The organism is Enterococcus sp. AZ089 (genome assembly GCF_050547225.1).
GTDB classification, from domain to species: Bacteria; Bacillota; Bacilli; order Lactobacillales; family Enterococcaceae; genus Enterococcus_D; species Enterococcus_D entomosocium.
In genome coordinates this window covers 2,678,900-2,794,242 of record NZ_CP172954.1, presented here as the reverse complement: position 1 = coordinate 2,794,242, position 115,343 = coordinate 2,678,900, and the positions used below count along the sequence as shown (strand labels likewise).

96 protein-coding genes and 3 tRNA genes (2 of these 99 running past the window's edge) are annotated in these 115,343 nt (G+C 41.4%); 83 read left to right on the top strand and 16 right to left on the bottom strand.

Going from position 1 to position 115,343, the window contains the following annotated elements; genetic code table 11:
- A protein-coding gene (locus IGJ01_RS12850) for a DapH/DapD/GlmU-related protein (protein ID WP_008380829.1) crosses the window boundary here: on the bottom strand, positions 1–586 show its 5' portion. The gene continues 38 nt to the left of window position 1, outside the view; only the first 586 of its 624 coding nucleotides appear in the window; it begins with the start codon at positions 584–586; its stop codon lies beyond the left edge, outside the window.
- Between the two features lie 94 nt (positions 587–680).
- Here IGJ01_RS12850 and IGJ01_RS12845 point away from each other — a divergent pair, with 94 nt between their 5' ends.
- The 4 genes from IGJ01_RS12845 to IGJ01_RS12830 all read left to right on the top strand — a co-directional run bounded on the left by IGJ01_RS12845 (position 681) and on the right by IGJ01_RS12830 (position 5,649).
- A complete protein-coding gene (locus IGJ01_RS12845) occupies positions 681–1,874 on the top strand; it encodes an NAD(P)-dependent oxidoreductase (protein WP_430601153.1) in 1,194 nt (397 codons plus the stop codon).
- Between the two features lie 54 nt (positions 1,875–1,928).
- Entirely contained in the window at positions 1,929–2,582 is a 654-nt protein-coding gene (locus IGJ01_RS12840) for a GntR family transcriptional regulator (RefSeq protein WP_005234303.1), read from the top strand.
- Positions 2,583–2,717: 135 nt separating this feature from the next.
- On the top strand, positions 2,718–3,932 hold the full coding sequence (locus IGJ01_RS12835) for a quaternary amine ABC transporter ATP-binding protein (protein ID WP_034872109.1): 1,215 nt from the start codon (positions 2,718–2,720) through the stop codon (positions 3,930–3,932).
- The gene (locus IGJ01_RS12830) at positions 3,925–5,649 is read left to right on the top strand and encodes an ABC transporter permease/substrate binding protein (RefSeq protein ID WP_313150975.1); all 1,725 of its coding nucleotides are present in this window, start codon (positions 3,925–3,927) and stop codon (positions 5,647–5,649) included. Before IGJ01_RS12835 ends, IGJ01_RS12830 begins: the two co-directional genes overlap by 8 nt.
- Positions 5,650–5,768: 119 nt before the next feature.
- On the opposite strand, the gene IGJ01_RS12825 is transcribed toward IGJ01_RS12830, so the two are convergent.
- From IGJ01_RS12825 to IGJ01_RS12815, 3 genes are read right to left on the bottom strand one after another with little or no spacing between them, the layout of a single operon-like run.
- Positions 5,769–6,605, bottom strand: a complete 837-nt coding sequence (locus tag IGJ01_RS12825) for a histidinol-phosphatase HisJ family protein (RefSeq protein ID WP_313150974.1) — start codon at positions 6,603–6,605, stop codon at positions 5,769–5,771.
- A 19-nt stretch (positions 6,606–6,624) separates the two neighbouring features.
- Positions 6,625–7,266, bottom strand: coding sequence for a sugar O-acetyltransferase (locus IGJ01_RS12820; RefSeq protein ID WP_086297810.1), 642 nt, complete (start codon positions 7,264–7,266; stop codon positions 6,625–6,627).
- 13 nt (positions 7,267–7,279) lie between these two features.
- Entirely contained in the window at positions 7,280–7,672 is a 393-nt protein-coding gene (locus IGJ01_RS12815) for a VOC family protein (protein WP_016619764.1), read from the bottom strand.
- 170 nt (positions 7,673–7,842) lie between these two features.
- Between IGJ01_RS12815 and IGJ01_RS12810 the strand changes: the two genes are divergently transcribed.
- On the top strand, positions 7,843–8,823 hold the full coding sequence (locus IGJ01_RS12810) for an ROK family protein (protein ID WP_016619763.1): 981 nt from the start codon (positions 7,843–7,845) through the stop codon (positions 8,821–8,823).
- Between the two features lie 88 nt (positions 8,824–8,911).
- Here IGJ01_RS12810 and rnhC read toward each other — a convergent pair whose 3' ends face one another.
- Complete coding sequence (gene rnhC, locus IGJ01_RS12805; RefSeq protein ID WP_430601152.1) at positions 8,912–9,838, bottom strand: ribonuclease HIII; 927 nt, start codon at positions 9,836–9,838, stop codon at positions 8,912–8,914.
- A 216-nt stretch (positions 9,839–10,054) separates the two neighbouring features.
- Here rnhC and zapA point away from each other — a divergent pair, with 216 nt between their 5' ends.
- The 8 genes from zapA to IGJ01_RS12765 all read left to right on the top strand — a co-directional run bounded on the left by zapA (position 10,055) and on the right by IGJ01_RS12765 (position 17,364).
- Entirely contained in the window at positions 10,055–10,495 is a 441-nt protein-coding gene (gene zapA / locus IGJ01_RS12800) for a cell division protein ZapA (protein ID WP_005228634.1), read from the top strand.
- A 23-nt stretch (positions 10,496–10,518) separates the two neighbouring features.
- Positions 10,519–11,073 carry a CvpA family protein gene (locus IGJ01_RS12795; RefSeq protein ID WP_016612652.1) on the top strand — a complete coding sequence of 185 codons (555 nt, stop codon included), beginning with the start codon at positions 10,519–10,521 and terminating at the stop codon, positions 11,071–11,073.
- 78 nt (positions 11,074–11,151) lie between these two features.
- Positions 11,152–13,515: an endonuclease MutS2 gene (locus IGJ01_RS12790; protein WP_244732307.1), complete on the top strand. Its 2,364-nt coding sequence runs from the start codon at positions 11,152–11,154 to the stop codon at positions 13,513–13,515.
- Between the two features lie 96 nt (positions 13,516–13,611).
- Positions 13,612–13,926, top strand: a complete 315-nt coding sequence (gene trxA / locus IGJ01_RS12785; RefSeq protein ID WP_005228645.1) for a thioredoxin — start codon at positions 13,612–13,614, stop codon at positions 13,924–13,926.
- A gap of 281 nt (positions 13,927–14,207) precedes the next feature.
- A complete protein-coding gene (locus IGJ01_RS12780; RefSeq protein WP_005234324.1) occupies positions 14,208–14,534 on the top strand; it encodes a PadR family transcriptional regulator in 327 nt (108 codons plus the stop codon).
- On the top strand, positions 14,521–15,201 hold the full coding sequence (locus IGJ01_RS12775) for a DUF2812 domain-containing protein (RefSeq protein WP_005234326.1): 681 nt from the start codon (positions 14,521–14,523) through the stop codon (positions 15,199–15,201). The genes IGJ01_RS12780 and IGJ01_RS12775 overlap by 14 nt, the downstream gene beginning before the upstream one ends.
- A gap of 17 nt (positions 15,202–15,218) precedes the next feature.
- The gene (locus IGJ01_RS12770) at positions 15,219–16,118 is read left to right on the top strand and encodes an ABC transporter ATP-binding protein (RefSeq protein ID WP_430601151.1); all 900 of its coding nucleotides are present in this window, start codon (positions 15,219–15,221) and stop codon (positions 16,116–16,118) included.
- Positions 16,111–17,364, top strand: a complete 1,254-nt coding sequence (locus tag IGJ01_RS12765; protein ID WP_430601150.1) for an ABC transporter permease — start codon at positions 16,111–16,113, stop codon at positions 17,362–17,364. Before IGJ01_RS12770 ends, IGJ01_RS12765 begins: the two co-directional genes overlap by 8 nt.
- A gap of 72 nt (positions 17,365–17,436) precedes the next feature.
- Here IGJ01_RS12765 and IGJ01_RS12760 read toward each other — a convergent pair whose 3' ends face one another.
- Positions 17,437–18,150 (bottom strand): gamma-glutamyl-gamma-aminobutyrate hydrolase family protein, encoded by a 714-nt coding sequence (locus tag IGJ01_RS12760; protein ID WP_008380852.1) that lies wholly within the window; start codon positions 18,148–18,150, stop codon positions 17,437–17,439.
- 76 nt (positions 18,151–18,226) lie between these two features.
- Positions 18,227–18,601 (bottom strand): lactoylglutathione lyase, encoded by a 375-nt coding sequence (gene gloA / locus IGJ01_RS12755; RefSeq protein ID WP_005234340.1) that lies wholly within the window; start codon positions 18,599–18,601, stop codon positions 18,227–18,229.
- A gap of 147 nt (positions 18,602–18,748) precedes the next feature.
- Between gloA and IGJ01_RS12750 the strand changes: the two genes are divergently transcribed.
- Positions 18,749–19,192 (top strand): NUDIX hydrolase, encoded by a 444-nt coding sequence (locus IGJ01_RS12750; protein ID WP_008380853.1) that lies wholly within the window; start codon positions 18,749–18,751, stop codon positions 19,190–19,192.
- A gap of 42 nt (positions 19,193–19,234) precedes the next feature.
- Here the strand turns inward: IGJ01_RS12750 and yidA are convergent, their stop codons facing one another.
- Genes yidA through IGJ01_RS12735 form a run of 3 tightly spaced genes read right to left on the bottom strand, consistent with a single transcriptional unit; the run spans position 19,235 to position 22,238 of the window.
- A complete protein-coding gene (gene yidA, locus IGJ01_RS12745; RefSeq protein ID WP_061053147.1) occupies positions 19,235–20,053 on the bottom strand; it encodes a sugar-phosphatase in 819 nt (272 codons plus the stop codon).
- 9 nt (positions 20,054–20,062) lie between these two features.
- Positions 20,063–21,433, bottom strand: coding sequence for an HD domain-containing protein (locus IGJ01_RS12740; protein ID WP_008380856.1), 1,371 nt, complete (start codon positions 21,431–21,433; stop codon positions 20,063–20,065).
- Positions 21,417–22,238, bottom strand: coding sequence for a lipoate--protein ligase family protein (locus IGJ01_RS12735; RefSeq protein ID WP_375352184.1), 822 nt, complete (start codon positions 22,236–22,238; stop codon positions 21,417–21,419). The genes IGJ01_RS12740 and IGJ01_RS12735 overlap by 17 nt, the downstream gene beginning before the upstream one ends.
- A 223-nt stretch (positions 22,239–22,461) precedes the next feature.
- Here IGJ01_RS12735 and IGJ01_RS12730 point away from each other — a divergent pair, with 223 nt between their 5' ends.
- Positions 22,462–22,899, top strand: coding sequence for a DUF1934 domain-containing protein (locus IGJ01_RS12730; RefSeq protein ID WP_005234346.1), 438 nt, complete (start codon positions 22,462–22,464; stop codon positions 22,897–22,899).
- Between the two features lie 84 nt (positions 22,900–22,983).
- Positions 22,984–23,592 carry a DNA-directed RNA polymerase subunit delta gene (gene rpoE / locus IGJ01_RS12725; RefSeq protein WP_005234347.1) on the top strand — a complete coding sequence of 203 codons (609 nt, stop codon included), beginning with the start codon at positions 22,984–22,986 and terminating at the stop codon, positions 23,590–23,592.
- Between the two features lie 164 nt (positions 23,593–23,756).
- On the opposite strand, the gene IGJ01_RS12720 is transcribed toward rpoE, so the two are convergent.
- Positions 23,757–23,828, bottom strand: a tRNA-Arg gene (locus IGJ01_RS12720).
- 51 nt (positions 23,829–23,879) lie between these two features.
- Between IGJ01_RS12720 and rpoN the strand changes: the two genes are divergently transcribed.
- From rpoN to IGJ01_RS12680, 8 genes are all read left to right on the top strand, one after another.
- A complete protein-coding gene (rpoN, locus tag IGJ01_RS12715) occupies positions 23,880–25,199 on the top strand; it encodes an RNA polymerase factor sigma-54 (protein WP_430601149.1) in 1,320 nt (439 codons plus the stop codon).
- Between the two features lie 246 nt (positions 25,200–25,445).
- Positions 25,446–26,483 carry a sugar-binding transcriptional regulator gene (locus tag IGJ01_RS12710; RefSeq protein ID WP_005228675.1) on the top strand — a complete coding sequence of 346 codons (1,038 nt, stop codon included), beginning with the start codon at positions 25,446–25,448 and terminating at the stop codon, positions 26,481–26,483.
- A gap of 40 nt (positions 26,484–26,523) precedes the next feature.
- Entirely contained in the window at positions 26,524–27,525 is a 1,002-nt protein-coding gene (gap, locus tag IGJ01_RS12705) for a type I glyceraldehyde-3-phosphate dehydrogenase (RefSeq protein WP_008380858.1), read from the top strand.
- A gap of 99 nt (positions 27,526–27,624) precedes the next feature.
- Positions 27,625–28,815, top strand: a complete 1,191-nt coding sequence (locus IGJ01_RS12700) for a phosphoglycerate kinase (protein ID WP_086372300.1) — start codon at positions 27,625–27,627, stop codon at positions 28,813–28,815.
- A gap of 63 nt (positions 28,816–28,878) precedes the next feature.
- On the top strand, positions 28,879–29,634 hold the full coding sequence (tpiA, locus tag IGJ01_RS12695) for a triose-phosphate isomerase (RefSeq protein WP_060792838.1): 756 nt from the start codon (positions 28,879–28,881) through the stop codon (positions 29,632–29,634).
- A gap of 112 nt (positions 29,635–29,746) precedes the next feature.
- Entirely contained in the window at positions 29,747–31,048 is a 1,302-nt protein-coding gene (eno, locus tag IGJ01_RS12690) for a surface-displayed alpha-enolase (protein ID WP_005234360.1), read from the top strand.
- Positions 31,049–31,278: 230 nt separating this feature from the next.
- Entirely contained in the window at positions 31,279–32,391 is a 1,113-nt protein-coding gene (gene glf / locus IGJ01_RS12685) for a UDP-galactopyranose mutase (RefSeq protein WP_430601148.1), read from the top strand.
- Positions 32,392–32,550: 159 nt separating this feature from the next.
- On the top strand, positions 32,551–45,264 hold the full coding sequence (locus IGJ01_RS12680) for a KxYKxGKxW signal peptide domain-containing protein (RefSeq protein ID WP_430601147.1): 12,714 nt from the start codon (positions 32,551–32,553) through the stop codon (positions 45,262–45,264).
- A gap of 135 nt (positions 45,265–45,399) precedes the next feature.
- Here the strand turns inward: IGJ01_RS12680 and secA2 are convergent, their stop codons facing one another.
- Together secA2 and IGJ01_RS12670 are read right to left on the bottom strand one after the other, a co-directional pair.
- A complete protein-coding gene (secA2, locus tag IGJ01_RS12675) occupies positions 45,400–47,769 on the bottom strand; it encodes an accessory Sec system translocase SecA2 (protein WP_034872020.1) in 2,370 nt (789 codons plus the stop codon).
- A gap of 46 nt (positions 47,770–47,815) precedes the next feature.
- Positions 47,816–48,211 carry a hypothetical protein gene (locus IGJ01_RS12670; RefSeq protein ID WP_223347115.1) on the bottom strand — a complete coding sequence of 132 codons (396 nt, stop codon included), beginning with the start codon at positions 48,209–48,211 and terminating at the stop codon, positions 47,816–47,818.
- A 323-nt stretch (positions 48,212–48,534) separates the two neighbouring features.
- Here IGJ01_RS12670 and IGJ01_RS12665 point away from each other — a divergent pair, with 323 nt between their 5' ends.
- From IGJ01_RS12665 to IGJ01_RS12535, 27 genes are all read left to right on the top strand, one after another.
- Entirely contained in the window at positions 48,535–49,752 is a 1,218-nt protein-coding gene (locus IGJ01_RS12665; protein WP_144331067.1) for an accessory Sec system protein translocase subunit SecY2, read from the top strand.
- Between the two features lie 21 nt (positions 49,753–49,773).
- Complete coding sequence (gene asp1 / locus IGJ01_RS12660) at positions 49,774–51,375, top strand: accessory Sec system protein Asp1 (protein WP_430601146.1); 1,602 nt, start codon at positions 49,774–49,776, stop codon at positions 51,373–51,375.
- Positions 51,365–52,948: an accessory Sec system protein Asp2 gene (gene asp2 / locus IGJ01_RS12655; RefSeq protein ID WP_016612574.1), complete on the top strand. Its 1,584-nt coding sequence runs from the start codon at positions 51,365–51,367 to the stop codon at positions 52,946–52,948. The genes asp1 and asp2 overlap by 11 nt, the downstream gene beginning before the upstream one ends.
- Positions 52,949–52,963: 15 nt before the next feature.
- Positions 52,964–53,869, top strand: a complete 906-nt coding sequence (gene asp3 / locus IGJ01_RS12650) for an accessory Sec system protein Asp3 (protein ID WP_034872025.1) — start codon at positions 52,964–52,966, stop codon at positions 53,867–53,869.
- Between the two features lie 16 nt (positions 53,870–53,885).
- Positions 53,886–55,325, top strand: a complete 1,440-nt coding sequence (locus IGJ01_RS12645) for a glycosyltransferase (protein ID WP_016612576.1) — start codon at positions 53,886–53,888, stop codon at positions 55,323–55,325.
- Positions 55,315–56,163 (top strand): hypothetical protein, encoded by an 849-nt coding sequence (locus IGJ01_RS12640; RefSeq protein WP_086372295.1) that lies wholly within the window; start codon positions 55,315–55,317, stop codon positions 56,161–56,163. Before IGJ01_RS12645 ends, IGJ01_RS12640 begins: the two co-directional genes overlap by 11 nt.
- 7 nt (positions 56,164–56,170) lie before the next feature.
- A complete protein-coding gene (locus IGJ01_RS12635; RefSeq protein WP_016612578.1) occupies positions 56,171–56,728 on the top strand; it encodes a hypothetical protein in 558 nt (185 codons plus the stop codon).
- A gap of 58 nt (positions 56,729–56,786) precedes the next feature.
- The gene (locus IGJ01_RS12630; protein WP_034872028.1) at positions 56,787–56,969 is read left to right on the top strand and encodes a hypothetical protein; all 183 of its coding nucleotides are present in this window, start codon (positions 56,787–56,789) and stop codon (positions 56,967–56,969) included.
- A 45-nt stretch (positions 56,970–57,014) separates the two neighbouring features.
- Positions 57,015–58,001, top strand: a complete 987-nt coding sequence (locus IGJ01_RS12625) for a helix-turn-helix domain-containing protein (protein ID WP_016612580.1) — start codon at positions 57,015–57,017, stop codon at positions 57,999–58,001.
- Entirely contained in the window at positions 57,998–59,014 is a 1,017-nt protein-coding gene (locus IGJ01_RS12620) for a sugar transferase (RefSeq protein WP_430601145.1), read from the top strand. The genes IGJ01_RS12625 and IGJ01_RS12620 overlap by 4 nt, the downstream gene beginning before the upstream one ends.
- Positions 59,011–59,394 (top strand): hypothetical protein, encoded by a 384-nt coding sequence (locus IGJ01_RS12615; protein ID WP_086316464.1) that lies wholly within the window; start codon positions 59,011–59,013, stop codon positions 59,392–59,394. The genes IGJ01_RS12620 and IGJ01_RS12615 overlap by 4 nt, the downstream gene beginning before the upstream one ends.
- 71 nt (positions 59,395–59,465) lie before the next feature.
- Positions 59,466–60,803 (top strand): hypothetical protein, encoded by a 1,338-nt coding sequence (locus tag IGJ01_RS12610; RefSeq protein ID WP_430601144.1) that lies wholly within the window; start codon positions 59,466–59,468, stop codon positions 60,801–60,803.
- Between the two features lie 663 nt (positions 60,804–61,466).
- A complete protein-coding gene (locus IGJ01_RS12605; RefSeq protein WP_430601143.1) occupies positions 61,467–65,336 on the top strand; it encodes a Cna B-type domain-containing protein in 3,870 nt (1,289 codons plus the stop codon).
- Between the two features lie 144 nt (positions 65,337–65,480).
- A complete protein-coding gene (locus IGJ01_RS12600) occupies positions 65,481–66,437 on the top strand; it encodes an alpha/beta hydrolase (RefSeq protein ID WP_430601142.1) in 957 nt (318 codons plus the stop codon).
- Positions 66,438–66,454: 17 nt separating this feature from the next.
- Complete coding sequence (locus tag IGJ01_RS12595; protein ID WP_005234370.1) at positions 66,455–66,727, top strand: GNAT family N-acetyltransferase; 273 nt, start codon at positions 66,455–66,457, stop codon at positions 66,725–66,727.
- Between the two features lie 161 nt (positions 66,728–66,888).
- Entirely contained in the window at positions 66,889–67,125 is a 237-nt protein-coding gene (gene secG / locus IGJ01_RS12590; protein ID WP_005228700.1) for a preprotein translocase subunit SecG, read from the top strand.
- Positions 67,126–67,248: 123 nt separating this feature from the next.
- Positions 67,249–68,001, top strand: coding sequence for an alpha/beta hydrolase (locus tag IGJ01_RS12585; RefSeq protein WP_005234371.1), 753 nt, complete (start codon positions 67,249–67,251; stop codon positions 67,999–68,001).
- A gap of 3 nt (positions 68,002–68,004) precedes the next feature.
- Positions 68,005–70,365 carry a ribonuclease R gene (rnr, locus tag IGJ01_RS12580; protein WP_005234372.1) on the top strand — a complete coding sequence of 787 codons (2,361 nt, stop codon included), beginning with the start codon at positions 68,005–68,007 and terminating at the stop codon, positions 70,363–70,365.
- Positions 70,366–70,380: 15 nt separating this feature from the next.
- On the top strand, positions 70,381–70,839 hold the full coding sequence (gene smpB / locus IGJ01_RS12575) for an SsrA-binding protein SmpB (protein ID WP_008380870.1): 459 nt from the start codon (positions 70,381–70,383) through the stop codon (positions 70,837–70,839).
- A 293-nt stretch (positions 70,840–71,132) separates the two neighbouring features.
- Complete coding sequence (gene atpB / locus IGJ01_RS12570) at positions 71,133–71,852, top strand: F0F1 ATP synthase subunit A (protein WP_008380872.1); 720 nt, start codon at positions 71,133–71,135, stop codon at positions 71,850–71,852.
- A gap of 33 nt (positions 71,853–71,885) precedes the next feature.
- A complete protein-coding gene (gene atpE, locus IGJ01_RS12565; protein ID WP_005228705.1) occupies positions 71,886–72,098 on the top strand; it encodes an ATP synthase F0 subunit C in 213 nt (70 codons plus the stop codon).
- A gap of 88 nt (positions 72,099–72,186) precedes the next feature.
- The gene (gene atpF, locus IGJ01_RS12560; RefSeq protein WP_016612589.1) at positions 72,187–72,711 is read left to right on the top strand and encodes a F0F1 ATP synthase subunit B; all 525 of its coding nucleotides are present in this window, start codon (positions 72,187–72,189) and stop codon (positions 72,709–72,711) included.
- Positions 72,698–73,240 carry a F0F1 ATP synthase subunit delta gene (locus IGJ01_RS12555; RefSeq protein WP_005234375.1) on the top strand — a complete coding sequence of 181 codons (543 nt, stop codon included), beginning with the start codon at positions 72,698–72,700 and terminating at the stop codon, positions 73,238–73,240. The genes atpF and IGJ01_RS12555 overlap by 14 nt, the downstream gene beginning before the upstream one ends.
- Before the next feature lie 23 nt (positions 73,241–73,263).
- Positions 73,264–74,820 (top strand): F0F1 ATP synthase subunit alpha, encoded by a 1,557-nt coding sequence (atpA, locus tag IGJ01_RS12550; RefSeq protein ID WP_430601141.1) that lies wholly within the window; start codon positions 73,264–73,266, stop codon positions 74,818–74,820.
- Positions 74,821–74,836: 16 nt separating this feature from the next.
- On the top strand, positions 74,837–75,739 hold the full coding sequence (locus tag IGJ01_RS12545) for a F0F1 ATP synthase subunit gamma (protein ID WP_005228710.1): 903 nt from the start codon (positions 74,837–74,839) through the stop codon (positions 75,737–75,739).
- A 26-nt stretch (positions 75,740–75,765) separates the two neighbouring features.
- Positions 75,766–77,172 carry a F0F1 ATP synthase subunit beta gene (gene atpD, locus IGJ01_RS12540; RefSeq protein ID WP_005234377.1) on the top strand — a complete coding sequence of 469 codons (1,407 nt, stop codon included), beginning with the start codon at positions 75,766–75,768 and terminating at the stop codon, positions 77,170–77,172.
- Between the two features lie 31 nt (positions 77,173–77,203).
- Positions 77,204–77,626 (top strand): F0F1 ATP synthase subunit epsilon, encoded by a 423-nt coding sequence (locus IGJ01_RS12535; protein WP_005228716.1) that lies wholly within the window; start codon positions 77,204–77,206, stop codon positions 77,624–77,626.
- Positions 77,627–77,739: 113 nt separating this feature from the next.
- Here IGJ01_RS12535 and IGJ01_RS12530 read toward each other — a convergent pair whose 3' ends face one another.
- Positions 77,740–79,035 carry an ISL3-like element ISEfa11 family transposase gene (locus tag IGJ01_RS12530; RefSeq protein WP_429972316.1) on the bottom strand — a complete coding sequence of 432 codons (1,296 nt, stop codon included), beginning with the start codon at positions 79,033–79,035 and terminating at the stop codon, positions 77,740–77,742.
- Between the two features lie 271 nt (positions 79,036–79,306).
- On the opposite strand from IGJ01_RS12530, the gene IGJ01_RS12525 reads away from it, so the two are divergent.
- From IGJ01_RS12525 to IGJ01_RS12395, 27 genes are all read left to right on the top strand, one after another.
- Complete coding sequence (locus tag IGJ01_RS12525; protein WP_008380880.1) at positions 79,307–79,540, top strand: DUF1146 family protein; 234 nt, start codon at positions 79,307–79,309, stop codon at positions 79,538–79,540.
- A 90-nt stretch (positions 79,541–79,630) separates the two neighbouring features.
- Positions 79,631–80,923 carry a UDP-N-acetylglucosamine 1-carboxyvinyltransferase gene (gene murA / locus IGJ01_RS12520; protein WP_430601140.1) on the top strand — a complete coding sequence of 431 codons (1,293 nt, stop codon included), beginning with the start codon at positions 79,631–79,633 and terminating at the stop codon, positions 80,921–80,923.
- Positions 80,924–80,943: 20 nt separating this feature from the next.
- The gene (locus IGJ01_RS12515) at positions 80,944–81,120 is read left to right on the top strand and encodes a DNA-directed RNA polymerase subunit beta (RefSeq protein WP_005228723.1); all 177 of its coding nucleotides are present in this window, start codon (positions 80,944–80,946) and stop codon (positions 81,118–81,120) included.
- Positions 81,121–81,212: 92 nt separating this feature from the next.
- Positions 81,213–81,488, top strand: coding sequence for a membrane protein insertion efficiency factor YidD (yidD, locus tag IGJ01_RS12510; RefSeq protein ID WP_223347111.1), 276 nt, complete (start codon positions 81,213–81,215; stop codon positions 81,486–81,488).
- A 39-nt stretch (positions 81,489–81,527) separates the two neighbouring features.
- Positions 81,528–81,986 (top strand): GNAT family N-acetyltransferase, encoded by a 459-nt coding sequence (locus IGJ01_RS12505; protein WP_005234382.1) that lies wholly within the window; start codon positions 81,528–81,530, stop codon positions 81,984–81,986.
- 127 nt (positions 81,987–82,113) lie between these two features.
- Positions 82,114–82,995 (top strand): ROK family protein, encoded by an 882-nt coding sequence (locus IGJ01_RS12500; RefSeq protein WP_005234383.1) that lies wholly within the window; start codon positions 82,114–82,116, stop codon positions 82,993–82,995.
- Positions 82,996–83,279: 284 nt separating this feature from the next.
- The gene (locus IGJ01_RS12495) at positions 83,280–84,467 is read left to right on the top strand and encodes an ABC transporter substrate-binding protein (RefSeq protein WP_008380891.1); all 1,188 of its coding nucleotides are present in this window, start codon (positions 83,280–83,282) and stop codon (positions 84,465–84,467) included.
- 108 nt (positions 84,468–84,575) lie between these two features.
- Complete coding sequence (locus IGJ01_RS12490; protein ID WP_008380893.1) at positions 84,576–85,454, top strand: branched-chain amino acid ABC transporter permease; 879 nt, start codon at positions 84,576–84,578, stop codon at positions 85,452–85,454.
- A gap of 9 nt (positions 85,455–85,463) precedes the next feature.
- Positions 85,464–86,441 carry a branched-chain amino acid ABC transporter permease gene (locus IGJ01_RS12485; RefSeq protein WP_005228744.1) on the top strand — a complete coding sequence of 326 codons (978 nt, stop codon included), beginning with the start codon at positions 85,464–85,466 and terminating at the stop codon, positions 86,439–86,441.
- Complete coding sequence (locus tag IGJ01_RS12480; protein WP_430601139.1) at positions 86,422–87,198, top strand: ABC transporter ATP-binding protein; 777 nt, start codon at positions 86,422–86,424, stop codon at positions 87,196–87,198. The genes IGJ01_RS12485 and IGJ01_RS12480 overlap by 20 nt, the downstream gene beginning before the upstream one ends.
- Complete coding sequence (locus tag IGJ01_RS12475) at positions 87,198–87,899, top strand: ABC transporter ATP-binding protein (RefSeq protein ID WP_005234392.1); 702 nt, start codon at positions 87,198–87,200, stop codon at positions 87,897–87,899. The genes IGJ01_RS12480 and IGJ01_RS12475 overlap by 1 nt, the downstream gene beginning before the upstream one ends.
- Before the next feature lie 3 nt (positions 87,900–87,902).
- Positions 87,903–88,550, top strand: coding sequence for a CBS and ACT domain-containing protein (locus tag IGJ01_RS12470; protein WP_142437615.1), 648 nt, complete (start codon positions 87,903–87,905; stop codon positions 88,548–88,550).
- A gap of 122 nt (positions 88,551–88,672) precedes the next feature.
- Entirely contained in the window at positions 88,673–88,906 is a 234-nt protein-coding gene (locus IGJ01_RS12465; protein ID WP_005228752.1) for a DUF2969 domain-containing protein, read from the top strand.
- 85 nt (positions 88,907–88,991) lie between these two features.
- A tRNA-Tyr gene (locus tag IGJ01_RS12460) sits at positions 88,992–89,075 on the top strand.
- 4 nt (positions 89,076–89,079) lie between these two features.
- Positions 89,080–89,151: transfer RNA gene (locus IGJ01_RS12455), tRNA-Gln, on the top strand.
- A gap of 396 nt (positions 89,152–89,547) precedes the next feature.
- On the top strand, positions 89,548–90,255 hold the full coding sequence (locus tag IGJ01_RS12450) for an EAL domain-containing protein (protein ID WP_430601138.1): 708 nt from the start codon (positions 89,548–89,550) through the stop codon (positions 90,253–90,255).
- Positions 90,256–90,259: 4 nt separating this feature from the next.
- Positions 90,260–91,369, top strand: a complete 1,110-nt coding sequence (locus IGJ01_RS12445; RefSeq protein WP_008380908.1) for a GGDEF domain-containing protein — start codon at positions 90,260–90,262, stop codon at positions 91,367–91,369.
- Positions 91,370–91,701: 332 nt separating this feature from the next.
- A complete protein-coding gene (locus IGJ01_RS12440; protein ID WP_016612596.1) occupies positions 91,702–92,754 on the top strand; it encodes a GGDEF domain-containing protein in 1,053 nt (350 codons plus the stop codon).
- Positions 92,755–92,815: 61 nt separating this feature from the next.
- Positions 92,816–93,856, top strand: a complete 1,041-nt coding sequence (locus tag IGJ01_RS12435) for a glycosyltransferase (protein WP_430601137.1) — start codon at positions 92,816–92,818, stop codon at positions 93,854–93,856.
- Positions 93,853–96,117 carry a glycosyltransferase family 2 protein gene (locus tag IGJ01_RS12430; protein ID WP_005234403.1) on the top strand — a complete coding sequence of 755 codons (2,265 nt, stop codon included), beginning with the start codon at positions 93,853–93,855 and terminating at the stop codon, positions 96,115–96,117. The genes IGJ01_RS12435 and IGJ01_RS12430 overlap by 4 nt, the downstream gene beginning before the upstream one ends.
- The gene (locus tag IGJ01_RS12425; protein WP_430601136.1) at positions 96,092–97,921 is read left to right on the top strand and encodes a lantibiotic ABC transporter permease; all 1,830 of its coding nucleotides are present in this window, start codon (positions 96,092–96,094) and stop codon (positions 97,919–97,921) included. Before IGJ01_RS12430 ends, IGJ01_RS12425 begins: the two co-directional genes overlap by 26 nt.
- A 303-nt stretch (positions 97,922–98,224) precedes the next feature.
- A complete protein-coding gene (locus IGJ01_RS12420) occupies positions 98,225–100,129 on the top strand; it encodes a BglG family transcription antiterminator (RefSeq protein ID WP_430601135.1) in 1,905 nt (634 codons plus the stop codon).
- A 1-nt stretch (position 100,130) separates the two neighbouring features.
- A complete protein-coding gene (locus IGJ01_RS12415) occupies positions 100,131–100,580 on the top strand; it encodes a PTS sugar transporter subunit IIA (protein ID WP_086297724.1) in 450 nt (149 codons plus the stop codon).
- Between the two features lie 23 nt (positions 100,581–100,603).
- Positions 100,604–100,921 (top strand): PTS fructose transporter subunit IIB, encoded by a 318-nt coding sequence (locus IGJ01_RS12410; protein WP_005234408.1) that lies wholly within the window; start codon positions 100,604–100,606, stop codon positions 100,919–100,921.
- Positions 100,911–102,047, top strand: a complete 1,137-nt coding sequence (locus IGJ01_RS12405; protein WP_430601134.1) for a PTS fructose transporter subunit IIC — start codon at positions 100,911–100,913, stop codon at positions 102,045–102,047. The genes IGJ01_RS12410 and IGJ01_RS12405 overlap by 11 nt, the downstream gene beginning before the upstream one ends.
- 2 nt (positions 102,048–102,049) lie before the next feature.
- Positions 102,050–104,635, top strand: a complete 2,586-nt coding sequence (locus tag IGJ01_RS12400; protein WP_430601133.1) for an alpha-mannosidase — start codon at positions 102,050–102,052, stop codon at positions 104,633–104,635.
- A gap of 103 nt (positions 104,636–104,738) precedes the next feature.
- Complete coding sequence (locus IGJ01_RS12395) at positions 104,739–105,593, top strand: GRP family sugar transporter (protein WP_430601132.1); 855 nt, start codon at positions 104,739–104,741, stop codon at positions 105,591–105,593.
- A gap of 172 nt (positions 105,594–105,765) precedes the next feature.
- On the opposite strand, the gene IGJ01_RS12390 is transcribed toward IGJ01_RS12395, so the two are convergent.
- Positions 105,766–106,734: an AraC family transcriptional regulator gene (locus IGJ01_RS12390; RefSeq protein ID WP_430601131.1), complete on the bottom strand. Its 969-nt coding sequence runs from the start codon at positions 106,732–106,734 to the stop codon at positions 105,766–105,768.
- 152 nt (positions 106,735–106,886) lie between these two features.
- Between IGJ01_RS12390 and IGJ01_RS12385 the strand changes: the two genes are divergently transcribed.
- Positions 106,887–109,544, top strand: a complete 2,658-nt coding sequence (locus tag IGJ01_RS12385; RefSeq protein WP_430601130.1) for a glycosyl hydrolase — start codon at positions 106,887–106,889, stop codon at positions 109,542–109,544.
- The gene (locus IGJ01_RS12380; RefSeq protein ID WP_142437611.1) at positions 109,541–111,355 is read left to right on the top strand and encodes a beta-glucoside-specific PTS transporter subunit IIABC; all 1,815 of its coding nucleotides are present in this window, start codon (positions 109,541–109,543) and stop codon (positions 111,353–111,355) included. Before IGJ01_RS12385 ends, IGJ01_RS12380 begins: the two co-directional genes overlap by 4 nt.
- 57 nt (positions 111,356–111,412) lie before the next feature.
- Here the strand turns inward: IGJ01_RS12380 and IGJ01_RS12375 are convergent, their stop codons facing one another.
- Complete coding sequence (locus IGJ01_RS12375) at positions 111,413–112,294, bottom strand: helix-turn-helix transcriptional regulator (protein WP_139960531.1); 882 nt, start codon at positions 112,292–112,294, stop codon at positions 111,413–111,415.
- Positions 112,295–112,493: 199 nt separating this feature from the next.
- On the opposite strand from IGJ01_RS12375, the gene rhaB reads away from it, so the two are divergent.
- The 3 genes in view from rhaB to rhaD are tightly spaced (at most 7 nt apart) and all read left to right on the top strand, a layout consistent with a single transcriptional unit that may run on beyond the window.
- Positions 112,494–113,909, top strand: a complete 1,416-nt coding sequence (rhaB, locus tag IGJ01_RS12370; RefSeq protein ID WP_265590372.1) for a rhamnulokinase — start codon at positions 112,494–112,496, stop codon at positions 113,907–113,909.
- Entirely contained in the window at positions 113,906–115,159 is a 1,254-nt protein-coding gene (gene rhaA / locus IGJ01_RS12365) for an L-rhamnose isomerase (protein ID WP_016612607.1), read from the top strand. The genes rhaB and rhaA overlap by 4 nt, the downstream gene beginning before the upstream one ends.
- Positions 115,160–115,166: 7 nt before the next feature.
- Positions 115,167–115,343: the start of a rhamnulose-1-phosphate aldolase gene (gene rhaD, locus IGJ01_RS12360; protein WP_430601129.1), read on the top strand. It continues 648 nt past the right edge of the window; 177 of the gene's 825 nt are visible here — the first part of the coding sequence; it begins with the start codon at positions 115,167–115,169; its stop codon lies beyond the right edge, outside the window.

Sequence of the window (115,343 nt, the reverse complement as noted above, 5' to 3'; positions counted from 1 at the left end):
GCCGGAAATCCAGATAGCGTGCTTCTAATTCTGCACGACTCCAATTCCACCAAGCGATTTCTTGTAAAGCAGTGATCGTTTCTGGATCAAAGCGGTATTTGATCACTTTTGCTGGAACCCCGCCGACGATCGCATAAGGCGGCACATCTTTGGTTACGACTGCGTTTGAGGCGATCACGGCACCATCACCGACGGTCAAACCAGATTGGATCACGGCACCGTGGCCGATCCAGACATCATTGCCAATGACGGTCGTTTTTGCTTTGCGTTTTTCTAAGAAGGACTCGTCCTTTGGCGCAAATCCATAGCCTTCGCCATTATAGGCAAAAAGATGCTGACTAGGGCGTTCATAGGGATGATTGGTGGGGCCGATGCGGACCATCGCTGCGATACTGATAAAACGTCCTAATTGACTGTTCTGAATAAAGCAATATTGCCCCGTATAGGTATAATTGCCGATGGAAGAATGATCAATGTGATTGGCTTCGCCAATTTCGACATAGTCTCCTAAAGTTGTGTCTTGAAGCTGCGAGTCTTTGCCAACGATCGGCTGTTCATCTGGAAAATTTGTGATCGATAGGTGCATAGTAATCATCCTCTCTTGCGTATTGCTATCATTTTACCGCACTTTTTTGTACTATTTGACTAATACGCACTAAAGACAAAAGGAGGTCTGCTTTATGGAGACGATTTATCAGTTAGATAAGATGACCGAAACGATAGGTAAGCGAGCAATCAAAAAAGGATACTCGTTAAAAAATCAAGCGGCCCCAGAGGCGCTGTTTGTACGCAGTTCAACGGTTCCTAACGAATTGATCACACCAGAATTAGCTGTGATCGCTCGCTCAGGAACAGGCACCAATACGATCGATTTGGCACGGTGTACTCAAAATGGCACAGTAGTCTTCAATAGTCCAGGTGTCAATGCCAATGCAGTCAAAGAATTGGTGCTCTCCAATTTGTTTCTCAGCGTTCGCCCCTTATTCAAAGCCATCCAGACGGTAGCTGATTTGCAAGAAGAGCTAACGTCAGGTCAAATTGAAGCAGAAGATGTGTTGAAGGTAGCTGAAGAACGGCGAAAAGAAGTGATCGGCGAAGAATTAGCTGGAAAAACCATCGGTATTTTAGGCTTAGGAGAGATCGGTGAACGGGTGGCAAAAGCCTGTCACCAGTTAGGAATGGAAGTCCTCGGCTATGCCCGTACGAAAAAAGCGGCACACGATTACGAACAAGTCAGTGACTTGCACGTACTGTTGGCCGAATCAGATTTTGTAGTGGTTTTGCTCCCTTTAAGTCAGGAAACCAAAGGCATGCTGAATCGACAAACGATTCAGCAGATGAAAAAAAATGCAGTGTTGATGAATTTTGGGCGCGGGGAGATCGTGGAAGAAGCAGCCGTCTTAGAAGCACTAGCCAAAAATCAGCTCAAACAATACATCACCGACTTTCCTAGTGCCGGATTGATCGGACAACCGAAAGTGTTGTGTTATCCGCATATCGGCGGCAGTACTACCAATGCCTTGGAAAAGGGGGATCACGTAGTTTTTGATCGCATGCATGCCTATTTGCGCGCTGGGACGATTCAAGAATCGGTCAATTTTCCTCATGCAGAGTTGCCTTTTTTGGCACCGTATCGCTTGGCGCTGTTTTATCACGACAAGCCTGGTGCTTTTGCCCCGCTATTGCGGATCATTTCTGAAGCAGGCGTAGATATCGATAATTTGGCGAGTGAGAGAAAAGCCGGAGTCGCCTATACCTTGATTGATCTTGATGAGACAAATGAAATACTGCTGCAAGATCTACAAAAGCAGATACAGCAAGAAACAGCGATCATCCGTGCCCGCTTGATCAAAAATTCGCGAACCAGTGAATAGTTGCCACCAACAATGTTTCTTGTTATGATGAAAAAAAAGTAAAGGAAGTTCATCATGACGAATAAGTTTCAAGATAAAAAGAAGGTCGCTTTGCCTCGTTATCAGCAGATTGCCGTGGCGATCGCGGAACGAATCGTTGAAAATCGCTACCAAGTTGGGCAAAAGATCCATGCGCGCTCAACGTTAGCCAGCAATTTCAATGTCTCTCCTGAAACAGCCCGCAAAGCGATCAATGTATTAGTTGATTTAGAAATCATGGATGTCCGTCATGGCAGCGGCGCCTATATCGCTTCAAAGGAAAAAGCACAGGCCTTTGTTGAACAATACCAAGATGTGCAGTCGATCCAAGAAATCAGACAAGACATTTTAGACAGTGTGGAGCGGCAGCAGCAAGAGCTGGATAATTTTTCTGACTTGTTGAACACGTTAGTGCAGCAGACCAAAAAGGTACACCATATGAGTCCGTTTGTGCCCTTTGAACTTCAGTTGACGGAACAAGCGCAGCATTTGGAAAAAAGTATCAATGAATTGAATATTTGGCAAGCCACAGGGGCGACGATCATCGCAATCCAAACAACCGAAGAATTGTTGTTGTCACCAGGACCTTATGCGAAATTCAGTGCAGGCAATACGATTTATTTTGTCGGAAATGAACTGGCGTTGCAGCGCATGACCAATTTCTTCTATCCAACGGACCATTCAGCGTAATTCTTTTTCCTGATTCCCATGCTTTTTTTGCAAAAGAAAAAGCATTGGGAAATTTTTTTTGACAAAGTGACCACATCTTGTTAAGATAGTATGGTCACTTTCGTGAAATTTTTCAGAAAAAGGAGTATTAATCATTTGAGTAAAGTTAAAGTGGAACACTTAACCAAAATCTTCGGTAAGAAAAAGCAGCAAGCTCTTGCCATGGTCAAAGAACAACGCAGCAAAAACGAGATTTTAGAAAAAACGGGTGCCACCGTCGGGGTCTATGATGTGAACTTTGAAGTCAACGAAGGCGAGATTTTCGTCATCATGGGCCTTTCTGGAAGCGGGAAGTCAACATTGATTCGACTATTGAATCGATTGATCGAGCCGTCTGGCGGAGATATTTACATAGATGGCGTGGATGTTGCCAAAATGAGTAAAGAGGAACTACGAGAAGTTCGCCGGCACAAAATCAACATGGTTTTCCAAAGCTTTGGCCTTTTCCCTCATCGGACAATTTTAGAGAACACAGAATACGGACTAGAAGTCCGTGGGGTCTCGAAAGAAGAACGAACAGCGAAAGCGGAAAAAGCGTTAGAAAACTCAGGATTGCTTTCTTTTAAAGACCAATACCCTGACCAGCTGTCTGGAGGGATGCAACAGCGTGTGGGACTTGCCCGTGCGTTAGCCAATGATCCAGAGATCCTCTTGATGGATGAGGCCTTTTCAGCATTAGATCCGCTGATTCGCCGTGAAATGCAAGATGAACTTTTAGAATTGCAAGCCAATGTTCAAAAAACGATTATCTTTATCACCCATGATTTGAACGAGGCCTTACGGATCGGTGACCGGATCGCTTTAATGAAAGATGGTCAGATCATGCAGATCGGTACAGGAGAAGATATTTTGACGAATCCTGCCAACCAATACGTGCGTGATTTCGTGGAAGATGTCGATCGTTCCAAAGTCTTGACTGCGCAAAACATCATGGTCCCAGCATTGACGACGAACATCGAGATCGATGGACCAAGCGTAGCATTGAACCGGATGCGGAAAGAAGAAGTCAGCATGCTTTTAGCCGTCGACAAACGTCGTCACCTAAAAGGAAGCTTGACAGCCGAGTCTGCTCGTGAGGCACGGAAAAACAATCTGACCTTGAAGGAAGTTATTGATAAAAATGTTAAAAAGATCGATAAAGATATGCTGGTAACGGATATCTTCAATTTGATCTATGATTCGCCTACACCTTTAGCCGTGGTAGAAAACGATCGTTTGATCGGAGTCGTGATCCGCGGAAGCGTGATTGAAGCGTTGGCTGAGACCGATTCAGCCGTTCAAGCAGAGGAAGGGGTAGTGACAAATGGATAATTTCTTACAACATACGATTCCGGTAGCTGATTGGGTCGAAAACTTTACTGATTGGCTAACAGGAACTTTCAGTGGATTGTTTTCAGCCTTACAGTCTTTCGGACAATTTATCATGGACGCTATTACAAATGTATTACTGTTTGTACCACCGTTATTAATGATCGTCTTATTGACGGCTGCTGCCTTTTTCGTTTCACGCAAAAAATTTGGCTTGCCAGCTTTTACTTTTGTCGGGTTGCTGTTCATCTATAACCAAGGGTTATGGACAGACTTGATGAACACCGTCACGTTGGTCTTATTGTCGAGTTTGGTTTCGATCATCATTGGGATTCCACTAGGAATCTTAATGGCGAAAAGCGAAAAAGCGCAAAGTATCGTGACGCCGATCTTAGACTTTATGCAAACGATGCCTGGTTTCGTTTATTTGATTCCTGCGGTTGCTTTCTTTGGGATCGGGATGGTTCCTGGGGTCTTCGCCTCAGTGATCTTTGCTCTACCACCAACCGTTCGGATGACGAACTTAGGGATTCGCCAAATTTCTCGTGAATTGGTGGAAGCCTCTGATTCCTTCGGTGGGACTGGCTGGCAAAAACTGATCAAATTAGAATTGCCACTAGCCAAAAGCACTATTTTGGCTGGGGTCAACCAAACCACGATGCTGGCATTATCAATGGTCGTGATCGCGTCAATGATCGGTGCTCCTGGGTTAGGGCGCGGCGTCTTGTCTGCCTTGCAACGAGCACAAGTCGGTAACGGATTTGTCAGTGGGGTATCCTTAGTTATTTTGGCGATCATCATGGATCGCTTTACCCAGAATTTGAATCGTTCGGCACATCAAAAAGCAGCGAGCAAGACGAGTCGCAAACAAAAACGTCTTTTTGGCGGGATTGCTGCAGCGGCAGTCGTTGCTTTGATTGGCGCATCGTTTGCCTTTGGAAATGTTTCTGACAGCAAAGGCACGGTGAACTTGGCGTATGTCGAATGGGATACGGAAGTCGCATCTACCCATGTGGTGGCAGAAGTCTTGTCGCAAATGGGCTACGAAGTCAACACGACGCCTTTGGATAATGCCATCATGTGGGAATCGGTGGCAAAAGGGGAAGTTGACGGGATGGTTGCTGCTTGGCTGCCATCTACGCATCAATCCCAGTATGAACAGTACCAAGACCAAGTTGAAAACTTAGGTCCTAACTTAGAGGGGGCAAAACTGGGGATCGTTGTACCAAGTTATATGGATGTTGATTCCATCGCAGACCTTTCTGACGAAGCTGGAAAAACCATCACTGGTATCGAACCAGGCGCTGGTGTTGTAAATGCAGCGGAAAATACAGTTGCAACGTATGACAACCTTTCAGATTGGAATGTCGCTACCTCTTCTTCAGGAGCGATGACAGTGGCATTAGGCCAAGCCATCAAGAACCAAGATGAGATCGTTATTACTGGCTGGTCTCCACATTGGATGTTTGCGAAATATGATCTGAAATATCTGGATGATCCAGAAGGAACAATGGGTGAAGCAGAAAGCATCAATACTGTTGTACGTCAAGGATTAGCAGATGACATGCCAGAAGTTTACGAAGTACTTAATCGTTTCAACTGGACACAGGAAGATATGGAAGAAGTCATGTTAGCAATCAATGACGGAACATCAGCCGAAGATGCAGCCAAAGATTGGGTAGCCAATCACCCAGAAGAAGTTGCTGCATGGACGAACTAATGTCTAAAAAAAGAACGACCGCAGATTGAAGCGGTCGTTCTTTTTGTTGTTTAAAATACTTAGGTTCATAACGAAAGACGAGGGGATGATTTTTGCAAAAGACGGAGCTTTTGTGCAGGTTAAGCAAAACGATGAAAAATCGGCTGCATCTGTTCAAACGTACAGAGTTCAGTAAATCCTAATGATCGTAAAAGATCTTGTCCCTCTTTGATTTGAAACCCGAGCTGCTCTGGTTTATGACTGTCGCTGCCGATGGTTAGCACGCTTCCCCCCAAGTCACGATAAAGCTTGAGGATCTCGATCGATGGCGTATACCCATTGATTCCGTAACGGTGGGAAGAGGTATTCAGTTCGATGCCTTTGCCATCTTTGATCACGACTTTCAAGATCTCTGCGATTTGTTCTTTCGTTTGTTCAAAAGCGTCCTTCTCTTTATCTAAATAACGACGAATCAAATCCATATGGGCTAAGACGGAATACTCTTTATATGTCGTGACCAGCTGATACATTTCATCATAATAGCGCTCGTAGCATTCCTGTTGGCTGCGTCCTTTTTGAAATTCTCCGGTCCAAAATTCTTGATCGTCTACCTGATGAACGGAAAGTAAAATGAAGTCAAAGGGATGCGAATGATAAAGACGGGTAAATTGTGGGATCGTGTGCATTTGCATCCCAAATTCCAGCCCAGTTTTTAGCTTGATTTGGTCACTGTATGTTTCCTTTAAGCGTGCCAGTTCGTTAAAATACAAGTCGTAGTAGACATTTTTTACGACTTTATTGGCTCCAACGAGGTACGTATCCGTGGCTTGCCAGTCTTCTTTGACCCCATAATCCACATGATCGGTAAAGCAGATTTCGGCTAAGCCTAGTCTAATAGCGTCTTTGACTACATCTTCCATCAAATACCAAGAATCATCGCTGTAATCACTATGAACGTGATAGTCTGTAAAAATCATGGCGTCTCCTTTTGTTTCGTTATTTTTGCTGCTTCTGCCAGTCTGCTCGTTTTTGATGATAAAGCTGGGCGGCCGTTTCCCAATGCTCTTTGTCAGTCGGCTGAATCTCACGGATAAGACGGGCTGGATTGCCACCGACGATCGTATTCGGCGGCACATCTTTTGTGACGACGGAACCAGCAGCGACGATGGCATGTTTGCCGATCGTGACACCTGGTAAAATCGTACTGTTGCCCCCGATCCAAACGTAATCTTCGACGGTGATCGGTAGGCCAAATTCCAAATCTTGACTGCGGATCACAGAATCGATCGGATGGCCGGCTGTATAGAAGCTGACCCGTGGTCCCACCATCACATGATCACCAATCAGAATCTTATTGACATCTAAAAAAATGCAATCCATATTGGCATAAAAGTGATCACCAATCTCAACATGGCGACCATAGTCGACAAAAAGGGGTGGTTGGATAAAGCAATGCTGCCCAAATTTGCCAAAGAGTGCTTTTTCTTTGGCGATGATTCCTTCTCGGTCATCGACTGGTAAAAGGTTGATTTCCTGGGCACGTTTTTTCCCCTCCACTGAGCCATTCTCAGGGAGAATACCGGCAGCTTGATACAGTTGACCAGCCAACATCGCTTGATAATCAAAATCTTCTTTCATTGCAAAATCCTTTCTAAGACGGTAAATCGTCGGTGGTTAATTCAATCAAATTGCCTTCGGGGTCTTGGACAACTGCTTCATAATAGCCATCGCCTGTCGTACGAGGACCATTTAAAAGAGGGTAGCCATCTTCAACAAACCGTTGAGCGTATCGATCAACGTCAGCTTGATCACCTACTGCAATCGCAAGGTGAGTGTAGCCTAAGCTCTCACTGACACGAGGGCTTAAAAATTTCTTGGTCGTTAATTCTAACCGACTTCCAGAATCAAAGGTCAAAAAATAGGACTGAAAGCCTGTTTTCGGATTATGGTATTTTGGGTTGCTGACCGCCTGAAAGTAGGTTTCATAAAATGTTCTCATTTTTTCTAAATCATTGACATATAGTGCGATGTGTTCAATTTTCATTATTGACAACTCCTTTAATAAGCAACATGCGTCGTTCTTTCTTCGTTCCTTTTTGAACTTAGTAAACTTTGTTTAATAAGTTGCTTCTATTATACCTTTGTTAACAAAATTAATAAAGGTGTATTCCCAGCTTTTTATCTGTTAAAATAGGAGCGTTGAGGGGGAGAAAAATGAAAGCTTATCAGCCAACGACCATTAAATTACATAATCAGGCAGTATTGCTGGATTTGCTAAAACAGCAGCAAGCGCCTATGACCAAGCGCCAACTGGCAGATGCCTCTCAATTAAGCGTGGTAACGATCAACAAGCTGCTTCCTGAATTGATAGAAAAGCAGTTGCTTTTGACGACGGATCAACCGCAACGAACGGGAGGACGTCAAGCTGCGGCTTACCAGTACAATGCGCAACGGACACTGTTGTTGATCATTCAGTTTATCGAAGAAGACCAGCAGATCGTGATTCGTTTTTCAGTCGTCGATCTCGTCGGGAACATTTTGCATCATGAGCAGTCAGCAGAGGGCCGATTGCCGCAGTTCTTGCAAGTGATTCGTCAGATAAAACAGGAATACCCGAAAATCAGCTTGGCAGTCGTGGGAATTCCTGGTGTGGAAATTGCTGGAAGACTGAAGATCATGGATGCTCCAGCATTTAAGGACATGGCGCTAGGGGAATTGATTGAAAAGGAGATCGCTGTAAAAGCGCTTATTGAGAATGACGTGAATGCTGCGGTATTTCATTTTAAAGAAGAGAAAAAAATCGTGGCTGGCATTTATTTTCCAAAAAATTATCCACCAGGTGCGGGACTGGTCATCGACCAACAGCTCTTTAAAGGAGCCAACCATTTAAGTGGCGAAATCAAGCATTTGCCGCATCTTTACAAAGTTTCTTACCCTTTGGCAACAGAGGCGATCCAAGAGCAAGTGACTGCCACTCTTCAAGCGATCGTGGCAGTCACGGACCCGCATCAAGTCATTTTGTTTTTGCCCTCTGAGTGGCAGGCGCTTGTGCCGCACTTCTTTTTGGAAAAGCAGCTGGCAGCAGTGTTTCATTATGGCGTCTTACCAAAGTTACACTTTTCAGATCGGTTTTCAGAAAACTATTTGGCTGGGTTGATCACGATGGGAATCGAAGCAGCGGGCTTAGGGCTTTGATTCGCAGCATTTAAATGGTACTGAGGACAAAAACTGCCGCTGCTTCCTTTATCAGAAGCAGTGGCAGTTTTTTTGAAAATACGAGAACTCACAGTTTAGCGAGTTTCTGTGCTTTTTCGGTATTCGCAAAATGCAGTTTGGCATGTTTGCCCAATAGTGCTATGCCACCTTGCTGCAGTAATTTTGCGGCAACTTGGTCAGCAGCTGCGTGGGCGCCAGAAGGCAAGCGCAAACCGACTTCTTTAGAGGCTGCATCTAATTCATCCAAAAAGACTGTACGACATAAAATAGAGGCTGCCGCTACTGCTAGATGATATTGTTCACCTTTCGTCGCAAAATAGAGCTTTTCGGTAACCGCTGCTTGTTCCGACTTTAAATAAGTGCGATAATTTTTTTCGCTTGTGAACTGATCGATCAAAATGGCATCTGGTGTCTCAGGAGCAATCTTTTGCAAAAGCAAACGAATGGCTTGATTATGCAAAGCAACTTTCATTCGGACCGTGTTGTATTTTGGTTGGATCTCGTTGTATTTGCTGGGTGTAACAGTGAGCAATTGGTAAGGAACCAATTCTTTGATTTTCGGCGCCATCTTACGGATCTCTGGATCTGTCAGCATTTTTGAGTCCTTGACACCTAAGGCTTTCAGCTGTGGCAATTGCTCTTTTTTGGCATAGACGGCACAGACCACCAAAGGACCGAAATAACTGCCGTTGCCGACCTCGTCACTGCCGACGACGCTTTTTTCGCTAAATCCTGCTGGCAACGCAGTGGTTGAAACAGTCGCTTTTTTCTTATCCGGTACAGCACTTGCCGAATCGCCCCATAAGGAAGCTTCTTTTTCGGCAGTCGCTCCTTGAAACATGACTTTTCCAGACGTATAAGCAGTGATCGTTGTTGGCCCTTTTTTGGCGACAAACACTGTATAAGGAACTTTCTTAGCCAGCAGTTCTCGTTGGTAAAATTGCTGCATCTTTTTGATAGTTGAAGTTGGTACTTTGATAACGATCGTACTCATTTGATTCCTCCTGTTTTTTTGTCTTTTCTTAGGTAGACAAAAGGATACTTTAAGATTTTACCATACTTCTTATTCTTTTTTGCTAAGACGATCAGCAAACAAACGATTGGCATGGAAATTCATAAGAAAATCACGTATAATAGTTAAGAGTTTGCGACACATGTTCAATAAGTGATAGAATAGAGCAGAATGTAAGCAATGGGAGGAAATATTCCTATGACGGAGCAAAAGAAACGCTATAAAGCAGTTATCGCGAATCAAAGTTACACGATTATTGGACGCGAAAGCAAAGAACACATGGATATGGTGACAAGATTGGTCAATGACCAACTGCTTGAGATCATGCAATTATCGCCACAAACCGATCAAGAACAAGCGTCGATCTTATTAGCGATCAACGCTGTTTCCGACCAGCTGAAAAAACAAGAACAGCTTTTGGTCCTACAAAAAAAAGTGGACGAGTTGCGGGGACAAGCCATTAAAGCAACGGAGCTTGAGAATCGCATCAAGCGGATCGAAGCAATCGAATCCGAAGCACGGAAAGTTCTCGATGAGACAGGTCGCAGTGATGTGGAGATCCATAATCATGTGGAAGCACAACAGATCTTAAATGAACAAAGGAAACGAAAAATTCAAGAAAAGACAGCCCATGGGTAGTGCGGCGTAGAAAGGATTCCTAAATGATTGGATTATTTGTCTTGGTTTTGTTGTTGGCAGCCTTTTACGGCGGCGCGCGGCGCGGAACCAGTTTACAATTGGTCTCAGTTTTGGGCTATTTGCTCTCTTTTTTCTTTGCAGTTGCGAATTACCAAGAAATTGCGAAAAAAATTGAGCTCTATGTTCCTTATATGTCAGTAACGGCGGATTCAAAGTTAAAATACTACGATATGGAACTGGCTTTAGATTTAGACAAAGCCTATTATGCGGCCATCGCTTTTGTGATGGTACTCTTTGCTGGTTGGCTGATCACCAAACTATTAGTGATTTTTGCAGACAGTTTGCGTTACAAACGCCTACGTTTTTTAGGCGGCTATGACTGGGCAGTTGCGGGTGTTTTGAATGTCATCTTGATGTATATCAATTTGTATATGTTTTTCATGATTCTCTCAATGATCCCGTTTGCCACGATTCAAAATCTGTTTGAAACGAGCGGAACTGCGAATTTCATCGTTGATCGGTCACCGATTCTCTCAGATTACTTCTATCGATTGTGGATCACAGATGTGATTGGGTAAAAAGCAGGCAGATGGTTGCAGAGCCATTCTGCCTTTTTCTTAGGAACAAAAAGTTAAAACAAAGCAGGTGAGAAAAGAATGAATACTAAGATCCTTGATGTTTTAGGATTTGAACAAGTAAAGAGTCAAATCGGTCAGTATATCGTAACAGCCCAAGGAAAAGAAGCCTTAGCAAAGCTTGTGCCATCAAGTGATGCGCAAGTCATTTCCTCTTGGCTAGCAGAAACAGAAGACGCGATCAAGATCCAGCGTTTAAGAGGCGGAATCCCTGTACCAAAAATTGAGAATATTCGTCCCCAAATGAAACGGATCGAAATCGGCGCAGATTTAAACGGCGTTGAATTGGCACAAGTTGCCCGCGTCTTATCAACTACGCAGGAATTGAAACGCTTTTTTGCTGATTTGTCTGAAAGTGAGATTGAATTTTCCCGCTTGTATCACTGGGAAGAACAGTTGGTTTCTTTACCAACCTTGAATCGTCGCTTGAAAGAAGCTATCGATGAGGATGGCCGAGTCACAGACGATGCCTCTCCAGCACTTCGGGGAATTCGTCAATCGATCCGACGAGCAGAACGGACGATCCGTGAGACATTGGATGGCATCGTCCGAGGTGGCAATGCAAAGTATCTAAGTGATACGATCGTAACCATGCGAAATGAGCGTTATGTGATTCCAGTCAAACAAGAATACCGAGGTGTTTTCGGCGGCGTGGTTCACGACCAAAGTTCATCTGGTCAAACCTTGTTTATCGAACCGAAACAAGTAGTGGAACAAAATAACCGCTTGCGTCAGCATCAAATTGCGGAACGGGACGAAATCACTCGTATTTTGGCGGAATTATCAGCAGAGTTAGCTCCGTACCAAAGAGAGATCCTCCATAATGCATATGTGATCGGAATCATGGATTTCATGAATGCCAAGGCTCGTTTTGGGAAAGAGATGAAGGCAATCGTACCAGCGATCAATCAAGATAACCATGTCTTTTTTAAACAAGCACGTCATCCATTGATCGATCAAGAAAAAGTCGTTCCTAACGATATTACGATTGGAAAAGACTATCAAGCTGTTGTCATTACTGGGCCGAATACCGGCGGGAAAACCATCACCTTAAAAACATTAGGGCTATTGCAGATCATGGGCCAAGCCGGCTTACCAATCTTGGCAGAAGAAGAAAGCCAAATGGGGATCTTCAATGAAATTTTTGCGGACATTGGTGATGAACAATCCATTGAGCAAAGTCTATCGACCTTTTCTTCACATATGACAACGATCGTTGATGTGTTGAAAAAAGTCGACGAAACAAGTCTGGTGCTTTTTGATGAACTAGGTGCTGGGACCGATCCCCAAGAAGGGGCAGCACTAGCAATTGCGATTTTGGACGAACTTGGGGCTAAGTCGGCTTATGTCATGGCGACGACCCATTATCCAGAATTGAAAGTTTATGGCTATAACCGATCCAATACGATCAACGCCTCTATGGAGTTTGATGTCGATACCTTAAGTCCGACCTATCGCTTGTTGATCGGGGTTCCGGGACGAAGCAATGCGTTTGAGATTTCGAAAAGACTTGGCTTGCCAGAGACGATCATTGATCAAGCCAAAGAGATCATGGACGGAGAAAGCCAAGACCTGAATGAAATGATCGCTGATTTAGAAAATCGAAGAAAAATGACGGAAACCGAGTATCTGGAAGTTCGTCATCATGTAAAAGAAGCAGCCCGCTTGCACCAAGAATTAGAAGCAGCTTACAGTTATTTCTTTGAAGAACGCGAAAAAGAATTGACAAAAGCCCGTCAAAAAGCCAATCAAATCGTAGAAGAGGCTAAAGAGGAATCTGAAAAAATCATTGCCGATATTCGTAAAATGCAGTTAGCCGGCGGTCAAACGAAGGTCAAAGAACACGAACTGATCGACGCGCGCACCAAGCTATCAGGACTGCAGCAAGAAGAACATCTGCAAAAAAACAAGGTTCTGCAAAAAGCCAAAGCAGCCAAGACGCTGAAAGAAGGAGACGAGGTACTCGTAACTTCTTATGGGCAGCGTGGGGTACTGTTGAAAAAAGCCGGTAAAAATCAGTGGCAAGTCCAAATCGGCATTCTGAAAATGAATTTGCCAGAAACAGATCTCCAACCAGCAGCGCCAGTGAAGGAGCCTACACAGCGTATTGTTAATACGATTCGTTCTGCTGACAGCAGTCCAGTGGTCAATCAGTTGGATTTACGCGGCAAGCGGTACGAAGAAGCCCTAAATGAAGTGGATCAGTATTTGGATGCAGCAATTTTGGCAGGCTATCCGCAGGTGACGATCGTTCACGGTAAAGGAACTGGCGCATTGCGTCAAGGGATCACTGACTACCTAAAAAATCATCGCTCGGTGAAAAGTTTTGAATTTGCGCCAGCAAACCAAGGGGGCAATGGAGCGACCATTGTGAAGTTTAACTAAACGTTAAGAACCCTTACCTTTTGTAAGCAGACGATTTTAAAAAACTTACGATACGTGGTATACTTTTTTTAGTTTTAAAAATGGAGGGGAAGTACGATGGCAAAAGAAATAACCGATAAAACTTTTTCAGAAGAAACCGATAAAGGCTTAGTCCTTATTGATTTTTGGGCAACTTGGTGTGGCCCTTGTCGTATGCAAGCGCCGATCTTGGAACAATTAGCGAATGAATATGAGGAAGACGAATTGAAGATCGTGAAAATGGATGTGGATGAAAATCCTGAAACACCTGCTTCATTCGGGATCATGTCTATTCCTACTTTGTTGTTGAAAAAAGACGGACAAGTCGTTGATAAAGCAATTGGGGTGCATACAAAAGATCAATTGAAAGCTTTAGTTGCGGAACATATGTAATAGAATAAGTGTTTTTGAAGCAATAGCCGAAAGAGGCTATTGCTTTTTTGTTTTTGGGACAAAGTCTTTGAAAAATGCCTTTGACATTTCTAGCTTTTACTCTTTGTTCTATGCACTGCTATTGGTGTTCACTCAATTACTAATGAGAAAAGTGAGAATGAAAATTAAGAAAGCAGGCATTCTCCAGCAATGTTAGCAGATCAGAAAAAAAAGATTGACGCTGGCTATATCATTCGATAATATATCATTAAGTGATATAGTTAGTGGGATGGAGGAATCAAATGGATGAGGCATTGACAGATTCAACCTATTTGATTTTATTAGCGCTTTTAAAGCCAAAACATGGGTATGTCATTATGAAACAAATCCATGAGCTAAGCCAAGGAACATTTGAGATTGGCCCCGCGACGATGTATACGATTTTGAAAAAGCTGACGAAAAAGGGGTGGATCGATTTAGAAGAAAGCGTCGATCGAAAAAAAATCTATCAGATCACACCAGAAGGAAGACAGGTTCTGGAGAAAGATATTCAGCGACGCAAACTATTTTATCAAATCGGAGAACAGGTCTTCGAAGCGTTAGGAGGGGAACAAGATGGGCATCAATAAGAAATATCTTCTTTCTCTTGGAGTCGCCTATTATCCGGAAAAGGAAATGGTTCGTTTACAAAAACAAGCGTCAATGGGCTGGCATTTTGTGAAGATGAATCGGTTAGGGTTTTTGAAGTTTATCAAAGGAAAATCGGAAACGACCAAATATGCAGTGGACTTTTTCGAAGGAGATCCTTCTGAGATCGTTGATTACCTAGCGATGTATCAAGCTGGGGGCTGGACCTATATCAGCAATTATAAAGATCGGTATTTTTATTTTAAAGCATCTCCGGATACACCAGCGATTTTCAGCGATCAAGAAAGCTATCAAGAACGAATCGATAATGAGACGCGCTATTTGATGAAAAAATCGATTCTATTTTCAGTGGTCAGTTTAGCAATTTTAGCAGTGATTTATTTTTCCATTCGTTATTTCAATATTCGTACAAATCCCTTTTGGTCCTTTGGGCTAGGATTGATTACTGGGCTAGTATTTATTCCGATAGGGGTAGGATTGACCACGATTTTGATGAAATTTTTATACAAAAATCGAGCAAGTTATTACAATGAACCAGAGAAACTGGCGAAACGCCAACGGGTGATCCGCGACTCTATCATCTTGATGGTTGCAGGAGCAATCGTTGGTGCCATTATCGGTTTTTTCTTTAGTGACATATTTTATTAGACAGGGAAGGTGAGCATGTGTTAGAAGCAAAACAGCTAGTAAAAACATTTGGGGATTATACAGCAGTCGATCAATTGTCCTTTACCATCAATGATGGTCAGATTATGGGATTAATTGGTCAAAACGGAGCAGGAAAAACGACGACATTCCGATTGATCTTGGATTTTTTGAAAGCCGATCAAGGAGAAGTATTATGGGATGATCACAAAATTAGTGAAAAAGAATACAATCTTATTGGCTATCTGCCAGAAGAACGCGGCTTGTATCCAAAAGTCACGATTGAAGATCAATTAATCTACTTCGCGCGTTTACGTGGCAAAAAGAAAGAAGACATCGTACCCAAAATCGACTATTGGATGGACAAGTTTAAAGTCAAAGGCAAGAAAACTGATAAAGTCAAATCTTTATCAAAAGGAAATCAGCAAAAAGTTCAGCTAATTTCAACGTTGATCCATGAACCAAAATTAGTGATTCTAGATGAACCGTTTAGTGGCTTAGATCCAGTCAACGCGGAACTGTTGAAAAACGGGATCATTGAACTGAAAAAAAATGGCTCTTGTGTCATCTTCTCCAGTCATAATATGGATAACGTAGAAAAAATCTGTGACCACTTGATTATGCTAAGGGATGGTCAAACTGTCTTAAACGGAAAGGTCCATGAAATTCGTGAATCCTTTGGACGAACGAAAGTTTATTTGGAGTCTAATTTGACGAAAGAACAGCTTTTGGCAGTGGCAGGTGTTGAGGAAGTCATTGCCAGAGAAGACGGCAGCTATGATATTACGATCGCTGATCCTGCAGTAGGAAAAACCTTATTTGATTTAGCGACGGCGGATGGTTATATCCCTATGTTCAATCAACAACCGCCAACGTTAGAAGAAATCTTTAAGCGGAAGGCAGGAAAAACAAATGAATAAGTTTTGGGTAATCGCATTCGATGTTTATAAGAAAAATATCAAATCAATTTCGTTTTTGATTATGATATTGGTTCCATTCATTGCAATGGGCGGATTTTATCTGATTAGTTACTTTGCCGATGGTATGAGCAGTGTGGATAAAATTGTCGTTTATGCGAATGAACCAGCCATTGCGCAGACCTTTGTGGAGCAAAGTAGCGATGATTATGAATTTGAAGTTGTGGAAAGCGAAGAACAAGGACAACAACAGTTGGCTGACAAAGATGCTGATGCCTTGTTAGTTATTACTGCTTCAGGGGATACGCTGCAAGGGGAATTATTAAGCGAGTCCTCAATGGGGCAAGCTTTAGAGCTGACGATCCAACAATTATTGACGGGCTTGCAGTCATCCTTTCGAGCTAGCGAGCTTGGTTTGACTGCTGAGCAAGTGGCAGTTCTTAGTGAAGTTGCACCGCTTGACCGGCAAAAAGTTTCCTTCAGTGAAGGTGGCGAAATGACCTATGGAGAAGATAATACCGCGATGCAAGCAGCAGTTAGTACCATCGCAACAATCGTTCTCTTTTTCTTTATCATCACTTACGCACAAATCATTGCGCAAGAAATTGCTTCTGAAAAAGGAACGCGCATTATGGAAGTCATTTTGTCTAGTACCCGGGCGCAAACCCATTACTACGCCAAATTAACTGGGGTGATCATGGTTGCAGCGACCCAGCTAGTTGCGTATGTTGCGATTTTTGGCGGGAGTTATTTCTGGATCAAGGACAACTCCATGGTAAAAGACTTATTGGCAAGTTTTTCATCAGATGGCATTTTTGGTCCTTTCCTCGTGTTTGCGATCGTTTTCGTCTTCTTAGGAATCTTGATCTATTCTGTCTTGTCAGCCCTTTGCGGGTCGTTAGTGAACAAAGCAGAAGATACGGCGAAAGCCATTATTCCAGTGACGTATCTTTCGTTGGGCGGGTATATGCTAGGAATCGTACTAGGCGGTATGGATCCGCATAACGTTGTTTTACGAGTAACTTCTTATATCCCATTCTTGTCCTCGTATATTATGCCAGTACGGCTTGCTAATGATACAGTGGGGATTGGCGGAGCGTTGATTTCAGTAGGGATCCTTGCTGTTACCACGATCGTCCTGATGCTGGTTTCTGCAAAAATGTACAAATCAAATGTCCTGATCTATAACGACAATGGCATCTTGGCAACGTTGAAACAATCACTGGTGTTAATGAAAAATGAGAAATAAACAAAACGCCCGATCCTTTTTGTGATCGGGCGTTTTTTACTGGCTAGCATCTAGAAAACAAGGTGCAGGCCTTTAGAATTCCTGCACAAAAAAGTCGAAGATCGATTGCTCAGAAGGCAGCTTGTGAGCGGCTAGCTCAGGATGCCACTGAATGCCTAAGATCGGTGCGCCATAGGCGGTGGATTCAATGGCTTCAACAACACCATCAGGAGCGGTGGCGGTCACATTGAAATCATCTGCAACTGTTTTGACTGCTTGGTGATGAAAAGAATTGACTTGATAGGTTGTGCCTAAAAGAGCAGCCAAACGACTGTCTGCCTTGATTTCCACCCGATGTGTAGGGAATTGAAAGAACGTTGGCAATTGCACGTGTTTGATCGTTGGGTGATCGATCAAAGAGAGATCTTGGTACAAACTCCCACCAAATGCGACATTTAGTAACTGCATGCCGCGGCAGATTCCAAAGATGGGTTTGTTTTGAGCCACTGCTTCTTTGATCAATGCCAATTCAAAGACATCACGATCAGGATGAATGCCTTGAATCAAAGGATGAGGATCTTCGCCATAATGATCAGGGGAGACATCATGACCACCGGCTAACAAGAGTTTATCGATTTTGCTGATGTAAGTCGCAGCATCTTCCACGACACCCATTGGTAATATTAGGGGAATGCCTTGGGCTTGTTGGATATGGGTGACAAAATTTTTGGGTGTATAGGACAACCAATGTTCTGCTTCTTCAATCATTGGCCGTTCATTAGCAGCGATGCCGATAATGGGTTTCATTTGATCAAACCTTTCTATAAGTAAATGGAACGAAAAGAAAAAAGGACACGAGGTCCTTTTTTCGAGCATCTTCGCTTTATTTTTCGCGAATAACTTCGATTTTATAACCATCAGGATCTTTCACAAAATAGTAAGATGGAGAAGTCCCTGGTAGTCCTTTCAAGTCAGTGACGTCAAATCCGGCAGCTTGGTGCTTCTCATGAAGCGCTTCTAGATCATCGGTACTGATGGCGATGTGGCCATAGCCGTCGCCTAACTCATAGCCAGGATGGTCATAGTTATATGTCAACTCTAGCTCGTAATCATCTCCAGGCAATGTTAAGTAAACCAAAGTAAATTGATGTTCAGGAAAATCACGACGGCGAGATTCTTCAAAACCAAAGGCAGTTTGATAAAAATCTAGAGAAGCCGTTAAGTCTTTGACGCGGACACAAGTGTGAGCCATTTTCATGGGTAAATCATCCTTTCGATCTTGATAGTTGTATGATAACATATTTTCTCATTTTATAACGAATAAAAGACAACAGAGCGTTATTTCCAGCTTGTCCAGACTATTGGCATAGGGTAAAATGGAAAGAAAGTGTTGGTGGAGGGAATCATGCCAGAAAAGGAAATTGTGTTCGGGGAAAAAGAAGCGGGGAAACCATACAAATCAAGATATGGCGCGTATGTCGTTCTTCCAAATGAAAAAAATGAAGTGATCTTGGTACAAGCACCCAATGGCGCCTATTTTTTACCAGGCGGTGAAATTGAACCAAATGAGACCAAAGAAGAAGCGATCCAGCGAGAATTAATAGAAGAACTTGGATTTGAAGGGGAGATCGCTGCCTATTTAGGGGAGGCAGTTGAATACTTCTATTCACGCCATCGCGATACATTTTACCATCATCCCGGCTATTTCTATTTAATGACCAAATGGAAAAAAGTCTGTGAACCGACAGAAGAAAACAATCAGTTGTCATGGCATACGCCAGAAGAAGCGATTCAGCGATTGAAACGCGGCAGCCATAAATGGGCAGTTGAACAATGGTTGGCAAAATAAAAAAGGCAGGCTTCCGATAAAAAGGAAACCTGCCTTTTACACTTAGTTATTTGCTAAAACATACTTGTTGATTACTTCTGCCACACCATCTTCTTCGTTTGATGCAGTTAGGACATCTGCGGCATTTTTCACGTTTTCAGTGGCATTGGCCATCGCCACACCGATACCAGCGTATTCCACCATGGTTAAATCATTTTCGTTATCGCCGATCGCCATGACTTCTTCTTGTTTGATGCCTAAGTGCTCCGCCAATTTTTTGACAGCAGCCCCTTTATGGGCTTGTTTATTTAGAACTTCCAAGAAGTAAGGAGCACTTTTGACCACATTGTAATTGTCCGTCAAACTGCTCGGCAATTGTGGGATGATCTGATTAAGTATTTCGGGATCATCGATCATCATCATTTTGATGATATTCAAGTCAGCAGTCATTTCTTCTGGTGTCCGATATTTCAATGGCATGTTGACTAAGAAGGCTTCATAAATCGTATAAGGACTGATATCGCGGTTAGCGGTATACATGGTATCTTCGGTTTCTACATGAAGATGAACCCCTAATTTTCTCGCAGTCATCTCAACAAAGAGATAGTCATCTTGGGACAAGCCGAATTCAGAGATGATCTCTTGGTTTTTGGTTTTTTGAACCAAAGAGCCATTATAAGTAATAACGAAATCATTGTCCGTAAATAAGTCTAGTTCCTTTAATAAATCTTGGACACCAGTTAAAGGGCGTCCCGTACACAAAACGATGCGTACACCTTGCTTTTCAGCGTCTTTCAATGCCTTGTAAACGGCTGGGGTGATCTTGCGGTCGTTGTTCAACAGGGTACCATCGATATCGATGGCGATCAATTTGATACTCATAAGTTCCTCCTAGTGGCTTGGTTTGATCAAAGCACCATTGCGAATGTGCTTGGCAAACTCTTGATACGTCTCTCCAAATAAATCATAGTGATTTTGGATGTTGGGGTCAATCATTTCTTTTGGAAAATAAAAGCGTTGGTCACCTTGGGTTTGTCCCGCTAAAGCTGCAACTAGCTGACTGGCTTGGGATAATTCCACAAGGGAACCATCTTTTTCCTGTAATTCGATTTGTGTCCGATGTTTGCCTGAAGTCGGCCGATAAAAATCATAAGGCAGATCGAAGCTTGAATTGATGGCAGTATAATAGCGGGGATTGAAGCCGACTTTTTCCACCAGTCCCTGCATTTCTTCAATCATCGGCAACTGCGTCTCATCGTCAAAGCGGGCGGATTTCAACGGTTTACGATTTAAGAACCGCTTGGCCAAATCGCTGAGGATCGGATCATTTTCTTCCGTCCATTGGGTAAAGTAGGTATTCAGAACGCCATCGTCGAGTTTCAAGTATTCATCTAAGGTGAATTCTTGTTTTAAAAATGGGAGAAGCAGCTGCGAATGGCCTTGAAACAATTCTGAATCCACTTGATACAGTTCTGCAGCTCGATCCAGCAAATGGGCTAAGATCACTTCCATCCCTCGAGAACTCGCATGGAAATAAACTTGCACATACATCTGGTAACGACTGACGATGTAGTCCTCCACAGCGTGCATGCCATTCATAGAAAAAGCAATACCGCCTTCGTACGGACGAATCACTCGTAAAATTCGGGTCAGATCAAACGTGCCGTATTCAGTGCCGGTAAAATAAGCATCGCGCAGCAAGTAGTCCATCCGATCAGCATCGATTTGACTAGAAATCATTTGAACGACTTGAGGATTTGGATAAGTTTTAGTGATAACACTTGCGACTTTCTCAGGAAATCCAGCTTCCACTCGGTTCAATATCTGATGAACTTCCGTTTCAGGAGAAGTAATGATCGCCACTGTGATGGCTTCATGGTCTGTATGGAAAATGTGCTCAAAGGTGTGGGAGTATGGTCCGTGGCCCACATCATGAAGCAATGCTGCACACAAGGTCACTAAACGCTCTTTATCATCCCAGCCGTTTGGTCCGACTTTTTCAAGGGAATAATTGCGTTGGAAAATATCGCAAATGCGACGGCTGATTTCATAAACGCCCAAGGAGTGAGAAAAGCGGCTATGTTCTGCTCCGTGAAAGGTAAAGGAAGCAGTTCCCAGCTGTTTGATGCGCCGCAAACGCTGCACTTCTTTGGAATTGATCAAATCTAAAATCACTTGGTGCTGTACATGGACATAGTTATGAACAGGATCACGAAATACTTTTTCTATCGCTAAGGTTTGATATTTATATGGTAGGCTCATCGCTAAACTCCTTTATTGGGTGATTTCGCTTTTCCATGCCAGCTAAGCGTTGCTGCATTTGTTCGCTAAGGTCATTTTCTGAAAGCCATTGATCCAGTGACTCAAGCGGATATAGGGATTGGTCTGTGATCAAGAAAAGCAGGGCTTTTTGCAAGCGGTCAATCACCTCTTGTGTGGTAAACTTACGGCCGAGAGCCGCTTCTAAAGTGGTCATGCTCGCAGGATTGACGGCTGGATAGCCATCCGTACCAAAGCGCTCTTTTAAACCTGCTTGGTAAAAACGACGAACGAGAGAGCCGCGGGCTGGTTGGTCGCCATTGATGCTCAGATACATCATGACAGCCACGCCGTCTTTGATCCGTCGTTGTGCTGTGCCAGCAATTTTTTTTCCGTCAATACTCAGGTCATAGGTGCCTGGGCAGTACGAGTCAGCAATTTCATAAGCCAAAATTGTCCGCTCAGGAAAGGCTGTTTGCAACAATGTCGCCATCATTTCATAGGCTGCATCCGTAGTGGCAGCCAAATGTTTAGGGAAAATGAGGGAGACATTCAAAATACCGGCATCATTGATGACCCCAAGCCCGCCTGAGTTGCGGATGATCGAGTCATAGCCAGCTTCTTTCAAAACCTGCAGACCATCTATCAAAAAAGGCAGCCGGGTATCTTTCATTCCTAAAATCATCGTATCGGACAACTGCCAAAAATGACAATAAACTTGTTCAAGTTTGCCAGCAGCTTCGGTGGCAACATCGGTGAAGGCAAACGGCTCATAAGGATTGTGGATACGTGGTAAGGTTTGATCCATTATATAGATAGTCAAATCGGTTAAACTCCTTTAAAAATACCTGTTATCCTTATTATATACGATTCTTGGAAAATTACTTGGAGAAAAGAATGAAAACTTGCTTTTGTTTTCGCTTTTTTATTTTCAATGAAGAAATAGACCAAGGAGAATCAACTGAAATGATTGACAAACGAATGAAAAAAAGCAAGAATGAAACTGAAATCTTCAAAGGAGGCACACGTACATGCAAGAATTATCAAAAGGAATCCCAATCTCGATTCATTTAACAACCAATGTACGTCAAGCAGGGGAAACAGAGAACTTTCTGTTTGATCTGCAAGGACAAGCAGTCAAGATCGGTGATACCTTATATCTCCGTTACAAAGAGATCCAGCCAGACGGCACCGACATTCCCGTTACGATGAAAATTATGCCAGACGGATTGATTCAATTGATTCGCTCAGGGGAAATGCGCATGCGCTTGAAATTTTCTTATAAGGAACGTTTAGAGACGAGTTATCAAACCCCGTATGGCTTGATGATGTTCCACACCTTCACCAATCACTTGCACGTTAGCTTGAAAGACCGTCCATACTCGGGAAAGATCGATATCGATTATGACTTGTTCATGGCTGCTGACAAAGTCGGCGAATACAAACTGTCTTTAGAATTTACCGCTTAATCAAAGGGAAATTGAAAGAAAAAATTGCAATTTGAGACGTAATTTTGTATGATTAGGAGTAGACTGTGAAAGGACGTGTCCCGTTTGGAAATTAATGTATTTGAAGGTGTAAATAAAAACGAATTGTCGATGATTGAAGTTGCCCATGCGATTTTAGAGCAGCGCGGTGACGTGATGGATTTTTCTGATTTGGTCAACCAAATTCAAAACTATCTTGAAACTTCAGACAGCGAGATTCGTGATTCATTGGCGCAGTTTTATACAGACTTGAATATCGACGGTAGTTTTATTTCTTTAGGCGACAATCGTTGGGGCTTACGTTCATGGTACGCCATTGATTCGATCGATGAAGAAGTCAACCATGGCATCGAAGACGAGGATGAAGATACACCACGTCGTCGCAAACGTAAAAAAGTCAATGCCTTTATCAACGATGATGAAGATGCAATCGATTATAACGATGATGATCCTGAGGATACTGATTTGTCAGATGACGAAGAAGATGATCTCTTTGATGATGATGATGACGAGGATGAAGAAATCTCGGCATACAATTCAGACTTGCAAGAAATCGGCGCCGACAATAGCACCGATGATGAAGAAGAATTACCTGACAGCATTGAGGAAGATCTCACCATTATCGATGACGATGATGAAGATGATTTTGCGGATGAAGAGGAAGAAGAGGAGTAATCCTCTTCTTTTTTTCGCCTTATGGCTGCAAGCAGCTTTTAATCGTTGAAGGACGAGTTCGCCTTCTTACATAGATACAAATAAAAAAGGAACCGCATCAGCGGTCCCTAAGTGCTTTTGAATTATTGATTTGAATCGAGTATACTTGTAACGAAAAGAAAAAACGCGCCTTGAGGGAATCGAACCCCCGTCTCAAGAACCGGAATCTTACGTGATATCCACTACACTAAAGGCGCGAAGCACAAATATTAGTTTAACCAATTTCAGTGAAAAAAACAAGAGGTAGAATGATGAAATTTCAACAGCAATTTTCACAACAACAAAAACAGACGCAAAAGCTTGCTATGACGCAGAAATTACAGCAATCGATCCAAGTGCTGCAATTTTCTGCAGATGAATTATTGTCATTCATTGATAACCAAGCATTAGAAAATCCATTGATTGATCTGGGGGAATATGATTCGCCCATCACACCAAACAAAAGCAATGGCTCATCAGAACAATTGATGGATTATTTAAGCCAGATCCCTGACCAGCATACGTCTTTATTCGAATACCTCATTGATCAAGTGCATTTAAACTACCGAGATACCTTCTTGCGGACGATCGTTTTATTTTTAGTCGAGTACATTGATTTAAACGGCTTTTTGACGATTGATTTGGAAGAAGCTGGAAAGCTTGTCGGGGGGACGCCGATCCAAATGCTTGATGCTTTAACCTTGATCCAGCAACTGGATCCGGCAGGAGTCGGTGCTCGTGATCTAAGAGAGTGTTTGATGCTGCAAACGGAAAGAGATGACTATGCGCCGCCAATGGCTTATCTCATTTTAGAAGAATTCTTCACGGAAATGGCAGAGCGCAAGTGGGACAAAATCAGCAAAGCGCTGCAGATTTCATTAACTGAGATTCAAAAGGTCTTTGATTATGTTCAAACATTGACCCCCACACCAGGGGCGGCGTTTGGGTCGACCGATGGGCTTTACATCGTTCCTGACCTGCGAGTGACGGTTGAAAAAGGACAACCGATCGTGAAATCAAACAAACGCGCCTTACCAGAGGTTCGCTTTCAGCAGCAGTACTTTGACCAATTGAAGCAAAGCGGTGATCCAGAAGTCTTAAGTTATTTAGACAATAAAGCCCAAGAGTTCGAGTGGTTAAAGAAGACCTTGCTGCAACGAGGGGATACCATCTATCGTGTCGGGGTGCAGATCGTTGCGCGGCAAAAGGAGTTTTTCACTCAACCAGATCGACCATTAAAGCCATTGGTTTTAAGAGAAGTTGCCGAAGAATTAGGAATTCATGAATCAACGGTCAGCCGGGCAGTCAATGGGAAATACTTGGAGACCTCCTTTGGGGTGTTTGAATTAAAACTATTCTTTGGACAGAAAGTTTCGACGCAAGAAAGCGGTGATGACCTGACAACGGCATCGATCAAACAGCAGCTAAAAGCACTGATCGATGAAGAAAATAAAAACAAACCATTGTCAGACCAAAAGTTGACAGATGCCCTCAAAGCCCAAGGCATCGATATTTCTAGACGAACGGTGGCAAAGTATCGTGAAGCCATGAATATCCCTGGTTCTTCCAAGCGGAAACGATTCGAGTAAAGCAAAACTTACTATTAACGATGAGTAGGGAAGGCAGCAAAGCCTTTCCTTTTTTTATCGATCCTTTCCTCTTTTTCAAATTATGACGATTTTATGAAAAGCAAGATTTTGTGACTGAAATAGTTGCGTATCAAGGCGATAAGTGCTACTATTATTGGTGTAGGAAACAGATTTAAATTTTTTTTGCAATCGATGGGTCATTTTAAGTCATTGTAGGACGAAAATTGTCCAACGGGAGGATATAAAATGCTCGATGAATTAAAATTGATTGAGGCAATCACCCCGGATATTCTCGCTGTACTCCAGGAACGTTACCGTATCTTAAGAAATATTTATTGGATGCAGCCCGTTGGCCGCCGGACACTTTCGGAAAGTTTATCAATGACGGAACGCGTGTTGAGGACGGAAACAGATATCCTTAAAAAGCTGAAACTGATCGACTCTTCAAAAAGCGGCATGCAATTGACCGCCTACGGAGAAGAAGTGTACACGAAGATTGGTGCACTGATGGATCAGCTGTTCGGAATGCACCAAATCGAGAAACGATTATCAGAGACCTTTGGCATCGAACGTTGTTTGATTGCGAGCGGCGATGGTGATCGACAACCGAAAGTTATTGCTGAATTTGGCCAGTTGCTGAATGAATCGTTGGATCTCTTATTGCCAGAAGGCAAAAACACCATCGCAGTAATGGGAGGGACGACAATGGCGAAAGTTGCCGAGGAATTGGGTAATTTGGAAACCGCCAAACGTCATAACTTGTTTGTTCCAGCCCGTGGTGGTATCGGAGAATCAGTCAACGTGCAAGCAAACTCTGTCAGCTCGGTGATGGCAATGCAGACAAATGGCGATTATCGCTCCTTGTTTGTACCAGAACAATTAAGCATGAACACCTACGAGTTTCTCTTGAAAGAACCCGCCATCGTTGATGTCTTAAACTTGATAAGTCAAGCAAATTGTGTTATTCATAGTATTGGACGGGCGTTGCATATGGCGGCTCGAAGAAAAATGTCAGAACAAGAAATTCTGATGTTGAAACAAAAAAATGCAGTTGCAGAATCCTTTGGGTATTTCTTTAACGAAGCAGGCGAGGTCGTTTACAAAGTTCCTCGAATCGGACTTCAATTAAAAGATTTACAAAAAGTCCCAATCATTTTTGCGGTCGCTGGCGGACAATCAAAAGCCAAAGCGGTCAATGCATACATGAAAAATGCACCAAAACAAACCTGGCTCATCACCGATGAAGCTTGCGCAAATGAGATTTTAAAAGGGGCAACCCTTTAAAATAAATATTTTTATGATTTTCATAAGGAGGAAATCTTAAATGACAGTTAAAGTAGGTATTAATGGATTTGGACGTATCGGACGCTTAGCATTTCGTCGTATCCAAGAAGTAGAAGGAATCGAAGTTGTGGCTATCAATGACTTAACAGACGCTAAAATGTTAGCTCACTTGTTAAAATATGATACAACACAAGGACGTTTCAACGGTACAGTTGAAGTTCACGAAGGTTCATTCAATGTGAACGGAAACGAAATCAAAGTTTTAGCTAACCGCAACCCTGAAGAATTGCCTTGGGGCGAACTAGGTGTTGAAATCGTGTTAGAATGTACTGGATTCTTCACTTCTAAAGCAGCTGCTGAAAAACATTTAACAGCTGGTGCAAAACGTGTAGTTATCTCAGCTCCTGGTGGAAACGATGTTCCAACAATCGTTTACAACACAAACCATGAAACTTTAACAGGTGAAGAAACAGTTATCTCTGGTGCTTCATGTACAACAAACTGTTTAGCTCCTATGGCGAAAACATTGAACGACAAATTTGGTGTGATTGAAGGATTAATGACTACAATCCATGCTTACACAGGTGACCAAATGACTCTAGACGGACCACACCCTAAAGGTGACTTCCGCCGTGCCCGTGCTGCTGCTGCAAACATCGTGCCTAACTCAACTGGTGCTGCTAAAGCGATCGGCTTAGTAATCCCAGAATTGAACGGCAAATTAGATGGTGCTGCTCAACGTGTTCCTGTTGCAACTGGTTCATTAACTGAATTAGTTACTGTTCTTGACAAAGAAGTAACTGTTGATGAAATCAATGCAGCAATGAAAGAAGCTTCAAACGAATCTTACGGTTACAACACAGACGAAATCGTTTCTTCTGATATCGTTGGTATGACTTACGGTTCATTATTTGATGCAACTCAAACAAAAGTTATGACTGTTGGCGACAAACAATTAGTTAAAACTGTTGCTTGGTACGACAATGAAATGTCATACACTGCACAATTAGTACGTACTTTAGAATACTTCGCTAACCTATAAGAGTTGCGAACGACTTTAATTTAAACCATCGCAAGAGAAAGCGGGGAAGCATCGCGCTTCTCCGCTTTTTTTAACAATTATGCTAGGAGGAATCTGTTCATGGCTAAAATGACAGTTCAAGATATCGATTTAAAAGATAAAAAAGTTCTTGTACGTGTGGACTTCAACGTTCCATTGAAAGATGGAGTGATCGGAGATGATACACGGATCAAAGCAGCATTACCAACAATCAATTATGTGATCGAAAACGGCGGAAAAGCAATTCTTTTCTCACACTTAGGTCGTGTGAAAGAAGAAGCAGATAAAGCTGGAAAATCTTTAGCGCCAGTTGCGAAACGTCTAGGCGAATTGTTAGGCAAAGAAGTAACATTCGTTGATGAAACCCGCGGCGAAAAATTAGAAGCAGCGATCAACAACATGCAAGATGGCGATGTCGTTGTTTTTGAAAACACTCGTTTCGAAGACATCGATGGCAAAAAAGAAAGCAAAAACGATCCTGAACTAGGTAAATATTGGGCTTCTTTAGGCGATGTTTTTGTAAATGATGCCTTTGGTACCGCACACCGCGCACACGCTTCAAACGTAGGGATCGCTTCAACAGGTATCCCAACAGTTGCTGGTTTCTTAATGGAAAAAGAAATCAAATTCATCGGTGATGCAGTCGAAGAACCAAAACGTCCAATGATCGCGATTCTTGGTGGAGCAAAAGTATCTGACAAAATCGGCGTAATCGAAAACTTGATTCCTAAAGCAGACAAAATCTTGATCGGCGGCGGAATGACGTATACGTTCTACAAAGCAAAAGGCATGGAAATCGGTAATTCTCTTGTGGAAGCAGATAAAGTAGAATTAGCAAAAGAATTGATCGAAAAAGCTGGCGATAAATTAGTATTACCAGTTGATTCAATCACTGCTGCTGAGTTTTCAAATGATGTCCCAACAGAAGAACATACTGGTGATGTTCCTGAAGGACAAATGGGCTTAGATATCGGACCTGAAACCATCGCTTTGTTTGCTGAAACATTAAAAGGCGCAAAAACAGTCGTTTGGAACGGACCTATGGGTGTGTTTGAAATGTCTAACTTCGCAAACGGTACGATCGGTGTTTGTGAAGCAATTGCCAACCTTGAAGATGCAACAACGATCATCGGTGGCGGTGACTCTGCAGCTGCAGCAGAACAATTAGGGTTTGCTGACAAATTTACCCACATCTCAACAGGTGGCGGTGCCAGCCTTGAATTGCTAGAAGGAAAAACACTTCCTGGCCTAGCTGCGATCAACGATAAATAATCAATGACAAGCCGTGCAAAGAACTTTCTTTGCACGCTTGATAACGAAAAGGAGTGCCAGAACATGCGCAAACCAATTATTGCCGGAAACTGGAAAATGAACAAAACTGCGAAAGAAGCAAAAGAATTTGCTGAAGCAGTCAAAACAAAAATTCCTAGCAACGATACAGTTGACTCTGTGATCGGTTCGCCAGCTTTATTCTTAGAAACATTAGTGAATGCTGCTGAAGGAACAGAATTAAAAATTGCTGCTCAAAACAGCTACTGGGAAAATGAAGGTGCCTTTACTGGCGAAACTTCACCAGCAGCTTTAGCAGATCTAGGTGTTGACTATGTCATCATTGGTCATTCAGAACGTCGTGAATACTTCCATGAGACAGATGAAGACATCAACAAAAAAGCCAAAGCAATCTTTGCAAACGGCATGATCCCAATCCTATGCTGTGGTGAATCTTTAGAAACCTATGAAGCTGGCAAAACAGCGGAGTGGATCGAAGGACAAATCACTGCTGGCTTAGACGGTTTAACAGACGGTCAAGTAAGTAATCTTGTGATTGCTTACGAACCAATCTGGGCGATCGGTACTGGTAAATCTGCGGATGCAAACATCGCAGACGAAATTTGTGGCGTTGTCCGCAAAACCGTTGAAAAATTATACGGCAAAGAAGTTTCAGACAGCGTACGTATTCAATACGGAGGCTCTGTAAAACCTGAAAACATTGCTGAATACATGGCAAAAGAAAATGTTGACGGAGCATTAGTTGGCGGCGCAAGCTTGCAAGCTGATTCATTCCTAGCATTATTAGATGCTGTAAAATAATTTCATTTTCATGAAAATAACATTTGCAGAATCGTCATTTTTTCACTACAATTAAGTTGTTCGCAAGGGGCATTCCCCTTAAGATAAAACAAACTCAAAGGAGAGACAAAACATGTCAATTATTACTGATGTTTACGCACGCGAAGTCTTAGACTCACGTGGTAACCCAACTATCGAAGTAGAAGTCTACACAGAATCAGGTGCTTTCGGCCGCGGAATGGTTCCTTCAGGAGCTTCAACAGGTGAACACGAAGCAGTTGAATTACGTGATGGCGACAAAGCTCGTTATGGCGGTAAAGGTGTAACGAAAGCAGTTGACAATGTAAATAACATCATTGCAGAAGCTATCATCGGCTACGATGTCCGTGACCAAATGGCTATCGATAAAGCAATGATCGCTTTAGACGGAACTCCTAACAAAGGCAAATTAGGCGCAAACGCGATTCTTGGTGTTTCTATCGCTGTTGCTCGTGCAGCTGCTGATTACCTAGAAGTACCTTTATACCACTACTTAGGCGGATTCAATACAAAAGTATTGCCAACTCCTATGATGAACATCATCAACGGTGGTTCTCACTCAGACGCACCAATCGCTTTCCAAGAATTCATGATCTTGCCTGTAGGCGCACCTACATTCAAAGAAGGCTTACGTTGGGGTACTGAAGTATTCCACGCTTTGAAATCAATCTTGTCTAAACGTGGTTTAGAAACTTCAGTAGGTGACGAAGGTGGTTTCGCTCCTCGTTTTGAAGGAACTGAAGACGGTGTTGAAACAATCTTAGAAGCAATCAAAGCTGCTGGTTTAGAACCAGGTAAAGATGTATACCTAGGATTTGACTGTGCATCATCAGAATTCTACGAAAACGGTGTTTACGACTACTCTAAATTTGAAGGCGAAAACGGCGTAAAACGTACTGCTGCTGAACAAGTTGACTACTTAGAAGAATTAGTTAACAAATACCCAATCATCACTATCGAAGACGGTATGGATGAAAACGATTGGGATGGTTGGAAACTATTAACTGAACGCTTAGGCGACAAAGTTCAATTAGTAGGGGATGACTTGTTTGTTACAAATACTGAAATCCTTGAAAAAGGAATCAAAAACGGTATCGGTAACTCAATCCTTATCAAAGTTAACCAAATCGGTACATTGACGGAAACATTCAATGCTATCGAAATGGCGAAAGAAGCTGGTTACACTGCAGTAGTTTCTCACCGTTCAGGTGAAACAGAAGATTCAACAATCTCTGATATCGCTGTTGCAACAAACGCTGGCCAAATCAAAACTGGTTCTCTTTCACGTACTGACCGTATTGCAAAATACAACCAATTACTACGTATCGAAGACCAACTTGGTGAAGTTGCTGAATACAAAGGCTTGCAAGCTTTCTACAACTTAAAAAATAAATAATCTTTCGATTATTGCTTTGCTCTGAAAGAGCAGCGGTTGATTTAACAGTCAGCTGCTGCGATTTCAGAGCTTTTTTGTTGTCTCGATTCATTCAGTGCAGACAATGACCAATCATTTAAGATAACAGAAGGTAGTCATTTCTTCTTTATTTTCTTTTTCAAAAAAAAGAAATTATAGTTCTGACTTATCAAAATCCTATAATAAAAGAAAATAGTTTTTAGGAGAAAAAAATGGCTTATGATTATTTGATCGTTGGTACAGGTCTTTTTGGCTCAGTTTTTGCTCATGAAGCAGCGAAACGGGGACATACAGTGAAAATGTTGGAAAAACGGACACATATTGGCGGTAATTGTTATACAGAAAAACAAGCAGGAATCGACGTACATAAATATGGTGCGCATATTTTTCATACATCGAGTAAAAAAATTTGGGACTATATCAATCAGTTTACTGAATTCTATCCCTACATTCATGCTCCTATTGCAAACTATCAAGGCGAGCTATATAATCTTCCTTTTAATATGAACACATTTTACCAACTGTGGGGAACCAAAAATCCTGCTGAAGCTCGTACCAAAATAATGACTCAAATTGAAAAGACAAGAATAAAAAGACCACGAAATTTAGAAGAACAGGCTCTTTCTTTAGTCGGACCAGACATCTATCATAAGCTGATCAAAGGCTACACTGAAAAACAGTGGGGACGAGAATGTGATCTTCTTCCTTCTTTTATTATCAAAAGGCTGCCGATCCGGTATAACTTTAACAACAATTATTTTACGGATATTTTTCAAGGAATACCTAAATTGGGTTATACACAAATGATTCAAAAAATGCTTACACATCCACTGATTGATGTTTCTTTAGAGACTGATTTTTTTGCAGATCGCACACGACATGAAGCCTCTTCTAAGAACATTGTTTATACTGGAATGATTGATCAATATTTCGATTATTGTTATGGCGAGTTGGCCTATCGGTCTTTACATTTTGAAACTGAAGTCTATAACACGGATAATTACCAAGGAACAGCCGTCATGAACTTTACAGACAGTCAAACGCCCTATACGCGAATCATTGAGCATAAACATTTTTGTCCAGTGGTGTCAAAAAGAACAGTTATCACTAAAGAATACCCGAAAGAGTGGAAGAAAGGAGATATTCCTTACTACCCAATTAACGATCAAAGCAATAATGCATTGTATCGCAAGTATGAAAAATTAGCGCAACAGCAAAAAAATTGTTTGTTTGGTGGGCGCCTAGCCAGCTATCGCTATTATGATATGGACGATACGATCGCAGCTGCTTTAAAGCTTGTCCAACAGGAATTTCAAGTGGAGTAACCTCTTCTATTGGAGAGGTTGCTTTTTTTTGTCCCGATTCTGGGACAAAACGTAACTTTTTTACTAGCTATGAAATAATTAGTTATCCTATCTTCTAAATAAATAGGACTTGGGGAAGTTTATAAAACATTTTTACGAAAGGGGAGAAAAATAAACGTAATGAGTAAAAAGAATAATTATCGAAAGTTGTTACGCTCCAATAAAAGTGAACGCTACAAGATGTATAAAAGCGGAAAACATTGGGTCTATGCAACGATCACTTCTTTTACTGGCATTGCTGGATTGAGTATCGCGCCAATCGTGGCACATGCTTCAGAAATCACACCGCCATTAGATGCAAGTAAAGAAGCAAATGCCGAGAATGTCTTGGCAAATAAAACGACGACCAAAATACCGGCTTCATCGACACAAGAAAGTGAAGCTACTTCTCAATCTGAAAGCACACAGCCATCGGATAGTTTTTCTGAATCCGAAAGTATTACCCAGTCACAAAGTGCAACAGAGTCAACTAGTTTAACCGAATCACAGAGTGTGAGTGATTCAGAAATTGAAAACAATGTTACCACTATTGAAGAATCCCAAAGCACTTCTGAATCAATGAGCCTTTCCGAGGAGGAGAGTGTGTCTGAATCAGAGAGTTTGAGTATCTCAGAAAGTACCTCGATTTCAGAAAGTGGTTCGTTGTCGTCAAGTGCATCAGAATCGACTAGTCTATCGATGTCACGATCTACCAGCGTCTCTCATTCAACGTCAGTAAGTCAAAAGAACCCACCAAAACAAACAGTCTCCGAAAAAAATAAAGTAGAATCACAAAAAGCACAAGAGCTCTTTGATCAATTAGTGCCGAAGAAAGTACAAGCGTCGGTTGACACTACAACGAATTCATTAGAGATAGTAGTCAAAGATGGCAATTCGCCAAGTACATCTTTGATACGGGCAGCGCAACAATATGCTAGTGCCAATAATTTGATTGCAAGTTTTGCAATTACCACCCAATCGGGGCAGATCATTAAAATCAATGTTTCTGCAGATCCGGATATGGGTCGAGAAGAATTTGAGCAGGCAATCAATGATGGAAATAAAACCAATTCACCTTCTGGGGTAACAGTTGATGTGCCAGACCAAGTGAAGAATAAAGATTTATATAAGCAAACCGCTATTGCTAATGGCACTTATGCCGCAGTTACTGACTGGGCTACCTTAAAAGCAGCATATGGAAATTCTTCGATTACCTATATCGAGGTAACCGCCAATATTACAGCAGCTACCAATGTGGCAACTCGTGATTTGGGTTGGCGCGAAACGAGTGTGATTATTGACGGGAATGGTTTTACAGTCAATATGGCAGGAGCAGCGTTTAATGTAGGGGCAAGTTCTACGGTTCGCGGTTCTATTTTTACGATCACAAATATTAACTTGATTCATTGGCAGTCAGGCACCAACTCAGGAGACAGTGGGACAGGTACAGCGGACGCTGTGATCGATTCAAGGTCGGCAACAGGTGGTTATGGATACTGGTACTTCAATATCGATAATGTCACTCTCGAAGGACGAGATGGTGTTAGCGGAACAGATACTGCTTATCAACCACGACGACTACTGGATGCTGAGGATAGTCAAGTGACTTTATCAGGCAAAATCGTTGCCAATGTAAAACAAGAATTGATGCAAATTGGGGAAGTAGCTATCGCTAACGGATCCCATGTAGAGTTGAATCGAACAGCTGGTACCACTGGTTATTCCATGTTTTACTATATGGCCATCCGAGGGAACAATGCGAGTGATACAGGATTCAACCATACCTTTAAAGTAGGTGATGGAGCGACAATTATTGGGAACGAACTTAGTACCTATAATAGTAACAACTATCCCCTTGTCTATTATGGATTTAACTCAATCACTGTTGGAGATGACGTAACCTGGAAACAAGACGGCTTCCAAATGCTCCTTGATTTTTCTCGTTATTCAGGAAGTCAATCAAATGACCGAACTGCAACTTTTGGACAAAATTTACAAATGACGGCTACGCGTACAGTAGGTTCTAACTCGCTAAATGTCACAAATAGAGCGGTTGTTACATTTAATGCAGGAACGGTACTTGATTTGCAACAATGGAATGCCAATACTGTTGTAAACGTTGATTCTGGCGCAACCATTCGCTTTATTTCACCGCGAGCATTGCACTTAGCACGTTTAACTTCTTCAGGAGCTGTTTCGGCTGGCCGATTGATTACAGGTTCGGGAACATTTGTCATGAATAATTCTCAGATTAGTACATGGCAAGGCAGCAGTAGCCAAACCGCTGCTCCAGAAGGAAACCGTAACTTAAAATTCGTAGAGATGACTATTTCAGGTACGACAACCACCATTAAAGATACGGCTGGAAATGTTACTACATCTAATATTGTAGATACTTCTACCCGTGAATTAGCGACTGTTGCTATTGCACCAGGAACTGTAACTGTAAACTATGTTGATCAGTATGGCAATATTATCAAAACTGTTGATATGCCAATTGATCCAGACGTTAATTACATTGGTGAGTATCTTGATTTGCAAACGTTGGAGTATGCCAATGATCTAATGCCTGATAATTATATGTGGGCAATTGGTACTCAAGTCGCTAGTTCTGCGAAAAACGATGGCCAAAGTGGCGGAGATAGTACGACTAATGCCGATAATGGGGATAGTTATGGACAAGCGACAGTTGCGATCGTTCCGATGGAAAACACCAATTATACCTATAATATTTATGTATACGGTGTTGCTAATAATTCGGTTCAGTACCAATATGTTGACGTTAAGACAGGTCAAGTGATTTCTTCTGAGTACATGAATGCTGGTACCGAAGCTTCAGGAACAGATAGAGTTCCTTCAAACTACGGGAATGTTATTGATTGGACCAATAGTTACTATACTTCGACGAATTTACCTCCTGGTTACTATTATGCAACAGGTGCAGTATTAAATGGTAATGTACAGCCTGGATCTACTACAGTCGGAACTGGAGCGAGTCTAACCACTATTTATGTTGTAGCAGATACACAAACAGTCAACGTAACATTTGTTAATTCAGATGGTCGTCCATTACAAAACCAAACTGGCACAGTTGCCATCAATGGGACGACCGGCCAAGAAATAAGTTATGAGGATTTAATTGCGGATTACCTCACTCAAACCGGTTATTATGCAGATCAAACAGGGACATTTCTTTTTGATAATACTAGCAATAATGGTAGTACGACAGATAGTGATCAACAGTTTATTACGATCACTCTCTATCCGTCTTATCAAGAAGTCGGTGTCGTTGGAAATAATCAACCGGAATCAGATCCTGCTACAGGGGAAGCATTTGAGCAAATCCCGGGAACAGTCACTGTTGGAAAATATGGTACTTCTGGCGTTTCAAACGAAAGTATCACTCTTGGTGTAACAGATGCAGATTTAGAGAGAAATGGATACATTTATACGGTTACAGGACCAGATGGAGTAGTCTACAATACATTAGCGGAAGCTATGGCTGCCAATCAAACTTTTGACACCACCAGTAATGGAGCATCTCAAATGGATTCTTCACCTCAGATGTTCACGGTCAATTATGAACAAGATCCGGTATCTTTGTCTACTTCAGAGTCTGTTTCGGGAAGTGAATCATTATCAGAATCCATTATTACTTCTACTTCAGAATCAGAAAGTGTTTCTCTTTCTCAATCGATTTCAGAAAGTGACTCTTTATCAGAATCGATCTCTGTTAGTGATTCAGAATCAATGTCTACATCAATGAGTGAGTCTGTTTCAGTTTCAGAATCAGAGAGTGACTCATTGTCATCGTCTATTTCAGAAAGTGAATCTGATATGAATGATTCGACATCTGAATCATTATCAACATCAATCTCTACTTCAACTTCTTTAAGTGATTCAGAATCGGTTTCGATCTCATTGAGTGACTCAGAATCAGCGTCTCTTTCAACAAGTGAATCTATTTCAGTGTCGGACTCAGAGAGTGGCTCGTCATCGACCTCTATCTCAGAAAGTGAATCAATGTCTCTTTCAATTTCGCTTAGTGATTCAGAATCTTTATCAGAATCCCTATCTGAAAGTATTTCAACATCGATTTCATTGTCGGATAGTGATTCAATGTCAGAAAGTCTTTCAGCATCAGAATCGTTATCCATATCAGCTAGTGTTTCTGAGTCAGATTCAGAAAGTGATAGTTCTAGCTTTAGTGCATCTGTTTCTGGATCATTGAGCAACAGTACAAGTGATTCTGAAAGTTTATCTTTATCTGAGTCAGTATCAGTTTCACTCTCGCAATCACTCAGTGAATCCACTTCACTATCATTGTCAGAGAGTGATTCAGTATCAGAAAGTATTTCAGCATCAGAATCATTATCTGTCGCAATTAGTGAATCTGATTCTTCTTCGCTTAGTGAGAGCATTAGTTTCAGCGAATCTATTTCTGATTCATTGAGTGCTAGCATGAGTTTATCAGAAAGTTTATCGGAATCAGACTCGATCTCAAATTCAATTAGTATGTCGATGTCATTGAGCATTAGTGAAAGCAATAGTGAGTCTACTAGCGAATCAGCAAGCTTCAGTGGCAGCACAAGTGTAAGTAACAGTGATTCCACAAGTGTAAGTACGTCAGCTAGTGCATCAACATCTGTAAGTATTAGCGAGTCAATCAGTACCAGCACATCAGTTAGCGATTCATTATCATTAAGTAACAGTGAGTCAATGAGTTTGAGTACCTCGCTTAGTGATTCATCCTCATTGAGCGCCAGCATTTCGACATCATTAAGTGCAAGTGACTCTGCAAGTTATAGCGGCAGTACGAGCGTAAGTAATAGCGATTCGGCAAGCGAAAGTATATCTGCAAGTAATTCACTTTCAGTAAGTATTAGTGAGTCAACAAGTGAAAGTACGTCAATCAGCGATTCTGCATCATTGAGTACAAGCATTTCGACATCCCTAAGTGCGAGTGATTCTGCAAGTTACAGTGGTAGCACAAGTGTAAGCAACAGTGATTCCATAAGCGCAAGTACGTCAAGTAGTGAATCAACATCTGCAAGCATTAGTGAGTCGACAAGCACCAGCACATCGATCAGCGATTCGTTATCAGTAAGTACAAGTATCAGTAACAGTGATTCGGCAAGTGCAAGTACATCAGTGAGTGAATCAACATCTGTAAGTATTAGTGAATCCACAAGCACAAGCACCTCGATCAGCGATTCATTATCATTGAGTACAAGTGTTTCATCTTCCCTAAGTGCGAGTGAATCAGCAAGCTTTAGCGGTAGCACAAGTGTAAGTAACAGTGATTCGACAAGTGCAAGTACGTCAAGTAGTGAATCAACATCTACAAGTATCAGTGAGTCGACAAGCTTGAGCACCTCGATCAGCGATTCATTATCATTGAGTACAAGTGTTTCATCTTCCTTAAGTGCGAGTGAATCAGCAAGCTTTAGCGGTAGCACAAGTGTAAGTAACAGTGATTCGACAAGCGCAAGTACGTCAAGTAGTGAATCAACATCTGCAAGCATTAGTGAGTCAACAAGCACCAGCACATCGATCAGTGATTCGTTATCAGTAAGTACAAGTATCAGTAACAGCGAATCAGCAAGTGAAAGTACGTCAATCAGCGATTCTGCATCATTGAGTACAAGCATTTCGACATCCTTAAGTGCGAGTGATTCTGCAAGCTTCAGTGGTAGTACAAGTGTAAGCAACAGTGATTCGACAAGTGCAAGTACGTCAAGTAGTGAATCAACATCTACAAGTATCAGTGAGTCGACAAGCTTGAGCACATCAATTAGTGATTCATCATCATTGAGTACAAGTGTTTCATCTTCCCTAAGTGCGAGTGAATCAGCAAGCTTCAGTGGTAGTACATCTGCAAGCATTAGTGAGTCAACAAGCACCAGCACATCGATCAGCGATTCGTTATCAGTAAGTACAAGTATCAGTAACAGCGAATCAGCAAGCCTGAGCACATCAGTCAGTGATTCATCATCATTGAGCACAAGTATTTCGACATCTCTAAGTGCGAGTGAATCAGCAAGCTTTAGCGGCAGTACAAGTGTAAGTAACAGTGATTCGACAAGTACAAGTACGTCAAATAGTGAATCAACATCTACAAGTATCAGTGAGTCAACAAGCCTAAGCACATCGATCAGTGATTCATCATCATTGAGTACAAGTGTTTCTTCTTCCCTAAGTGCGAGTGATTCAGCAAGCTTTAGCGGTAGCACAAGTGTAAGTAACAGTGATTCGACAAGTGCAAGTACGTCAAGTAGTGAATCAACATCTACAAGTATTAGTGAGTCGACAAGCACCAGCACATCGATCAGCGATTCATTATCAGTAAGTACAAGCATCAGTAACAGTGAATCAGCAAGCCTGAGCACATCAGTCAGTGATTCATCATCATTGAGCACAAGTATTTCGACATCTCTAAGTGCGAGTGATTCAGCAAGCTTTAGTGGTAGCACAAGTGTAAGTAATAGTGATTCCACAAGTACGAGCACGTCGATTAGCGATTCATTATCAGTAAGTACAAGCATCAGTAACAGCGAATCAGCAAGTGAAAGTACGTCAATCAGCGATTCTGCATCATTGAGTACAAGCATTTCGGCATCATTAAGTGCGAGTGATTCAGCAAGCTTTAGCGGCAGCACAAGTGTAAGCAACAGTGAGTCCACAAGTACGAGCACGTCGATCAGCGATTCATTATCAGTAAGTACAAGCATCAGTAACAGTGAATCAGCAAGCCTGAGCACATCAGTCAGTGATTCATCATCATTGAGCACAAGCATTTCGACATCCCTAAGTGCGAGTGAATCAGCAAGCTTTAGTGGTAGCACAAGCGTAAGCAACAGTGAGTCGACAAGCGCAAGTACGTCAGTGAGCGAATCAACATCTACAAGCGTTAGTGAGTCAACAAGCTTGAGCACATCAATCAGTGATTCATTATCATTGAGTACAAGTGTTTCGACATCTCTAAGTGCGAGTGAATCAGCAAGCTTTAGCGGTAGCACAAGTGTAAGTAACAGTGATTCGACAAGTGCAAGTACGTCAAGTAGTGAATCAACATCTACAAGTATTAGTGAGTCGACAAGCACCAGCACATCGATCAGCGATTCATTATCAGTAAGTACAAGCATCAGTAACAGCGAATCAGCAAGTACAAGCACATCAGTCAGTGATTCATCATCATTGAGCACAAGCATTTCGACATCTCTAAGTGCGAGTGAATCAGCAAGCTTTAGTGGAAGCACAAGTGTAAGCAACAGTGATTCCACAAGTACAAGCACGTCGATCAGCGATTCATTGTCTGTAAGTACAAGCATTAGTAACAGTGAATCAGCAAGCCTGAGCACATCAGTCAGTGATTCATCATCATTGAGTACAAGTGTTTCGACATCTCTAAGCGCGAGTGATTCTGCAAGCTTCAGTGGTAGCACAAGTGTAAGCAACAGTGAGTCGACAAGTACAAGCACATTAATCAGTGATTCATCATCATTGAGTACAAGTATTTCAGCATCCCTAAGTGCGAGCGATTCTACAAGCTTTAGTGGTAGCACAAGTGTAAGCAACAGTGATTCCACAAGTACGAGCACGTCGATTAGCGATTCATTATCAGTAAGTACAAGTATTAGTAACAGTGAATCAGCAAGTACAAGCACATCAGTCAGTGATTCATCATCATTGAGCACAAGCATTTCAACATCCCTAAGTGCGAGTGATTCTGCAAGCTTTAGTGGCAGCACAAGTGTAAGCAACAGTGAGTCGACAAGTACAAGTACGTCGATCAGTGATTCACTATCATTGAGTACAAGTATTTCAGCATCCCTAAGTGCGAGTGATTCAGCAAGCTTTAGTGGTAGCACAAGTGTAAGTAATAGTGAGTCCACAAGTACGAGCACGTCGATCAGCGATTCATCATCATTGAGCACAAGTATTTCGACATCTCTAAGTGCGAGTGATTCAGCAAGCTTCAGTGGCAGCACAAGTGTAAGTAATAGTGAGTCGACAAGCACCAGCACGTCGATTAGCGATTCAATGTCTGTAAGTACAAGTATCAGTAACAGTGAATCAGCAAGTGAAAGTACGTCAATCAGTGATTCATCATCATTGAGCACAAGTATTTCGACATCTCTAAGTGCGAGTGATTCAGCAAGCTTTAGCGGCAGTACAAGTGTAAGTAACAGTGATTCCACAAGCGCAAGTACGTCATCGAGCGAATCAGCATCTACAAGCATTAGTGAATCAACAAGCAACAGCACATCGAACAGTGATTCATCATCATTGAGTACAAGTGTTTCGACATCTCTAAGTGCGAGTGATTCAGCAAGCTTTAGTGGTAGCACAAGTGTAAGTAATAGTGAGTCAACAAGTACAAGTACGTCGATCAGTGATTCACTATCATTGAGTACAAGTATTTCAGCATCCCTAAGTGCGAGTGATTCCGCAAGTTACAGTGGCAGCACAAGCGTAAGCAACAGTGAGTCCACAAGCTCAAGTACGTCAGTGAGCGAATCATCATCTACAAGCGTTAGTGAGTCGACAAGCTTGAGCACATCGATCAGTGACTCATCATCACAAAGTGCAAGCATTTCGACATCATTAAGTGCGAGCGATTCTACAAGCTTTAGTGGCAGCTCAAGTCTAAGCAACAGTGATTCCACAAGTACGAGCACGTCGATCAGCGATTCATTATCTGTAAGTACAAGCATTAGTAACAGTGAATCAACAAGCCTGAGCACATCAATCAGTGATTCATCATCATTGAGTACAAGTGTTTCGACATCTCTAAGTGCGAGTGATTCTGCAAGCTTTAGTGGCAGCACAAGCGTAAGTAATAGTGAGTCGATAAGTACAAGCACATCAATCAGTGATTCATCATCATTGAGCACAAGCATTTCGACATCTCTAAGTGCGAGTGATTCAGCAAGCTTTAGTGGCAGCACAAGTGTAAGCAACAGTGAGTCCATAAGTACGAGCACGTCGATCAGTGATTCATCATCATTGAGTACAAGTATTTCGGCATCCTTAAGTGCGAGTGATTCAGCAAGCTTTAGCGGAAGCACAAGTGTTAGCAGTAGCGATTCCACAAGTGTAAGTACGTCATTAAGTGATTCATCATCGCTAAGTACAAGTGTAAGCAACAGTGACTCGACAAGTACAAGCACGTCGATCAGCGATTCGTTATCAGTAAGTACAAGTATCAGTAACAGTGAATCAGCAAGTACAAGCACATCAATCAGTGATTCATCATCATTGAGTACAAGTATTTCGGCATCCTTAAGTGCGAGTGATTCAGCAAGCTTTAGCGGCAGCACAAGTGTTAGCAGTAGCGATTCCACAAGTGTAAGTACGTCATTAAGTGATTCATCATCGCTAAGTACAAGTGTAAGCAACAGTGACTCGACAAGTGCAAGTACGTCGATCAGCGATTCAATGTCTGTAAGTACAAGTATCAGTAACAGCGAATCAGCAAGCCTGAGCGCATCGATCAGTGATTCATCATCGTTAAGTACCAGTGTGAGTGATAGTGATTCGACAAGTACAAGTGCCTCAATTAGCGATTCAATGTCTGTAAGTACAAGCATCAGTAACAGTGAATCAACAAGCTTGAGTACGTCCATCAGTGCCTCTTCGTCATTGAGCACAAGTATCTCAGTATCACAAAGTGCGAGCGATTCTACAAGCTTTAGTGGTAGCACAAGCGTAAGTACTAGTGAATCAACAAGTGCAAGTACGTCGATCAGTGACTCGTTATCTCTAAGCACAAGTACTTCGTTGTCATTAAGTGCGAGCGATTCTACAAGCTTTAGTGGCAGCACAAGTGTAAGCAACAGTGAGTCAACAAGTACGAGTACGTCATTGAGTGACTCATTATCAGTAAGTACAAGTATTAGTAACAGTGAGTCAGCAAGTATTAGTACTTCACTAAGTGATTCATCATCATTGAGTACTAGTGGTTTAATGTCACAAAGTGCAAGCGACTCTGCAAGCTACAGCGGTAGCACAAGTACAAGTAATAGTGAATCAACAAGCATTAGTACGTCTGTGAGCGATTCACGGACTAGTGAAAGTCAAAGCTATAGCAGCAGTACTTCAGCCAGCTTGAGCATGAGTACTAGTGTCAGTACTTCGGTTAGTGACTCTGCTTCAATTAGTACAAGTAGCAGTAATAGTGAATCGAATAGTTTGAGTACGTCAATTAGTGATTCACGTTCAAGTATGAGTGAAAGCTTTAGCAGCAGTACCTCAGCAAGTATTAGTCTAAGTACTAGTGACAGTACTAGCTACAGTAGCAGCACCTCAGCAAGCATAAGTACAAGTACTAGCGATAGTACAAGTATTAGTAATAGTGCTTCTGAAAGTATGAGTGAAAGCTTGAGTATCAGTACATCAATGAGCGACTCATCGTCAATCAGTGCTAGCTTGAGCAATAGCGATAGTCTTTCAGAAAGCAGATCACTAGCAAGTGAAAGTCAAAGCTACAGTAGTAGTACTTCTGCGAGTCTAAGTCTCAGCACAAGTACTAGCAGTTCATTAAGTGATTCATCGTCAACTAGTGCGAGCGACAGCTACAGTTTGAGTAATAGTTTGAGCCAATTGACAAGTGACTCACTTTCCGAAGGTATTAGTTTAAGTAATAGCCTAAGTAATAGTTTCAGTCAAAGTACTTCAGCTAGCACGAGTTTGAGTTCAAGTACAAGTCTAAGTGAACAATTATCTCAATCAGTCAGTGCCAGCGAGTCACGGAGTGATAGCCTAAGCTATAGTAGCAGCACATCAATTAGTACGAGTGAAAGTAGCAGTACTAGCTTGAGCGAATTACTATCTCGTTCAACCAGTGCCAGTGAATCACGGAGCAATAGCATGAGCCAAAGCACAAGTACTTCGTTGAGTGGCAGCAACAGCTCTAGCTTAAGTTTAAGTGAAATGAACTCTCAATCTAGCAGTGCGAGCGAATCACGGAGTGATAGTGTAAGCAATAGCATGAGCACATCAACTAGTGACAGCTTAAGTTCTAGTACGAGTGTAAGTGATTTACTTTCTAGATCAGAGAGTGCAAGTGAATCTAGAAGTGATAGCCTAAGCTATAGCGGTAGCACGAGCGTAAGTAACAGCTTAAGTTTAAGCGCGAGTCTAAGTGATTTACTATCTAGATCTGAAAGTGCCAGCGAATCACGTAGTTTCAGTACGAGTGATAGTGCAAGCACATCACTCAGCAATAGCGATAGTGCAAGTGATAGCTTAAGCGATCTATATTCAAGATCGAACAGTTCTAGCCTTTCAACCAGTGACAGTACAAGTACAAATGATTCTGTCTCAGCAAGTGCTAGTGAGAGCACCAGCATTTCACAATCTACTAGTACAAGTCTAAGCGAATCGGCATCAATCAGCACATCGCTTAGCGAAAAACAAGAAGTGATTGAATCTCAAAGTGTGAGTGCTTCGACAAGTGATTCACAAAGCTCTAGCACCAGTGAATCAGTTAGCGTCAGCATCAGTACTAGCGAAAGCGAGCGGAATAGTACGGAAGTTACACCTAGCGAATCAACCTCCATTAGCGAAAGCATTAGTACAAGTGAAAGTGTCCGAGATTCCGAATCGGTTAGTTCAAGTGACAGTACAAGTTTGAGTCAATCTATGAGTACGAGCGATCAAGCCTCCGCTTCTGAAAGTACAAGCAACAGTTCTAGCATTCGTGATTCTGAGTCTGAAAGCGCAAGTATTTCTACGGAAGAAAGCCGCAGCTTCAGTACAAGTGAGTCGATTTTTGCAAGTGAGAGCACATCAATCAGTCAAAGTGACAGTACAAGTATGAGCGAATCAGCTAGTGAAAGTACTAGCATTAGTGACAGTGAACGTGGTTCAATGTCTGATAGTGCAAGTGTAAGTGATTCGACTTCAACCAGTGACAGTACAAGTGTGAGTGAATCTGTTAGCGAAAGTACCAGCATTAGTGACAGTGAACGTGGTTCAATGTCTGATAGTGCAAGTGTAAGTGCTTCGTCTTCAACAAGCGAAAGCCTAAGTGTGAGTGAATCTGTTAGCGAAAGCACCAGCATCAGCGATAGTGAACGTGGTTCAATGTCTGATAGTGCAAGTGTAAGTGATTCGACTTCAGCAAGCGAAAGCCTAAGTGTGAGTGAATCAGCAAGCGAAAGCACCAGCATCAGCGATAGTGAACGTGATTCAATGTCAAATAGTGCAAGTGTAAGTGATTCGACTTCTATCAGTGACAGTACAAGCGTAAGTGAATCCGCAAGCGAAAGCACCAGCATCAGTGATAGTGAACGTGATTCAGTATCACTTAGCGCCGAATCAAGTGATTCAGGGTCAACAAGCGACAGTCTGAGCGCTAGCAACTCGGCTAGTCAGAGTGAAAGCTTTAGTGCCTCTGATCGAGATTCAGTCTCCATGAGCGCTAGTGAATCAATCAGCGATAGTACCAGCGTGAGTGACTCTGCTTCGCTAAGCACAAGTACAAGTGATATCAACTCTGATATCGTCAGTGAATATCACAGTAATAGCTTGTCTGAGAGTCTATCAGAGCTGCAATCACAATCAACTAGCCAAGATCATTCACTTTCGGCAAGTGAGTCTAACAGCGGCTCTACTTCAACACCATCAAGTTTTGATCAGAACAATGGAGTAAATGGAAATACAATAACGCCAATTGGCAACACAGAAGTAGGGGGGCATACGACCGGTGCAACTGGTTCTACTCTTCCTAAGACTGGCGAATCTGATGCAAGTGGTATTCAAATGTCTCTTGCTGGAATTGCCACGCTGTTAGCTGCTATTGCTTTAATGAAAAAGAAAAAAGATGAAGCAAAGCGTGAAACAGAGTAACTCGTTAGTTTTGTTTTGTGAAGAGCTAGGATAAATTTCCTAGCTCTTCTAAAATGATAAAAGTACTTCTATTAAATAAAAAAGCATCACAGTTAGGCAAACTAACTGTGATGCTTTTTTATTGGCTATAGTTGGCTATGGAAATTCAACATCGAATGAACCATCTTCTGTTTTTACCAACTCGGATAATAATAAATTTCTGACTGCTTCAAGATAAATGGCTTCACGCATTTCAGTAAAAGAACGATGTGCTTCTACTTGAAATTCATAGATGGGGCGATGTTGTCCCCAGTTTCGCCCATTGATGACTGTTTTCAATTGTTGCAGGTTGTCTGATTGTTCGATCCAAAGAGTATCTAAGGCTTTTAAAAGAATGATTCGCTTGAAAAACAGCTGTTGGAAACTATCTGGCATAAATTGTTGAATGTGAATCAAACGCTCTGAAATCAGATCCAATAAAAATTTTTTGACCGTTCGCTTATTAAATTTATCTAGTTTCTCGATTTCAAAAACATCAAAATTATAGTCCAAATTATTAAAGATAAAATCAAGGATCGCTTGTTGATTTAGGTTCTCTTTTTTAGTGGTGAATTGATTGATTGTTTCTTCTATGCATTGATTAATGATGTTTTCTAACTCGACAGGGGTACCTTTCATAATGCTGTTTCTCATGCTGTACATTTTGTCTCTTTGAATGGTAATAATTGAGTCAAATTCTAGCGTCGTTTGACGTCCGGCAATTTCTTGATTTTTGCGATTGCTTTGAGACTGATTGATTAGTTTATTGTATTTTTTCTTTTTTAAGGGCGTGAGATCACTGGATAATTCTTCTTGTTCAGTTAATAATTCTCGTTCGTCGGCGGCCCATTTGGGTGCACTTTCAACCACGATTTTGTCTTCCATAGATACATAGAAAATACTGTCACCCGGATCTCCTTGACGTCCAGAGCGGCCCCGAAGCTGATTGTCAATTCGGTCACTGGTCATCCGCTCAGTTCCTACTACTAATAGACCACCATTTTCCCGTGCGTCTTCTTCCAGTTTAATATCTGTACCACGCCCAGCCATTGAAGTAGCCACAGTTACGGCACCTTTTTTACCAGCTTCTGAGATGATCCAGGATTCCTTGGTCGCTGTTGTAGCGTTTAAAAGATTATGAGGGATTCGATGCTTTAAGAGAATCAGGGAGTATAACGTCGACATTGAGACTGATCCTGTCTCAATCAATACGGGGCGTTCTTGCGTCAAAGCATTTCTTACTGCTTCTAAAGAAGCCATGATTTTCGACTGATTGGTCACATAGACCAGATCCTGATGATCTTTTCGGCGAATGGGTTTATTTGTCGGAATTTCGATTACGTCAATATCATACGTTTCTCGAAATTCGTCGGCGTCTGTTTTGGCAGTACCAGTCATTCCGGACAAAATTTTAAATTTTCGGAATAGGTTTTGGTAGGTAATGGAGCCCATGGATCGGCTCTCTGTAGTAATCTCTACGCCTTCTTTCGCTTCGATTGCTTGATGAAGGCCAGCTTGTAGTTTTGTTCCAATCAGCTTACGTCCATTTGCTTCATCAAGCAAAAGAATCTCGTTGTCCTCCACAACATAGTCTTTGTTTAAGTGTAAGAGATAATTGGCCCGTAAAGCAATGACTAAATGACGGTAAAGACTTTTCCATTTTTCTGAAAGAATAGTTTCAATACCTAAGTAGTCTTCGGCTTTTTTTATGCCTGCTTCTGTAAACCAAGCGTGACGTTTGTTTTCACTTCTCATAAAGTCTTTACCTTCAATCAAGCTTTTCACAAACCAATCAGATAGCGTAAAAAAATTTGACTGAACTTTGGGTGCTCCTGAAATGATCAATGGCGTTTGCGCCATATCAAGTAATATTGCATCGATTTCATCTATTAGTACATAATTGAAGTGGGTGACATATTGTTCGTCTGGAGAAACAGCCAAGTTGTCAAATAAATAGTCAAAGCCCAGTGCGCTATGCGTCGTATAGACGATGTCTGCTGCATAGACCACCTCTTTATCGATTTCTTCTCCTTCATCTTCATGTTCAGGAACACCTGCAGCCACGGATAGTCCTAGAAAACGATAGACTTTTCCCGTTTCTTCAATATCTCGCAAGGCTAAATACGTATTAGAAGTAATCAAGAAATTGCCTTTGCCTCCCAGACCATGTAAATACATCGGCATGGTTGCGGTCAATGTTTTTCCTTCTCCGGTTTTCATTTCAGCAACATTGCCGTAAAAAAGAGCAATTGCGCCAAGAATTTGAACAAAATAAGGCTCCATTCCCAAGACACGACGGTCTGCTTCGACAACGACAGCATAGGCTTGCGGGAGTAAACTCTCCAGTTTTTTGCCCTGTTCGAGTTGTTGTCGAAAATGAATGGTTTGCATTTGCAATTCTTGATCTGATAATTGCCGATAGTTTTCTGCAAGACTTTGAACTTTTCTCGCCAACCGAATATACTTGCGAAACTTTTTATCTTTCATTTTTTTGTTCCTCCTTTCAAAAACTGATATTGCTTGTGGCTTAAGCTTAATCAGCAATGCTTTCTAATTTAGCACGAATCATGACGTCGTCTAGGTCAAAAAGATATTCCCTCATCAAATCATTGGCTTCTAAAAAAAAGACGATCTTTCCCTTCTGAGTAACTAGTTTCATCTTTCTTGATGCAATAAGTGGTTCTTCGTTTTGATCCAGCAGCGCTTCACCAGAACTTGTTACGAAGTGAAGTGAAAACGTATAGGTTTTGGTGCTATCCATATTATAGTAGGGAAATTCACCGTGATAGATGGACTCTTGATCAACTGCTTCCAAAGAGTCATCAGTCCGCAAAACGACAGCTTTTAGGTTTAACTTAGGCGTCGGTTCATTGTCAGGGACCCTAGATTCTGTAGTCGGTGTTTCGTTGACTGTTAAATTTTCTTTCAAAAAAAAGATACCTCCTAAGAGCAAAACGAGAGGTATGATGACTTCAATTAGTTTTTTCATAGTAAAGACCTTCTTTTGGGGGCTATTTCTCAGGAAATTCTCCCTTTTTTTCTTTTCCAATCCTTGTATTTCTCTGATGACCATTTAAAGTGAGTAGTTTTTACTTATTTGAATTTAAAACGATGATACCACAATGACCAACCTCACCTTTTCCTTTTTTTTTTTTATTTCAACAAAAAACAAGTACAAAAGGCAATTTTAAACCTGTTACTATTTTGTTAAACCTTGCAGATTAAAAAAAAGTAAGAAAATTGGAGATGAAAATGAAGAATCAAAAAGAACTCATTCGAAGAATAATCGCGAGCTTTTTCCTTTTGTTCATTGTTGAGATAGGTAAGCATATCCAGGTTCCTTTTTTTATTTCAGAAAAGATACCAGAGGAATCAACTAGTTTGATTCTGAAATTTTTAGCGACATCAACCGGTGGGAATTTTACTGTTCCAACGCTTTTTTCTTTAGGGATGGGCCCGTATATGACTGCCCTGATCATCTGGACAACGATCAGCATGATTGATACAGAAAGTATCGGAAATCTTTCCACCAAACGAATTGGGTATATTCAACGCAGTTTGACTCTTTTATTTGCTATCCTTCAAAGTTGCGCACTGGTTTTAAAATTTCGTTCCTCAATGATTGATCAAAAAGCAATTGGAGGCTCTATTGTCCTGTTGTTTTTAGGAGCAGTTCTTCTTTTGACGGCTGGGGGATTGTTCGTTGCATGGCTAGCTGATATCAACATTGATAAAGGAATTGGAGGTCAAAGTCTGTTTATTGTTCCAGGTTTACTGATGAATATCCCAGCTATGTTAATTTCGGGACAAACAGAATCCGTTCATTTAAGTCAAAACTTTCTTATCGGGTTAGTTATGGTGACCTTAGTTTTTATTTATCTCACACTCTTCCTGTACAATGCAGAATACCGTATCAATATTGAACGGACAGGTATCGACAGTCGCTTTAACAATTCATATATTCCTATTCGACTTTTACCTGCCGGGGCAATGCCTTTCATGTTTGCAGTAACCGTCTTTTCAATGCCACAGCTTTTACTATTGAACGAAAAGTGGGGAGACACAGGCTTTTCAAATTTTATTACGACTTACTTTTCCTTTAATAATGTGCGGGGTATTTTCACTTATGGTCTGATTCTCTATGTTTTAGGTTACGGATTTAGTTTTATAAATGTTCGACCATACGATATAGCCAAAAATCTAAAAGAGACGGGAGATTACATTTTAAATGTTGCTCCTGGCAAACAGACAGAGCGATATATATTGAAGCGTTTATCAACCGTTGCATTACTTGGCAACAGTTATCTTGTGATCGTTTCAATGATTCCCTTGTTGATTGGATTGCAAAATCAAATCATTTCCAACTTAGCTTTTTATTTCGGAAGTATTTTTATGTTGATCATCATTTTAGAAACTATCACAAATGAAATACGGTTCCTCTTTTCCAGACATACTTACCGGATTTTTTAGAGGATGTTAGGAGGCAATTTTTTGAATTATTTTATCCCTGATTGGACGACCAGTAGTGGCAATTTAGAAAGTGATTATATGATGAATATCATTCAGCTTTTCAAGAACAATCGAGAACCGTATCACTTATTGTTATTGGAGCATATACCGTTTTTACGTTATCAGATGCATGCATATGAATTAGAAGTAGCGCAAATGACTTCGCTTTATGATCGCTTGCAAGACATTCAAAAAACCAATGGATTTCCCTTAGATGTCGATGACTTGCCTCTTGCTCAGAATGTGGAGAAGGTCTATACACCGTTTGGGATCACGCTGATTAAGGAAAATCAACCATTTGGTGAAATTCGGTTCAATTCATTTGGTTTTGCAGAACAGATGTCTATAATGACGGAACCTTATCGACAAATTCTCTTCTTCGATGATCGGGGATTTATTTCTGCAAAATCGTTCCAGAATGACAAAGGAGAACAAGTAAAGAAGATTTACTATAACGAATCAGGAAGGGAAAAATGTGTGGAATACTTTGGAGAAAATCCACACATTGAGCTGATAAATCCTCAAAGAATTGGGCTAAAGAAAAGTCAGTATCAAAGCATGGATGAACTTCTTTTAGAGATGATGAATCAATTTCAACTGAATCTTGAGCCAGAAGATCAAACAATTTGTTTGACAAATGAGCGGAGTCTACGATTGGTCAAAACGAACGAGGAACGAAAAAGAGTGATCCAGATCGTTTCTGATGCCCACAGACTTTCAACTTGTGCATCAGATGAAAAAGCAGCATTATGGGCTGGCGAAAATAAAATCATTACGGATTCGACTAGTAATCAAACAGCGCTTTTCTCTTTAATGAAACAGTCCGGTGTCAATGACCTATCTCGGATACAACGCATCCCTATTTACACAACTTCTTTTCAGCTGGGCAATAGCAACTCCATTCCCCAGCTGGTCCTTTATTGGAACGCCGGTGAGCTTAACGAAGACGTTCGGAGAATCCATCATCTATTACTGCAAAAAGTTTTTCAGAATGATCGTTATGACTTAATTATCGAAACGACGACATTCCAAAGCGAAGTCGTTTTACGAGAAGCACAAAAAGAACTGGTTGATACTCACTTCGGTGTCGATAGTGAATCTGAGGAGTATCAAAAGGTGTTAAAGTATTTCGAAGCAAAAAAGGCGAAAAAGTTATTTAAAACGGATGAAGAGGCGATTGAAGAGATCCGAGAAAGCAAAAATTGGCGAAATCTAGTAGAGGCAGTTGATGTCAATTTTAGGATTCACTTTCGCTTGGATTCTCATCTCACCACGATTCGTCAGGATTTCAATGAGACACGATTGTATATTGATTTGTCTGCTGAAGTTGATGTCCAGAAACAAGCACTAGCTGTTAGTGCAGGGATTCCTCAGCTTGTTAGGAAGAAAACCGATTATGTGGATGACCAAAAGAATGGGCAAATCATTGGTCAAATCAGAGAATTAGATGCAGCAATCGCTTTTTACCTGGACGATTTAAATAATTGGAACCAAGCATTGGTGGAAAATATTAGTTATATTGAGCGTTTTAGTGAGGAAAATATTATTAAACAATGGAGGGAGTTGCTAGAGGGTGTCGTCTAAACAGATTCAGGTATTTCATGTTGCAGCTGTTTCTTCTGAGGGGCAAAAGCAGCTTTCTCCTTTGTTTGCCTATCAGTGGCTTCCGTTGGCCTATGATTTCAGAAAAGATGAGCAGGAGCTACGGCTGTTTAAGAAAGACAAATATAATACCAAATACCATCGGGCAATTTTTCTTCTAGAGGAAAATGCCGCGATTCTTGAAAATTTGGAATTTTTAAAACAATTGCCAGCCTACCAAATATTTTACGAAGAAAATGGGCAGCTATCTCCAGAAGTTCAAGCGCTATTCACATTAAAAGCAGCGAATCCTTTTGATAAAAAGCAGCTAGAAAATGTTTTTCGTACGATCAATGAGCAATTCTCAGCAAAGCAACAAGGATATAAGCTATCTATGGATCACATGAAATTTAATAAAACTGTCCCGTTGCAGATCGTTAAAGAAGGACATGCAGCCTGTCAGGTAAAGGCACAACTGACATCAGACGATCAGCAAATAACTACTTGGAAAATGACTAACCTGATTCCTAAAAACGAACGCACCTGTTTTTATCCGGAGATCGCAGATGTTCAAGGAGAAGTGACATTAAAAATCAAACTCTTTTTCATTAAAGAAAACACGAATCAAGTCATCCAAGTGATTGAGGTCCTTCACGATCAAATCATAAATGGGGAGCCGGTTTACTTCAAATTAGATCAAAATTCATACATCAATGTTTCATTGTATGCCAAAGGAAATCGAGGGCAATTTACGATCGGGCAGATGCACCTGCGAAGAGCAATGGCAGATGAAAGTGTCATGATTCCAGGAGGTGGTCGGATTCGGGATGAAGAGAATCTGGGGGGAGAAGTGATCTATTACTTTAATCCGGGAGATTTAAAACCTCCATTAGCGGTTTATTTTTCTGGATATCGTTCTGCGGAAGGATTTGAAGGCCGTGGGATGATGGGAAGTATGGGCTGTCCGTTTCTGCTGATTGGTGACCCTCGTTTAGAAGGTGGGAATTTCTATCTAGGCAGCCAGAAATTCGAACAAGAAATCGTAGCGATCATCTTAGGGAAACTAGCACTGCTAGGATTTGAAAAGTCAGACCTCATTTTATCCGGATTGTCGATGGGAACGTTTGGCGCGCTATATTTTGCTAGCGATTTAAGCCCAAATAGTGTCATCGTGGGAAAACCGTTGACGAATCTTGGTTCCATTGCTCTAAATGAACGCATCAATCGACCAACTGGATTTCCAACCTCATTGGATATGCTGCTTTACAATATTGGGGTTGTTTCAAAAGAAGCGAGCAGTCAATTGAATGAACGGTTCTGGAGCAAATTCAAAAGTGGCGATTATCGGGAGACAACCTTTGCGATCGCCTATATGAAACAAGACGATTACGACATGGAGGCATTTCCAATGTTGTTTGAATTTTTAAAAAATAATTTCCCCATGACTCGTGTTCTGTATAAAGGCATGATCGGCCGACATAACGATAATAGTCCTGCCATCAATAATTGGTTTTTGAAACAATACAAAAATATTCTCGTGCATACATTTCACCGCGATATCAAGAAAATATTATAGGGAATGAGGGAGTCGATGAATAGTTTATATCGTATCAAGTGGGGGATCGACTTTAATGACAATTATAATTATGGCGCAAAAATAGCTTATATGCCCTCTGGGGATGTCTTGTACTCTTCTCCTTTGATGCCTCCAGGCGTCAGTATTAAATCTTGGTATTCGAAAACAGAATTTCATATTAGTCGGAAATCACCAATGCTACCAATGTTACTGCCTGGATACAAGTACGAGTTAACACTTCATGCTGCATTCGATCGTAAGGAAGCAGTACAGCTATTGGTGGAATTTTTTGATAAGGATGGGTTTTTCCTTGAAAAACTAGTCTTCGAAACAAACCAAGAATGTTTTCTCTTTCCGCAAGGTGCCACTGATTATCAGATTCATATGGTAAACAAAAAGCATCAAGAGATTCATTTTAAGGAATTGGTTTTATCCACTAAGGAGAATCAAGCATTTGAAGTGGTTCCTATAAATGCAAACACTGGAGCAAACCAAGGCTCAAACATAGCAACCAGCGTTGTTGCGGTTACACCGTTGGTTGAGAAACATGCTGCATTATCGGTCGTATTTGAAAAACAGAACAGCTATGTCAAAGAATATTCACTTTCAGATTTTGAAGCAGGATTGTTTGTTGAACCGGATACTAAGGCTGCATCATCGTATTTGGAAGTATTGCTTGAACAAATCTATCAGCGAAGCGACAGTCCTGAAAAAATCAACCTTAAAATGGGACAAAATTTTTCTTTGCTGGAGTCTTGTTACCACGAAGATTTTTCTGTATTAGCTTTATTATTTGCAAAGCCAAATGAAGAAGCCGAAGCACCCGAGCTTATGGATCGTCTGCAAAAAAAGATCGCACTTAATCAAAGGGCACTAAAAGTTTTAGAGAATGTAAAAGAAAACAGGAAAAAATCAACCTAATAAAGAGGGGGACATCATGAATTTTTTTGTAAATAAAGCAATGGGGATTGGTAATTCTGGTGTGGAACATGCACAGTTCTATCGTGCTGCTTGTTTTGATAGAAAAAATATTCCCTATAAGTATATTTTTATGGAGCTAGTGAAGAATCTCCATGAAGCCATGGCGGCTTGGAAAATACCAGATGATAAAGTCATCTCCATGTGGGAATATTTTGCACTAGAAGGTGATTATTTAAGGCAAGGGGCTAAAGCAGTTTTTACTGCACAACAAGATCTCTTAGTAGATGCTACGAACACACATAGAATCAAAGAAACCATCACGTCATCAGGATTAAAAATCGTTGAGCATATGGAAAAATCTCCTAGTCCAAAAAAGGAAGGCTTACTGCTAGTTTCGGATTATCGGGTAGAGATTTTTGACTATCGAACGAATCAAAGAAAAATCATGTACAGTTATCGAAATGATTCGCATCGAGGAAGAGTAATGACGAATATTCATTTGTTTGCTTTCAAAGGCAAACATCGTTTCTTTAGAAATGAAGTCTTATTGCAGCGATTTTTCTTTAAACAACTGATAGAAGAATTCCCAGAAACCAAAAGTATCATCATTGATCGGGGGGAGGAAAGCGAGGCTGCTTTATATGATCATTGTCCTCCGGAAATCAAATTGATTGAGATCGTTCATGCCGATCATTTATCTGATCGTGACGTAGCTAGCGCACCTCTTTGGAACAATTACTATGAATTTGCTTTGACGCATTTGGAACAAGTCGCTCATATCGTTGTTGCGACAGAATTGCAAAGGCAAGATTTGTTGATCGATTTCCCAAACGAGTCCAAAAAAATTGTGACGATCCCGGTGGGAGGGATTCGCGATGTGACAGAAGATTCATTTGAATTAGGCAAACAACAGGCAGAAAAGTTTGTGACAGTCTCTCGTTTGGCATCCGAAAAGCACATTGATCTTGTGATGCGGGCAATTGCTGCAGCAAAAAAAGAACATCCAACGATCTCTTTAGACATCTATGGTCAAGGGGGAGAAGAAGGTAAGTTAAAAGCAGTGATCAAGGAGTTGAATGCAGAAGAGTACATTCGGTTAAAAGGGCATTCTCATGCAATCAATGAAGTATATCCTGATTATGATGCATTTATCTCTGGTTCTTTTTCAGAAGGTTTCGGATTGACTTATATTGAAGCTTTAAATGCAGGATTGCCAATTGTAACCTTCAAGGCTCGTTTTGGGGCCATGGAGTTGATCAAAGAAGGAGTCAATGGTTATTTGAAAGATTTTTCTAGAACTGATGAAGCTTATACTATTCAGCAACTAACAGATGGCATTCGTCAGTTGACTGCTTCTGATCTGAACCAACTTAAAGCCAATACCCGCAAGTCTGTACGAATGTTTCAAGACGCGATAATTGCAGAGAAATGGAGTGAGTTGATCGATGCATTATGAATTAGTCACCGTGATCCGACCAAATGACCGAATTTGGATGGCACAAAAATCACGAATCAAAGAAGGAAGTCAAGTGTTGTCCATCTCACCGAGTCCAAATTTTCAAGCGATGCTCCAAAAAGAAGCATTGCAGGGAATAAATATTTTAGATCAAGTGACACAGCGCAGTCACGATCCAGAAGCCTTTCTGTTTTTTAACCAAGTACCAACAGCTTACTCTACAGAAGTTTATATGAACGAGGACCGGACCATTTCCTTGATCACTGATGGAGATGAAGTAGGTAAAGTGAGCTTGTATCCTATGACTAGAAGACATGTCAAAGAAGTTCGCTACTTTTATCCTGATGGCACGACAGATTTCATTGAAGAATATGCCGCAGATGGGAAATTATTCTCAACTATTTATTACTGCAATGACCAGGTTCAAGAGATTGCTTTTTTCAATGATCAGCAACAAAGTATTCTGAATTACTATTTTTATCAAGGCACCATCAATTTAGTCACGATTCGTGATACAGAAACATTCAAGGTAACTCAAAAATTTAACACAACACTTGATTTCATTCGTGATCAGTTAGCTTTTCGGTTAACAGAAAATGATACAGTGGGCATTTCATATATGGGGTTAGAATTATTTTCTCTAGCAAAATCCAACTCGACAAATACACTTTATCTGGAAGAATCGCCGCTTGATGGCAAAGGGAATATCAAAGGGAACTTAATGAGTATTTTAGATGACCGCGTTCCTTATATTCATAAGGTAGAAGTCGATCAAAAGAATTATCAGTTGTTGGCAAACAAAAATGTATGCATGGACAAAGTTGTGTTGAAAGGATGAAGACAAAATGAAAAAAATGAAAACCACTGAATTGTATGAGCAAATTATGTTGTTAATAAAAGAGAACAGCGGGTCCATGCTCACTTTTGAGAAGGAACAAGAGGAAGCAAAGAAACTTTTTGCTCATCAAAACGCATTGATTGATCAGCTGATTCAAATCAATCAAGAAATGAAAGCAATGATGAACAAGTCAGAAAACGATATCGATCTAAATGTGATCCAAACATTAAAAAAACAATTCAATGCATCTTTTGAGCAGCAACAGGAGGAGCAAAATAAATTACAAATGATTTATGAGAAGCTCTTTTCTGCTTATGAGGTTGAAAAGCAAATGCTTCGAACCTATTTTTTGAATGAAACCGAGCAGATCATTGAACGGTTAACCTCAACCGTCGAAAGACAAGATAACGATGTGAATCAATTGAGTCAAGAGCTGATTGATGAGCTTCGGGCAGTGGAAGTAGCAGAGGTAGTGAATGAGATAGCTACAAACGAAAATGAACCAGTAGAAAATGTTTCAGAACTGAGTGAATCACTACAACTGGCAGACGATCAGAACCAGTAGATAAACCAGTTTTCTTCATAGTTGTTTGCCGAAAATAAACTGGGAAGAGGTGATTTCGTTGGCGAATAATCAGCTAGAAAAAACGATTCAAGCGGGATTTCAAGAAGAACGAGAAAACGTAAGAAATCACTCAGAAGAAAAGAAAAAGGGCAAAGCGATCACCATCGTGCTTTCCTTAGTTATGTCGATCGTGATCCTTGGATCGTTGGTTTATTCTTTATTGGAAGCATTACAGAAGTAAGAATAAAAATAGGTCCTGCATTTTAGAAAAAAGGATTTGAAAAATATGGAAACTAGATTACTAAGCGTTTGTCGATTAATTAGTACGATCAACCCAGACTTAAAGATACCTGATACATCAGTCGTTGCTGTCAATATTGATCGCGAGAAATTAGAAGAGATACGCAAATGTAAAGGACTATCTGTGAAATCTTTTGAAAGAAAGATTGGGTTATCTCGCTCACGGTACTATAGATGGGTACAATATGAGATCGATTTGCCCTTCGAATTGGTTGTTGGCATCAAGAAAATGTTGAGCATTTCAGATACCGAATTGCTAGACATGTTTGCAATGTCAACAGATGAACAACTTCATCTATTGAGTGTATTGATTTATAGCTCTTTATCAACGAAAGAGGACATGTTTGTTACCTTTATGAAAGTTAGAAAAGAGTTAGAAAAGTTTCGCCCCTCAACTGAGGATAATACGATATTTAAACTCATGTTGGCCTATTCTGACCTCGTATTTGGTTGTATGAACCAGAAAGTCCCGGATGCAAGTTTAGAAATGCTTGAAACATTTTTTCTGGGAACTGATTTTTATACATTATTTGACAGCCTTTTATATTTAGCTACATTACGCATCAAACAGCGCTATGGCTTGCACGCTTCATCTTTAGAAAAACAAATTTTTTTGTTAGAGAGCTGCCTTTTAAAGAAAATAAATTCGACTGATTTTACGGAACTGCGGCCAGTCTTAGTAGGCGCCGTATTAGATTTATCAGAATGTTTGGTAGACATCCAACGCTGTGATGATGCGGTTCAATTACTTCAACATGCAAGTCGTTTAATGGAGGAACATTGGCATATTGATGTCTATAATCAGACAGTTCTAAAACTAGTCAAATATTTGCTGCTTACAAGGAATACTGCACAAGAAGATCCTGCTGTACAACTGTTTTCTAAAAATTTGAAGGGTGCAGAATGGTGCTTACCAAAAGATGAAGTGATGTTTGTGCGGGCAATGATGGAAAAGGAGATGGGGCAAGCGTGAATCGGTGGGTGACGACGATCATTGAATCGAATGCAGCAGATTCAGTCAAAAAAGCGAAAGTAGATGTTTTTCACATTGCCAATGGGATGGATTATCAACCTTTATATATTTATCGTTATATCGATGAGAATGAAGATGATTATGCACTTATGTCAAGGATTGATGGCATTACAGCTGGTGTCGCTTATGAAGATATCGTGGTCTATCAATATCCAAGTTATAACGGAGCCCATTTTGACCGAATGTTCTTACAAAGAATGAAACAAAGAGGGATTTACACGAGTTTATTCATCCATGACGCTGAGATGTTACGTGGGAAAGTCGATTTTGATGAATCTGCTCTTTTCAATGAAGCAACAGTATTGATCGTTCATAGCCAAGCTATGCAGACAGCCTTAGTCGAAAGAGGCGTGACACGGAGAATGATCCAAAAACCATTTTTCGACTATCAGCATCAAGATGTTAGTGTCAGTCATGAAAGACCAGAAAAACGAGTTGTCTTTGCAGGAAATTTGGCAAAAACCCGTTTTCTACAGCAGTGGCCCAATCGCACGGAAATTCTTGTATACGGCGATAAAAACGACAGTCATTTTGGTCCGAATGTTCATTATTGTGGTGTTTTTGAGCAAGAGAAATTGGTTCGTAGGATGGAGAAAAATGGTTTCGGACTTGCGTGGGATGATAAGTTGCCTGATGGTGGTGACTACCAACAATATACGAAGTATAATGCACCGCACAAAATCTCGTTGTATCTCTCGTTAGGAATCCCTGTCATTGTATGGAAAGAAGCAGCTATAGCAGAGATGGTACAGAAACTGGAACTTGGCATTACTATCAACGCAATTGAAGACATTGATCATCAATTAAGTGAGTTAACAGATGAAGAGCTGCTGCGGATAAAAAATAATGTTCTTTCATTTAGTCGTTTACTGCAATCAGGAATATTTACTAGAACGGCACTGATGGATTCAGAAGTGAAAATACTCCTAGGCAAAGGAGCAAGTCAAGCATGAAACAATCAATGAGTACAAAGAAGTTATCCGCAATCATTCAAATCAGCGAACTAGACCAGATGTTGACTGATTTGAAACAAACGATCGAACAACGGGACAGTAAAATTGCGCGATTACAACAAATGATTTTAGAAAAACGACAGTCAGCCATTGGTTATCGCGATTTTATTGTCTTAAAGAATAGCCAAGAAGAATTGAGAGAGTTATGCAAAAAAATTGACTTGCAGCTGGTCAAAACCAATGAACTTTTGCGGCATATACGTAATACAAAAGTAATTTTCAGCGACTTGTTGCTTTTAGAAGCAGAAGTCAACGAACAAATGAGTAAAATTCATGAACTGTCCAATGCATTCTTTATCCAAGAAGAGGCAGGAAAATAGAGGATGAAATAGCAATAGTGTTATTAGGGAAGCTGTAATTCATGATAAATAGGGAAGTTAGGGGGATTAGTGTGAACAAAATCATTGCATTAGACATTGATGAATTTCGAGTAGGCGTTGTTGGCTACGGTTATCAAGATGTCAGAAGTTCTGTTTATTCAGAAGTCAAAAAAAATAATCTACAATATCTTTTAGGAAAGAATAATGAACCGATCTACCTAAAAAACAAAGTAGGGAAACGAATACTTCTCGGGGGCAGCGAGAAAGAAATCACTTGGGGGCTCGACAAGTTGTATAGTCGACGATCAGAAGCCTATCAAACATTTGGCAATCCGTTGGCAACCCTGGGAGACCAAAAATTTAAGACATATATCAAAACGATACTCTCTTATTTAGTAGCGAAAAGACCCTCACTTTTTACTGAAATTGCAGAGGATTACTTTAGCTGTTCATTATGCCTTGGCGTAGCAACAGAAAGTTTTGACCGGCTTGCTGACATTGAGAGACAACTGGCAGATGAATTCGAGACAGTTGTTGATGGCACGCACTATCGGATTCGCATCGAGCGAGTAAAGCTGATCCCAAAATCTCTGGGCGCAATTTTTGAAAGCAAACGAAATGATATTCATTTGATGTTAGGCGTGGAAGAAATTCTGGCTGGGTTGACCTATGTGATTGAAATCAATGATCATTCACTCACTTGTGATAGCTACGAAAATGGGGAACTGATCAAAAGTTCAAAAGTCACAGACGGCTTGTTTGAATTGGCAGGCAACGTGGTACAAGCTTATCAAGAAAATGAGGGGGATCATCCCGCACCTATCTTTGCGCTGGATCATGGCGTCGTTTACGATATGCTTGTCACAGCTAAGAAAAACAATCCATTTGTCGTGACGATCAATGGACGTCAGACAATAGATTTAACTGAGATCGTTAAAAAAGAGACGACTGCTTTGACAGATCAATTGATTGATTATGTAAACAGTGATCAAGATATTCAATATGCTGATACAATTCTAATCAGAGATATTCCTTCAGAAACGATCAACGAAAACACAGTAAATCAGACACTCACCAAGATGGGGTTATCTTGTAAAGTGTTTAACAATAAAAATGCTCTGGGCGTGTATCTTTTCGGAGAGTTGTTTTGGAAAAGTCAACTGAATGCTTCGATAGATCACTTTGAGGATAATAGTCCATTTCCAATGAAGCCAGACGGTTTAGAGTCGAAAGTGAATGCAGAACCTTTACCAGTTGAGAATTCCCTCGAATCTTCAACTAACCAAATTGATGCTGAACTACCAGAAGCTACCAAGCAAAAGAGTCATCATAGAAGCTTATCTGTAGAAGCAATCTTTGCGGAACAGTCGGAATTGCTTGATTTCTTGATCAGCAACGACAAAGAATAGTCAATTTGGAGAAGGAAACGTGAATTTCGAGCGGATTGCAATAACCATTCCCTTTTTTCCAATGGTCAGTCTTTTGTACTAGATCAGAACATCGGACTTTGCAATAAAGTCTTGTCGTCAATAAGGATTGATATGTTGTACAAAAATCACACTTGGGACTGAAGAATCAATTATGAGTCATCAGTCCCAAAAATGATAGAGACGTTTCTTTGTACAGTAAAAGTTAAGAGAACTTATAAATAGAGGGAAAATAACAGTAAGATTTTAAAGAATCTGCTAAAATTTTTGTAACCAAAAATGAAAATAATATGATTGTTTATGAAAATTTTCATTTTCAGTTTACAATTATTTTTTTTTGACAAGTGAAATTTTAGCAAGTAGCCAATCACTCCTGGTGTTTAAGCGTTTTGAAGGAAAGAACTTTTATCACAAACAAAAGATTCTTTCTGGATTTTGAGTATTTATCATGAAAAAAATATTCTAATGTTTTTCAAACTAAAGAAATCCTATTTCATTTTCACAAATTCCCTTGAGAGCAGGAACCATTTTTCGGTTTTTGCTCTCATTTTTCTCACAGAATCAAAATTTGGTCCATTTTGCATTTTCTCTTTTTTCCGATTAGGATAATCACCTGAGTAAAATTTGTTGTTTGGAGGAAGAGAAATGCGTACTTATGTGAAAAAAATAGCTTACCCAATGTTCATGCTGTCCTTACTTATGTTTTCCTATTTGGCGCCTTTATTATCAGTCATCACAGCCAATGCGGACACCGAGGAGAATCCCAAAACAATCCTATTTCAAAACGAAAAGGGCACAGCGCAAGTGACATCATTACCAGATCCTACCACAGGGGAGATCACTTGGACGATCGAAGTAGAAAAGAATCAACAAGCAGCAAATCAACTGGCATTCAGCTTGAGTGAAGGGGAACAAACGGTTCTGCCGAACTCGATTCAAAGCAGCGGCACGCCATTTACATATGATCCGCAAAGACAGCAGCTGATGGAAGAAACCGCTAGCAGTTCTTTTAGCCAAATGACGCTAACGTTTCAAACAAAAAGTCTTCAAACATTGACAATCAAATCCGCCTTTCTTCAAACAGATGAAAAAAATGGACAAGTGAAAGAAGACATCATCAACACAACAGATGTAGCAGTTGTTCTACCTGAAAATGAATCCACAGAAGCAACGAGTACAGAAGCCGTACTTTCTGATACTCAGGATCAAACAGAGGCTTCTGAAAAAAAGGTTGTAACAACAAGCAGCGAGTCACAACAACAAACGGCGTCAAATACTGCATCAAAAACCATAGAATCAACGCTTGATACCCAAGCAAGTGCGCCAGCAGCTTCACAACTTTCAAGTGGGGGCATTTTTAAAAATGATGTTCCTGAAGTTGATGACGCACTTCTAGGAGAAGCGCAATATTTTCATATTTTTGCTAACCATGCGACGCTAAATACACACACGAACGGAAATTTGGCCGTTGGTGAATTAAACGGAAATGTCAATTTTGGGACCAGTATTCAGGATGGTTCTTTGCCGACAGAAATCAATTATATTCAAAAGGTCAATTCCATCGCAAACTCTTCTTTTGTATCAGGAACGGATAGTAGAAAAAACAAAGTTGTTTTTGGCCCATCAGTCACAGTAGATTTAGCAGATCAAAATCAGCAACCTGCCGTTTTTGTAAATGGTCAGAGAATGGATCACTTGAAGACTTCCGAAGTTTTTCAAGATCAATCCGTGAGTGAGCCTTATATAGACTTTGAACAGGCATTTTCAACGTTACAGGCGACGTCAGAAAGACTGGGAGCTTATCCGCAGACACCCGGTGTAACCAAGGATTTCACTGATAATAATCAGCGGGTCATCAATACAGACGATGCCGAAGATGAGACACAAGCGGTTGTTTTGACCTTGACAGACGAACAAGGAAATCCACTTGATGATGGTGTTTACGAACTTCAAAACAACAAGACGCATAAGGAAGTTGATGAAGAAGTCACAAATGATGATGGGCAGGTGATCGAAGATGGTCTTCCTGAGGGGGAATATTCCTTTGTGGAAACGGAAGCGCCAGACGGCTATCTGATTGATAAAAAACCCATTTCTTTTTCAGAAGATACAATTGCGAAAGAAGATCAAAAGGTTGTTGTTTCTCTTTCAAAAACGGAATTAGAAAAAGATACGCCGATCACCATTAAAGGGCTAACAAGAGGAAATACGCCTGTGATCATCAATGTGGACACTGAGGGAGCCAGCACCGTTAATGTTAAGTCCCAAATCAAACTAGAATATACGGATGGTACGTCTCGTAATAGCCATGAAACAGAAGAGTTTGATGATGCTGTTATCTTATGGAATTTTGTTGACCAATCAGAGGGCCAAACGATTTCGATTAATAGTCCATTCCAAGGAACCATCTTGGCTGTTGGTGATACAGTCGATGTCCATCAAAATGTTGACGGCAGTATCATTGCTGATACAGTGCTGGTCAACGCAGAAACCCATCGCTGGGATCTGCAAGCAAATGAAACAATCGTGCCGACTATTAAACTAGCTGCCATGAATCAATTGCTTTCTTTTGATACAACGACAATCAGCGGGACCAAAACGTGGGACGATTATGACAACAAATTTAATACCCGTCCGGCAAGTATTACGGTTCAATTATTGCAAAACGGTGAAGTGTTCCAAACAAAAACGGTTACCCCAAATAAAGAGGGGGAATGGCATTATGAATTTACGGACCTACCGACAACTGACGAATCTGGTCAGACTTATGATTACACAATCCAAGAAACACCTGTTGAAGGGTATACTACTAAAGTAAACGGCTATGATCTAGTCAACACGTACCGCAATACTGAAACGACAGAAGTAGCCGGAACAAAGACATGGAATGACTATGACAATAAGTTCAATACCCGCCCTGAAAGCATCACTGTCGACTTAATGCAAAACGGTAAAGAAATCGACAAGCAAACCGTAAAAGCAGATAACCAAGGCGACTGGACTTATCACTTTGAGAATCTGCCTAAGTATGATGAAAAAGGTCAAGCATACACGTACACGATCCAAGAAGAAAAAGTTTCAGGTTACACCACTGAAATCAATGGTTATGATCTAGTCAACACGTACCATAATACCGAAACGACAGAAGTAGCCGGAACAAAGACATGGAATGACTATGATAACAAGTTCCACACCCGTCCAGAGAGTATCACTGTCAAGCTGATGCAAAATGGCGAAAAATACGCAGAAAAAATCGTGAAAGCTGATAAAGAAGGTGACTGGACCTATCGTTTTGAAGATCTGCCTAAGTATGATGAAAAAGGTCAAGCATACAGTTACACGATCCAAGAAGAAAAAGTTTCAGGTTACACCACTAAAGTAAACGGCTATGACCTAGTTAACACTTATCGTAACACCGAAACAACGGCAGTATCGGGAACGAAGACGTGGAATGACTATGACAATAAGTTCAATACCCGTCCAGAAAGCATCACTGTGAAGCTGATGCGAAATGATAAGGAAATCGACGATCAAATCGTAAAAGCAGATAACCAAGGCGACTGGACTTATCGCTTTGACAATCTGCCTAAGTACGATGCCGAAGGTAAAGCTTACACCTACACGATCCAAGAAGAAAAAGTTCCAGGTTACACCACTAAAGTCAACGGCTATGATTTAGTCAACACGTACCATAACACCGATACAACAGACGTAGCTGGAACAAAGACATGGAATGACTACGATAACAAGTTCAATACACGGCCGAAGAGTATCACTGTCAAATTGATGCGAAATGATAAAGAAATCGACAAACAAGTCGTAAAAGCAGATAACCAAGGGAACTGGACCTATCACTTTGACAATCTGCCTAAGTATGATGCCGAAGGAAAAGCTTACACCTACGCGATCCAAGAAGAAAAAGTTTCAGGTTACACCACTGAAATCAACGGCTATGACCTAGTCAACACCTATCGTAACAACGAAACGAAAGAAGTAGCCGGAACAAAGACATGGAAAGACTATGATAACAAGTTCAATACCCGTCCTGAAAGCATCACTGTCGAATTAATGCAAAACGGTAAAGAAATCGACAAGCAAACCGTAAAAGCAGATAAAGAAGGCAACTGGACCTATCGTTTTGAAGATCTGCCAAAATATGATGAGAAAGGTCAAGCGTACACCTATAGCATTCAAGAAGTGGCTGTCAAAGGATACAAGTCAGATGTCCATGGCTATGATTTGATCAATACTTATGTCGAACCAAAAACGCCGAGAACGCCTGAGACACCGAATGATCCTAGCGATCCCAAAGTACCAATACCTTCTGACAAGTCTGATAAACCGAAAAAAATAGCCGGAAACGCCGAGCAAAAGCTGGATGACAAAAAGAACCAGACAAATAATGAAAAACGCTTGCCAAAGACAAACGAGGAATCCTCTTATGAACTAAGTGTTCTTGGAGGTATCTTACTCACCATGATTGCTTTCCTATTCTATAAACAGAAACATATTTAACCAAACAAATCTTTGTACTGCTCCTTCGCTAGAAGTCAGTACAAAGATTTTTTCTTAAAAAAGTATAGGACTTATTTAAGACTTGCGACAAAACTTTGGCTGAAAACCGGTGTAAATGGTAAACTAAAATGAAGGGGGGATCCTATGGTTTGGCTATTGCTACTACTGCTTATTTTTATTTTTTTGGTGTACTATGTATATCGCACGTCTGTGATGAAAAAGGGCGTACGCTATTTTGTTTCGGCAATTATTATGCGTTACAATGAATGGTATGAAAAAGAAGGCAGAAAGAAACTGGGGATTCCATACAAAGAGCGGATCGCAAAAAGCAGTTCGGCTTTTTGGGCACAAGGTTCGGAATGTACGGTAACGACCACCGATGATCTGATCTTGAGAGCAGAAGTCTTCGATCAGTGTGCTAAAACATGGGTGATTTGCTTGCATGGGTATCGCAGTGACGGGCAAGCAGATTGTCAAGAGGCGGCCGAGAAATTCTGGGCTGCGGGTTACAATGTTTTAGTTCCTGATTTGCGTGGACATGGTCGCAGTGAAGGCAAAGAGATTGGTTTAGGGTGGCTAGATCGGATGGACCTGCTTTTGTGGATCGATAAGATTTTGGAAAAAGACCCCCAAACACAAATCTTCCTCTATGGTTTAGGAATGGGGGCGGCGACTTTGCTGCTGGCTAGTGGAGAAGTCATGCCGGTGCAAGTTGCGGGGTTGATCTCAGACAGCAGTTATACGTCCGTTTACAGTGCCATTCGGGCAAGTCTACCACAATTTTCTCGGTTACCCGTCAAGCGCTTTTTGCGATTAGCCAATCGTTACAGTAAACACTTAGTTGGCTACCCCTTCCTACAAATCTCAGTGACCCGACAAGTCGGCAGCAACCATTTACCCGTGCTGTTTTTACAAGGAGAAAAGGATACGTTTCTTTCTGAAAAAGAAATCAATACTTTAATGGAAGCAACAGCTGGTCCGAAACAAAAAGTCCTTTTTCCAAATATGGGACATATACAGGCAGTTAAAGACGCACCAGAATATTGGCCAACCGTTTTGCAATTTATTGAGAAGGTCAAACAAAAAACAGACATTGTCTGATAGAAAGGGAGAATACAATGGAAATAAAAGAAGAAAATAAACGTTTTGCTTTATATGATGGAGAAACAGAAATCGGTGAGATCACATGGCAAGAAACGCCAGATGATGTGCTAGAAGTAGACCACACCTTCGTCAACCCTGATTATCGCGGACAGCAATTGGCGCAAAAACTGCTCAAAGCAGTTGTTGAAAAAGCACGACGGGAAGAGAAAAAAATTATGCCTGTCTGCTCTTTTGCGGTCAAGGAGTTTAAAGAGAAACCAGAATATGATGACGTACTGGTTCGCTGATTTGAACGAAAAGCAATCTATGAGAAAAAGGCTGTCAGAAAGGACAGTCTTTTTTTATTCTAAACAGTCACGCAACGAGCAATGACAAAAAGGGAGTAGTAATTTCTAGCGGAAAATGCTAAAATAGAAAGGACGACTTTAGCAAGCAAGGAGGAGCTAACGTGTATAACATCTTATTAACTGCTGTGATCGTTATTTCGATTTTAATGGTCATTACGATCATGATGCAGCCTAGCAAGCAAAATAGTGCAGCTAGTGCCTTTACCGGCGGTGCAGATCAATTGTTTGGTAAGCAAAAAGCCCGTGGATTTGAAGCGGTGATGCAGCGTTCAACGGCCATTTTAGGTTTTGTTTGGATGGTCTTGCTCTTTATTTTGGCTTTTCTTTCATCAAACTAATCATTTTGTTAGCGAACCTCTCGTAAAGAGAGGTTTTTTTCTTTTTAAGGGGAAGATTTTGATCGCATTTGTCGAAGTATTCTTGATAACTATGGTAGAATTGGACGTGAGGTGAAAGGAAACATGAAAACATTTAATCAACCAAAACCGGTTTTTGCTGAACACGGCAAACGAGCGGTCATTTTGTTCCATGCCTATTCAGGCAGTCCTAACGATGTGCGCATGCTTTGTCGTTCGTTAGAACAAAAAGACTACACGGTTTATACACCGATGTTTACTGGACATGGTACGCCCAATCCAGATGATATCTTAAATCAAGGGATGGCTGTTTGGCAGCAGGATGCTGCAGATGCAGTTACTTATGTAAGAGAAAAAGGCTATGAAGAAGTTGCCGTTCTTGGACTTTCGATGGGCGGGATTTTAGCGATGGATCGTTTGACACAAGATCCAACATTGATGGGGGGCGGACTGTTTTGTTCGCCATTATTTGAAACCAAGAATGAAGTGCCAGTCAATTTTGAAAAGTATGCTGAAATGGTCATACCCTATGCTGATTTAGACGAGGCGACCCAAAAAGAAATATTGGCAGAAGTCCCTCGTAAGGTCAGAGAGCAACTGCAAGGAATCGAAACAGTCGGACAAACCACAGCTGGGCATTTAGGGAAAATCGAGCGCCCAGTCTTTCTAGCACAAGCAGGAAAGGATCAAATGATCGATCCACAGACGGTTTTCAAAACAGCAGGGGCACTGTCCCATGTTCCCTATACGCTTCAATGGTATCCCGAAAGCGGTCATGTGGTGACCGTTGGACCAGAACGGAAAAAATTAGAGCAGGATGTGTTTGCTTTCTTAGAAACACTTGCTTGGAAAGAGTGAGTTATGACAGAAACGATTAAAACAAAAATCATTCAGTTTCTCGAAGAAAGCCGCAAAAAAAGTTTTTCAATGGAAGAAATTGCTGAAGGTCTAGGACTTCAAAAAAGTACAGACTTTAAGAATCTTGTCCAGACAGTAGCGGCGATGGAACGAGAAGGCAGTGTGATTTTTAACAAAAAAGGCAAAGTGAAATTACCCATGAAACGAGTGTTTGTGGAAGGAACCTTCCGTGCCAACGAGCGGGGCTTCGGCTTTGTCACTTTGGATGAAGAAGAAGACGATATTTATATCCCTAAAGAAGCAACAGGCTATGCCATGGACGGCGATACCGTTGCTGTGGACATCGTGCACGTTGCGGATCCTTTCTCAGATCGTGGTGCAGAGGGGAAAGTCGTTGAGATCAAACAACGGGCCATCAGTCAGTTGGTCGGCGAGTTTACATTATTTGATGAAAAAGAGATCGAAGAGTCGGATCTATATGGCGTTGTTCAGCCTAAAGATAAAAAACTAAGTGAATTAAAGGTGTTTATTGGTGCTCAAGGGATTCGACCTGTAGATGGGAGCATTGTGATCGTTGAAATCAGCCATTACCCAGAAAAAGGTTACTCGAAAAGCTTAGAGGGGTTGATCACGAAAGTTGTAGGACATAAAAACGATCCTGGAATGGATATATTATCGATCGTCGTGGCGAACGGGATTCCAACAAAATTCGAGGAAGAAACCTTAGCAGCGGCAGATGCAGTACCAGATACGATCGATCCTGCCGACTTTCCGGAACGGCGGGATTTGCGAGATCAACAGATTGTAACAATCGATGGAGCGGATGCCAAAGATTTGGATGATGCGGTGACCGTAAAAGCATTGCCTGACGGTAGCTTCTATTTGGGCGTGCATATCGCCGATGTTTCTTATTATGTGACCGAAAACAGCGCATTGGATAAAGAAGCGTTTGATCGGGGAACGAGTGTCTATCTTACGGATCGTGTGATTCCGATGATCCCACAGCGTTTATCAAACGGGATCTGTTCGTTGAATCCGAATGTCCCAAGGTTGACTATGAGCTGTGAAATGTGGATCAACCAAGAGGGGATCGTCACAGATTACAATATTTTCCAAAGTATTATTCAAACAAGTGCCCGTATGACGTATCAAGCAGTCAATCAAATCATTGAAGACAATGATCCAGAAACCACCAAAGAATATGCGGAATTAGTACCGATGTTCCATGATATGGCCGCCTTGCATCACGTGTTAGAAGCGATGCGCATCAAACGTGGGGCAGTTTCTTTTGAAGACCGAGAAGCAAAAGTCTTGGTCGATGGAGAAGGACACCCGCAAGAAATCGTTCTACGAGCACGGGGCGTCGGCGAACGATTGATCGAATCATTCATGTTGGCAGCCAATGAAACCGTGGCGCGTCATTTCAATCAGAAGCATTTACCATTTATTTACCGGATCCATGAGGAACCAAAAGAAGAGAAAATGCGCCGCTTCTTTGATTTTGCATCTGCTTTAGGGATCGTAGTCAAGCAGACCAATGGCTCGATCTCACCAAAACAATTGCAAAAAGTTGTTGAAGATGTCGCAGATAAGCCAGAGGCAATGGTTGTCAATACGATGCTACTAAGAAGTATGCAACAAGCGAAGTATTCTGAAGAAAACGTCGGTCACTATGGTTTGGCAGCGGAAGATTATACCCACTTCACGTCACCGATCCGTCGTTATCCCGACTTGATCGTGCATCGTTTGATTCGATCTTACAGTGAAGATGTCTCAGAAGCCAACCAAAACAAATGGGCTGAAATCTTGCCGGACATCGCGCTGCACAGCTCCCAAATGGAACGACGAGCAGTCGATGCAGAAAGAGAAGTCGATGCGCTTAAAAAAGCTGAGTATATGGCCGATAAAGTAGGAGAAGAGTTTGACGGTATCATCAGTTCCGTCGTTAAGTTTGGCTTGTTTATTGAATTGCCTAACACGATTGAAGGGTTGATCCATATCAATAATCTGAAGCAAGATTACTTCCATTATTTGGAAAACCATCTGGCACTTGTGGGTGAACGGACAGGCCTGACCTTTAAAATTGGTCAGAAAGTTCGCATCAAAGTCGTAAAGGCTGATCCAGAAACAAGAGAGATCGATTTCGAACTGGTAGCAGCAGAAGAAGTTGAAAAACTGCAAGCACCAAAAGCCAACAAACGTAACAACAATCAAAAAAATGAAGCTAGCCGCCGTGGAAAAAAACAACGAAACCCTGAGAAAAACCAAGGGAAACGCTTTGAGCAATCAGGCAAAGGCAAGCCGAAAAAAGCTGGCAAAGTGAAAAAGAAAAAACCTTTTTACAAAGGAATCAAGAAAAAATAATTGGAGGGATGGCCCGTGCCTAAAGGAGAAGGGAAATTAATCGCCCAAAACAAAAAGGCCCGCCATGATTACACGATCCTCGATACGATCGAAGCGGGGATCGTCTTACAGGGAACAGAGATCAAAGCGATCCGTAACAGCCGGATCAATTTGAAAGACGGCTTTGTACGCATTCGTAACGGTGAGGCATTCTTAGTCAATGTGCATATCAGTCCTTACGAGCAAGGAAACATTTTTAATCACGATCCATTGCGGACGAGAAAACTGTTGCTACACAAAAAGCAGATCGCTCGTCTGATTGGCGAAACAAAAAATACCGGTATGACGATTGTGCCATTAAAGGTGTATATCAAGGATGGTTATGCCAAAGTTTTGATTGGTTTAGCGAAAGGAAAACGCGAATATGACAAGCGGGAATCCTTGAAACGCAAAGATCAAGAAAGACAAATTGACCGAGTTCTTAGAAATTTCTAATTTTCTAAGAACTTCTTTTAGAATCCGATAGAGGTTATTGCTTTGAAAATCACGCTAAATTTGGTAGCATTTAAGGGAAAGCTGTTGATATAACAGGCTTTTTCTTCCACATAGCGACACGAGGATTTTTCAATTAATTTAGGATTTTTGGCATTGTGAGTTTTTTGTCTAATTTTCTTGAAAATGCTTTGAAATTTTCCATTCGTGGTGGTATGATACCGATTGTTATGAGAGGAAACGCATTGTAACACCAGATTTTTTTCTGGAGATGACAGGAAAAGAGGTGAGAAAGATTGGAAGATAAATCGCTTATGTTTCATATCGGTCCTATATGGTTTGATGGAACTGTAGCTATGATGACAATCATTTCTTGTATTATTGTTTTTTTGGTGGTCTTTATTTGTACACGTAACCTGCAAATGAAACCGAAAGGGAAGCAGAACTTCATTGAATGGGTCATTGACTTTGTTCGTGGCATCGTGGCGGACAATCTACCAGGATCTCAAGTGAACAACTTTCATTTGCTCGGTGTAACAATGTTTCTTTTTGTGTTTGTGGCAAATGAGATCGGCTTAGTCACAAAAATCGTGACGACAGATGACATTACCTTATGGAAAAGTCCGACAGCAGACCCGTTTGTTACATTGACACTTGCACTTATGGTTATTTCCTTGACACATTTCTTTGGGATCAAGTCGTTGGGCTTCAAAAATTACTTGATCAATTCGTATCTGAAACCGGTGGGCTTTTTATTGCCGCTAAAAATCATCGAAGAATTTACGAATGTCATCACGTTAGGCTTGCGTTTATATGGAAATATATTCGCTGGTGAAGTGTTATTAGGATTGATTGCCAACATGTTTATTAGTCTTGGTTGGTGGTCATTGCCGATCGTGATGCCGCTAGAAATGATCTGGATTGGCTTCTCGCTCTTTATTGGAGCGATCCAAGCTTATGTATTTGTTACATTGACCATGGTATTTATGAGCCACAAAATCGTGGCAGAACATTAATCGAATCGACATACAATTAGGAGGAAAAAAAGAATGAACTTTATTGGAGCAGGATTAGCAATTATCGGAGCAGCAATTGGTGCAGGGTATGGTAACGGACAAGTAATCGCAAAAACAATCGAATCAATGGCACGCCAACCTGAAATGTCAGGTCAACTACGTTCAACAATGTTTATCGGGGTAGCGTTAGTCGAAGCTGTACCGATTCTAGGGGTAGTTATCGCGCTGTTATTAGTCTTCCGATAAGACGAGCACGAAAAGGCAGAAACGAACAATTGCACTCGTTTTTGCTTTTTTCTAATGAAACAATGACTTTCAGAAAGGAAGAATCGTTATGCTAAATCAGTTGGTTATGGCGGAAGTTCAAAATCCAATGCTTGGCAATATTATCGTTGTCAGCGGGTCAATTCTTCTTTTGCTATTCTTATTGAAACATTTTGCATGGGATGCCATCAGCAGCATGATGCAAAAACGGGAAGATAAAATCGCCAATGATTTGGATTCAGCGGAACAATCACGCTTGAATGCAGCAAAATTAGAAAAAGAACGCCAAGAAAAATTGGCACGTTCTCATTCTGAAGCTGCGGAGATCATCAAGAGCGCCAAAGATAGCGGGGAATTGAGTCGGCAAAATATTTTGAGCGAGACCAAAGAAGAAGTGGCTCGTTTGAAAGAAAAAGCAAACTCAGATATCACCCTTGAAAAAGAAACTGCGTTAAAAGAAGTGAAAGATGATGTTGCAGAACTTTCGCTTCAAATCGCAGAAAAAATCTTAGGCCGCGAATTGACTCCCGAAAATCATGAATCCCTAATCAATCAATATATCGAAGGATTGGGTTCAGTTAATGAAACTCGATAAATTCACAGTGGGAAAACGTTATGGAAAAGCGTTGTTCGAATTGGCGATGGAAGAACAGCGCTTGACAGAAGTTTACCAAGAATTATTGACCTTGCGTCAGATTTATCAGGAAATTCCAACATTCGGCCAAATCGTGACCGATAACCGTTTGGATCTTCATGAGAAAAGACAATTAGTCGATCAATTGCTGAAGGGCTTTGAAGGTTTAGTCAGAAATTTCTTGGAGATCGTTTATGAATATGATCGCATGGATGATTTATTGCTGATCATTGATGAATACGAACGTCGTTACGATGAATATCAAGGTCTTGTTCTCGGAACGATCACAACGGCTGTTGCTTTGTCAGCAGAACAAAAAAGCAAAATCGAAAAGCAAATCGCCGATAAGCTTGGGTACAAGCAGGCACAATTGAAAGAAACGATCGATCCAACGATTTTAGGCGGTGTCATCGTTGAAGCAAATCATCAAGTGATCGACGGTAGTATTAAGAGCCAACTGGATTATCTGCGACAAAAAATCGGCAGATAAACAAGAGATAAGAGGTGAATCGGATGGCCATCAAAGCAGAAGAAATTAGTGCCTTGATCAAAGAGCAAATTAAAAATTATCAGAACGAACTTTCTGTAGAAGAAATCGGTACTGTCACATATGTTGGGGACGGGATCGCCCGCGCCCACGGTTTAGAAAATGCCATGAGTGGAGAACTGCTTGAGTTTTCAAACGGTTCTTATGGGATGGCACAAAACTTAGAGTCAAACGATGTCGGAATCATCATCCTAGGTGATTTTGAAACCATTCGTGAAGGGGACAAAGTAAAACGAACTGGTAAAATCATGGAAGTTCCTGTCGGCGATGCATTAATTGGCCGGGTAGTAAATCCATTAGGGCAACCAATCGATGGTTTAGGTCCGATCGAAACAGATAGATCACGCCCAGTCGAAGCAGCTGCACCAGGTGTTATGCAACGGAAATCCGTTTCGGAACCAATGCAAACAGGGTTGAAAGCTATTGATGCTTTAGTACCAATCGGTCGTGGCCAACGGGAATTAGTCATCGGTGACCGGAAAACCGGAAAAACAACGATCGCTATTGATGCGATCATCAACCAAAAAGGGCAAGACATGATCTGTATTTATGTCGCAATTGGCCAAAAAGATTCAACTGTTCGTGCACAAGTGGAAACATTGCGTCGTTACGGTGCCCTTGATTACACGATCGTGGTCTCAGCAGGTGCTTCACAACCAGCACCACTGCTTTATATCGCACCTTATGCGGGGGCTGCGATGGGGGAAGAATTCATGTATAACGGCAAACATGTTTTGATCGTCTTTGATGACTTATCAAAACAAGCGGTCGCTTATCGTGAACTTTCTCTACTTCTACGTCGTCCGCCAGGTCGTGAAGCATACCCAGGGGATGTCTTCTACTTGCATTCTCGTTTATTGGAACGTGCAGCGAAATTAAGTGATGAACTAGGTGGTGGATCGATGACGGCATTGCCGTTTGTTGAAACACAAGCAGGGGATATTTCAGCCTATATCCCAACCAACGTGATTTCTATCACAGATGGACAAATTTTCTTAGAAAACGACCTTTTCTATTCTGGTGTTCGTCCTGCCGTAGCGGCTGGATTATCCGTTTCACGGGTTGGTGGTTCTGCGCAGATCAAAGCAATGAAAAAAGTTGCCGGTACCTTGCGTTTGGACTTGGCTAGCTATCGCGAACTAGAGGCCTTTACGCAGTTTGGGTCTGATCTAGATGCTGCAACACAAGCCAAATTAAACCGCGGTCGTCGAACCGTTGAAATCTTGAAGCAAAAACTGCATGAACCACTGGCAGTAGAAAAACAAGTCGTGATTCTTTATGCCTTGACGCATGGATTCATTGATAGTGTACCAGTCAATAAACTATTGGACTTTGAAGCAGAATTATTTGAATATATCGAAGCAAATGCAGCGACGATTTTTGAAACCATTCGGACAACGAAAGACTTGCCAGAAGAAAGCTTGTTAGATGACACCATTAAAGCATTCAAAGATATTTTCATGGCATCCAACGGTTCTCGGGTGACACCCCAAGATAAAATATCGACAATGCAAAACGCATAAAAAGAGGTGAGAGAAAATGGCTGCTTCATTAAATGAAATCAAGCAACGAATTGCCTCAACAAAAAAAACCAGCCAAATCACAAAGGCCATGCAAATGGTTTCAGCTGCAAAATTAACAAAATCTGAAGCTCATTCGAAACAGTTTCAAGTGTATGCCAACAAAGTACGTGAAATCGTTACGCATTTAACTGCGCAGCAGCTTTCCGATCTTGCAGGTTCTGGTCCTAAAGATGGTGTGAACTATAACAGTATGTTGGTTAGTCGTCCGGTCAAACGCACAGGCTACATCGTCATCACTTCTGATGGCGGTCTAGTGGGCGGCTACAATAGTTCCATCTTGAAGCAAATGATGACCATGCTGGATGAAGACCATGCAAAAGAAGAAGAGTATGTCATGATTGCCATTGGTGCAACTGGCGCTGACTTTTTCAAAGCACGGGGCATCAATTTGGCGTACGAGCTAAGAAACCTTTCGGATCAACCAAGCTTTGACGAGGTGCGTAAAATCGTAACATTGGCGACAACGATGTACCAAAACGAAGTCTTCGATGAATTATATGTGTGTTATAACCATCACATCAACTCATTGACTAGCCAATTTCGTGTGGAGAAAATGTTGCCGATTTCCGATCTAGATCCTGAAGAAGCCGAAAGTTATGAACAAGAATACTTGTTTGAACCTTCCAGAGAAGCAATTTTGAATCAATTACTGCCTCAATACGCTGAAAGCTTGATTTATGGTGCGATTGTTGACGCAAAAACAGCCGAGCATGCTGCCGGAATGACAGCGATGAAAACAGCAACAGATAATGCCAAAAATATTATTGGGGACTTGACGATCTCTTATAACCGAGCGCGCCAAGGAGCGATCACCCAAGAAATTACTGAAATTGTGGCGGGGGCATCCGCGTTAGAATAGTTTCAAGAACGAATGGAGGAATACGAATGAGTTCAGGCAAGATTGTTCAAGTCATTGGTCCCGTTGTTGACGTGGAATTCTCTCTAGACCAATCATTACCAGATATCAACAATGCGTTGATTGTTTACAAAAAAGATGAGCAGAAAACAAAAGTTGTGTTAGAAGCTGCCTTAGAACTTGGCGACGGCGTTATCCGTACGATTGCCATGGAATCAACAGATGGCTTACAACGAGGAATGGAAGTAATCGATACAGGCGCCTCCATTTCTGTTCCAGTTGGGACAGAAACCTTAGGACGGGTGTTTAATGTCTTAGGGGACACCATCGATTTAGAAGCACCGTTTCCTGAAGAAGCACCCCGCAGTGGGATCCACAAAAAAGCTCCTGACTTTGATGAATTGTCAACAAGTACCGAGATCCTTGAGACTGGGATCAAAGTTATCGACTTATTAGCCCCTTATTTAAAAGGGGGGAAAGTTGGTCTTTTCGGTGGTGCCGGTGTTGGTAAAACTGTCTTGATCCAAGAACTGATCCACAACATTGCCCAAGAGCATGGGGGGATCTCTGTCTTCACAGGTGTTGGTGAACGGACACGTGAAGGAAACGACCTTTATAATGAAATGAAAGAATCTGGCGTTATCGAAAAAACAGCCATGGTGTTTGGACAAATGAACGAACCACCAGGTGCCCGGATGCGGGTTGCCTTGACTGGGTTGACCTTAGCGGAGTACTTCCGCGATGTAGAAGGACAAGACGTGCTCTTGTTTATCGATAATATCTTCCGATTTACTCAAGCTGGTTCTGAAGTATCTGCCTTACTAGGTCGGATGCCTTCTGCCGTTGGATATCAACCGACACTAGCAACCGAAATGGGACAATTGCAAGAACGGATCACTTCAACAAAAAAAGGATCGGTTACTTCTATTCAAGCAATCTATGTTCCTGCCGATGACTACACGGACCCAGCACCAGCGACTGCTTTTGCCCATTTGGATGCAACAACCAACTTGGAACGTAAATTGACTGAACAAGGGATCTATCCAGCTGTTGATCCGCTAGCTTCTTCTTCTAGTGCGTTAGCACCTGAAATCGTTGGTGAAAAACACTATGAAGTAGCGACTGAAGTACAGCATGCGTTGCAACGTTATCGCGAACTACAAGACATCATCGCTATCTTAGGGATGGATGAGTTGTCTGATGAAGAAAAAACGTTAGTGGCTCGTGCGCGTCGGATCCAATTCTTCTTGTCGCAAAACTTCCACGTAGCGGAACAGTTTACTGGACAACCTGGTTCTTATGTACCAGTTGAAGAAACGATCAAAGGCTTTGCTGAGATTCTTGAAGGAAAATATGATGATCTTCCAGAAGAAGCCTTCCGTAGTGTAGGACGAATTGAAGACGTCATTGAAAAAGCGAAAAAAATTGGCTATTAATTAACCAGCCTTGAAGAAAGAGGGGAACCTCATGGATCAATTTTTAACAGTCAATGTGGTGACACCTGCTGGTTTGGTTTACGATCATCACGCGAAAATCGTGGTTGCACGTACGACAGATGGTGAGATCGGTATTTTGCCGCATCATGCCCCAATCATCGTTCCTTTGACGATTGATGAAGTCCGGGTCAAACGGATCGATTCAGATACTCACGTCGACTGGGTCGCCGTTAATGGCGGTATCCTTGAAGTGCGGGACAATGTTGTCTCCATCGTAGCCGATAGTGCGGAACGTGATCGTGATATCGACGTTTCACGGGCAGAAAGAGCAAAACAACGTGCAGAACGTCAAATCGAAGAGGCCAAACAAGTCGAAGATATCGACCAGCTTCGTCGCGCAACGGTTGCTTTGCACCGCGCCATTAATCGAATCAACGTGTCAAAACATTCCTAAAAAAACAAGGGCATCTTGCCTTTGTTTTTTTGGCTCTTTGTCAATAAGGACTGATGAGTTGTGCAAAATCAAATCTGGGTCAGAATGAACCACATTCTGGCTCAGATTTTTTGTTATCTTACATTGATTAATTGATTGATCAAAAAGATTCTAATTCTCATGTTCTCGAATGATTTAAATCCGTAGGATACTCGTTTCATTGTCTTTATGTGGGTATTCTTCGCTTCTATTTTTCCATTGGAATAAGGATAGATCATTGCGTTGGTGATGCCTTCTTCATAAGTCAGAAGGTTTTGAAGCTTCTCCCGAAAGCCGTCATCTAACGTTTCGGGAAGTTCTGCCAATATGCAGAAAAATAAGTCAGGGTCTTTGTCTCGAAAGGCTTCAACTAATTCATGAAAAAAGGGGTACGCCTCCTTCAGGGGCGTAGAAAACTCAAGCAATCGATCAATCATCATTGCTTCAGTAAGAAATGGGTATTTTGGTGCTCGGAAACTTTTCCATGTTTTGTATTCATAATGGTTGATGTTTGCACGATTTTTTAGCAAAAAGCGCCAGTTCTTTTTCAGTTTTTCTGCCTGGCTTTTCTGTCCCGCTTTACGAAGTTCATTCATTTCACGGATACGCAACTCATTGAACGCTTGATTCATGTGTTTGACAATATGAAACCGATCAATCACTACTTTCGCATTTGGCAGAACACGTTTGGTGAGCTGGAAGTAGGCGGCGTTCATGTCTGTCACCAAGAATTCTACTTCTTCTGGATTGGTACAACCTAAGAAATAGCTTGTTAATCGAGGTAATTTACGCGTAGGCAAAACATCTATTAATTTTCCTGTTTCGCCATCTGCGCAAATAAAGCTCATTTTATCTTCTATGGAAGCATGCGAACGAAATTCATCAACCATCAATACTCTGGGGAGAATCTTCTTAGATTGCTTTGGTAAATAGCTTTTAAACTCTTTCAATGTACGAATAACGGTGGTCAAAGATACCTGACAGCTTTTCGCAATAAAAGATAAAGATACTTTTTCAGTCAGTAAAGAAGCAATTTTATATCTAACATGATTTGCGATTGAATGTCTGGGTTGGACAAAATAACTTTGAGCAGTCCAATGGGTTCGGCAGTTTTTACAGGTATAGCGCTGCTTTTTTAGGCGCATAACCAAAGGCATATGATTGTATTGTTCAAAACGGACAATCGTTTCCTTCTTCCCATTTTTCACTATAATTGCTTTCCCGTTTCCATCTACCACAGTAGAACCACAACTTCTACAAGCACGAGGAGTAGGCGAGAGAACAGCATCGACGACCAACGTCTTTTTCTTCTGAAGGGTCTCGTAAGAGACCTCTATAATCATCAAATCTTTCTCTATTATTCTCAGCATTTTTTTGATAGAATCATTCATATAGCATATCGTCCTCTCAGTTGTTTATTTTGTGGTGATTTAATCATACTAGAGAACGATATGTTTTTTAATACCTAAAATGAAAATGGGACTGAAGAATCAATTCTGATTCATCAGTCCCATAAATTATAGAGCCGTTTTTTTTTATTCGAGAAAACGTTTTAAAAACTTTTTAAAGTCTTTTCATGAAGGTTTCAAGAAAGATTATTTTTTATCTTGACATCTTTGTGGTATGATAGGAATGTTCAATTATGAAAAAGGAGCAGGAAGTATGCAAGTGTATGGAATTGATGCAATCATTCGAATCGTGAGTCATTTAGCGTTCATCTATTTAGCATTTTGGGCATTGCAATCTGTGCGGATCGATGCTTTTTTTAAAGCCTTACGAACGACTCAGATACGAATGGTCATGGTGTTTCTTGCGATTGCATTAGGCTACACCGCCAGTACTTTTTTCCTTGAGTTGATTGCGTTATGTCGTAATTTATTTTTAACAGGTTTTTAAGAATTTCATTAATATATGCAAAAACACCGAATATTATGCTATAATTGGCAAGATTTGTGTGAGTCACTGCATTATTTGGAGGGAACATAAATGGAAGAGATGATCGTTCAAGGTGGTAATCGATTAACTGGAACAGTGAAGATCGAAGGGGCAAAAAATGCTGTTCTACCTATCTTAGCGGCAAGCTTATTAGCGGAAGAAGGAACAACGACATTAACAAATGTACCGATCCTTTCCGATGTATTAACAATGAAAGAAGTGATTCGGCATTTAAATGTCGCAATCGATTTTGAAGAAGAAAACAATACGATGACGATCGATGCATCACAAGAGTTAGCGATCGAAGCACCTTATGAGTATGTAAGCCAAATGCGCGCTTCAATCGTAGTCATGGGGCCTTTGTTAGCCCGTAATGGTCATGCCAAAGTGGCAATGCCTGGCGGCTGTGCAATCGGCAAACGACCAATTGATTTGCATTTGAAGGGGTTTCAAGCACTAGGCGCTCAAATCATCCAAAAAGATGGATACATAGAAGCGATCGCCGATGAGTTAAAAGGCAATAGCATTTACTTGGATTTCCCAAGTGTCGGCGCAACGCAAAATATCATGATGGCTGCGGTAAAAGCTAAAGGTATCACCATCATTGAAAACGTCGCTCGTGAACCTGAAATCGTCGATTTAGCAAACATTTTAAACAAAATGGGTGCCAAAGTCTTTGGTGCAGGAACCGAAACGATGCGTATCGAAGGGGTCGATCACCTTCATGCGGTGGAACATTCGATCGTCCAAGACCGTATCGAAGCAGGAACCTTTATGGTTGCAGCAGCGATGACCCAAGGAGACGTCATTATTAAAGATGCGATCTCAGAACACAATCGTCCATTGATCTCAAAATTGATCGAAATGGGCGCAGAAGTGACTGAAGTAGCTGAAGGGATTCGTGTCGTTGGACCTGAACAATTGAAGGCAACAGATGTGAAAACAATGCCTCATCCAGGTTTTCCTACGGACATGCAAGCGCAAATGTCTGCTATTCAACTTTTAGCAGCTGGAATAAGTGTTGTGAATGAAACGGTATTTGAGAACCGTTTCCAACATTTAGAAGAAATGCGTCGGATGAATGCTCATGTCAAAATCGACGGCAACGTAGCAGTGATCGAAGGCGGCCATGAATTGCAAGGTGCGCTGGTCTATGCAACGGATTTACGTGCAGCAGCAGCGTTAATTTTATTAGGTCTACGTTCAACTGGTCGGACACGTGTCCGCAATCTAAAATATTTGGATCGTGGCTATTACAAATTCCATGAAAAATTGCAGCAATTAGGTGCTTCTGTGGAACGAGTTTCTGAAGCAGTTGAAGAAACCGTACCAGTAAACGCATAGTAGGAGTAGGAGAGAATAAAGTGAAGTTGAACCGTTACATTCTAACTAGCTTGATAAAAATTCTAATCGTCATATTATTAGCTATTTTATTGTTCTTAGCCGGAACGATGATTGGCTATGGGGTGATTGGCGACGGTAGTCCTTTTAAAGTCTTCTCTCCAAGTCTTTGGAATCATATCTTTGAGTTTATGAAGTAACCCCAAACTAGGACTTATGCCTCGTGCTGAGTCCTAGTTTTTTCTATCTATCTTCACTGAATCGTGATCATAAAAAGAAAGGTTGGCAAGAAATGAGTAAACTTTTGATTGGCTTTGTTCGTTTCTATCAACGTTTTATTTCCCCATTATTTCCTCCTAGCTGTCGTTATTATCCGTCTTGCTCAGGATACATGATCCAAGCGATCCAAGTCCATGGCGCAGCCAAAGGAGGTTTGATGGGGGTAGCTCGTATCTTACGCTGCCATCCCTTTGTAAAAGGCGGTATAGATTACGTACCCCAGACGTTTACTTTAAAACGAAATACGCAAGACAAAGTCAAACCAACGTACCGTTATCGGAAAAGTTAAAAGGAATCAACAAAAATGTAAAAAAGGAGCCAAAAAGCCATGATTCGTCCAATCGACTCTAATGAAGCGTATCCTTGGGCGTTGCTGCTGGATGCAGATCCTGAAAAAGCAGTCGTAGAAAGCTATCTATATAATAGCCAAACACTTGTTTATGAAGAAGCTGGAGAAATGATTGGTGTGCTAGTTTATCAAAATCAAGGCAACAACTGGGAGATTATGAATGTGGCCGTTTCTCCAGAAAAGCAAGGAATGGGCATTGGTCGTCAATTGCTGCAAGCTGCCGAAGAAGCGATCCTCAGTCAACACCTTGGGGCAAAACGGCCGATTGTAGTGATCAAAACTGGTAGTCTGCCCTCTGCAGCCCTGACTTTGTACCAAACGCAAGGCTATGTTGAAAAAGACCGGATGGAAAATTATTTCACCACTCACTATGCTGAACCGATTTTCGAAAATGGGCAGCAGTTGATCGATCAAGTTATTTTGGAAAAGCAGCTCTAATCCCATAGAGACAGTCTATGGCGATTTTAGGCTGTTTTTTTTTATTGTTCTCGGAAATCGCTTTCTTCAAGCGGGGACTTACGGTAAAATAGATAGTATCAGAATAATAAAGGATTGAGGGAAATAAATGGCGATTTTAGTCTTTGATATGGGTGGTTCAGCAGTAAAATATGGCGTCTGGGCACAGGATTCTTTGGTGAGTAAAGGCAAATTTACTACACCAAGCACGTGGCAAGAAATGAAAGCCCAGTTGCAGCAAGTAAGAGCAAGCGTAAACGAAGAGATCGAAGGGGTCGGGATCAGTGCTCCAGGTGCAGTCAATGCGCAAGAACGTCGAATCGACGGTATCAGTGCGATTCCTTATATCCATGGGTTTGACATCTACTCTGAACTCGAAGGAGTGTTTGGGGTACCAGTAACCATCGAAAATGATGCTAATTGCGCTGGGATGGCTGAATTCTATCAAGGAGCGGGCAAAGAGTATCAGCAAGCAGCTTTCGTTGTGATCGGAACAGGCGTTGGCGGTACCCTGTTTCAAAATGGTGAGCTAGTCCGTGGGGCACATTTATACGGCGGTGAATTTGGGTTGATGATTTTGGATCAAGGCAAAACATTTTCGCAACTAGGGACAGCGGTTCAGATGGCTTGGCGTTATTGTGATCGAATTGGTGTAGATCGAACCACAATTACCGGCGAAGAGGTCTTTCAACGTGCAGAAGATGGGGATGCCATTGCGATCGAGGAAGTCAATAAATTTTACCGCTATTTAGCGCAAGGACTATTCAGTATTCAATTTGCTTTTGATCCTGAAGTGATCATTATCGGTGGCGGTGTCAGTGCCAAAAATGGCTTGTTAGAAGAAGTGAATCAACGGTTGAAAAAAATGTTGGCAGATCAAGCTTTAAATGATTTTGTCCCACTGATCAAGCTATGTGACTATCGCAACGATGCCAATCTAGTTGGGGCGGCAGCCAATTTTCAAGCATTGTATCCACGAAATAGCCGCTAACATCTTGATGTAATGTTTTCAAACGTCCTTTTGACAAAAAATGAAGCAATTCGAAACAATCAAAAAGTAAGCAAAGGAAAAAAAACTTTGCTTGCTTTTCTTTTTGTTCAAAAAAATGAAAAGCGATTCCATTATTGATGGAACAGTGTTTTAAAAACACCATTTTTTCCTAGTAAAAAAAATAAATTCTGAATAGGTGAAATATTCTGATAATTCGTTGACATTTTCCAGATTTTTCAGTATATTGGATAACATATTCAGGGGAAGTGAAGGAGAGGAAAATTATGAAAAAGAAATTTGCGTTTTTGTTTGCGAGTTTGTTTTTGTTGACAGCATGTAGCGCTGGACCAACAGGTGGATCAACGGATGGCAGCGGGGCTGCTGAAGGTGGCAATAAACAAGAGGGAGATACCATCAAGATCGGAACCAACTTAGAGTTGTCAGGAGCCGTAGCTGCTTATGGGACGGCTGAAAAAGAAGGAATCGACTTAGCAGTAGAAGAAATCAATGCTGCCGGCGGTATTCTTGGAAAACAAATTGAGATTATTTCGAAAGATAACAAATCAGATAACAATGAAGCTGCAACGGTAGCAGCCAACTTAGCTACAAATGATAAAGTTGTAGCCATCATTGGTCCAGCAACTTCTGGTGCTACGAAAGCGGCTTTGCCTAACGTGACCAGAGCACAAGTACCAATGGTTACACCTTCAGGTACTGACGATGCGATTACTTATACTAGTGGGAAAGTGCAAGAATTTGCCTTCCGTTCTTGTTTCCAAGATAGCTTCCAAGGAACGATCTTAGCGAAATATGCGGCTGAAAATTTGGATGCATCAAAAGCCGTGATCTTGGGAGACAACTCAAGTGATTACGCAATTGGATTGACGGAAGCATTTAAAGAAAGTTACCCAGGCGAAATTGTCTTAGAAGATAACTTTACTGAAGGCGACAAAGATTTCCAAGCAGTTCTTACAAGAATCAAAGATGTCGACTTCGATGTCTTGTTCATTCCAGGCTACTACACAGAAGCTGGTTTGATCATCAAGCAAGCGCGAGAATTAGGAATTGATCAAGCAATCATTGGTGCCGATGGATTCGGTGATGAAAAAATGGTTCAAACAGCTGGTGCAGAAAATGTCAGCAATGTTTACTATACCGGTCACTTCTCTACCAAAGCACCAGCAAACGACAAAGTTGAGCCGTTTGTGGCAGCTTTCAATGAAAAGTATGGCAAAGAACCTTCTGCTTTTAATGCGTTAGCCTATGATGCAGTTTACATGATCAAACAAGCAATCGAAGATCAAAACTCAGCAGATTCATTGGCAATTGCAGCTGGTTTGTCTGAACTGAAAGACTTTGTCGGCGTGACAGGTGAAATCACAATGGATGAAAATCATAACCCTGAGAAATCAGCAGTTGTTTTAGGATTGACTGACGGGAAGGAAACCTCAGCAGACACTGTGGAACCTTAAAAACCTGTAGTTGTTTGGCAGTGAAAACTGGGACAGACCTGATGTGTTTGTCTCAGTTTCTTTTCTCTAATGAGAAGAACCATAATAAATGATATTGGAAGTGAGTATATGGAAATGATGATCCAACAATTGATCAACGGCTTGTTTCTAGGCAGTATCTACGCCTTGTTAGCGTTGGGTTATACGATGGTGTATGGCATCATCAAGCTGATCAACTTCGCCCACGGAGAAGTTTATATGATTGGTAGTTTTATCGGTTACTTTTTGATCAATCAATGGCAATTGGGCTTTTTCCCAGCGTTATTCATTTCGATGATCGCCAGTGCAGCACTTGGGGTAACGATTGAATTTTTAGCCTATCGTCCTTTGAGAAATTCCACGCGAATTTCGGCATTGATTACGGCAATCGGGGTTTCTTATTTTTTGCAAAATGTCATGATTTTTTTCTTTTCTGCCAATGTGCGCCCGTTTCCGCAAGCAATCGAAAGAAAAACCTATTCCATCGGGTTTGTTCAAGTAAGTAATGTCCAGTTATTGATTTTGGCTGTTTCGGTTACCTTAATGATTCTCTTGCAATTGATCGTGAAAAAGACCCGTATGGGAAAAGCGATGCGTGCAGTAAGTGTTGATGCAGATGCAGCGCGTTTGATGGGGATCAATGTTAATCGAACGATTTCCTTTACCTTTGCCTTAGGCTCGGCTTTAGCTGCAGCTGGCGGGATGCTGATCGGTTTGTATTATAATTCCATTGATCCATCAATGGGGGTCGTTCCTGGTCTGAAGTCTTTTGTTGCGGCGGTTCTCGGCGGGATCGGGATCATTCCTGGTGCAGCTTTAGGCGGCTTTGTGATCGGTTTAGTGGAGACAGCAGCGACAGCGCTTGGTTTTTCTGATTACAAGGATGCTTTAGTGTATGTCATTTTAATAATTATATTGTTGGTTCGTCCAGCTGGGATCCTCGGCAAAAATATCAAAGAGAAAGTGTAGGTGGCAGAAATGAAAAAGAATTTACGTTACAACTTAATCTGGCTCGCTCTGGCAGCTATTCTTTATTTTGGATTATTTGCAGCCTACAATGGCGGAATGATTAATTTGTTCTCTGATGCGATCATCGTCAATATCGGAATCAATATCATCTTGGCAGTCAGTTTGAATCTAATCATCGGCTTTTCAGGGCAATTCTCCTTAGGACATGCTGGGTTTATGGCAATCGGTGCTTATGCTGGCGCGATCCTGTCGGCAAGCAATCCAACCTTTGGCGGCTTTTTAACTGGTTTACTAGTGGGGATGCTGGTTTCAGGTGCAGTCGCATTAGTGGTTGGGATTCCGACCCTCCGTTTAAAAGGCGACTATCTAGCGATCGCTACCCTAGGTGTGGCAGAGATCATTCGGATCTTGTTGGTGAACCTACGAGGCTTGACCAATGGTCCTGCTGGAATTTTCGGATTGCCCCAATTCAGTAATTGGCAGATCGTCTTTCTCTTTGCCGTTCTATCGATTCTTGTCGTTTCAAACTTTATCCATAGCGGACCAGGCAGAGCGACTTTAGCGATTCGGGAAGATGAGATCGCTGCAGAATCGATGGGGGTCAACACAACGAAATACAAGGTAATTGCGTTTGTGATGGGGGCAGTGATGGCAAGCATTGCTGGTACCCTTTATGCCAGCTATCAGCAGTCGGTTTTCCCACGAGATTACGGTTTTATGAAATCGATCGATGTGTTGATCATCGTCGTTTTTGGAGGGCTTGGGAGTACCACAGGAGCGGTTGTTTCGGCAGTAGTGCTAGGAATCTTAAACATGTACTTGCAAGGCTTCTCTGATTTGCGCATGATCATTTATGCATTGGCTTTGATCATCATCATGATCTTTAAACCAAGCGGACTTTTAGGGACCTGGGAATTCTCCGTAAAAGGACTGTTGGACAAATTTAGAAAAAAGGGGGATGACAACGATGCCTCTATTAGAAGTTAAAAGCTTAACGAAAAACTTCGGTGGTTTAGCTGCTGTTTCTCATGTAGACCTCCATCTAGATACCAATGAGCTGGTCGGGTTGATTGGACCAAACGGTGCCGGCAAGACAACGCTCTTTAACCTCCTGACAGGTGTTTATGAGCCTAGTGAAGGCGAAGTGCTTTTTGAGACCCAAGGTAAGCCAAAACGTTTAAATGGCGTGAAGCCTTATAAAATCGCGGATTTAGGCCTTTCAAGAACCTTCCAAAATATTCGCTTGTTTAAAAACTTGACCGTAATGGATAACGTCTTGATCGCTATGAACAGTAAGCATAAAGAAGGACTACTGACGAGCACCTTGCGTTTGCCAAAATATTACAAAAACGAAGAATCCATGAAGAAAAAAGCCTTAGAGCTGTTACGGATCTTTGATATGGATGGCAAAAGCCAAACGTTAGCGAAAAATTTGCCTTATGGCGAGCAACGCCGTTTAGAGATCGTACGCGCATTGGCTACAGAGCCAAAAATTTTGTTTCTTGACGAGCCGGCAGCGGGGATGAATCCTCAGGAAACAACAGAACTGACAAAGCTGATCTATAAGATCCAAAAAGATTTTCAATTGACGATCCTCTTGATCGAGCATGATATGAGTTTGGTCATGGAAGTGTGCGAACGGATCTATGTACTGGAATACGGGCAAGTCATCGCCCACGGTGAACCAGAAGAGATCAAAAACAATCCACGGGTAATCGAAGCCTATCTAGGAGGAGAAATCTGATGCTGGAAATTCAAAATTTAAGTGTTCACTACGGCATGATCCAAGCAGTTCATGATGTTTCCTTCCACGTCAATCAAGGAGAGATCGTTTCGCTGATTGGTGCCAATGGTGCCGGAAAAACCACGATTTTACGGACGATTTCTGGATTGATCCGTCCTTCAAAAGGCTCCGTCACTTTTGAAGGAAAGCAAATTGAGAAAGAAGCACCGCAAAAAATCGTCGCAAACGGCTTGTCGCAGGTGCCAGAAGGGCGGCACGTCTTTTCCGGTTTGACGGTTCAAGAAAACTTAGAGATGGGCGCCTTCTTGCGTAAAGACAGTGGTGTCAAAGAAGACTATGAACAAGTTTACCGCAAGTTTCCTGTATTGAAAGAACGCCTCTCGCAAGATGCGTCGACATTATCTGGCGGTGAGCAGCAGATGTTGGCAATGGGGCGGGCATTGATGTCAAAACCGCGCTTGCTTTTGCTGGATGAGCCATCGATGGGCTTGGCGCCAATTTTTATCAAAGAAATTTTTTCCATCATTCAAGAAATCAAGCAGCAAGGAACGACTGTGCTGCTGATCGAACAAAATGCGAAAATGGCTTTATCGATTGCTGATCGCGGCTATGTATTAGAAACCGGGAAAATCGTTTTAGAAGGTACCGGAGAAGAATTACTAGCAAGCGATGAAGTAAGAAAAGCGTATCTAGGAGGTTAAATAATGAGCGTAAGTGATTTTATGACGAAGACGGTCATCACCGTCGATTCACAAACACCGATCTTTGATGCAATAGATGTGATGAAGCAGCACGATATCCATCGTCTACCTGTCGTTGATGATGGCAAATTAGTAGGGTTGATCACGGAAGGAACGATCGCTGAAGCAACCCCCTCAAAAGCGACAAGTTTAAGTGTTTATGAAATGAACTATCTCTTAAATAAAACGACAGTCGCTGATATCATGTTGAAAAAAGTGACTACGATTGAACCAGATGCACTATTAGAGGACGCCATTTCCGTCATGCGTAGTGAGAACGTGGGGGTTTTACCAGTCATGGATGATGATGACCTAGTGGGAATCATTACCAACAATGATATTTTCGATGCCTTTTTGAAAATCACTGGCTACCACGATGGCGGAACCCGAGTATCGATCGAGATCACGGATGATCATGTGGGGGTTTTAGCAGATGTGACGAAACTCCTTGCCGATCATCAAATGAGTATTTTGACGATTGTGGTAAATCGGATGGCACTAAAAACAGTTGTTGAGATCCAAGTAGAATCACGGCAAGTCGCAGCAATCGAGAAAATTTTAAGTGATGCAGGCTATACCGTGACGAGTGCTGTCTTGACGAACCAGAAGTGATCTAAGGAAAAGTAGCTGATCGTAAAGATTGGCTACTTTTTTTACTTCTAGAAGAGATTTTCTTTTTCTTTTGCTGCTTTTCTGTTAAAATAGGAAGGTGCTGTAAAGAAAGAGGTGCAACCATGTCTAAGAAAAATAAAGATATCGAAGTACGTATTGAAGAAACAACAAAAGCCATTCATGGCAAAGACTATACCGTCAATGAATTATTCATCGGAAAAAAACGCATTGGTGAGATTTTAACAACTGGACCAAAAGAATTTCAAAGCTTTTTAGGGGATGAAGATCTAGGTTCGAGCAGAAGCTTAGAAGCTGCCATCGAGATGATTATTCGTCAATGGAATTTACATGAATAATTTCTAGAAAAATTTACTTTTTGCTCTTGCAATTTGTTATCTTTTTCGGTATTATAACTATTGTCAGGTTTGAGAAAAACCTTTTGGAGGAGTAGCGAAGTGGCTAAACGCGACGGACTGTAAATCCGTTCCTTAGGGTTCAGTGGTTCGAATCCACTCTCCTCCACCATTATTGGGGTATAGCCAAGCGGTAAGGCAACGGACTTTGACTCCGTCATGCGTTGGTTCGAATCCAGCTACCCCAGTCAAAGAGATACGTAGAAAAAAACAGCAAGCACTCTTGCTGTTTTTTTGTTATTTAAAAAGAATCGTGTTTTTTATAAGTACTTAAAGAAACAGGAGACTGATATGGAAGAAGCCACTTTCAACAAGCTAGTTTCTACGAAATTGAAAAAAGCAATGGTTGCTTTGGGGCATTTCTATGAAACAGGTATGGAGTGGAACGGAAAATCACAGTCGATTCTTTCACAGAAATTTCTTTCAGAGAATTTAAAATATTTGGGCATTTTTGGTTCTGTTTGGTATACTTAGGCAAATCAGTTCCTTTGAGAGAACCATTTTATAGCATGAGAAACGAGCGATGACAGGAATATTGCCGATTTTCGGAAGTGATAACTTTACTAGATGGGGGCTTAACGAAGATGGGAAATGAAACGACTTGGGAGAACACAGACCGCCTTTATCTGTTGTGTCAACCAATCATGCAGATAAAATCGCTAAGTCAGCAAGAGGTGAATGGCTATGAAGTCTTGCTACGTAGCAAGAAGAACAACCGATTTCCACAGCAAGAATTCAGCACAATGATTCAAACTGAAAGTGGCAATCAGCAATTGATGAGATGGTATGCCAAGGAATTGCGGCGTTTATGCAAAAAAAAGCCGGAAACCCGCTTTAGTGTCAATATACATCCACAACAGCTGCTGTGGCAGTCTACGTGGTCCTTTTTTGAAACGATGGCTGTTTATAAGGCGCAGTTGCAGATTGAATTGACGGAACACCCCGTACGCTTACAGCAAGAGTCATTTGATTTGTCTGTAGCCATTGCAAAAATTAAAGCTTATGGTTATGTGATTGCGGTCGATGATATCGGTTGCGGACAAAATACCCTCTCGTTGGTCTTTGCCAATCTTGCCAGCGTTGATTGTTTGAAATTTTCGTTGTTACCGTTTATTCAGCTTGATGAGGAGATTGGCTTCAGCTTTTTGGCTTGTTGGTTGAAGGTTGCCCAAAAATATCAGCTTGAGCTGATCGTTGAAGGGATCGAGAACCGCGAAAAAATGGTCCAGTTGCTTGAGATGGGGGTGCATTTGCAACAAGGATATTTATGGTCTAAAGGAGAGCGATTGTGATGGAATGTTAGAACGAGGCGTGCTTTTGGCGTTTGGTTTGCCGCTGATGATTGCCAGTTTACTGGTGACCGCAGATGTTTTTGTACGAAGTGTGCAAAAAATATCGGTTTCTCGTCCATTTAAGTATTTTATTATTGGTATTCTGACGTTTACGCATTTGTATTTTATTCTTTCTTTTTCAATGAATTCAGTTGGGTTTATCTGTTATCAATACACAACTGCTTTTATTGCGAGTCATTTTTTCTATGGTGATCGTGGCAAGATCTTGATTTTGATAACGCCGTGTATGGTCGTCTTTTATTTGTGGTTTGTCGGTTTTTCTGATGTGGGTAAAGCTTTTTATCTTCCATTATTCGGAGTGGGGATCTTTGTCCTTGATTTTCTTTTATCAAAAGTCAAGCTGATCCGTCCGCAACAGCAATTTTATATGATGTATTTTTTGACCTGCCTGCTCTCACCGCGTTTTTCGATGCTAGTCCATCATACGACGACCTATGACTGGGAAGCGATGTTGGCAGTATTTGTTGGTTCTTTCGTGCTGCTAGGAAGTTTTATGTGGTTGCATCGATTGATTGAGGGGCAAGAATACCAAGTACTGGCAGAGCTGGCGAATAGTAAGATCGATGCGTTGACCGGCTGCTTCAACTATGGGACCTATAACCACGATCTGCTTCAAGCCGTTTCACAGAAAAAGACTGTGACGATCGCCATGATTGATCTCGATCACTTCAAAAAGGTCAACGACCGTTATGGTCATATCGCCGGAAATGAGTTGTTGAGAACCTTTGCCTCACGGACGACTACTTTTTTAGAGGCGCATTTTGCCGAGACCTATTCCTTTTATCGTTATGGCGGCGAAGAGTTCTGTCTCGTGATCGAAGGGGATGTCAAAGAACGGACCGTAGCTGCAATGACGACACTGTGTCAAACCATTTCCAGCAGTATGTTTCCTGTGGCTAATTTTGAAAAAGGGACGATGTCTTTGTCTTGCGGCGTTGAAGCGAGTACAGTTTGTCATGGCGATATCTTGGCAGCTGTTGAAAGAGCCGATCAAGCACTCTATCTCGCAAAACAAAGTGGCCGAAACCGGGTGTGCACCTTGCCTGAGACGTAAAAAAATAATGGAAAAATAATTTACACAAATTCACAAAGAATTAAATGTTTATGCACAAAAAGTTAGTAATAATAAAGAAATAATGTTATTTATTTACAAAATATACATTTTGATTATTTTATTTATCTTGAGAATCTTCGCATATCAACAAAAAGATTGAAACTATGTATAATTTCTGGTAAATTATTCTAAATCAAGAGTGATAAAAACTGTCAATAATAAATAGTGATCCTTACTTGATGCTTTGTCCGCTTTTCCAATGAAATGTCTCTGGAATTGTCCCGTCGAATCAGCAAGTAAGGGTTCTTTTTTTTAGAAAGGAAGCACAGGAAATGGCAAATACGCTGGTTGTCAATACACTCGCAAATTTAGGCGCAATTATCATCAATATTTATTTGTTATTCAAAATCAGTGATGGCTTCGTAGGTCAAGGGACATTCAAAGCGAAACAGATCGCAGCGGCGATTGCTTGTGAAACCGTGGTGGGGATGCTGATGATGAATTTCTCTTACGTCGTATACGAAACGCGATTTGACCTGCGCTTTTTACTTTACGCTTTTTCCATGAAATATCTGGGGTGGAAGGTGACCGTACCGACGATGGTCAATCTAGCGTTAGGGCGTTTCTTGTTTGAAGTATCAAAATCTTCTTGGCTGAACTTATATCTTACGTTTTTTTTGATGGTGACACTGACATTTCTGCATGCCTGGGCCAAACGGCGATTTACTGACAAACAAGAGTTGTTCCTATCAATAACCTACTTGATCGCTATCTCCTTTCTTTTTGGTTTTTATTTGACGGGTGATATTCAAAAAACGACCCTAATTTATATAGTTTATGGCATTCTCGCCTATACGTTGGCGTTTTTCCTTTATTCGATAGTCAATGATATGCAGCGCATTTTGGCATTGGTCAAAATCGATGATCTTACGCAGTTGAATAACTTCCGTAAGTTTCAAGATGACCGCCAACGCCTAGATACGACCGATGTGGACTTATCGATCGCTTTGATCGATATCGATCATTTCAAAAATTACAATGACCGTTACGGACACCGTGCCGGGGATGTGATTTTGCAAGAAATCGCTCGTATTTTTTCGACCTACTGTACGGCGAGCAATCCGGTCTATCGCATCGGTGGGGAAGAGTTTGCAATCTTGATTCAAGGAGACGCACAGGCTGCTGCTTATCTCCTTGAAAAAATTCAAAAGCGCATCCGTTACCAAGAAATCATCTTGGATGCCGGTGATTCGGTCAGCATCACGTTGTCGATTGGGATCGCACAACGGCAAAGGGGTGAGTTGCTACAGCAAACGCAAGAACGTGCGGATCAAGCATTGTATCGAGCCAAACGCAGCGGTCGCGACCAACTCTGTCTTTACTGATGGGGGTGGCTTCTTTTCTTTTTTTTGTTTTCAAAAATACTACCTTAAATGAGGAACGCATATGGAGAATAGTTTAATCATGATTCCTTCGCTAGAACCTGACCACAAACTGCTGGCTCTGGTGGAGAAAATTCGTTTGCATAATCAGCACCTGCCGATTTTGGTCGTGGATGATGGCAGTGGGGCAGCTTATCAGCCTGTCTTTTCGGCATTGGAACAGAAGTTTGGTTGTCAGGTTTTGACCCATCCAAAGAATCAGGGAAAAGGCGCAGCCATCAAAACCGCTCTCACTGAAGTGCTGACAAACCAGCCAGCTGTTGAATTTATGGTGACCATTGATTCGGACGGGCAGCATGAGTATACCGATATGATGGCTTGCTTAGCAAAGGCCCAAGCCCATCCGGACAGCATTATTTTAGGGACCCGATCCTTTGGCAAAGAAGTGCCCTTGCGGAGTAAGTTCGGCAACATTTTGACCCGAAATATCCTGCGTTTAGCGACTGGTCTTTCTATTGAGGATTCGCAGACGGGCTTAAGGGTTTTCCCTCGGAAATTCATGACAGATTTGTTGGCGATCTCAGGTGAGCGCTTTGAATATGAAACGCGGATGCTGATCGAAGCCCAGAAACGGGGGTGGCCGATTCTCTCGCAACCGATCGCCACCATCTATATTGAAGAAAATGCCTCTTCCCATTTTCGGGTCTTGGCAGATTCCGTCGCTATCTATAGCGTCTTTTTGAAGTATTTGTTTTCATCTGTGGTCTCCTTTTTTGTCGATGTGATCGCCTATGCGTTATTGATCCATTTCTTGTCTGTCATCGATCTGTCCTCCATCGTGATCGCTTCGTTGGGTGCCCGCTTGATTTCGGCGATCGTCAATTACTACATCAATCGCGAGCTTGTTTTTGGTCAACGGACAAAGAACAGTATGCTGCAGTATTTTTTATTGGTGATCGTACAGATTTTGCTGTCCTCTTTCCTCGTCTACCTGATCTATTTGATCCTGCCGATCGGGGATTCTGTGTTGTTAAAAATAGGCGTCGATTGCCTGCTCTTTTTCTTTAGTTACCATGTGCAAAAAAATGTCATCTTTAAGGAGTGATTGAGGTGGAACAAAAACGTTTGCCTTGGGCGAAAAAAGTCGTTTACTTTCTAGCGTTTGTCTTTTCGCTGATCTATTTATCATGGCGGGGGCTGTATACATTGCCATGGCACGAGTCTTGGTTTGCCCTGCTGTTTGGTTTGCTGCTTTGGGGCAGTGAGATCGTATCGAACTTTACGGGCTTGCTGTTGATTTGGAACAAAAACAAAGCAAAGCCTTTTGAAAAACCGATCGTGCCAGAAGCCGACTATCCGGCGATCGATGTGTTGATTGCTACTCATAATGAAGAAGTGCCGCTTTTATTAAAAACGGTCAATGCGGCAGTTCATATGAAATACCCCGATCCAAAAAAAGTTCACATCTATTTGTCAGATGACACCAACCGTCCAGAGGTCAAAGCACTGGCAGATAAATTTGGCATCGGCTATATCGGATTGATCGGCAATCAGCATGCCAAGTCAGGCAATCTCAATCATGCATTATCAAAAACCAATTCGCCGCTAGTGGCGACCTTTGATGCAGATATGATTCCTTACTCAGATTTTTTGCTGGAAACAGTGCCATATTTTGTGGCAAATCAGCAGGAACGCCGCAATGACCAGACCATCAAACCGTTGGGCTTTGTTCAAACACCGCAAAGTTTTTACAATGCGGATCTTTTTCAGTACAATCTTTTTTCAGAAGCGGCGATCCCTAACGAGCAGGACTTCTTTTCCAGAGAAGTCAATGTTTTGAACAACGCCCATGATACCGCTATTTATACAGGTTCCAATACGGTGATTGCACGAGAAGCGATCGAAGCCGCTGGCGGATTTCCGACGGACACGATCACGGAAGATTTTGAATTAGGCGCCTTGATCAATTGCCAAGGTTATCGCAGTTTATCAACACTGCAGCCAATGGCCAGCGGTCTGTCTCCAATTGATATCCCAAGTGCCTTAAAGCAGCGGATTCGCTGGGGAAGAGGAGTGGTCCAAAGTGTCCACAATCTCCATCTTTTTAAGAATAAGACGTTGTCTTTGGCGCAAAAAATGGTTTTCTTAAACAGCTATTTGTATTGGTGGTCGTTTCTACGACGGCTACTATTTATTTTCGCGCCGATTTTGTACACCGTCTTTAATGTAAGGGTCGTAGAGACAAACTTTTGGGTCTTGCTGCTGTTTTGGCTGCCAAGCTATACGTTCTTGCATTTGGCGATGCAGGATTTGAGCAGTGATATTCGAACGCAGCGTTGGGGCGAGATCCAGGAAACGATTTTTGCACCTTACCTAGTGATTCCTGTCTTTTTGCAAGCCATTGGCATCAAAGAGACCCGCTTCAAGGTGACTAATAAAGCAGCAACTCAGTCTAAAAAAGACTTGTTGTTTGTGGTGCCGCATTTGTTGCTGTTGACTTTGACGATTATCGGCTTAGTGAAGTTTAATTACGGCAAATTCGGCTCAGAGATTTTCTACGGCAGTGTGTTGACCTTCTGGCTGCTGACCCATTTCTTTAACTTAACCTTTGCGGTCTTATTTTATCTCGGTCGCCCGATTTATCGAACGACGGAACGGTTCAGAGCCCATTATCCTGTTGAAGTTTCCGACCAAGACGCCAGCTATTCTTTGATGACAGAAAATATCTCAGAAAATGGCTTGTCCTTCGTTTCTGACGTTCCTCTTTATTTTCCGCCAGATGCGCCGCTGACTTTTAAAATCACTCGTAATGGCTACCAAGCAGAGATGACTGGAAATATTGTCCGCGTCTTTTCTGGAAAAGATCGCTGGGTCTATGGCGTTGCTTTAAACCAGTTGACAGAAAAAGATTACTTAGCCTATCTGCAGATCATTTATGATGGCTTCAATCAAAGCCTGCCGGTTCTGCGGGATCCGTGGATGACCTTCTTTGACAGTCTTTTTGAAAATCTCGGTAAGCATCTGCTGCAAGCCAAACAAAAGCCATTGCCGCCTCAACGAGTGCCCATACTGACCATTGATCAAAAATGGCACTTTGATGAAGGAACCTATGCGGTCACAACATTTGGTTTTGATCAGTTCACGTTGGCAAAAACAGAAGAGGTCGAGATGCCGGTCCATCTAAACTTACCGATCAGTAATCTTGTGCTTCACGCTGAAAAAGCGACGCTTCAGCCAAAAGAAAATCAAGTGATATATCAAGTAAGCAATCTTTCAGAGCTGCGTTCCACAGTAGCCCTCCAAGAATGGGTAGACAGCTTGCTGAGAAAGGAGGCAGACGATGATCGAGATCCTGCTGCGATTTAGTCTATTTGGTTTATCATTAGCTGGCTATGCCTATCTTTTTGTACGAGTTTGTCATTTTACCAAATACATTAGCTGGATCGCTGCCTGCTGTTTGCCGATCCTCGTTCTTTCCTTTGTCGCATATGGTCCCAAAGGATGGTTGATCTGGGGGGCCTGGTTTTTATTTGGTCTTGGCTTACTATTATGCGTTTGGCGTTTTTGGCAGGAGCGCCATCAGGTGCGGTGGGGTTTACAAGAGCCCATCATGCTGTGGTTTTATGGCTATTTTGCTTTGTTCGTTTTAACCTTGCTTCACAGTCATTTGACCCACTATGACAACTTCTCTCATTGGGCGACGATCGTTAAATTCCTTTATACGCAGGGACAATTGCCAACGGCAACCGATGCCATCATCAGTTTTACTTCCTATCCTTTAGGCAGCTCACTGTTTGTTACTTATACAGCAATCATCGTTGGCTATCATGAGAATATCTTGCTGATTGGTCAATTGATTTTGATTTTCTGTAGTCTGTATAGTTTTTTTGCGATTATTCGTGATCCGAAAAGAAAGCTGGCTTTTGTCTTGGTATTCACCAGCATGGCCGTATTCAATTATTTTAATATTGCGATTCGAATGAATAATTTGCTGGTAGACTTCATTCTTCCCGTTTTAACTTTGGCAGGAATCTCCGGGTTATTTTCTTTAAAAGGCAAAGTGCTGCCTTCAATCAGCTACTTTCTTTTGATTGGCGCCTCTCTTGATTTGGTCAAAAATAGTGCTGTCTTTTTTCTGCTGATTTTAGGCGGCTATTTACTAGTCTGCTTATGGCAGGCATCAATTCGTTGGCGGCAACGGCTAGGCTTGATGATTGTAGGATTAGCTGCCATTGGGCTATCTGTCCTGCCGGCGATTCTTTGGAACCTGCATGTCAAAGCGAATTTTCCTAAATCGAAGCATGAAGTCAGCGTGACCGCTTATAAACAGATTTTTGGCGAAAAGGATTCACAGATACTGCAGCAAATTACGGATATTTTTGTCAAAACGATCACGGATGTTACGACGGTTTCCACGCAAGGGATTCTCTTGATCCAGGTCATCCTGTTGGGTAGTTGGCTATTTGTCCGATTTATCATGAAAAAACGCAATCCATTTCTAAAAGAACTGCTGTTGATCGATGGTATTATTGGTCTCTATTACTTGGGTATTTACGCCATGTTCTTGTTCTCGATGCCCACTGATGAAGCACTGTCTTTGGCAGGGTTCGATCGCTATGCTTCGAGTATTGTGATCTTGGCATTAGGTTTGATGACCTTTTTCATGGTCCGGGGCATTGATCATTTGTATCATGAACAAGCGATCGATCGGCGAAACTACCGTAGTTTTGCCAGCTTGACCACAAAAAAAATCTATCAATACAGTACCTTGATTCTGTTATTTTTTGCGACATTGCTGATCCTTTCAGAAAATAATGGCATGCGTTATACCAATCGTGAATATGCTGCTTCGATTCCAGCACAAGTTTCAGCCGTTACTGGCGATCGCTTTGACCTAAACCAGAAAAAATACTTGGTGGTCAGTACCAATAAAGAAGCAGTAGACAGCTACTTAGTTGGCTATGTCGGCAAATATTACTTGTTTTCACCTAATGTCGATGGTCGAGAGAATTTCCTCTTATCAGATGCAGATTTTCGCACGCTATTAAAGCAATACGATGAAGTCGTCGTCTTAGAAGAGCACTATACCTTTAATGCCATGACTAAGAAGCTAACAGGGAAAACCTTTGCCCCTGGTGTTTATTCGGTGGCGGAGGTGTTGGGGCAATAAATGAAGGAATTTCTCAAGCGCGTCTCCTTATTAGAGAATCAATAGTAAAAATACCAATGAAACAGACGTATCGTTTGTTCATTGGTATTTTTTTTCTGTTCCCACTGAGTAATATCCTCTATACTATGAAAATACCAAAGGATATGTAAATAATCTGTATTAAACGAAAGGGTACACATGAATAAAAAAACGGCGCAATATTTTCAGTGCCTATGATTTACTGTAATCAATGCAGTAAAAGTAAGTGTTTTCATTTTTTTGAGAAAAAGCTACCATTAGAAATGTAGACGAGGTGAAAGTTTCATGATCAGTGAACGGGAAAAAGCAATTATTCGATATCTCTTAGAGAATGGACCAACAACGGTTGCTAAAATTGGGTTGCATATGTCGCTTTCGCAAAAGACAGTTTCGCAATCGCTAAAGAGAATTGATGAATTTTTGCAGGAAACAGCAATAAGGCTTGTTCGCAAACCTAGAGTAGGTGTATTTCTTGATGGCGATTCAGCTGAAATTCTAAAGTATCTTGATGGGCACGAGGAATCAAACTTACCGACGAGCAAAAAAGATCGTATTCAGTTTCTTTGCTTTGAAATACTGAAACAAAAAACGTATTTTACGCGTCAACAACTGCAAGATGCACTCTACATCAGTAAATCAACTTTAGAAAATGACATGGGGCAGGTAAGCGAGATCTTTCGTCATTTTAACGTTACGATTGAAGTTTTACCGGGGAAGGGTTCCTTTTTGAATTTGTCAGAACAAGAAAAACGTCGTTTAGCATTTGATTTGATCTACTATTTCTGGGGTGGAAATTGGAAAATAACACAAGAGCAGCAACGCTATTTGCATTCGATTCAAGGAATTCCTCAGTTTGTTAATGATTTTATTGACCTGACAAAAATTTCTTTAGTTGATACGCTCTTACAAGAGTATTTGAAAAAAGAACAAATTACGCTTAATGATGCTGCCTATCACTCACTATTGCTTCATCTTATCATCATGATTGATCGGGTCAAAGAGAAGAATTATCTGACTTTCGAAGAAAGAAGACATCCTTTGATGGAGAATAGAGCTTTTTATCGTTTTATTGCTTCAATAGAAGAAACGTTTTCTCTGTCGTTGCCAGGTTCGGAAGTTCATTATATTTCGCTTCATATCTATGGGGATTCGTTGATGAAGAAGAATGACTCCGATGATTTGCTTGATGAAACGATACGCAAATTGATTCATGAAACGATCTCCCTACGCAATGAAAGTCTCTTGTTAGGATTGGTATCACATATCAAAGAAGCTATTTATCGCATTCAAAAAGGATTAGTCATTCATAACCCTTTTCTAAATGATGTGAAGAAGAATTTCCCTTTGTCTTTTGAGGAAGCGCTTCGATTAGCTCATGCCTTAAATTGGCATTTTTCGATTTCGATCCCCGAAGATGAGGTTGCCTTTCTGGCCGTACACATCCAAGTGATGAAAGAACAACGAGAAGAAAAACAACCGAAAAAAGTGAGTGTCTTATTAGTTTGTAGCAGTGGGAAAGGCACTTCACAGCTATTAGCTGCTCGTATTCGGAGGAATTATGAGCAAATCGATATTTCCAGGATTCTTTCAATTCAAGAGTTGATTCAGACCAATATTTATGAGGACTTGATTTTATCGACAGTGGATTTAAAAATCGATTCGATTCCAACAATCCATGTTTCTCCTGTACTGAATAAAGATGAGCAGCGAAAAATAGAAGCCTTTTTAAGAAAAGTCGAAGAAAAACAAAATGGTTCTTTCAGTCAGTTTGCGAAATTGATTCATGAGGACTTGATTTTTTTAGATCATCATTTTGAAGATTATCAAGAGGTGATTACATTTATTGGGGAGCAGTTGATTACTCGTGGGTATGTGATCGAGGAAATGATTGACTCTTCGCTAAAAAGGGAACAGCTTTCCTTTACTTCTTTTGGACGATTCGCAACACCTCATGGTACACCAGAATACGTGAAAAAATCAGCGATTGTATTTTTACGTCTTAATAATGAGATCCACTGGGGAGAAACAAAGGTGAAATATGTCTTTTTCATCTGTATCAAAGATGAAACTGTACAAGAACTTGAGGAAATCTATGACACGATGCTTAATGTGATGGAATCAGATGAACGAACCTTCCTCCTTAAAGGGACGAAAGAGGAATTAAAAAAGTATTTACAAGGGGGAACATAAAATGAATATAGAAACACTACTACCTTTTGAACATATTGTTCTTGGTCTAGAGGCAACCACTAAAGAAGAAGTGGTCCGTCAGTTAGCAAAAATATTGGTAACTGAAGGAATTGTTCAATCCGAAAATGAGTATGTTCAATCAGTTATGGAAAGAGAAGATCACTCGACCACAGGAATAGGCAATAATATAGCTATCCCTCATGGAAAAAGTCGTGCAGTTTCTGAACCCGCAATCGTTTTTGCTCGGTTAAAGGCACCATTAGAATGGCAATCTTTAGATGATGAACCGGTAACGGTTGTGATTATGCTTGCTATTCCTGAAGAACATCAAGGAGACACCCATTTACGGATTTTATCAGAAATTGCCATGAAATTGATGGATGAAGACATCACAGAAGCGCTGAAAAGCGAAACAGATAAAGAGATTATCGCGAAATTATTAAGCGAATAAAATGGAGAAAAGGGGAAAGACGAATGAAGAGAAAAATTATTGCAGTAACGGCGTGTGCCACAGGAGTTGCTCATACCTTTATGGCGGCACAGGCGCTAAAAAAAGCAGCAGCGAAACGTGGCGATTTAATCAAGGTTGAGACACAAGGAGCAACAGGTATCGAAAATGAATTGAACGAGCGGGATTGTCAAATTGGGGAAGTCGTGATTTTTGCCGTTGATACGAAAGTGAGAAATGAGGAGCGTTTCAATGGCAAAATGATTCTCAAAGTCCCGGTAGCAGCCCCTATAAAAAACGCAGAAAAAGTAATTGAAGATGCATTAAAGCTGATTGATCAATAAAGAGGAGGAAAATCAGATGAAAAAGTTGGCAAGTGAAATGAAAAATCATGTTTTAACAGGAATATCTTATATGATTCCTCTAGTGATTGCCGGAGCAGTTATCATGGCGATTTCTCGAGTAGGTGGATCAATATTTGGGATTGTTGATATTTGGGACGCCTCTCATGGAGAAAGTGCGAATGCGATTATCCGATTACTCCATAGTTTAGATGGATTCGGTGGCATTGCGTTAGGACTGATGTTTCCCGTAATATCGGCATTTATTGCTTATTCGATTTCCGATAAGCTAGGGATTGCCCCTGGTCTTGTTGGAGGTATGTTAGTAAAAGACATTAACGCAGGCTTCTTAGGCGCAATTGTTTCAGGGTTGATCGCTGGGTACATCTGCTTGTGGATCAAAAACCATATCAAACTGCCAAAATCGATGGCATCGGTAGTTCCAGTGTTCTTAGTTCCTGTTTTAGGTACTTTAGTCACTGTCCTACTTGTGAACTATGTGATCGGTACACCATTTGCAGCTATCAATGTGGGCTTAGAGTCATGGTTGAACGGATTGAGTGGCGGAAATGCGGTCGTGATGGCGGCAGTTGTAGGGGCAATGGTTGGATTTGATCTTGGAGGGCCAGTAAATAAGGCAGCTGTGACAACCGCGATGGCTTTATTGACAAGTAACGTTTATGCACCAAACACTGCAGCACAAGTGGCGATTATCATTCCGCCAATTGGTTTAGGATTAGCGACTGTTTTTGCAAAGAATAAATACAATAACGAACTAAAAGAAGCAGGAAAATCGTCGATCATTATGGGACTAGTAGGTATTTCAGAAGGAGCGATCCCATTTGCGGTGGAAAATCCACTAAAAGTGATCCCAGTGAATATGATTGGTTCAGCGATTGGTTCTGCAATGGCTGTAGGTCTAGGAGCTGTCAATACAGCGCCAATCTCTGGTTTTTATGGTTGGTTCACCGTAGAAAAATGGCCACTGTATGTTTTATCGATTGCTACTGGCTCATTATTCATTGCGATTTGTACAAGCTTGCTACGTTCAAAAGATGCGGGGAAAGAAACAGATGCCACGATGGAAGAGTTTGACGAAGCGGCTTGGGAAGAGCAGTGGGAAGCATAGCTATGACAAATGTACACATAGTAAACCACACCCATTGGGATCGTGAATGGTATTTTACTTCGATGGACTGTGTCGTTTTGAGTGACCAATTATTTAGTGATGTACTAAAAGAACTAAAGAGGCAACCGACTGCATCTTTCGTGCTAGATGGACAACTGTCTATTCTGGACGATTATTTAGAACTCTATCCTGAGCGCTTGACTGAGGTCAAAGAGTTGATCGCCAATGGTCAATTGTTCATCGGGCCTTGGTACACCCAAACAGATGCCTTTTTCGCTTCTGGTGAGTCCATCATTCGAAATGCCATGATTGGTATATTTGATAGCAAAAAATATGGCAGCTATATGCCGATCGGTTATTTGCCAGATACATTTGGTTTTAATGCTCAAATGCCAACCATATTGAACGAAGTTGGACTTGATAACATTATCTTTTGGCGAGGCATCGATTTAGGGGAACAGGTCAAATCCCCTTACTTTAAATGGACGAGTTTAAGTGGGCGAGGTTCACTGTATGCGGTGAATTTTCCTCAAGGATATGGTGCACAGCAGCAATTGGAGCCAACGAGCAGTTATGTAGATGGCAGACTCGATAGAGGTGTTGATTTTATTAAGAGCTACGCGAATGAACCTGAAATCTTGATTCCAACTGGAAATGATCAGTTAGGCATTGTTTCTGCCATAGAAGAAAAACTAACGAAAATCAATCAGCTTGGAAAATACAAGTATCAATTGAGCACCTATCCAGCATTTATGGAGATCGTCCGTCAAAAAGAACTGGAAGTTTATCAAGGAGAGTTTCGTGCACCGGTTTTTGCACGGGTTCACAAAACGATTGGTTCTGTACGAATGGATCTGAAACGTGAGATTTTTCGATTAGAAAACAAATTAGTTTTAGAAATTGAACCAATGTTAGTTATTGCGAAAGATTTAGGGATCGAATTAAGCAATCGCTTGCTAATGAAAGCTTGGAAAAAGTTATTTGAATGTCAAGCCCATGATAGTTTGGCAGGCTGTGTATCAGATAGTGTTGCACAAGATATCAGTCATCGGTTAAAAGAAATCAGTGAGATTTGTGAGAGCATTGAAAATTTGATTTTAAAAAGAATCAGTGAAGGACTCGCTTTACAAGCCAACCAATTTCTGATTCTTCATCCAACACCAGTGCCATTTCAAGGAGAGAAATTAGTTAAGATCGTATCCAGAACCAACAATATCAAGGTTATTGGAGCTGATTCATCTGTACTTGAAGCAGTGTATATCCCAAGCAGGAAAAATATTATGGAAGAAACTCCGGCTGGCAACCGTTTTATTGAAGAAGAGGGGTATTATCTGTTAACCGTTCAAGTGACCTGTGCCTTTTCAGGCCTTGGTTATCAAGTCCTTACATTTGAAGAGCAAGAGACAACTCCCGAATCGTCTTTAGATCAAAACACATGGATTAGAAATGGAAAATACATGCTTTTCTTTGAAGACGGCCACCTGATTTATTCAGATGGAAAACAACAGATCGTGGATTTCTTGTCGATCATCGATGATAGTAATGCCGGTGATACGTATGACTATTCGCCTATTTTGAATGATCAACCGATCACGCTTCGTTTTGCCAGCTGCAAAGGGAAGCAAGAAACATTGGTTTTGGAAGGAAGTTTACAGCTACCGTATACGATCGAAGAACGGATGAAAGGAATCGCCACCAAAACATTCGATTATACATTGACCCTCCAACTGACAAAAAATGGTGAGGTAAATGCAAAGCTACGTTTTAAAAATACGCTTTTAAATCATCGGATTCGAGTGAAAGCTCGATTAAACAAGCCGATAGAAAGAGCGGTTGCGGCCATTCAATTTGGCTATCTTGAAAAAAGAAATCAAACACTGGAAAATTGGCAAGAAAAATATGCAGAAAAACCTGTCAATATTGAACCATTTGAAAAACAAGTGGTTGTTTATGATCAAGAGAACGCCCTCGTTTTTTATAGCGAGCAGAGCAAAGAGTATGAATATATCGATGACTCCTTATATGTAACGGTACTAGCTACAACCGACTCTCTAGGAAAACCAGATTTGTTGTATCGACCAGGTCGTGCTTCTGGCGATACAACCAAAAAGGGACATATTATGATGGAAACACCTCTTGCTCAAATGGAAAACTATGAGATGGTCTTCGATTTTTCCCTAAGGGTCGCATCAACAGCTATTTCTGAAGATTTGTTGGCTACTTGGAAAACTGTTAAAGAACAGCCATCGATTTCTTATCAATTGCAAGATTTGAATTACTTTATTTATCGTATAGACAATAAAATTCAAAAGCGCATTGATCCATTATCTCTGACCGACATGTCTCTTTCTTTGTTGTCTTGCAGCTTAGAACCAGGTGTGGGAGTCAGTGCGCTCCATAATGCGTATTACTCTGAGGGAATCGTTGTCCGTTTCGTCAATTCAACGAACAAAGAACGTCCTCTTGAGCCCAAAAAATTATTTAATGGGTACGAATATCAGCGAATCAATGCCTTAGAAGAACCGCTTGAAGCGGATCATATCATCCACGCTTATGGAGTAGCAACCTATTTATTAACTAAAAACTAGGAATAAAGAACACAAAATTTGTCGAGAAGGAATTGCTTCTGTAACGTTTTCCTCTACAAGATTTTGTGTTCTCGCTTTTTTACAATATTTAGAAGGAGTTTTTATGTCCGTACAACTTTTATTGCTTGCCTCACTGCCTGCACTAGGATGGGGCTTAATGCCAATCGTCGCTAAATTGATGGGAGGAAAATCAGAGGAACAACTGCTAGGAACAACAATCGCAGCCTTGATTTTCGGTAGTGTATTTGGTTTCTTGAATCAAGTGAGTTATGCCATGGTGCCATTTTTCATCAGTTTATTATCTGGGGTTTTTTGGGCTTGCGGACAATACTTCCAATTTCTCGCTTTGGAGAAAGCGGAGGTTTCTAAAGTAATGCCCGTCTCCGTCGGGACCCAATTATTATTTGTTACATTAGCATCTGGCTTCTTTCTCAAAGAATGGACAGATTTAACGACTGTAATTTTCTCAATCATGGCATTAGGAGTCATTCTAACAGGTGTTTTCCTTGTAACTAAGACAACTCATCAGCAAACAGGCTTAACACAGCAAGTACTTCTTTATCTATGTTGTTCTTCAGCTTTTTTGATGCTATATGTGACAGTCACTGGTCTGTTTCAGATAAGTGGCGCACAGATTTTCTTGCCTCAGGCAGTAGGGATGTTTCTCGGGGGAAGCGTAATTTCCTTGAAAAGTAAGCAACAGTTGCATTTCCGCAAAATAATCCGCAATTTAGGTACTGGTAGCACATGGGTTATAGCGAATACTTCGTTATTCGCTGTATCGTCTTCTTTAGGTGTAGGCGTAACCTATTCATTTTCTCAAATGAGCTTACTTGTTGCTACTTATGGAAGTATTATCCTCTTAAAGGAACAAAAAGTTGGCAGAGAAAAGCAATTTGTAGCTCTTGGTAGCTTGCTCTATATTGTTGGTGTATTAGGGATGAGTTGGTTGAAATAACTTTGCACCTGAGCAATTTTAGTTAGTGATCAATAAAGTAGCAGATAACAGTTTAACCAATAAAGAACTTATCTTAAAAATCAAAGAGTGGGTAACCACTCTTTTTTTTGTTTAGAACATGAATATTTAACTTATGCCACATTTTTTTATTTAAGCAAGTAGCGACATAGAATCATTTTTTCTTTTTTGGCGTATGCCCATAATACAGTTTGTATTTTTTATAGAAAAAAGTGATATTGGTGAAACCTGCTTCAGCCGCACATTGGGTGATTGGTTTGGTGGAGGAAGCAATTAAGTTGTGGGCGAGATTCAATTTCTTTTCGATAATCAATTCGGTCAAATTTTTACTAGTTTCTCGTTTGATCAATGTACTTAAATAGGAAGGAGAATAGTTGAAAAGGGTGGCGAGTTTTGGCAAAGTAACCGTTTGGAAGTTCTCTTCGATATAGGTCAAGATCGCTAGAATGTGCTGTTTTTTTGCCGCTTCTTGCTTGTTGGTCTGATAGTCGAACTCACGTACGAGAAAAGTGAAAAGAATGGCTATTAGATTGCTGATGATTCGTTTACTACCAATGGCTTTTTCATAAGTTTCTTTCAGCATTTCTTGAATCACAGCATGGATCCGATCATCTTTATTGTTCTTAAAGACAATATATTGGTCATGCGCGTGCTTGTCTGACAATGCAGTCAGAACAAAATCAAGCACGACCCCTTCATTAAACTGTTCTCGACTAATCAATTGAGCGAAATAATCCCGCTTGATCAAAAGATTGATCAAAACATCGTCTTCACCAGTCATTTCAATCGAATGGGGAATTCCGGTATCAATCAGACAAATTTGTCCTTTTGTCAGCGTAACTTTCTGATCATCGATCAATTGGGTGCATGTTCCTGAGTAGATATAATTTAATTCGATAAAACTGTGGTTATGATAAGGAACTGGACAGAAGCGGCTTTGCTTTAACAGAGTAAAGTTTTCTTGTTCTTCCATCAGATTATCGAATAAGTAAACTTGTCGGCCATTGATCATCACTTTTTCCAGCTGTTGATAATAGTCAGAAAGGTGGTTTGGATGGTCTCTGTGATAGCATTCCCGCTCAGATAACTGAAAAAGCTTTTTTTCCATTTCTTCGGTTGTCATTATGATCTCCTCCTTTCGTAAATCTAAAAATGTGATAATTATCTGCAAAGAAGATGACATTGTTTCAATCTGCAGAATTGCTTATGATACATTTGAAAGCGTATTTATTATGATTTTAAATGAAGTTGAATGAGAAAGAAAGAGGAATTTGTATGAAAAAGATAACGAATTTATTGAACGAAAAATATGATAATCATATTTTTCCGTTTTTATGGATGCATGGAGAAGAGAAGGAGACGATTCAAACTTACATCAATAAAATTTACGAAGCCGGCATCCGATCTGTCTGCATCGAATCACGACCCCATGAAGAATTTTTGAAAGCGCAATGGTGGGACGAGTTGGCGATCATCATTGAAGAGTGTGAAAAAAGACAAATGACACTTTGGATTTTGGATGACAAGCACTTTCCAACAGGCTACGCCGCAGGAGAAATTGAGAAGAATCATCGACATTTGCAGAAAGAATTTTTGAATTTTCGACAATTTGATTTTGTAGGCCCAAAAAAGAATGCTGGAATTATGTTGGATTGGTGTTTCAATGCAGAGCGACCGAATATTTTGAATTCCGAAGGGGAAACGGTTAACGAGAGTGGCAAATCATTTTTTTCTGCTGAAATCATCAGCGCCGTTGCGGTCAAAAAAACTGGATTTAAGCAGATCAGCGAGGAGGAGTGGATCGACCTTACAGACTCAATGATTGATGAGACATTGTATTGGTCTATTCCTGAAGGAGAGTGGAGTATCTTTGTCTTTTACACGACACAAGAAGGAGGGGAAGCTTCGACACAAGGGTACTTGAATCCTTTGGTACCAGAAGCAACGGATGTTTTGCTGGAAACGGTTTATCAAAGTCATTATCAACACTTTGGAGAGAAATTTGGCACAACGATCCAAGGATTTTTCTCAGATGAACCGCGGTTTGGGAATATCAAGGGTCCTGATGCAGTCCTTGGAAAAGTAGATATGCCATTGCCGTGGCGGTATGATTTGTTGACTTTGTTAGCAAACCAGCTAGCCATATCTGAAACTGAGCTGCGAGGGCTGTTGCCGGCTCTCTATCGTGGTGAATCAAAACAGACGGCTAAGATTCGTTACAATTATATGTCGTTGGTTTCTGAGCTATATAGTCAACACTTTTCTCAGCGGATCGGACGCTGGTGTCGGGAACATAAGGTCGACTATATCGGACATGTGATTGAGGATAACAATGCCCATGCACGTTTAGGCTATGGGGCAGGTCACTTCTTTCAATCGATGAAAGGACAATCGATGGCAGGGATCGATGTCGTTTTGCATCAATTGATGCCGCAACAAAATGACGGATACTTTGAAGCCATGACATCTACTGGCTGGGATGGCGAATTTTTCCATTACGCATTAGGGAAAATGGGGGCATCTTTAGGAAACTTAGACCCTGTGAAACAAGGTCGAACGATGTGCGAAGTATTCGGTGCATATGGTTGGTCAGAAGGAACCAAACTGATGAAATGGCTAACCGATCACATGCTGGTGCGAGGGGTCAATCATTTTGTCCCTCATGCTTTTTCAATGAATGACTTTCCTGATGCCGATTGCCCGCCACACTTTTATGCGCAAGGCCATAATCCACAATTTGAGGGCTTCAAACAGCTGATGACGTATATGAATCGTTTGAGTTATCTATTTAGCGACGGGAAACATCAAGCGGATATTGCTGTGCTGTACCATGCTGAAGCGGAGTGGGCAGGCGCTTATATGCCGATTCAAAAAGTTGCTCGTGAACTGATGGAACATCAATACGAATTTGAAATCGTTTCGGTTGAGATGATGCTTGATGCGCAATTTACGGATCAAACGTTTGTCATCAATGAGTATGCCTTTCAAACACTAGTCATTCCATATACTGAGCGAATGTCTGGTCCATTGATCAAAAAGCTGACAGCTCTCGCAGAATCTGGAATTCAAATTATTTTTGTTGAGGAAATGGTGAAAGAAGCCCTTGAACAAACTCTGCTTACCCATGAACTGCGGCTTCTCGCTCGCCTTACGGAAGTAACACCGCTCACAGCACTTACTGATAACGTTGGCTTGAAGGTACGGGATCGTTTAGAAACATCAAAAGCTCTGCCGTATTTGCGCTACTATCATTATCAGCAGCAGACAGATGAAATATTCATGCTTTTCAATGAAAATGACAGTGAATCGCTGCAGTTTCAGGCTGTTTTTCCTGCTAAGAAGCCTTTAGTTCAATATGATCCGGTAGAAAATAAACTGAAACCTGTGTCATATAAAAATGGCAGCTATGAGATTCATTTAGCACCAGCAGAGAGTATGATTCTTTTTGAAGCTACCTCGGAACAACCATTGCGTATTGATAGAAGCAAACCAGTGAAAGAAGTTCATCTAAACGATCAGCCATGGCAAGTCACTTTCGAAGGAATCGGGAAAGAGCAAGCGGTAGTTGCCTGTCAAAAACAATATTCGTCATTGCCTTTACTGGGAGTCGGTGATGACTTCAGTCGGTTTAGCGGGAAAATCACTTATACCGTGGACTTCCCTAAAGCAGCAGGAGAGGTTTTATTAAGTATTGAAGATGCTTCAGAAGTTGTGACTGTTTCAGTGAACGGTCATTGTGTAGGCACAAGAATCAGTACACCGTATACATTTGAGTTGACGGACCTGCTTCAAGAAACGAATAATTCCATCCAGATTGAAGTGATCAATAATTTAGGTCGCAGTATGCGGGATTATCTTTCACAGTTTGTCCTGTTCGAGCCTTTGGGGATCACTGGCGAAATCAAACTTTTTATTGAGGAGGAGCAAAAATGAACAACCAGCAGTTGGCAACAGAGGTTTTAAAGGAAATTGGTGGAAAAGCCAATATCGAATCGGTGACCCATTGCGTCACACGTCTGCGTTTTGTATTGCATGATACAGATACCCCAAGTAAGGAGACCATTGCTAGTCTTGACGGAGTGATTTCAGTCGTTGAACAGGGCGGACAGTACCAGATCGTTTTAGGAAATCGTGTAAACGATGTCTATGAAGCGGTCCTGCAACAAGTCGGCGAATTAATAGAAGACAATACCCATGAAAAAACAAAAAAATCTCTTTTTGATCAGTTTACCTCCACGATTTCAGGGATTTTCACGCCAGCTTTAGGCGCTATGGCTGCGTCAGGAACGATCAAAGGGATCTTGACGATTTTATCAGTAGCAGGTATTTTGTCAGAAACTTCGGGAACCTATATCGTTTTGTATGCATTGTCTAATGCTTTCTTTTACTTCATGCCAATCTTATTAGGTGCTTCGGCGGCAAATTATTTTAAATTAAACAGCTATGTCGGAATGTTGATTGGGGCATCATTGATCTATCCTACTTTGCTGCCGTATGCGACAGAAGGTAGTTTGACCTTTTTGTCGATTCCCGTGAATATGATGGACTATACTTCTTCCGTTTTTCCGGCAATCATTGCTGTCTGGGTGGCAGCCAAAATCAATGGCTTCGTTCAGAATTGGCCGTTGAAAGATTTGCGATTCATGGTACAGCCTCTTATCGTGTTACTAGTTTCTGTCCCTCTTGCCTTGCTGGTCGTTGGTCCAATTATATCCAACTTATCAAGTCTACTGGCAACGCTTGTTAATAATGTTTATCACTTCAGTCCGGTTTTGGGCGGGCTGGTGATTGGGGGACCATGGATCTTGATGGTCATGTTCGGATTGCATTGGGCATTCATTCCAATTTTTCTTAACAACATGGCGATGCAAGGATTCGATCCTGTGATGGGTCTGCTCTTAGCGAACCAAATGGCAATGGCTGGAGCTGTCGTGGCGGTTGGTCTACGAACGAAAAACGATAAAACAAAAGCACTCGCATACTCAACAGGTCTGACAACCCTGATTGGTGTCAGTGAACCAGCATTGTACGGAGTATTACTTCCTTATAAACGTCCGTTGATCGCTGCTGTCATCGGTGGAAGTTTAGGTGGTGTTATTGCAGGCTTTATGCAGACAGTGCAGTATTCTTTTGGTGGTTCAGGATTGTTGGGTATTCCTTTGATTATCAATCCAGCAGGAATCGATGGTGGATTTTATGGTGGGATTGCTTCGCAGGTAGTAGGGCTTGTTGCGGCATTTCTAATCACCTATTTTTGGGGAATTGTAGAACCTGAAAAAAGGAAAGCAGTCAATTCAAAAGAGCCAGTGAATACAAAAATCAATTTTCAAGAAGTCGTTCAAGGAGAAGTCGTTCCCTTAACAGAGGTTCCTGACAAAGTTTTTTCAGAAGGCTTGATGGGGCAAGGGAAAGCAATCAAACCACAATCAAACACCTTTTATGCCCCTTTTGATGGCGTGGTCACTGCTTTATTTCCAACAAAGCATGCAATCGGCTTGACCAGTGATCAAGGCGTTGAACTTTTGATCCATATCGGTGTTGACACCGTAGAACTAGGAGGAAAACACTTTACGACACTTGTTGAAGCAAATCAAGCAATCAAAAAGGGCCAACCGCTGATAAAAGCCGATCTCGCAGCTATCCAAGCAGAGGGATATGCGACCATTACGCCAGTTGTGGTAACGAATGCGTCAGCATTTGAGAAGATCATGAATGAAAAAGAGTCACTTATTGTTGCCAACTAAAACCTTAGATTCAATGAAAAGAAACATGAAATCAGTGAATGATTTCATGTTTCTTTTTTACCGTCCATTCTCCGTTTGTCGATAATCACTAGGTGAAATGCCGACTTTTTTCTTGAATAAACGGCTGAAATAGGCGGTGTTTTCGATGCCGATCGCCAATGAGATCTCTTTGATGGAAAGACGAGAATAGCGCAAAAGGTCTTTCGAGTAAGAGATGCGTTTGCTGATCTGGTACTCGATGGGGGGCAAGCCCATGTATTTGGAAAACTCCTTGACGATTTGATACTTATTGATATGGTACCTTTCCTCCAAAGATTCCAAGGTGATCCCTTGACGGAAATCCTCTTCTAGCTGGTCACGAATCTGCAAAATATAAGGCGGGATCTCACTATCTGAAAAGTCGAGATGATATTTTTGCAGGAGCAGTTCATTGAGCAGCTGATGAATCAAAACAGAGCTTTGGAAGGCAGTTTTCGCATTTGGTTCTGGCTGTAACATCAATAAATCTTGTAAGACCAAATGGATCGGATTTTGACGACTGCTGGCAGGATTGGTGTGAAAAACTGGACTGCCATTTTTGAGGAATTCCTCATAAAACGCTGCGACGTTGGCGCCATATAGATGGATCCAGTCCATTTCCCAGGGCTCTTGACTAACGGTGTGGTAGTACTGATAGTCTAGGCAGTCAATAAAAAACACATCACCTGCTTTCAATTGATAGCTTTTTCCTTTGTAGCGCAATTCACCGCAGCCGGACAATGTATATTTGATCAAATAAGAAGGCAGGTTCTCTCGTTCTGTAAAGTAAGGTTTGCTGGCTTTGAAATAGCCGATTTCCTGAATGTAATAAAAAAGTTCACGCTGCTTTTGGGTTGAAGTATTGATGTAACGCAGTGAATCAGTTGACCACGAGTGGTTGGCTTTCTCCCAGTAATCCATCGGATCCTCCTTTTTACCAAGATTGTGCAAGTCTTTATCAAAATTGTGTGATGAAAATCGTTGATTGTCAAGCTAAAATTGAGGCAACAAGAATGAATCAGTGAATTGTAATCGATTTATTTTTAACCAAGATAATGAAAGGTGGAGACCAGTGAACACATTTATCGCAATCGATATCGGTGCATCAAGCGGTCGTCTGATGCTGAGCCATTGGGAAAATGAGCAGATCACTTTAGAAGAGATCCATCGCTTTAAAAACGGCTTTCGTCCTCATGAAGGCTTTGACCGTTGGGCGATCGATTATTTGATCCAAGAGATTTTAGTAGGACTGCAAAAAGTGAAACAAGCAGGTATCAATGACTGCTTCGTCGGAATCGACACCTGGGCAGTGGATTACTGTTTGATCGATCAAGCAGGCGAACGTTTAGGCGACCCAGTCGCTTATCGAGATAGTCGCACCAATGATGCGATCGCAGCTTTTGGTCAGCGCTATTCTTTGCAAAAACTGTATGAGAAAACAGGCATTCAGCTGCAGCCCTTCAACACGATTTTTCAGTTAGCCGCAGAAGAAGCGCAACTGCTGCAAAAAGCCGACAAGCTGCTGCTGATTCCAGACTTCTTGGGCTACGTTTTTACTGGCAAGATGGTCACGGAAAAAACCAATGCTTCGACGATGCAGCTTCTAAATGCCAACACCCAAACATGGGATACAGAATTGTTAGCTGAGATCGGCGTAACAGAAGGCCTATTCCCACCATTGGTTGATGCTGGAACGGTTTTAGGCACACTGCAAACACAGAAGTTTCCAGCCTATGATTTGCCACAAGCGACCTTTGTCACTGTCGCTAGTCATGATACGGCATCAGCGATCATCGGTACACCTGGAGAGGGGGCAGATTGGGGCTACATCAGCAGCGGGACTTGGTCATTGCTGGGGATCGAAACCAAAGTACCCAATGTTTCCCTTGCCGCCTTTGATGAAAATTATACGAACGAATGGGGTGCCCACAACACGATTCGCTTTTTAAAAAACATCATGGGCATGTGGCTGATCCAAGAAGTGGCTCGGCAGCAAGACTATCAATATTCCTATGCAGAATTGGCGGAATTGGCGCAAGCAACGCCTGCTTTTCAACAGTTTGTCGATGTCAATGATCCTCGTTTTTTGAATCCAGAAAACATGATTACTGAACTGCAAGCGTATTGTCGAGAAACCCAGCAGAAAGTTCCAGAAACTGCAGGGGAATTGGCTCGCTGTGTGTATGATAACTTAGCGCTTTGTTATGCCAGTGAATTGCAAAAGCTGGAACAGCTGACAGGTACGACAAACAAGCTGCAAAAACTGCATATCGTGGGGGGCGGTTCCAACAATCGCTTTTTAAATCAACTGACGGCTGATGCTGCGCAGCTGACGATCGAAGCTGGCCCAAGTGAAGCAACGGCGATCGGCAATCTTTTAATGCAGATGATGAGTGCTGGCATCTTCACGTCGCTGCCTGAAGCACGCCGTGCGGTCAAACACTCATTTCCTTGCAGTGTTCATGAACCACAGCCTTTTGATCACAAGATTTTAAGCAACTATCAACGTTTTATAAAAGGAGTAGGAAAAAAATGACAACGATTCAACAGCGTTATGAAGAAGCTAAGACAGCATATGCCAAATTAGGCGTCGACACGGATGCGGTTTTGAAAAAATTAGCCGATGTGAAAATCTCGATGCATGTTTGGCAAGGGGACGATGTCCAAGGATTTTTGAGTGATGAAGCATTATCTGGTGGGATCTCTGTAACGGGGAATTATCCTGGTGCTGCCCATACCCCAGAGGAGTTGCGCCAAGATTTAGAAAAAGCCTACTCTTTGATTCCTGGAAAACACAAATTGAACCTTCACGCCATCTATTTAGACACCGAGGAAGCAGTGGATCTAAATGAATTGGAGCCGAAGCATTTTGAAAAATGGGTCGCTTGGGCGAAAGAACAAGGCTTAGGTTTAGACTTCAATCCAACCTTTTTCTCACATCCCATGTTCAAAGATGGCTTTACCCTTGCTTCACCAGATGAAGAAGTTCGTCAGTTCTGGATCGAACACGGCAAACGTTCTCGTCAAATCGCTGCCTATATGGGGAAAGAAACTGGGCAAGTCTGTGTCAATAATTTCTGGGTGCCAGATGGCTACAAAGACAACCCGATCGATCGTTTTACACCACGGGAACGCTTGATGACAGCATTAGATGAGATTTTTGCTGAAGAATTGCCAGCGGAATACACGGTAGATGCCGTGGAAAGCAAGTTGTTTGGTCTTGGTGCCGAAGCCTACACCGTCGGCTCTCATGAATTTTATATGGGCTATGGCTTGACGCGCGATAAATTGATTTGTTTGGATGCTGGACATTTCCATCCAACCGAGGTGATCTCCAATAAATTGTCTTCATTGGCACTATTTAGCAAAGGCATTTTGCTGCATGTCAGCCGTCCCGTACGCTGGGATAGTGATCATGTCGTGATCATGGACGATGAATTGCAAGAGATTGGTCGCGAATTGGTTCGCAATGACTTATTGCCAAAAACCAACATTGGGTTAGATTTCTTTGATGCAACGATCAATCGGGTCGCTGCGTGGGTGATCGGGACGCGCAATACTCAAAAAGCGTTGCTAAAAGCGATGCTAGAACCGATCGAAGAACTAAAAGCAATCGAATTGTCAGGTGATTTCACCACTCGCTTAGCCATGACGGAAGAATTAAAAGACTATCCGTATGCAGATGTTTGGAATTACTTCTGTGAAAGCCAAGGGGTACCAGCAGGTCTGGATTGGCTATCAGAAGTGAAAGCCTATGAAGAAACCGTCTTAAAAGCCAGAAAGTAGGAGAACGATGAAAAAGATTGATATTTTACAAGCGAATTTTGTACAAGAAATGATGGAAACGACAGCAAACCTTTACCGTTTAGGGTGGGATGAGCGCAACGGCGGCAATATTTCTTACTTATTAACAGAAGAAGAGATCTTGCCTTTCATCGATCCGCAAAGCGTCTTGCGGGAAATTCCCATG

Excerpts from the sequence above, each read along its gene's own strand:
- atpF (WP_016612589.1), top strand. The coding sequence starts at position 72,187 with ATGCTAAATCAGTTGGTTATGGCGGAAGTTCAAAATCCAATGCTTGGC.
- IGJ01_RS12680 (WP_430601147.1), top strand. The coding sequence starts at position 32,551 with ATGAGTAAAAAGAATAATTATCGAAAGTTGTTACGCTCCAATAAAAGT.
- yidA (WP_061053147.1), bottom strand. The coding sequence starts at position 20,053 with ATGAGTATCAAATTGATCGCCATCGATATCGATGGTACCCTGTTGAAC.
- IGJ01_RS12815 (WP_016619764.1), bottom strand. The coding sequence starts at position 7,672 with ATGAAAATTGAACACATCGCACTATATGTCAATGATTTAGAAAAAATG.
- zapA (WP_005228634.1), top strand. The coding sequence starts at position 10,055 with ATGACGGAGCAAAAGAAACGCTATAAAGCAGTTATCGCGAATCAAAGT.
- IGJ01_RS12435 (WP_430601137.1), top strand. The coding sequence starts at position 92,816 with ATGGAGAATAGTTTAATCATGATTCCTTCGCTAGAACCTGACCACAAA.
- rnhC (WP_430601152.1), bottom strand. The coding sequence starts at position 9,838 with ATGAGTACGATCGTTATCAAAGTACCAACTTCAACTATCAAAAAGATG.
- IGJ01_RS12740 (WP_008380856.1), bottom strand. The coding sequence starts at position 21,433 with ATGAGCCTACCATATAAATATCAAACCTTAGCGATAGAAAAAGTATTT.
- IGJ01_RS12410 (WP_005234408.1), top strand. The coding sequence starts at position 100,604 with ATGAAGAGAAAAATTATTGCAGTAACGGCGTGTGCCACAGGAGTTGCT.
- IGJ01_RS12475 (WP_005234392.1), top strand. The coding sequence starts at position 87,198 with ATGCTGGAAATTCAAAATTTAAGTGTTCACTACGGCATGATCCAAGCA.
- IGJ01_RS12700 (WP_086372300.1), top strand. The coding sequence starts at position 27,625 with ATGGCTAAAATGACAGTTCAAGATATCGATTTAAAAGATAAAAAAGTT.
- IGJ01_RS12845 (WP_430601153.1), top strand. The coding sequence starts at position 681 with ATGGAGACGATTTATCAGTTAGATAAGATGACCGAAACGATAGGTAAG.
- rnr (WP_005234372.1), top strand. The coding sequence starts at position 68,005 with ATGACAGAAACGATTAAAACAAAAATCATTCAGTTTCTCGAAGAAAGC.
- glf (WP_430601148.1), top strand. The coding sequence starts at position 31,279 with ATGGCTTATGATTATTTGATCGTTGGTACAGGTCTTTTTGGCTCAGTT.
- IGJ01_RS12390 (WP_430601131.1), bottom strand. The coding sequence starts at position 106,734 with ATGACAACCGAAGAAATGGAAAAAAAGCTTTTTCAGTTATCTGAGCGG.
- IGJ01_RS12635 (WP_016612578.1), top strand. The coding sequence starts at position 56,171 with ATGAAAAAAATGAAAACCACTGAATTGTATGAGCAAATTATGTTGTTA.
- IGJ01_RS12795 (WP_016612652.1), top strand. The coding sequence starts at position 10,519 with ATGATTGGATTATTTGTCTTGGTTTTGTTGTTGGCAGCCTTTTACGGC.
- IGJ01_RS12525 (WP_008380880.1), top strand. The coding sequence starts at position 79,307 with ATGCAAGTGTATGGAATTGATGCAATCATTCGAATCGTGAGTCATTTA.
- IGJ01_RS12615 (WP_086316464.1), top strand. The coding sequence starts at position 59,011 with ATGAAACAATCAATGAGTACAAAGAAGTTATCCGCAATCATTCAAATC.
- IGJ01_RS12665 (WP_144331067.1), top strand. The coding sequence starts at position 48,535 with ATGAAGAATCAAAAAGAACTCATTCGAAGAATAATCGCGAGCTTTTTC.
- IGJ01_RS12535 (WP_005228716.1), top strand. The coding sequence starts at position 77,204 with ATGGATCAATTTTTAACAGTCAATGTGGTGACACCTGCTGGTTTGGTT.
- IGJ01_RS12375 (WP_139960531.1), bottom strand. The coding sequence starts at position 112,294 with ATGGATTACTGGGAGAAAGCCAACCACTCGTGGTCAACTGATTCACTG.
- secA2 (WP_034872020.1), bottom strand. The coding sequence starts at position 47,769 with ATGAAAGATAAAAAGTTTCGCAAGTATATTCGGTTGGCGAGAAAAGTT.
- trxA (WP_005228645.1), top strand. The coding sequence starts at position 13,612 with ATGGCAAAAGAAATAACCGATAAAACTTTTTCAGAAGAAACCGATAAA.
- IGJ01_RS12735 (WP_375352184.1), bottom strand. The coding sequence starts at position 22,238 with ATGGATCAAACCTTACCACGTATCCACAATCCTTATGAGCCGTTTGCC.
- eno (WP_005234360.1), top strand. The coding sequence starts at position 29,747 with ATGTCAATTATTACTGATGTTTACGCACGCGAAGTCTTAGACTCACGT.
- IGJ01_RS12750 (WP_008380853.1), top strand. The coding sequence starts at position 18,749 with ATGCCAGAAAAGGAAATTGTGTTCGGGGAAAAAGAAGCGGGGAAACCA.
- atpE (WP_005228705.1), top strand. The coding sequence starts at position 71,886 with ATGAACTTTATTGGAGCAGGATTAGCAATTATCGGAGCAGCAATTGGT.
- IGJ01_RS12790 (WP_244732307.1), top strand. The coding sequence starts at position 11,152 with ATGAATACTAAGATCCTTGATGTTTTAGGATTTGAACAAGTAAAGAGT.
- IGJ01_RS12555 (WP_005234375.1), top strand. The coding sequence starts at position 72,698 with ATGAAACTCGATAAATTCACAGTGGGAAAACGTTATGGAAAAGCGTTG.
- IGJ01_RS12605 (WP_430601143.1), top strand. The coding sequence starts at position 61,467 with ATGCGTACTTATGTGAAAAAAATAGCTTACCCAATGTTCATGCTGTCC.
- IGJ01_RS12425 (WP_430601136.1), top strand. The coding sequence starts at position 96,092 with ATGATCGAGATCCTGCTGCGATTTAGTCTATTTGGTTTATCATTAGCT.
- IGJ01_RS12530 (WP_429972316.1), bottom strand. The coding sequence starts at position 79,035 with ATGAATGATTCTATCAAAAAAATGCTGAGAATAATAGAGAAAGATTTG.
- IGJ01_RS12830 (WP_313150975.1), top strand. The coding sequence starts at position 3,925 with ATGGATAATTTCTTACAACATACGATTCCGGTAGCTGATTGGGTCGAA.
- murA (WP_430601140.1), top strand. The coding sequence starts at position 79,631 with ATGGAAGAGATGATCGTTCAAGGTGGTAATCGATTAACTGGAACAGTG.
- IGJ01_RS12765 (WP_430601150.1), top strand. The coding sequence starts at position 16,111 with ATGAATAAGTTTTGGGTAATCGCATTCGATGTTTATAAGAAAAATATC.
- rhaB (WP_265590372.1), top strand. The coding sequence starts at position 112,494 with ATGCTGAGCCATTGGGAAAATGAGCAGATCACTTTAGAAGAGATCCAT.
- IGJ01_RS12730 (WP_005234346.1), top strand. The coding sequence starts at position 22,462 with ATGCAAGAATTATCAAAAGGAATCCCAATCTCGATTCATTTAACAACC.
- IGJ01_RS12775 (WP_005234326.1), top strand. The coding sequence starts at position 14,521 with ATGGGCATCAATAAGAAATATCTTCTTTCTCTTGGAGTCGCCTATTAT.
- IGJ01_RS12480 (WP_430601139.1), top strand. The coding sequence starts at position 86,422 with ATGCCTCTATTAGAAGTTAAAAGCTTAACGAAAAACTTCGGTGGTTTA.
- IGJ01_RS12490 (WP_008380893.1), top strand. The coding sequence starts at position 84,576 with ATGGAAATGATGATCCAACAATTGATCAACGGCTTGTTTCTAGGCAGT.
- IGJ01_RS12710 (WP_005228675.1), top strand. The coding sequence starts at position 25,446 with ATGCTCGATGAATTAAAATTGATTGAGGCAATCACCCCGGATATTCTC.
- asp3 (WP_034872025.1), top strand. The coding sequence starts at position 52,964 with ATGAATAGTTTATATCGTATCAAGTGGGGGATCGACTTTAATGACAAT.
- IGJ01_RS12470 (WP_142437615.1), top strand. The coding sequence starts at position 87,903 with ATGAGCGTAAGTGATTTTATGACGAAGACGGTCATCACCGTCGATTCA.
- gloA (WP_005234340.1), bottom strand. The coding sequence starts at position 18,601 with ATGAAAATGGCTCACACTTGTGTCCGCGTCAAAGACTTAACGGCTTCT.
- IGJ01_RS12840 (WP_005234303.1), top strand. The coding sequence starts at position 1,929 with ATGACGAATAAGTTTCAAGATAAAAAGAAGGTCGCTTTGCCTCGTTAT.
- IGJ01_RS12825 (WP_313150974.1), bottom strand. The coding sequence starts at position 6,605 with ATGATTTTTACAGACTATCACGTTCATAGTGATTACAGCGATGATTCT.
- IGJ01_RS12420 (WP_430601135.1), top strand. The coding sequence starts at position 98,225 with ATGATCAGTGAACGGGAAAAAGCAATTATTCGATATCTCTTAGAGAAT.
- atpA (WP_430601141.1), top strand. The coding sequence starts at position 73,264 with ATGGCCATCAAAGCAGAAGAAATTAGTGCCTTGATCAAAGAGCAAATT.
- IGJ01_RS12495 (WP_008380891.1), top strand. The coding sequence starts at position 83,280 with ATGAAAAAGAAATTTGCGTTTTTGTTTGCGAGTTTGTTTTTGTTGACA.
- rhaA (WP_016612607.1), top strand. The coding sequence starts at position 113,906 with ATGACAACGATTCAACAGCGTTATGAAGAAGCTAAGACAGCATATGCC.
- IGJ01_RS12645 (WP_016612576.1), top strand. The coding sequence starts at position 53,886 with ATGAATTTTTTTGTAAATAAAGCAATGGGGATTGGTAATTCTGGTGTG.
- IGJ01_RS12585 (WP_005234371.1), top strand. The coding sequence starts at position 67,249 with ATGAAAACATTTAATCAACCAAAACCGGTTTTTGCTGAACACGGCAAA.
- yidD (WP_223347111.1), top strand. The coding sequence starts at position 81,213 with ATGAGTAAACTTTTGATTGGCTTTGTTCGTTTCTATCAACGTTTTATT.
- IGJ01_RS12810 (WP_016619763.1), top strand. The coding sequence starts at position 7,843 with ATGAAAGCTTATCAGCCAACGACCATTAAATTACATAATCAGGCAGTA.
- IGJ01_RS12595 (WP_005234370.1), top strand. The coding sequence starts at position 66,455 with ATGGAAATAAAAGAAGAAAATAAACGTTTTGCTTTATATGATGGAGAA.
- IGJ01_RS12415 (WP_086297724.1), top strand. The coding sequence starts at position 100,131 with ATGAATATAGAAACACTACTACCTTTTGAACATATTGTTCTTGGTCTA.
- IGJ01_RS12545 (WP_005228710.1), top strand. The coding sequence starts at position 74,837 with ATGGCTGCTTCATTAAATGAAATCAAGCAACGAATTGCCTCAACAAAA.
- IGJ01_RS12500 (WP_005234383.1), top strand. The coding sequence starts at position 82,114 with ATGGCGATTTTAGTCTTTGATATGGGTGGTTCAGCAGTAAAATATGGC.
- atpD (WP_005234377.1), top strand. The coding sequence starts at position 75,766 with ATGAGTTCAGGCAAGATTGTTCAAGTCATTGGTCCCGTTGTTGACGTG.
- IGJ01_RS12380 (WP_142437611.1), top strand. The coding sequence starts at position 109,541 with ATGAACAACCAGCAGTTGGCAACAGAGGTTTTAAAGGAAATTGGTGGA.
- IGJ01_RS12465 (WP_005228752.1), top strand. The coding sequence starts at position 88,673 with ATGTCTAAGAAAAATAAAGATATCGAAGTACGTATTGAAGAAACAACA.
- IGJ01_RS12395 (WP_430601132.1), top strand. The coding sequence starts at position 104,739 with ATGTCCGTACAACTTTTATTGCTTGCCTCACTGCCTGCACTAGGATGG.
- IGJ01_RS12625 (WP_016612580.1), top strand. The coding sequence starts at position 57,015 with ATGGAAACTAGATTACTAAGCGTTTGTCGATTAATTAGTACGATCAAC.
- IGJ01_RS12640 (WP_086372295.1), top strand. The coding sequence starts at position 55,315 with ATGCATTATGAATTAGTCACCGTGATCCGACCAAATGACCGAATTTGG.
- IGJ01_RS12820 (WP_086297810.1), bottom strand. The coding sequence starts at position 7,266 with ATGAAAGAAGATTTTGATTATCAAGCGATGTTGGCTGGTCAACTGTAT.
- IGJ01_RS12400 (WP_430601133.1), top strand. The coding sequence starts at position 102,050 with ATGACAAATGTACACATAGTAAACCACACCCATTGGGATCGTGAATGG.
- IGJ01_RS12600 (WP_430601142.1), top strand. The coding sequence starts at position 65,481 with ATGGTTTGGCTATTGCTACTACTGCTTATTTTTATTTTTTTGGTGTAC.
- IGJ01_RS12505 (WP_005234382.1), top strand. The coding sequence starts at position 81,528 with ATGATTCGTCCAATCGACTCTAATGAAGCGTATCCTTGGGCGTTGCTG.
- rpoN (WP_430601149.1), top strand. The coding sequence starts at position 23,880 with ATGATGAAATTTCAACAGCAATTTTCACAACAACAAAAACAGACGCAA.
- IGJ01_RS12760 (WP_008380852.1), bottom strand. The coding sequence starts at position 18,150 with ATGAAACCCATTATCGGCATCGCTGCTAATGAACGGCCAATGATTGAA.
- tpiA (WP_060792838.1), top strand. The coding sequence starts at position 28,879 with ATGCGCAAACCAATTATTGCCGGAAACTGGAAAATGAACAAAACTGCG.
- IGJ01_RS12445 (WP_008380908.1), top strand. The coding sequence starts at position 90,260 with ATGTTAGAACGAGGCGTGCTTTTGGCGTTTGGTTTGCCGCTGATGATT.
- IGJ01_RS12385 (WP_430601130.1), top strand. The coding sequence starts at position 106,887 with ATGAAAAAGATAACGAATTTATTGAACGAAAAATATGATAATCATATT.
- IGJ01_RS12780 (WP_005234324.1), top strand. The coding sequence starts at position 14,208 with ATGGATGAGGCATTGACAGATTCAACCTATTTGATTTTATTAGCGCTT.
- IGJ01_RS12440 (WP_016612596.1), top strand. The coding sequence starts at position 91,702 with ATGGCAAATACGCTGGTTGTCAATACACTCGCAAATTTAGGCGCAATT.
- IGJ01_RS12485 (WP_005228744.1), top strand. The coding sequence starts at position 85,464 with ATGAAAAAGAATTTACGTTACAACTTAATCTGGCTCGCTCTGGCAGCT.
- gap (WP_008380858.1), top strand. The coding sequence starts at position 26,524 with ATGACAGTTAAAGTAGGTATTAATGGATTTGGACGTATCGGACGCTTA.
- IGJ01_RS12450 (WP_430601138.1), top strand. The coding sequence starts at position 89,548 with ATGGGAAATGAAACGACTTGGGAGAACACAGACCGCCTTTATCTGTTG.